Origin of the sequence: Arthrobacter zhaoguopingii (assembly GCF_009828605.1) — a bacterium.
GTDB lineage: Bacteria > Actinomycetota > Actinomycetes > Actinomycetales > Micrococcaceae > Arthrobacter_D > Arthrobacter_D zhaoguopingii.
The window spans coordinates 170830-253634 of the sequence record NZ_WIAE01000004.1 but is presented as its reverse complement, the minus strand read 5'-3'; the positions used below and the strand labels follow the sequence as shown (position 1 = coordinate 253634).

Below are 82805 nucleotides of genomic sequence, written 5' to 3'. Positions count from 1 at the left end.
CTCGCGGCCGGGGTGGACACCCTGGTGGTGGACACCGCCCACGGGCACCAGCGCAAGATGCTCGATGCCCTCAAGATCGTGCGCTCCCTGGACCCGCAGGTGCCCGTCGTGGCCGGGAACGTGGTCAGCGCCGACGGGGTCCGGGACCTGGTCGCGGCCGGGGCGGACATTGTGAAGGTCGGGGTCGGGCCCGGGGCGATGTGCACCACCCGGATGATGACCGCCGTGGGCCGGCCCCAGTTCTCCGCCGTGCACGAGGCCGCCATGGCGGCCCGGGAGCTCGGCGCGCACGTGTGGGCCGACGGCGGGGTCCGCTACCCCCGGGATGTGGCCCTGGCCCTGGCCGCCGGGGCCAGCCAGGTCATGATCGGGTCCTGGTTCGCCGGGACCTACGAGAGCCCCGGGGACCTGCACACCGACAGCGACGGCCGCCGCTACAAGGAAAGCTTCGGCATGGCCTCCGCGAGGGCGGTGCAGCACCGCACCCAGGCCGAGGACGTCTTCGCCCGGGCCCGGAAGGGACTCTTCGAAGAAGGCATCTCCACCTCCAAAATGTACCTGGACCCCGCCCGTCCCGGTGTGGAGGACCTGCTGGACATGATCACCGCCGGAGTGCGCAGCTCCATGACCTACGCCGGAGCCCGCACCCTGGCCGAATTCTCCGACCGCGCCCTGGTCGGCATCCAGTCCGCCGCCGGCTACGAAGAAGGCCGCCCCCTCCCACAAAGCTGGTAACCGCACCGCGGCAACTGTGCTGGAGGAGGGTCCCAACGGCCGCAAGTTCCGGGGCGCGGGGCCGGTTCGACCCCTGAGCTCCCGGAGAAACCAGCAGCGGAGACCAGGGCGGGTGCCACCCCGTGATACCCGCCCGGGTCTCCGTGGACGTAGCCGCAGCCGAATGCCCGGCCACGGCTGCGCCCGTCAGCCGACTGTCTTGAGGAATTCGAGCAGGTCGTTGTTCAGGCGCTCCTTGTGGGTGTCCGCCAGGCCGTGCGGTGCGCCCTCGTATGCCTTGAACTCGGCCCCTTTGATCAGGGTGTGAGAGAGATTGCCTCCGACGTCGAAGGGCACAATCTGGTCCTCGGTGCCGTGGATGACCAGGGTCGGCACGTCGAATTTCTTCAGGTCCTCCCGGAAATCGGTCGCAGAGAACGCGGCGATGCTCTCAAAGGCGTTGCGGTGCCCCGAGGCCAGGCTCTGGGTGACGAAGGACATCTGCACCCCCTCGCTGGCCGCCCCGGGGTTCTTGTTGTTGCCAAAGAACGGCCCCGAGGCGAGGTCCCGGTACAGCTGGGCCCGGTCCGCCAGGGAACTCTCCCGCAGCCCGTCGAAGACATCAATTGGCACGCCGCCGGGATTGTCATCGGTCCTCAGCATGAGGGGCGGGACGGCCGAAATCAGGACCGCCTGGGCCAGCCGGGAGGTGCCGTGCCGGCCGATATAGCGGGTGATCTCCCCGCCTCCGGTGGAGAAACCCATGAGAGTAACGTTTGTCAGGTCGAGGGCATCCATGACTGCGGCGAGGTCGTCGGCGTAGGTGTCCATCTCATTGCCGTCCCATGTCTGGGTGGACTTCCCATGCCCACGCCGGTCGTGCGCGATGGCACGGTAGCCGTTGCTGGCCAGGAAGAGCTGCTGGGATTCCCAGCTGTCGGAGTTCAGGGGCCAGCCGTGGGCCATTACTACGGGCCTGCCGGTCCCCCAGTCCTTTAAGAAGATTTCGGTGCCGTCTTTGGTGGTTACAAAGCTCATCGCTACGCCTTCCGACTCTGCTGTGGGGGATCCGGGCTCCGCATCAGGTACCGGCGCCCGGTAGAGCAATAGTTGCGCAGACGCGCCAGCGGCCGAACGGTATGCGTCAAATGGCCCGAATGTGACGGCCCGCGATGAACGAGCGATTTTTACTGTAGACCCGGTACCGGCCCCCTGGCCGGTGGATCCCAGACCTTGGCGAGTCTCGCCCTTAGTGCGGCGTTTTCGGCTTCGAGCCTGCCGATGCGCTGGCGGACCGGGTCGATGATTTCCTCGAGTTCGGCCAGCGTATATCTGGGGGTGATGTGCCGGGGGCAGTTCCAGTCATAGGCCTCAACCTCAACGATGACGGCGCGCTCGACGGCCCCCCGGTAGCCCTCCACTGTCAGGGCCTTGAGGATGTCCGGACCGTCTTCGGGTGTGACGATGCGGGCGCGGCCAAAGAGCTTGAGGCGGGTTTGGCTTGCATAGTCGACGGCGATGATCGCGACCCTCTCCGCTGCGCGGATATTTCCGGTGCTCACGTATTGCAGGTTGCCCTGGAAATCCGCCCAGCCGATGGTGTGCTTGTCCAGGACTTTGAGGAAGCCCGGCGGGCCGCCGCGGAACTGCACGTAGGGCCACCCGGTCTCCCCCATGCTGGCGAGGTACATCCCGTCCCGCTCCTCGAGGTAGGTCTGCTCGCGCAGCCCCAGCGGGTCGGCAGCGGAGTCCGCGAGAGCGCCGGCGTCCGGGGCCGGGAAGTAGCCGGCGGTTCCGTGGTGTTCCTGCACCTTCCGCACCGAGGAGGTGAAGGCGATGTCTGCGTAGTGCTTGCTCATTGCGGTCCTTTGGGAGGAATGGTCGGCGGCCCGGACAGGAGGGGCCCCTCCCTGCGGAACCGGAGCCTTGATCGGGTGGTCCGGGGTAGCTGTGCTGCGCCGGACTGCGGTCAATGCCCGCAGGGCCCTGCCACTTGACGCTGTGTCGTCGGGAGCCGGTACTGATTCAACCGTCATTCCGGCTCGTCTATTTCTCCCCCGGCGAGATGGTGGCGGCCCTTACTCCCCAGGCGCCGCCAGTGATGGCAGGAGCACCACCCGGCCCCGCGCCGACCCGGCCGCGACCAGGCTCTGAGCGGCAGCGGCCTGCCCCAAAGGGAAGGTTGCCCCCACCCGGGGCTTCAGCCTGCCGCCCACAACGAGGGCGGTAAGCGCCTCAAGGTCACCCACGTCGAGGCGAGCGTAGACGGTGGTGGCATGGGGTGCGCTGTCGACGATGGTTGCCACGCGAACCTGCGGAGCGGCCACCGCGCTCGTCATCTGGAGGGAGCCATGACCGGCGGCATCAAAGATTGCGTCGACGCCGCCCGGTGCCAGTTCCCTGATCCGCCCGGCGGCGTGCTCGCCGTAGGCGACCGGATCCACGCCGAGGAATGTGAGGTAGGCATGGTTGCTGGCCGATGCGGTTCCAATGACCCGGGCACCCCGGGCGATGGCAATCTGGCTGGCGAGGGAACCGACGCCGCCGCTGGCTCCATGGATCAGCACACTTTCGCCTTTGCGCACGCGCAGGGTGTGGACGACCGCCTGGTAGGCCGTAAGTCCTCCCAGCGGCAGGGCTGCGGCCTCGGCCCAGGTCATGCTTCGGGGTTTGTGCACGAGTGTTCCCACCGGGGTGGCGACCATCTCGGCATAGGTCCCCTGGTGCAACACGGCCTGGCGCGTGTACCCGAGCACTTCGTCGCCGGGAACGAATTCGGACACTCCCGCACCAGTTGCCTCGACGGTTCCCGCAACGTCCCAGCCCGGGGTGACCGGGAAAAAGGTGTCCATATGGTCCTTCATCACACCGTGCTGGATGGCGATGTCCGCGGGGTTGACAGCCGCTCCGCGGACCCGCACGAGCACCGAGTCCTGCGCCATCCTGGGCAGGGGTGCCTCTTCAACGACCAGTTGTTCCGGCCCGCCGAAGGCGTGGTAGACGACTTTCTTCATAGGTTTCCTTCTTTACACCCCTGGAACCTCAGGGACCCAGGGGCCGGATCGGTGGTGAGGTTCAGGCGCCGGGCAGGGCCATCGGCAGGTCCAGAAGGACCTTGTGGTGGACGATCTTCCACTCGTTGTCGATCCAGCGCAGGTCGGTGTCGTAGTAGCCGGCCTCGATCGGGGTTATGGTCCCCTGGGCGCCCAGAGTTCCCTCGGGCCAGCCGCCGTCGGGACGGACACTGCCCTGGACCTTGAACACCACGAACTGCGCATTGAAATGCGCGGTGTCACCATCGACCTCGATAATCGAGTCGACCGGGAGGTGGTGGCTTGATCCCCCGGGGGGATGCGGGGCCATGAAGTTGTCAACAGCGTAGGCCACGGCGGCGCCGCCGATCATGGGCTCACCGACCCGCTGATAATCACCCGCGAAGGTTTTCTCGAAGATTTCGATGACGGCGTCATCGGTGAACAGGGCACCCTGGCCGACCCCGTCCCGCCTGTCGGTGGCTCGGGTGTACCGGGCCAATACTTCCTGCACTGCTCGTTCGGGGCTCACTCAATTTCCTCTCAAGGGACCGGCCGGACAAAGGGTCTGTCCAGCGCGAGCGATCAACCTGAGACTATCATCTATTTATCTGAGACTCTCATGCATATATGTGAGAGTGTCCCGTCGCGACGTTCTACTGGTCGCCCTACACCGGGATGGGCTGGCTCCCCGCGGCCGACTGCTGCATGGCCTTCGTGGGCCGCGTCAGCAGCTGGAGTGCCGTGCGGACCGTCGTCAGTTCGTCGTCGGTGAGGGAAGCGAGCACCTCGGCGATCCACTCCCGGCTCTCACACAGGTTCTTGGACATCTCGAAGCCTGCGTCAGTGGCACCGATCAGTTTGATACGGGCATCGCGGGGATCGGCAAAACGCCGCACCAGCCCCAGTTCGAGGAGCTTGTCGGCCTTGGCCGTGATGTTGGAGGGGTCGCACCCAAACTGCTCGGCTATTTCCCGCATGGAAGAGGGCTTGAGGGCGGCGAAGCCGAGGACCCGCGCCTGAGCAAGGGTCAGTCCGGCCCGCTCGGCAGCGCGTTCGAAGTCGAGAAGGAATTGGCCCACGAACTCAAGCATGGCGAACCGCACCTCGGGGAACTGGCCCTGGGCGAAGTCGCCGGTCAGAGTTTCCCTGGTGAACGGCCGCTGAGTAGTCATCGGCCAAGTTTACCCGGGATGGTGGAGTAATAAGACAGTGTCAAGCGAATCCGTGACAGTGTCTACCATTGGATAAATCTGCAGCAGCCTCCCGACCGAATTCCTACCCCGCTTTCCGGGTGAGGAAGTCGCGGATGAGGTCGGCAATCTCGTCCCCGTGGGTCTCCAGGGCGAAATGGCCTCCATCGAGCAGGTGCAGCTCCGCGTCGGGAAGATCCCGCAGATACGCCTTCGCCCCCTCGGCGCCGAAGATGGGGTCATTCTTGCCCCAGGTGATCAGCGTCGGAGGGAGATGGGTTCGGAAGTACTCCTGAAAGCCCGGATAGAGATCAAGGTTGAACTGGTAGTCCCAGAACAGCTGCAGCTGAATTTCGGTATTGCCCGGGCGCTCCATCAGGGTCTGATCCAGGGTCCAGGTCTCCGGGGACAGCCGGTTCAGCCGGTCCTCCGGGACCCCGAAGGTGTACTGCCACTTGGTCCGCTCGGGCAGGAAGTACTTCCGCACACCGGCCTCGTTGGCGGGCCGGTCCTTGGCATGGGCGAACAGGATGTCCCAGAAGGGGGTGAATCCCTCAAGGTAGGCGTTGCCCGACTGCACCAGCAGGGCACTGACCCGCTCCGGCTGCGTGCTGGCGATGCTCAGCCCGATGGGCGCGCCGTAATCCATGATGTACACGGCGAATTTATCGAGCTTCAACTGGTCGATGAACTTCACGGTGATTTCGGTCAGGTGCTTGAAGGAGTACTCAAAGCCCTGGACCTGCGGCGCATCGGAGAAACCGAACCCGATCATGTCTGGGGCCACCAGATGGAAGTCCCCCGCCAGGTCCCTCATGAGCCGACGGAACATGTGCGAGGAGGTGGGAAAGCCGTGAAGCAGCAGGATGGTGGGTTTCGAAGGGTCTCCGGCCTCCCGGTAGAACACCGTATGCTCGTCGACCTGCGTGGTGTGCGTATGGGTGAGGGTGCCGGAGGCTGTGAAGGCGCCAGCGCCCTCGATGGTAGTCATCTCGAATGATCCTTCCTTGGCATCGTGAGACCACGTGGAAGTGAAACGCTGGCAGGAACGCCGGTGGCAGTCAACGATGTGGCGCCCGCCGCAGTTTTGTGACACCCGCCCGTTTTCGCGGGCGTCGGCGGGGGTCAGCCCCTCCGGGCGTAGAGGCCTTCCACAAGCAGGTCCATCAGCCGACCCGCCTGGGCCCGCTGAGTTGACTCTCCGGCGGCCAGCGCAATGCCGGCCAGGCTGATCAGGACGTCATCGGCGGGAATCTCGCTGCGCGCACCGTCCTGTTCCACCGCGGCATCGAGCAGTTCCTGGATTGCCGCGTTCAGGAGGTCCCGGCTCTCGGCATAGGGGGTCCCGCCCGAGGCGATGACCTCGTGCAGGGCGTCGGCCATGCCGATCTTCGTCGTCATGTAATCCATGAAAAGGTCCATCCAGGCGCGCAGGGCGGCCCGGGGCGCCAGGCGCTGAAGCAGTTCCGGCACGGCGCTGCTGACGGTTGTCAGTTCGTTGCGGTAGGCCGCTTCAATGAGGGATTCCCTGGTCGGAAAGTGCCGGTAGAGGGTGCCGATTCCGACGCCGGCTTCCCGGGCGATCGCGTCGAGGGTTGCCTCGAGGCCCTTCTCGGAGAACAACCGCACGGCGGCCGCCAGCAGCAGACTGCGGTTCCGCTGGGCGTCGGCGCGGAGCGGACGGTTAACAGTGGCGGACATTGCGGTTTCAGCTTTCGGTCATGGCAACAAGCAGTGCCGGATCGGAGGATTCCCGAGGTACCCGGAATAAAACGGAGTACCCTCCGGTTAGTCTGAAAGTATACGGAGGACCCTCCGCTTCAATTCTAGTCGAGTTCGGCCCGTTGTAAGGAATACTCATGTCCCCAGTTCGTTTCACCACCCCCTTCACCCGTGAATCCACAACACACGACGTCATCGCCGGGGTGGATCTGACCGGCAGGCGCGCCGTGGTCACCGGGGCTGCCTCGGGCATCGGCGTGGAAACCTCCCGCGCCCTGGCTGCCGCAGGAGCCGAGGTCACCCTGGCCGTGCGGAACCTGGAGGCGGGCAGGCGCACCGCGGCCGAGATCACCGCACAGACCGGAAATCCCCGCGTCCAGGTGGCCTCCTTGGAGCTCACCGATCAGGCCTCCATCGATGCCTTCACCGCAGCATGGGAAGGCCCCCTGCACATCCTGGTCAACAACGCCGGCATCATGGCCCTCCCCGAGCGCCATCTGACCCCGGAGGGCTGGGAGCTGCAGTTCGCCACCAACTATCTGGGCCACTTCGCCCTGACCCTGGGTCTGCACGGCGCCCTGGCCGCCGCCGGCAACGCGCGGATTGTCTCGGTGAGCTCCAGCGCCCAACTGGTGTCGCCAGTGGTCTTCGACGACATCCACTTCGAAAACCGCGAGTACAACGAATGGATCGCCTACGGACAATCCAAAACGGCAAACGTGCTCCTGGCCGTGGAGGCCACCCGGCGGTGGGCGAAGGACGGCATCACCGCCAACTCCCTGATGCCCGGCGGCATCCGCACCGGCCTGCAGCGCCACCAGGAGGACAACCCCGAAACCCGGGCGATCTTCGACGCCTACCCGTGGAAGACCCTGGAGCAGGGATCATCGACGTCGGTCCTCCTGGCGGCTTCGCCCCTGCTCGAGGGAATCGGCGGACTCTACTTCGAAGACAACAATGAAGCAGAACTGACAACCGATCCCAGCTCGCAAAACGGGGTGCACCCCCACGCCCTGGATCCGGAGGCCGCAGCACGCCTCTGGGACCTCGGCGTCACGATGATCGCGGCCCGCCGCGGGGGAACGGCGTAACTGCAGGCGAGGAAAGAGCAGCCAGGATCAGCAGGAGGAACTCCCCTGGCCGGGAGTTCCTCCTGCTCCGCGGTGGTTCGACCCGCGGTAGACCACCGGGGGAGTGCAATTGATCACTGCTGACGCCGACAATTTCCCCTGCGCGCCTCACTAATGGACAATAAAGACAAGAACTTTCTTCATGCTGCGTCCCGGAGCAGCTGGCCAGCCACTCCGGGCCAGACCCCGTCGACGTGATCCCCCGCAGCCGGTGAACGGTGCAGGATCCCGGCCCCGGGGCTTCCCCCAACCACCTTCCCCCAGAGGATTTCCCATGAGCAACGACATCACTGCCATCGCCGAGACCATTTACGAGCGGCTCTGCGCCGGATTTACCGACGGCGACTGGGACGCCTTCTTCGCCTACGTCGAGGACGAACTGCCCGTCGCCTGGCCCACCGAGCCCGGAGCCGGAAGCTACGCGGGCGTCGAGGGACGGCAGTTCCTTGAGCAGCAACTGCGCTTTTTCGGCGGCGAGCACCGCCTCACCGAGATCACCCGCACCGCGACCACCGTCGCAGGGGACACGGTGTTTTTTGAGGACATCAGCCGCGGCGAGATCGGCGGCGCCCCCTACCACGCACGCCACTGCGTCATCCTGACCATCCGGGGAGGCAAGGTCGCGGGCTTCCGCGAATACGTCGCCCAGCAGCCGGCCGGCTCCTGATCCTCGATCCCGACGTCGACGCCGCGCGCCGGCCGCCCGGCAGCGCCCCGTACGTGGGCGGGAAGGCCCGGGCGTAAAAAGTCGGCCGCCTTGCCCCGGCAGCTAGCCGGGGAAGGCGGACAGGGCCCGCTCAGCGACCTTCATGAGTTCGGCCCGGCCTGCGCCGCCTGCGGCCTGTACGGCGAGGCCCGCCGTTACGGAGGCCAGATACCGCGCGAGTTCGGTCGGGTCTTCGGAGGCGGACAGGTCACCGGCCTCGATGGCCTCCTGGAAGCGCTCGACGAATCTTTGCTCCCCCGCACTGCGGCTCGAGGCCAGGAAGTCCACGATCCGCTGGTCCTGGGGATGGCCCGAGAGCCCGCCCTGGATCGACAGGCACCCCGGCGGCCGCCCCGGCAGGGTGATGGCCTCAACGTTCTTGTGCAGGTAGTGCGCTGCGACCTCACGGGCGGTCGGCTTCCCCAGCGCCTCGTCAACGTAGGCCATCTCGACCTGGGCGTACCGGCCGACGGCCAGCCGGAACGTGTCCTCCTTGTTTCCAAAGGCGGCATACAGGCTCGGCCTGCTGATGTTCATTGCCGTCGTGAGGTCCTCGAGGGTGGTCCCCTCATACCCCTGGCGCCAGAACACGTCGACGGCGCGCTCCAGCGCCTGGTTGACATCGAACTCCCGGGGCCTGCCTCGGACCGCCATGACGCCCACTCCCATCCGCTGCCGTCCATCACCCTGCTCCTTCGGAGAGCAGCTTATCTATACTTTGGGAAACATAATTGATGCGAGGGAAATTTCCCCTCCGCCGCGCCGGCCCGGCTCGGCCCCGCAGGCACCCCGGGGCGGCGAAATAGTCCCGGCCCAAACGGAACGGGCCGCCACGCCGGTGGCGTGACGGCCCGTTCTACAGAGAACTACGCTCCGTAGCCACCATCGATGTTCAGGACGGTGCCGGTGACGTAGGACGCCCCCGGGCTGGCAAGGAAGAGTACGCCCGCGGCAATCTCCTCGGGACGCGCGAAGCGGCCCAGGGCCGTGTAGGAGTTGAACACCTCAGCCATGTCGCCGCTTTCCGGGTTCATCTCGGTGTCGGTGTAACCGGCCTGGAGGACGTTGATGTTGATCCCCCTGTGTGCGAGGTCACGCGAGGCGCCCCTGCTGAAGCCGGCCAGCGCGGACTTGGCTCCGGCCTAGTCGGCCAGTCCCGGTGAGCCGACGCGGGTGCCGACACCCGAGCCGATGCTGATGATGCGGCCGCCCTCGGGCAGGTGCGGGATGGCGGCGCGGATGGCCGCCACGATGTTGGTGTAGTTGATCCGGTGCTGGCGTTCAATGGCGTCGAAGTCCTCGAACTCGCTGGCCACCGGGGCCCACACGGTGATGCCGGCGTTGTTGACGAGGATGTCCAGCTTGCCAAAGTGTCCGACGACCCGCTCGATGAGCGCGACGGCCTGGGCCTGGTCGGCCTGGTCGGCCTGGAAGGCTGCGGCGCGCACACCGTGGGCCTGAAGCTCAGCGACGGTCTTCTCGGCCGATTCGGTGTTTCCGGCGTAGCTGATGGCGACGTCCGCCCCGGCCGCCGCGAAAGCCCGCGCCGTCGCCCCGCCGATGCCGCGGCTTCCGCCGGTGACGAGGACTACTTTGCCTGCAAATTCCTGTGACATGTGTCTGATTCCGATCCGGGCCCAAGCCCTAGAGTTTTTGACTACATGGATCAGAACTAGGCCCGTCCGCTTTTTATTCCACGTGGAACAGAAATAGTTCTCCCGGCCTCCATCGGCGCCCGCAGCGGCCCGCATCGTCCGGCGCAGCAGACCTCCGGCGCCGGAGTGTCCCCTACGATTAAGTCCATCGAGGCGAGCGCCGCGGCGATCGGAGGGCAGGCAATGACACAACTGACGATCCTCGCCGGCGGTGTCGGTGGAGCGCGTTTCGTCCGTGGTGCCCGGACCCTTGCGGCGGCGATGGATCTGGACATCACCGTCATCGCCAACACCGGGGACGACCTCTGGCTCACGGGACTGCGGGTCTGCCCGGACCTCGACTCCCTGATGTATTCCCTCGGCGGAGCGAACGACACGGAGCGCGGCTGGGGCCGGGCCGGCGAGTCGGAACGGGTCAGCGCTGAACTGACCGCCTACGGGGTGGGCTGGCCCTGGTTCACCCTCGGGGACCTTGACCTGGGGACCCATATCGCCCGCACCGCACTGCTGCGTGAAGGGCTTTCCCTCACCGAAGCCACCGAACGCCTGGCGGCGCGGTGGAACCTTGGAGTGCGGCTGCTGCCGGCCACCGACGACGAGGTGGAGACGAACGTCGAGGTGGCCGACGAGGAGGGGGAGACCCGGCTCATCCACTTTGAGGAGTGGTGGGTGCGCCACCGGGGCAATATTCCAACCCGCCGGTTCGTCCAGCAGGGCATCCAGTCCGCGGTTGCCGGCCCGGCCGCGCTCGAGGCGGTCGCCTCGGCCGACGTCGTGCTGTTCGCCCCGTCGAACCCCGTGGTGTCCATCGGGACCATCCTCACGCTGCCCGGCATGGGCCAGGCGCTGCGCACCTCCACGGCCCGGGTCGTCGGGGTGTCGCCGATCATCGGCGGCGCCGCGGTGCGGGGCATGGCCGAGCTGTGCCTGCGGACGATCGGCGTGGAGGTGTCTGCGGCCGCCGTCGGCCTTCACTATGGATCCCGCCCGGCCGGCGGGCTCCTCGACGGCTGGCTCATAGACCCCACCGATTCGGAAGCACTGGGGCCGCTGCGCGCGGCCGGGATGGCGGCACGGGCGGTCCCGCTGTGGATGACCTCCGACGAGTCATCGGCGGCGATCGTGGCCGAGGCGCTGAACCTCGCCGCCGGGACGCGGACGGCCTAGGCGGCCGGCAATCCCCGGGCGGCGACGGCCCGCGCCGTCTGGGACCCTACCCCGTGCCGCAGCAGGAAGGTGAGATCAGGGAGCTCGTCGACATCCCAGCGCAGCGGGGAGGACGGGGGGACGTCAAGTACCGTGTGGCCGCTCCCTTCGTGCCGCTGACGGGAGCCCGGCCCGAACTTCGGGTCGAGGTCCGGCGCCCGGCCGGCCAGCAGGGTGGTTCCCCTGCCGGAGTGGTCCGTGACCATCGCCCGCCCGGACCGTCCGGCGGCGGCGAGGACCCGGTCGAAGTCGGCGGCCCGAACGCCGGGAAGGTCCGCGGTCGCCACCGCCACCGGGCCGGGCCCGGCCCGGCGGAGGCCCGCCGCAACCGCGGGGTTCAGGCCCGTGCCGGGGTCATCGACGATCAGCACCCCGCGCGGCGCCGCGGCCCGCATCCGGGCGTCATTGCTGACCAGGATGACCCTTCGGACGGCGCGGCTCTCCTGGGCGGCCGCGAGGGTGTCGAGGGCGAAGGCCAGGGCGAGGTCCTCGACACCGTCGAGCTGCCGCCGCAGGCGGGACTTGGCAAGGTGGAGCCCTTTCACCGGGATCACCAGGTTCCAGGTCATGGCCGCTCCGACCCGCCGAAGGCGAACACCGGACGCCCCGTCAGGGGGTTGTCGAGCCGCACAGCGGGCACTCCGTACACGGAGCGGATCAGTTCGGGGGTGAGCGTGCTGGCGGTTTCCCCGCTGGCGACCACCCGTCCCCCCGCCAGGACGATGACATGGTCGCAGGCCGCTGCGGTGAGGTTGATGTCGTGCAGCGCCGCGACGACGGTGGACCCGCCGCGCGCGAGCTGCCGGAGCAGGTGGAGCACCCCGGCTTGGGCGCGGAGGTCGAGGTGGTTGGTCGGTTCGTCCAGCAGCAGCACCCCGGTCTCCTGGGCCAGCGCGCGGGCAATGTGCACCCGCTGGCGCTCTCCGCCGGAGAGGCTGTCGAGCCGCCGTGCGCCGAATCCCTCGAGGCCCACCTGGGCCAGGCTGCGCTGCACAATGAGTTCATCCCGGGCGGTTTCGGGGGCGTACGCAGGCCGGTAGGGCAGGCGACCGGTCAGGACGGCGTCGGCCACGCTCAGCGGGACGTCGGCGTCGACCTGCTGGTCGACGAAGGCAAGGTGCTGCGCCCGCGCCTTCCGCTTCAGGCTCCGCAGATCCGTCCCTGCGAGGCTGACCTGCCCGGCCGTCGGTTTGAGGATCGCCGCCATCAGGCGGAGGAGAGATGACTTGCCGGCCCCATTGGGCCCGAGCAGCCCCGTGACGGCGGAGCCGGGAAGGGTGCATTCGATCCCCGACAGGATCAGGCGCTGACCGGCGCTGTAGCTGAGCCCGTGCGCCCGAAGCTCCCCGGCGGCGGCGATTGACCCTGCCGCGCTCATGACTGTGCCTTCCGCCGCCACAGCAGCACGGCGAAAACCGGTGCACCGATCAGTGCGGTAACGATCCCCACCGGGATCTCCCGCGGCTCGAACACCGTGCGGGCGAGGGTGTCGGCCCAGACCAGGAACACCGCGCCCGCCAGCGCCACGGCCGGCAGCAGAACCCGGTGCCGTGCACCGGTCAGCAGTCGCACCGCGTGGGGAAGAATCAGCCCCACGAAGCCGATGGACCCGCTGACCGAAACCATCGCCCCGGTCAGCACCGCCGTTCCGGCGAGAAGCACCCAGCGCAGCGCCGGGACATTGAGCCCGAGGGCGCCGGCGGCGTTGTCCCCGAAGGAGAATCCGTCGAGCAGTCCTCCCGTGAGCAGGATCGGGATCCCGGCGAGCAGGAACGCGGCAGCGGTGATCGCCACCGAGGTCCAGGTGCTGCCGGCCAATGAGCCAAGGAGCCAGTTCAGGACCTCCCGGTAGGAGTCTCCCTTGGCGGAGTAGAAGATGACGAAGGATGTCAGGGCCGAGGCGGCCGAGGAGACGGCGAGGCCGGCGAGGACGGTGCGGGAAGGGCTGATCGCCCCGGCCGCAGCGGCCAGGGACAGGGTGAGCACCAGCGCGGCCATCGCCCCGGCGAACGCCGCGAGGGGAAGCACGACGGCGGCGCCGAGCAGCAGGACCGAGACGGCGCCCAGGGAAGCGCCCGAACTCAGTCCCAGGAGGTAGGGATCCGCAAGGGGGTTCCGGGTGAGGGCCTGCATCACGGTGCCGCTGAGGGCGAGCCCTGCCCCGACGAAGGCGGCCGTCAGCAACCGCGGGAGCCTCAACTGCCAGAGGATGGCTTCCTGCACCGACGACAGGGCTCCCGCGTCACCACCCGCCGGAGAGGTGCCGAAGCCGGCGACTCGTTCGGCGGCCGAGCGTGCCACCTGGAGGGGTGAGATGTCGGCCGGCCCGATGGTCAGCGCAAGTACCACGGAGACGGCGAGCACGCCTCCGAGTGCCAGCGGGACCAGGGAGGCCGGGCGAGCCCCGACCCGGCGCACGGCCGCCGGATACCGGCCGGTGGGCGGCGCGCCGTCGCCGGGGCGGGCACGGTGCTGCAGGCTCACGGAGCGAGCGGGTCGAGCTGACGCAGCTGATCCTCGAGGGACAGTGCCGTGTCGACGCTTCGCACGCCCGCTTCACCGCCCGCGAAGGGAACCGTGAGGTAGCGGGACTCCCGGACGGCGCGGAGCTGGGCCGTGGCCGGATTGGCGGTAAGGTGGTCGATCTTCTGCTCAGCGGTGTTCCAGGCCGCGTCAACGAGGACGATGACATCCGGATCGGCCGCGGCCACGGCCTCCCAGGACATGGGGCTCCAGCTGTCGTCGATGCCTGCGGCGACGTTGCGCAGCCCCACGGTCTCCATCAGCAGCTGGGGTGCGCCGGTGCCTGCTCCCACGTACGGGGTTTTCTCCCCCGAGCTGTACCACAGGGCGGACAGGCCCGACCCGTCCGGAGTGATTCCTGCCAGCTTGTCCGCCTCCTGCGAGACGACCAGGTCGGCCCGGGCCTCCACGCCGAAGATGCGGCCCATCTCCGTGATGTCGTTGAAGATGGAGTCGAAGGTCAGCGGATCGGGCTTGTAGCCCTCCGCCTTGCAGGCGGCCGGCGAGACGTACGTCCGAACGTCGAGTGCCTCAAGGGACGCGCGGTCCCCGGCTCCCTCGGCAGAGAAGTTTGACTCCCAACCCCCATAGACGAGGTCCGGTTCCAGGGCGAGCGTGGCCTCGGTCCCCGGAAGCTGGTCGGAGAGCACAGGAATCCGGGCGTCGGCATACGCGTCGGGCAGCGGCCCGTCGGCGAAGGCGCTGCCGACAATCCTGCTTCCCAGGCCGAGGCTGAGCAGCATCTCGGTGGCGGTCGACTTGATGGTGACGACGCGCTGGGGCGCCGCCTCGAAGGTCACCGGGGTGCCGCAGTTGTCGATGGTCACCGGATAATCTGCGGCGGCCGTCCCGGCCGGTGGATCCACCGGGGAGGAGCCCGGCTGGGAAGGGCCGGCGCAGCCCGCGGCAAGGAGGATCAGGGCACCGGCAGCCGCGAGGTATCGGGGGGTGGAAAACATTGTCCGTCCAGGGGGCGCAGGGAACGCTTCGGTTGAAGCGCTGGAGTTGGCCCACCCGTGACCCAGATCGAGGCCACCCGATCGGCAGACGCGCCGATGGAGGTGTTCCGACGATAGCACCGAAAGTGCCATATACGTACCGGATGGAACATAATATGACCAGGCTCACGGGCGCGCCACACAGAGGGCCGCGCCCATGGGCTCGGGGCCCACCGGGTTTCCACTTTTTAGAACAAACTGTCCAAAAATGGGAATATCCTCATCTGGGGCTCGTTATACGTACCGTACGATACAAAATCATGGCCCCGGCCACTCCCCCTGAGGAACCCCAATGTCTGAAAACACAAGCCTTTCCGGCAAGACCGCCCTCGTCACCGGCGGCTCCCGCGGCATCGGAGCCGGCATCGCCCGTTCCCTGGCCGCCCAGGGCGCCACCGTCGCCCTGACCTACTGGTCCTCCGCCGACGCCGCCGAGGCCCTCGTCGCCGAGATCACCGCCGGCGGCGGCAAGGCCGTGGCCGTGCGCGCCAACAACGCCGACCCCGACGCCGCCCGCCAGGGCGTCCGGGACGCCGTGGACGCGCTGGGCTCCCTGGACATCCTCGTCAACAACGCCGGCGGCGGCTGGTTCGAGCCCTTCACCGAAACCCCCGACGAGCACATCGAGGCCTCCATCGACCTCAATATCCGCGGCACCGTCTACACCACCCAGGAAGCCCTCAAGCACCTTCCCGACGGCGGCCGGATCATCACCATCGGCAGCATCAACGCCATCAGCATCCCCTTCGTCGGCGGTGCGATCTACGGCATGAGCAAGGCGGCCCTCGTCGGCTTCACCAAGGGCCTGGCCCGCGACCTCGGGGCCCGCGGCATTACCGCCAACCTCCTGCAGCCCGGCCCTATCGACACCGACGGCAACCCCGCCGACGGCGAATCCGCCCACATCATGGCCGGCATGACTGCCCTGAAGCGTTTCGGCACCCCCGCCGACGTCGGGGCCCTCGTCGCGTGGATCGCCAGCGACGCAGCGAACTACCTCACCGGAGCCACCATCTCGAACGACGGCGGCTGGACCGCCTGAGCCCCCGCCGACCAGCACACCCCGCGGCGGATCGGTAATCCCGGGCCGTGGGGTGTGCCGGCGGCACACCGGAGGACACCCCCTCCGCCCTTACGCAGACGAACGAAACACCTGGCAGGCAGCGCGCCCGGCCACGGTCCGGACGATGGAGACCCCATGAATGATCAGAACGCCCCCGTAGCACTCGGCAGGGTCGGCATGTGGAGCATTGAGCTCAGCGGCCTTGAACCAGCAGCGGCAACCGAGGTGGCAGCCGAACTCCACTCCCAGGGTTGGGGTGCCATCTGGCTCGTCGGCGCGGGAGGCCCGGGGATGTGGAAAGCGGCGGAGCGGATGCTCAACGCCGGCAGCGAGGCGGCCGTCGCCTTCGGCGTCATGAGCATCTGGGGGGCTGACGCCGACGCCGCCCCGGCCGAGCACGAACGCCTGACTGGCAAGTTCGGGCCCCGGCTGATGAGCGGGTTCGGGGTAAGCAACTCCCACTCGGCCGCCGCCGTCGGCAAGGACTTCACCACTCCGATCAAGGAGATGAACAAGTACCTCGACCTGCTCGACGGCGCGGCCCCGGCCCTTCCGCGATCCCAGCGCCTGCTGGGAGCCCTCGGTCCGCGCATGGTCGACCTTGCCGGCCGGCGCACCGCAGGCATCCACCCCTTCCTGGTCACCGCCGAATCGAATGCAGGCTACCGGGACATCCTGGGCGCGGAGGCGTTGATCGCGCCGCACCTTGGCGTCGTACTGGAGGAGGACCCCGCACGTGCGCGCGCCATCGCCCGCCGCGGTGTGGGCATGTTCATCGGGTTCCCGGCCTACCAGGCCAACCTGCGCCGCCTCGGCTTCACCGACGCCGACCTCGTCCCGGGCGGAAGCGACCGGCTGATCGATGCGACGGTCGCCTGGGGCAGTGTGGACCGCATCGCGGACCGCATCGCCGAACACCATGCAGCAGGCGCCGATCATGTGGCCCTGCACGTGATGAACGGGCAGCCCGGGCTCCCGCTCACCGAGTGGCGCGAGCTCGCCCCCCTGGCACGCCGCTAACGCAGGCGCGCCTTCCCGGCACCCCTCCCCCCTACCGTGAAAGTGACACCGCCATGACCACCTCGTCGAACATCGGGTACGCCGCCATGCTCGAACAGTTCCACCCGACCGAGGCGGTCGCGCTGGCCGCCTACGCCGAGGAAAGAGGCTTCAGCGGGGTGATGGCGGCCGACCATTTCCAGCCCTGGGTGCCGGCCCAGGGGCAGTCCTCGTTCGTGTGGAACGTCCTGGCCGCCGTGGGTGAACGCACCCGCGGCGGCTTCGGGCCCGGCGTCACCACGCCCACGTTCCGATGGCACCCGGCGATGGTGGCGCAGGCGTCGGCCACCCTTGCCGCCATGTATCCGGGCAGGCACTGGCTCGGGCTGGGCTCGGGCGAGGCCCTCAACGAGCACATCGTGGGCGGGTACTGGCCGGAGGTCCCCGAACGCATCAACCGCATGTTCGAGGCGATCGACATCATCACGAAGCTGTTCACCGCGTCCCTGGCCGGCAGGGACGTCCGCCATAACGGTCAGTACTACAAGATGGAATCGACCCGGCTGTGGACCATGCCCGAGGTTCCGCCGGAGATCCACGTCGCGACGGCCGGCCCCGTGACTGCGAAGCGGGCGGGCAAACACGCCGACGGGCTGATCACCGTCGGGGCGCCGCTTGAGAAAATCGAGTCGCTGTTCGAGCGGTTCCATGCGGGGGCGGCCGAGGCGGGCAAAGACCCGGCCACCCTGAAGAAGGTTCTCCAGCTCCACCTCAGTTGGGCCGACACCGACGAGGCCGCCCTGGCCAACGCGATGACAGAGTGGCCCAACGGCGGCATGAAGTTCCCCAAGGGCGACATCCGCTCGCCCTTCGAACTCGAGCAGATGGCCAAACTGGTCCGGCCCGAGGACTTCGAGGGGCGCATGGTGATCTCGGCGGATCCCGACGTCCACCGCGCGCAGATCCAGCGGTTCGTGGACCTCGGCTTCGACACCATCTACCTCCACAATGTCGGCCGCAACCAGCGGGAGTGGATCGACGAGTTCTCCCGCAGCGTCCTTCCAGCCCTGAGGTGGTGAGCATGGATCAGCTGCGGGCCTTCGCGCTCCAAGGCATCGGGGAGATCACCGAAGGTGCGGACCTGGCGGAGGTGATCCGGCAGGTGTCGGCCGGGACGCTGCGGAACGGTGACATCCTGGTGGTGTCGTCGAAGATCTTCTCGAAAGCCGAGGGCCGCCTGGTGCGGGCCGAGGACCGGGAGGAGGCAATCACCCGGGAAACCGTGAGGGTCGTCGCCACCAGAACCCACCCCGGCGGTGTGACGCGCATTGTGGAAAACCGCAACGGGATCATCGCGGCGGCGGCGGGAGTCGATACGAGCAATACAGCGCCGGGCACCGTCCTGCTGCTGCCCGTCGACCCGGATGCCTCCGCGCGGCGGCTGTGCCGCAGCCTTAGGGAGTCCACCGGGCTGCGGCTCGGCGTCATCATGGCCGATACGCTCGGCCGGCCCTGGCGGCAGGGCCAGACGGACGCGGCGATCGGGGCGGCAGGGGTGCAGGTGTTTGAGGATCTCCGCGGGACCCGCGACCGGGCAGGCCACCTGCTCAAGGCATCGGTTCCGGCGGTCGGCGACGAAATAGCCGCCGCGGCCGACCTGGTCAAGGGAAAGGCCGAAGGGGTTCCCGTCGCCGTCGTCCGCGGACTTTCGCGCTTCGTCGTCGACGACGCCGACCTGGACTCCACCCATGGCGCAGCGAGTCTGGTGCGGCCGGCGGCAGAGGACATGTTCAGGCAGGGCTCCGAGGAAGCCTATGCGGCCGGATACGCCGCCGGGCTGGCGGCCCGTCCCGCCGGAGACTGAGCGGGCGCCCCACCGGGGCGGCTCGGCGGAGTTCAGTGCAGTAACCGCGGTAGCCGCTCAGTGTGCCGGGCCGGGCACCACGATGCCGTTCTCGTACGCATACACCACCGCCTGCACCCGGTCCCGCAGGCCGAGCTTCATCAGGATGCGCCGCACGTGGGTCTTCACCGTCGCCTCCGAGAGGAAGAACCGTTTCGCCAGCTCCGCGTTCGACAAACCCTCCGCCACCGCCTCCAGGACCTCCCGTTCCCGCGGGGTCAGGTCGGCCAGCCGCTTATCCGGCACCGCTGGAGCCGCCTGCGCCGGCTGCAGCGACCTCACATAGGTTTCCAGCAGCCGCTGGGTGACCCGCGGCGCGACGACCGCGTCACCGCTGGCCACCACGCGCACCGCCGAGACCAGGTCCGACGGCGCCACATCCTTGAGCAGGAAGGCCGACGCTCCGGCCTGCAGCCCGGCGAACGCATACTCATCAAGGTCGAAGGTGGTCAGGATGATGATGCGCGATGCCGCCCCGGACGCGGTGATCCGCCGGGTGGCCTCGATCCCATCCCCCAGCGGCATCCGCACATCCATCAGGATGACGTCGGGAACCAGCCGGCCCGCAAGGCGGACCGCCTCCTCCCCCGTGCCGGCCTCCCCCACCACCTCGAGATCCGGCTCGCCCTCAAGGATCAGCCGGAAACCCATCCGCAGCAGCGGCTGGTCATCGGCGAGCAGGACCCGAATGGGCTCGCCCGGCGTCGTGGGGTTCGTCGTCATTGTTCCCTTTCCTCTCTTGGTGTCCCGCCCCGTCGCCGGCGTCGGGAACAATCAGCTGTGCTTCCACGACCCAGCCGCCCGAGGGCCTCGCGCCGCTTTCGGCGGTGCCCCCGTAAATCGCCGCCCGCTCCCGCATGCCGGCGATGCCCCGGCTGGAGCCAAGGGATACCACAGGGTCCATGGCGCCCCGGCCGTCGTCGGAGATCCGCAGAGCCACCCGGTCCCCGGCTCTTGCAATGGAGACATCCACCGCCGTGACGCTCTTGCCGTAACGCAGGACATTGGTCAGTGACTCCTGGATGATCCGGTACACGGTGAGCTGGAACGCCGGATCATCAGGCAGCCCCGGTCCACTGCTCGTCACGCGCAGCGGCAGGCCCGCAGCACGGAAGCCGTCGAACAGCTGAGCCAGCGAGCCCGACGCAGGCAACGGCTCAAGGGAACCGGCCTGTGCCTCAAGGCGGAGGACGCCCAGGACACGGCGCATGTCGGCGGTTGCGGCACGGCCCGTGCTGGAGAGCTCACCGAGGACGGCCAGCGCACGGTCTGGGTCGCGCTTCATGACGACGGCGGCACCGTCCGAGAGCGCCACCATGACCGTCAGGGAGTGCGCAATCACGTCGTGCATTTCCCTTGCGATGCGGTTCCGCTCCTCCGCCGAGGCCAGTTCCGCGTTGCGGGCGGCCCACCGGCGTACCTCCTCCTCGTGCTCGCGGTCGCGGCGGACCGCAGCCCCGATGCCGACGGCAATGGCCAGGAACAGTATCAGGAACCCGCTGGACAGGAAGATGACAGCGGGCGCTTCCTCGAACCTCTCGCTGGGCCCGAGGAGGATTGCTCCTATCGCAGTGACGGTCGCACCGACCGCTGCCGCGAGGGTTTTCCCCAGCGGATAGGCCGCGGCCACCGTGTACAGGGCGGCCAGGACGGCGGAGCTGATGCTGACGGTCCCCCCGGCGAGGAGGGTCACCGGGGGATCGAGCAGCGCCACCACGGTGAGGACGGTCAGGGGACGGTCCCGGCGGACCGCGAGCGCCCCGGCCGCCAGGAGGACGCCCGTCAGGCCCAGCCAGTTGCCGGCGGACGCCGTCAGGACGATGGCGTCGGGGAGGGCGATCACAAGGTAGGCCAGGACGACGACGGCGTCCATGATCCGGGGGTGTCGGCGGAAGTACCTCCGGAGGGGACCGCGCCTGCGGGTGTTGAGCTCGGTGAGGGAACCTGCCGCCGTTCCTTCGATGGGTTCCCCCACCGAGGAGGTGCCGCTCATGGTTTTCGGTCCATGGGGCGAGTGTAGGGGGTGATCAGACGTCCCGCTTCTTGGTGACGACCAGGGATGCCGCCAGGAGCAGGAGCGACCACCCGCCAAGTATCAGCGCACCCTGCCACTGGGTGAAGGCACCCTCGGCGATGGTTGTCGCGACCATCTGGTCCCCGCCCGAGCTGGGCAGGAACCGCCCGAGCTCGGCGACCCACTCAGTTCCCATACCGAAGACGGTGAAGAGGATCGGCAGGACAAGCAGGACGCCGATCGAGGTGACGACCCCGCCGGCCGTGTTGCGGATCAGCGTTCCGATGGACATGGCGAAGATGGAGACGAGGGCAAGCACCAGCCCGGTGTTCACGATGTGCAGGAGCGCACCTTCCTCACTCAAGGCATAGCCCAGGTCCGCGCTGTTCAGGATGGGCTGCGCAACGAAGTAGCCGATAAGGGCCGACCCCGCGCCGACGATGAAGGAAATTCCGGCCATGACTGACTGCTTCGCCAGCAGGGCAAGGCTCCGGCGCGGAAGCACGACCAGAGTCGAGCGGATTATTCCGGTTCCCCACTCTGATGCGACAAGCACCACGGCAAGCGAGGCCATCAGCAGCTGCCCAAAGGCGAGGCCGGACCCGGGGATGCCGAGTCCGGCGGGTGCGGCGTCGGACGGCCCCTGCATCTGCGCGGTCATCTCCGGATCGCCCTCAATGCCCAGGGACACTGTGGTCTGCCAGGCGAGCAGGGCGGCCAGGCCGATCATGACGACGGTGGTGATGAGAATCAGGATGACCGTCGAGGGCACGCTGGTGATCTTGATCCACTCGGACTTCAGTGCCCGGACGAAGGAGACGCCGGATTCGAATTCGTGCCGGGGATGCGCGCGCGGATCCGGCAGGGCGGGGGTGGGTGCGGTGGTGGGTGCGGTGGTGGCTGGCGTGGTCATGCTCGGTGTCCTTCGGTTGAAGCCGCAAGGAGACCGCTGGAGGGCAGGCTGTGCGACTGGTATTCGACTTCTTGAGAGGTGAGCTGCATATAGGCGTCCTCGAGGGACAACTGGATCGGAGTCAGTTCATAGATAAGGACGCCGTTGCGTACTGCGATTTCCGCGATACGGCGGGGCTCCACACCGGTGATTTCGAGCAGTTCGGGCTCCAGGATCTGCGAGGAGACGCCGTCGGCAGCGAGGCTGCCGAGGAGGTCCTGCGGCCGGTCCGCGCGGACCCGGACCCGGGCTACACCCTGACCGTCGATGATCGACTGGATCGGGGCGTCGGCGATGATGCGTCCGCGCCCGATCACGATGAGGTGATCGGCCGTGAGTGCCATCTCCGACATGAGGTGCGAGGAGAGGAAAACGGTGCGCCCCTCGGCGGCGAGAGACTTCGCAAGGCGGCGCACCCACTGGACGCCCTCGGGGTCCAGCCCGTTGACCGGCTCATCGAGGATGACGGTCTGCGGATCGCCGAGGAGAGCAGAGGCGATCCCCAGGCGCTGACCCATCCCGAGCGAGAATCCGCCCACGCGCTTCTTGGCGACGGGACCGAGACCTGCCAGTTCGATGACTTCCCGGACCCGGCTGTCCGGGATGGCGTGGGTCGCGGCCAGGGCGCGCAGGTGGGTGTAGGCGGAGCGCTTGGGATGGACCGCCTTGGCGTCCAGCAGGGCTCCCAGCTCGCGCAGGGGCGCCTTGTGCTTGACGTAGGGCAGCCCGTTCACGGTGGCCCGGCCCCCGCTCGGGTTGTCGAGGCCCACGATCATGCGCATGGTGGTTGACTTGCCCGCACCGTTCGGGCCAAGGAATCCCGTCACCTTGCCCGGCTGCACGGTGAACGACACGGCGTCGACGGCGGTCTTGGTGCCGTACCGCTTTGAGAGTGCCTGTGCCTCGATCATAACTGCGTCCTTCAGATAGTGAAATGCGTTCTGGAAGCCTGCTTCTGCAGGCTTTCTTCCAACCTAGGCCGGGGCCGGTGGCCGGTAACCGGCCCCAGGGATGATCCCTGGGCACGCCGTCGTACGTCTTTCGAATGACGCCGGGTGCCGTGCCAGGACGGCCGGAGTCGAGCTCCTTGCTGGGCGATGATCCGAGGACAACGTCCTTCTACCCCTCTAAGTTGCCGGCCACTTACATTATTCCCGCGGGGCCGCAACGCGCCCCCGGCTCGGCTGTCGCCGTCGCAGGGGCGTTCCCAGCCAGCGGGGGCCTACCGGGCCTGCAGTGCGTCGAGGGCGACGGCCATGGCGGCGGCAACCCGTCCATCAACCTGCCCTCCGGGGACGGTGACCAGGTAGCTGTCGCCCAGTGACCGGCGGCGTTCCGAGGTCAGGACAGGCTGACCGGCCGTGTCGAGGAAGTCGAAGTGGAACAGGAACGGGGACGGGAGGAAGTCGGCGATCGGCGTCAGGTCCCACAGCCGCCTGGCCACCGCCACACCGGCGCTGCGTTCGCTGCCCACGGCCTTCACCCCGTCAGCGTCAAGGTGCCAGGTGGAGCGCAGCAGGGACTTCCCGAAGTCTTTCCGGAAGCTGCCGATCGGCCTGCCGCCGACGTCGAGCACGTCGTAGGTGGCCCCGGCGTCGAGGCTTTGCCGTGCCCGAAACGAGAACAGAGCGGTGGTTCTCGCTTCGTCCGCGTAGAAGGTGACCTGCTCCCGAAAGGCCGCCCGCTTCTGCTGGGCGACGGCGAGCAGGGCGCCCGGCGCGCCGGCGTCGTCCGTGGCACGGATTTCGTAACGGTTCACCAGCACGGTGAGTTTCTGCACCAGGGTGAAGCGTTCGATGCGTTGCAGCGTTTCCATTGTCTTTTTTTCCTCAGGATTGCTCCGACACCGGGTGCGGTGCGGGAGGGGTGGTCGATTGACCCCTGAAGCGTAGGTGAGGACGGTATGCCGGCGCGTCAGCAGTAGGAGGGAGATTCCGGCCCGGGGGCGTCACCCTTTCGGCTGATCTTTCGGAACGGCCGGAGGCAAAGCGGGGCCTCCGGCCGGAACGCTGATAGGACTGGGTGTATGACTGACACGGGATCCCCTTACGCCTTCGACCCTTCAAGCGTCATCGCGTCGCGGTCCCTGCGGACGGCCGACGGCGGCGGCGTCACCGTGCGCCTCTGTGCGCCCCAGCGGATGCCGGATGCCCCCGGGGACTGGTACTGCGCTTTCCGGATCGAGGGGTTGGGAGCGGAGAAGCCTGACGGCTACGCGCTGGGCATCGATGCGGTCCAGGCACTGCTGCTGGCCACGGTCAGGATCGGCGACCGGCTGGCGCTGACCGCACAGCCGCTCACCTTCCTCGGAGGATCGGAGCTCCGATTCCCCCGGACGACGGAGCACGGCACCGAGCTGATCCTGTAGCGGGGCCGATTCCGGAGGAGCTCGGCCCTGCAAGGGCGGCGCGCCGCCTGTCCGGGCTTCTAGGCGCTCCGGTCAACGCGCGAGCGCCACAGCAGGTAGACGAAGTACGGGGCGCCCACCAGCGCGGTCATGATCCCCGCAGGGATCTGCGCCGGAGCGATGACCGTCCGGCCCACCGCGTCCGCCAGGACCACCGTGCAGGCTCCGATGAGCGCCGCCACGGGGAGCACCCGCACGTGCCGCGCCCCCACCAGGCTGCGGGCGGCATGCGGTGCGACCAGGCCCACGAAGGCGATCACCCCCACCGAGGACACCGCGCCCGCCGTCAGCAGCACCGCTGCGGAGAGCGCCAGCAGCCGCGAGGCGGTCAGCCGGACGCCCAGCACCCGCGGGGAATCGTCGTCGACGGCGATCAGGTCAAGCTCGCGCCGCAGGCCGGTGAGCACGGGCAGCGTCAGCGCGAGCGCTGCCAGCGGCGGAAGGGTCGAGGCGAAGGTCCGGCCGTAGGTGGAGCCGGAGAGCCAGGTGAGGGCCTTGGTCTGGTTGTACGGGTCGGTGCTCACCAGGAGGACGGTGATGGCCGCCGCGAGCCCGGCCGACACCCCGATGCCGATCAGCACCAGGCGGTTCTGCTGCAGCCCGCCGCGGAACGCCAGCCCAAAGACGAGCAGCGCGGCAACCGCGGAGCCCAGGAGCGCCGACCCGGTGATGAGCCAGGATCCCGCCAGCGGGACGGTGGTGATGACGAGGATGGCGGCCAGCCCGCCGCCTCCGGACACCCCGAGGATGCCCGGCTCTGCCAGCGAATTCCTTGAGACCGCCTGGATCAGGGCGCCGGCGATCGCCAGTGCCGCCCCGGCGAGCACGGCCGCCGCGACGCGCGGCACCCGGGTTTCCAGCACGGCGCTGACGCGGTCGCCGGCCCGGCCGGTGAGCCAGTTGGCCAGGTCGCCGAGCAGCAGCTTCGCATCACCGAGCAGCGCTCCGGCCACCAGCAGCCCGACCAGGAGGAACACCAGGCCGCCCAGGACGGCGAGGAAGACCCTGCGGGAGCGCAGCCGGGCCAGCGCGTCCCCGGCGGCGCTCAGACCGGCATCGGACATGCGCAGCGCCAGGACCACCAGAAACACCGCACCGAAGACTGTGGTGACCGCGCCCGTCGGCACCTCCACTCCGGCCTCGGCGCCGAAGGCGCCGCGTACCACCACGTCGGCTCCGATCACCACCACCGCCCCGGCCAGTCCGGACACGGGGAGCAGCGCCCGGTGCCGGCCCAGCCCGCGGACGCGGGAGGCCAGCAGGCGCACAATGGCCGGCGCGCACAGCCCCACGAACCCGATCGGGCCGGCGATGGCCACCGCCGACGCGGAGAGCACGACGGCAAGGACGACGGCGCCCACGCGGGCCAGGCGCGGATCCGCCCCAGCCAGCCGGGAGGCGTCATCGCCCAGGCCGAGAAGATCCAGCCGGCGGGACAGAACCAAAAGCCCCACGGCGGCCGCCGCGACCACCGGAGTGAACTGGAGCAGTTCGTCGGGCCGGGACTGGGCCAGGCTGCCCTGGCCCCAGGCGTAGAGCCCGGTGGTCTCCTGGCTGAAAAGCAGCAGCAGGGCGCCGGTGGCCGAATGCAGCCCGAGTGCCAGCGCGGTGCCGGCAAGCACCAGTCGGATCGGCCCGCCGTTGCCGTTGGCGCCGCCCCCGGACAGGGAAAGGACCAGCAGGGCCGCGGCCAGACCCCCGACGAAGGCGAGGCCGCCGGAGAGCAGGGCGGGAAGGGTGATGCCGAAGGCCGCGACGGCGACGATGACGAAGTGGGCGCCCGCGTTGACCGCCAGCGTGTCCGGGGCGGCCAGGACGTTGCGGGTGGCCGACTGCAGGGCGGCTCCGGCGACCCCCAGCGCCACGCCGACCAGGGCTCCGGCCGCCAGCCGGGGGAGGCGGGAGGCGAGCAGGACCGCCGCCTCCTGGTCGGAGCCGCTGCCGGCCAGAAGCCCCAGCAGGTCGGCGGGTCCGACGTCGGCGGTGCCCTGGGTGAGGTGGATCAAGGCGAAGAGGACCAGGACCACGAGCCCGACGCCGGCAGCGGCGGCGGCCGAACCCCGGGCGCCCGGGACGGGGCGCAGGTGCGGGAGCGCGGGCGCGCCCGCCACTGCCACCGGTGCGGCCGGGGCAGGCCGGGCGGCCCTCTTCGCAGTCTCGGTCATGGCGCGGCTGGCGCTACCTGGTCAGGGCCGTGGTGATGGCGTCGACGTACTGGGTCATCGAGGCCGGGCCGCCGAACATCCAGATGCCGTCGTTGAGGCGGTGTACCTGACCGGACTTCACGAACGGCAGGGACTTCCACACGGCGTTGTCGGCGAGTTCCTCGGTGAAGTCACCGTCGACGCTGTTGGTGATGTAGACGAAGGCGTCGGCGTCGAGGGTGGTGAGGCCCTCGACGTCGGTGGAGGCCAGGCCGTAGGCCGGGTCGCCTTCCTGCGTCCACGGGGTGGCCAGCCCGAGTTCGGTGTTGATGTCGGTCAGCAGCGAGCCTTCGGCGAACGGGCGGATTGACACCGTTCCGTCGGCGACCCAGCCGTCGGCGAAGGCGACCTTGGATCCGGCCAGCCCTGCCTCCTCGAGGGTGGCCTTGCCTTCGGCGACCGCGGCGTCGAACGTTTCGATGGCGTCCTCGGCCTTGGCCTCGGTGCCGGTTGCTTCGGCGACGAGCTTGAGGTTGTCCTTGGCCTGGTCGATCTGCCGGCCGGCGTCGGCCGATTTCACGACGACGACGGGGGCCAGATCCTCAAGCTGCGTGATGACGGTTTCGGCCAGGTCGGTGGTCGCGACGATCAGGTCCGGATCCAGCGAGGCGATGGTGTCCAGGCTTGGCTCGCCGCGGGTGCCGATGTCCGTGGCGGTGTCGTCAAGCTTGCCGGCCTGGACCCAGTCCGTGTACCCCTTGATGTCGGCGGCGCCGACGGGCATGACGCCGAGGGTCGTGAGGTTCTCGACGACATTCCATTCGGTGCCGACGACCCTGGTCGCCGGAGCATCGAGCTCCACGTCGACGCCGCGGGCGTCGGTTACGGTGACGGGTTTTCCGCCCCCCGAGCCGTTCGAGGCCGCTCCTGCGGCGTCTTCGGTGGTGCCGCAGCCGGTGAGCAGCAGCGCTGCGGCGGCCGTGGCGGCCAAGGCCTTGGAGATCTTCATGGATGGATTGACCTTTCGCTTGGGGAGTTCTGTCTCTCGCTGTGCCGGCCGACGGCGCGCGTGCGCAGCCGGCCGGTCAGGGGGTCGGTGTGCGTGACGATGGGAATTGAGTAGACGTCGCTGAGCAGGTCCGCGTCGAGCGCTTCGGAGGCGGGCCCGGCGGCGGCGATCCGGCCGTCGGAGAGCACTACGACGTGATCCGCGAGTGCGGCCGCCTCGTCGAGGTCGTGAAGCACCACCCCGATCGCTACGCCGTGCACGCGGGCAAGGTCGTGGAGCAAATCGAAGATCTCCACCTTGTAGCGCAGGTCCAGGTGGTTGGTCGGCTCGTCAAGGAGCAGCACCGAGGTGTCCTGGGCCAGGCAACCCGCGAGCCAGACGCGCTGCAGCTGCCCGCCGGAGAGTTCGTGCACACCCCGGCCGGCCAGGGCCGTGATACCTGTCAAATCCATGGCGCGCTCCACGGCCGAGGCCCCTTCGGGGTCGGCGGCGCGCCATCGGCCGCGGTACGGATGGCGCCCGAACTCGACGACGTCCCGCACGCTCAGCCCGTGGGGTACCGGGCGGCTCTGGGACAGCAACGTCACGTGCCGGGCGAAGTCGCTGCGCTTCATCATCAGCGCATCGGCCGCCGGGCCGTCCGAGGGCGTCACGGTGATCGCCCCCGAGGACGCCGGGTGCAGCCGGGCCAGTGCCCGCAGCAGGGTCGACTTGCCGCTGCCGTTGGGGCCGACGAGGGCAAGGATCCGGCCGGGCTTGAGGGTCAGCACTGCTTCGTGAACCACGTCCCGGTCCCCGTAGCGCAGCGTGAGGTCATGGGCTTCGAGGCCCGAGAGTTCCCTTCGTTCGATCACAAAAGCACATTAGCTTAGCCTTACCTAAACCCTATAACCGGCGGTTTCCTCGGGGTTGGCACGGCCGGCGTTCTCGAGGCAGTGGATGAGGGCCTGCGGGTGGGAGTTTCCCTGGCCGGGTAGTGCGCGCTGGGTGGGCGCGGTGCACGGAATAAGCGCGGCCTTTCGCCGCGTTGAATCGGCAACAGACCAACAAAGAGTCGCGGCCGTGGCAGCGCACCGCAGAACTTTTCGGCAGCGGCAAGCTGCGGGCGCCCATCCCAGCAACACCCCGCCCCTCCAAGGACCACCCCCACCTCGACAGGGATACCCCGGGGCCCGTTCCGTTTCACTTCTTCACCACCAAGAGGTCTCCCTAGGAGAAACAATGTCCACCTCCATCTCGTCCACCGCCCCGGCATCCACGGGCACCCTGCGCCGCCCCGCACCTCCGAACACCCACCAGATGGCGCTGATCATCTGGCTGTCGGTGTTCCCGACGCTGACCATCATCAACCTCGCCTTCGGCCAGTGGCTTGAGCCGCTGCACCCGGTCCTGCGCACCCTGGTCCTCGCCACGGTCGCCGTCCCCATCGTCATCTACGGCCTCGCACCCCAGCTGCTGCGCCTCCGCGCCCACATCCTCACCCGTTTCCTGAACCGCAGGTCGCGCCGCTGAGCAAAGCCCTGGCGGGCTGCTGACGCCGGACCAGACACCGGCCTCGGCTGGTCCACCTCAACCGGGACCCGTGCGAATCGCACGGGTCCCGTTTGTCATGCTGTGAAGATCTCCGGGTCAGGTGCGCCGGGGTGGTGTGCCGTCGATGTTCCGGTTCGGCAGGCCGGGCCCGTGGTGAAGACAGGGACCGGCCGGAAGTAAGGGAGCCCACCCCCGGGAGGGTGATGGGCGTCCTTGGTTCACCGGGGCCTGATGGCGGTGCCGCCCCCGGCCCCGGCATGGCCGGCGATGGGTCAGACGCGGCCGGGGAAGCGGGTGGTGATTTCCTGGAGGATGAACTCGTTGCCATCTGGGTCGTGAAAGATGGCGAAGGAGAAGTAGCTGGCGCGCTCCGGAGCCAGGCCCGGGACGCGCCCCTCGGTCTTGGGTGTGGGGATGCCGCCGTCCGCCTCGTGGAAGACCTCGGTGATCTCGATGCCGCGGGAGGCGATATCGGCGCGGGCCGCCTCGACGTCGTCGACGACCAGGTAGGTGCCGCGGGTCGAGCCCGGGGCGGCGTCGGTAAGGCCGTTGCTGATGATAAGGGAGGCGTGCGATCCGGTCGGGGTGTAGTGCACGGCCCGGAAGCCCCCCTCGCCCTTGAGATCGACGTCGAGCCGCCAATCGAGCTTGTCGTAGAACGCTTTGGCGCGCTCCACGTCGGCGACGGGCAGGATGATGAGTTCGAGCTTGTAGTCCATGATTCGGTTCCTTAGCTATTCCCGGGCCCGCCAGGAACATGGTGGACGGACCCCGAACTTCTGACAGTTCAACTGGATTGGCTGGGTACGGACACACGCCGGGAAGGCTGTAGGCGCACACTCCCGCTTCACCGCTTCACCGCTTCACCGGCGCGGAATACCGACCGGGAACGGGGCGTCGCGGCCGCAGATACCCACGCCGCCGGCATTGCGCTGCCGGATCACACCGCACGCGTGGCATCCTATCGACTGCCTATGGACGCCGACCAGAAACTCTCCTTTTGTTACCAGGGCCGTGTTGCCAGTGCCGTCGCGGACGCAGCGAAGCCCACCACCGGGACGGTGGCGGGCTTCGCTGGGCGGGCTGTTGAGGTGGACTTTACTGGGTGTCTGCCGCTAGGAAGGGGCGCAGCACGTTGACCAGCTCCTCAGGCGCCTGTTCGGCGAGCCAGTGGCCGGCGCCGGGGATGACGGCGGTCTGCACCTGGGGGGCAGCGGCCTTGATCCCGGCCGCGGCGGCCGGTCCCCAGCTTTTTTGGCCGCCGATGCCGATCACGGGGATGGTCAGCGGGGTCTTGGCGCGTTCGGCGTTCTGCGCAACCAGGGTGTCCCACTCCCGGTAGAGCTCGAAGCTGGCGCGGAGGCTGTCCTTGTCGCGGTTGTACTGCTTGACGTAGTACTTGATCGCCTGCTCCGACGGAGTGAACCCGCCGCCCTGGATCCGGTATTCGTAACGGTAGAACTCATCGGCACTGTTCCGGACCAGGTTCACGATCAGCTCATCGTCCACCCGGTTGAAGGGGATATGCCACAGCCGGTTGTTGGTCGGCTCATCGGAGAACAGCGATGGACCGCCCTTGGTAATCCCGGGAGGGCCAGGGACCTCAACGCCGGCGAAGCGGTCGACCCGGTCGCGGTGGTCCGCGGCCAGGGCGTAGCCGATGAAGTAGCCAGTGTCGTGGCCGACCACGGAGAACTTCTCATGGCCGAGTTCGGTCATCAGGGCGGCCAGGTCATCGGCCAGGGTGGCGGTGTCGTAGCCGTCGGCCGGCTTCTCGGTCAGCCCGATGCCCCGCTGGTCGACTGCGATCACGGTGTGGTCCTCGGCCAGCGGCCCCATCACCGAACGCCACGCGTAGGAATCCTCCGGCCAACCGTGCACCAGCAGAACCGCCGGGCCTTCCCCGCCGACCACCGCGTGCTGGCGGATGCCGTTGGCCTCGACGAAGCGGCTCTCGAAGGTGTCACTGAAGCCCGCCGGCAGTTCGTGCCCTTTGGTCACCCAGCTTTCCGGTCCCGCCTTGGGCTCGGAGGCTCCGGCGGAGACAGTGCCGACCACCAGCGCTGCGGCGGCCGCCGCGGCGGCACCAATCCAGCGACGCCGCGTGCGTCCGGCGGGACGTACGGACGCGGTAGTGGGATGCGTCGAAGCTGCATCAGAAGGAAGGTTGGGCATGGAGGTCCCCTTTCATGAAACTCACCGAGGGTAATTGATGGTTGCCGTCACCAAAGGCCTGCTTCCGTGCCGGTAGAACTGCGCACAGATGACGCGGGCCCGAAGGTGAATTCGGGTCCGCGGCATAGGCCGGCGCCGGGGTCAGGGCCGGAACCCGTGCGGGCTCCGGCCCTGGCGGAGGCAGTTAGACGCGGCCGGGGAAGCGGGTGGTGATTTCCTGGAGGATGAACTCGTTGCCATCGGGATCGCTGAAGATGGCGAAGGAGAAGTAGCTGGCGCGCTCCGGGGCAAGGCCCGGGGTGCGTCCCTCGGTGTCGGGGGTGGGGATGCCGCCGTCGGTCTGGTGGAAGACCTCGGTGATCTCGATGCCGCGGGAGGCGATATCGGCGCGGGCCGCCTCGACGTCGTCGACGACCAGGTAGGTGCCGCGGGTCGAGCCAGGGGCGGCGTCGGTGAGGCCGTTGCTGATGATGATGGAGGCGTGGGATCCGGTCGGGGTGTAGTGCACGGCCCGGATGCCGTCTTTGCTCTCGGTCTCGATGTCGAGGCGCCAGTCGAGCTTGTCGTAGAACGCCTTGGCGCGGTCCACGTCGGCGACGGGCAGGATAATGAGTTCGAGCTTGTAGTCCATGATTCAGTTCCTTGCTGGATTTGGTGAATGGGAGGGTGCGTTCGGGCTGACCGGCATCGGCCGGAAGAGTACCGTCAGAAGGTCTCGGTACTCCTTGTTTAGGACTTTGCGATCCTGTTTACGTATCAACCCATGGGGGCCGAAGATAATTCCCGGACTCCGCTCGCAGCAGTGACACGACAAGGGTGATGGACTCAAGGCAGTTCACGCCGGCTCCCTGCGCCGCGCTCGAGCGAATCCCCTGCCCGGAAGATGCTCGGGCCACCAATACCAGACCCCACGCTCCCGCAGGCGGGACCCGCAGGGCCACCCCGCCTCGCCCGCTCCGAGCTAGGGGGATTCCCCGTCGGCGCGGGAAGTGCCGAGAAAACCATGAAGCAACGATGCCGTCCCCTGCAGGTGATCCTCGGTGGCCCGGAACGCTTCCTCGTGGTCTCCGCGCAGGATAGCGTCGACAATTTCCTGGTGCTGCCGGTTGGAGTGCTCAAGGTTCGGCTCCAGCAGGGGTATGCGGTCCAGCAGGTCGCTGACCCGCGCACGGGCATCGGCCACCGCAGCGGCCAGGCTCGGCGAGCCGCTGACTTCCGCAATGGCCACGTGGAACCGGGCATCCTTGGGCCGGTACGCATCAGCCGGCGCTCCCGCCACCTCCGCCAGCGTATCGAGCAGGTGCCTGCGCTGCGAGGGGGACAGCCTCGCTTTGGCTGCCAGGGACGCCGCCGCCGGCTCGAGCACGCCGCGGAGGATCAGGACGTCTTCCACCTCTTCAGGACCAGGCTCCGGGAGCGTTCCGGACTCCGGCGGCCGACCCCGGGAAACGTAAGTGCCACCGTAACGGCCGCGCTGCACCTCGACATATCCCGCCTTTTGAAGCTCGGCCAGGGCCTCCCGCAGGGTGGCGCGTGATACGCCCAGCAAATCGGCGAGCTCCCGCTCGGCAGGCAACTTGTCACCCGCCGCGAGCACTCCCAGTTTGATGTTTTGCAGCAGCCGTTCAATCGTTTCCTCGAAGGCGTTCCCGTGTCGAACCGGGCGAAGAAACCGGGCGGTACCTTCGGAGAGTTCGGCTCCCATGCCACCATCCCTTCCGGTCTAGAATCAGGCCTAATCCCGATCAGCTGTAGATCAATTCTGCACCGCTGCGCCAGCGGAAGGTGGATCTGTCCCTCACCATTTCCAGGTGTTTTTGCTGATCTATTGACGTACTCCGTGATCTACCTCACACTGAGACCAAAATTTATGGACTATTAACAGACCATTGAGCCCTCAGGTGAAGGGATTGCCATGTCAACGTCGGATCGGCAGGACGCGGACCAGAAGTACCTCCAGCAGCGTCAGCTCAAACGCGGGGCCGCCGGATGGGTGCTGCTGGCCGGCCTCGGAGTGGCTTACGTCATCTCCGGTGACTTCGCAGGATGGAACCTCGGCCTGGCGGAAGGCGGCTGGGGCGGACTCCTGATTGCGTTCGTGCTGATGGGCATCATGTATACGTGCATGGTGTTCGGTCTGGCCGAGCTGTCCTCCACCCTGCCGGCCGCCGGCGCCGGATATGGTTTCGCCCGGCGGGCGCTGGGCCCGCTGGGAGGGTTCGCCACCGGAATGGCCGTACTGATCGAGTACGCCGTGGCGCCGGCCGCCATCGCGATCTTCATCGGCGGTTATATTGAGGCCCTCGGGCTCTTCGGGCTGACGAACTCCTGGCCCGTGTACCTGGTGGCGTACGCCATCTTCGTGGGAATCCACCTGCGCGGCGTGGGCGAAGCCCTCCGTCTGATCTTCGGAATCACCGCGATCGCCGTCGTCGCGCTGGTCGCGGTCGTCATCGGGCTCATTCCCCACTTCAGTGTTGGGAACCTCTTCGATATCGTTCCCGACGGATCACCGGCTTCCAGCGCATTCCTGCCGATGGGCATCAGCGGCGTCGTCGCCGCCCTCGTCTACGGGATCTGGTTCTTCCTCGCCATCGAAGGCGTTCCACTCGCCGCCGAGGAGACCGCGGACCCGAAGAGGGACATGCCGCGCGGCATCATCGCCGCCATGCTGATCTTGGTGGTCTTCGGGGCCCTGATGCTCGTTCTGGTACCGGGCGCCGCCGGGTCGGAGGCCATGAGTACCTCCGACAACCCCCTTCCGGAAGCACTGCGCCTCGCCTACGGCGACAATTCGATCCTCGCCGAATTCGTTAACTACGCGGGCCTGGCAGGACTGGTCGCCAGCTTCTTCTCGATCATCTACGCGTACTCGCGGCAGTTGTTTGCACTCTCCCGGGCCGGATACCTTCCCCGGTGGCTGTCGCTGACGGGCAAACGGCGCACTCCCTACTGGTCACTGATCGTTCCCGGCACCATCGGGTTCATTCTCGCCGCGGCCACCGGCAACGGTGGGCTTCTCATCAACATCGCCGTCTTCGGTGCCACCGTCTCCTACGTCCTGCTCAACCTCTCCCACATCGTGCTGCGGAAAAAGGAACCGGATCTTCCCCGGGGGTACCGGACGCCGGGCGGCGTCGTGACAACCTCCGTCGCGCTGGCCCTGGCCGCCGTCGCCGTCGTCGCCACCTTCGTCGTCGATGTCCTTGCGGCGTCGATTACTGCGGGAATCTTCTGCGCGGCGCTCCTCTACTACTGGTTCTACAGCCGCCACCGCATCGTCGCCGGCGCGCCGGAGGAGGAGTTCGCACGGCTCGCCGCTGCCGAGGCGGAGCTGAAGAAGTGAGGCTCTGACGAACGAAAGCCCTGAGCGCCGCGCCTGCCGGCGGGCTCCGACCCATCCATGAACCAGGACCGAAGCGACGGATATCCAATGACTAATGAACCAGAGAATTCCAAGGCACCGTTGAGCGTCGAAGAGCTGAAGGAGAAGGTGGCTGCCGGTGAGATCGACACCGTGGTAGTCGCCATCACCGACTCCCTGGGCCGGCTTCAGGGCAAGCGATGCGGGGCGCGGTCCTTCCTGGAGGATGTGCTGGGCCACGGCGCGGAGGGCTGCAACTACCTCCTGTCCGTGGACGTGGAGATGAACACCATCGACGGCTACGCTATGTCGTCCTGGGAAAACGGCTATGGGGACATGGTCCTGCGGCCGGATATTGCAACGCTGCGGCTCGTTCCGTGGCTGCCGGGCACGGCGATGGTCCAGTGCGACATCCTCTGGCTCGATGACCGCCCGGTGAGCCAGTCGCCCCGGCAGATCCTCCGGGCCCAGATTGAACGACTTGAAGCCCTGGGCTACCGCGCCCACATCGGCACCGAACTCGAGTTCATCATGTTCGATGACACGTACGAGGAGGCCTGGAACAAGAAGTACGACGGGCTGACCCCCGCCTCCCGCTACAACGTTGACTACTCACTCCTTGCCACCGCGAGACTCGAGCCGGTGATCCGCAGCATCCGTACGGGCATGGAGAAAGCCGGCCTGGTCGTGGAGTCATCCAAGGGTGAGTGCAATTTCGGACAGCAGGAGATCACCTTCCGATACCGGGAGGCCCTGACCGCCTGCGACAACCACGCCTTCTACAAGCACGGGGCCAAGGAAATCGCCGCCCAACAAGGGAAAAGCATTACGTTCATGGCCAAGTACAACGAACGTGAGGGCAGCTCCTGCCACATCCACTTCAGCCTCACCGATCTGGACGGTAACCCCGTCCTGCCCGGGGACGGCGAGCACGGCTTCAGCCCGGTCATGGAGCACTTTTTGGCCGGTCAGCTGGCCGCCATGAAGGAAATGGCCTACTTCCTGGCCCCCAACATCAACTCCTACAAGCGGTTCGTCGAGGGCAGTTTCGCTCCCACCGCGATTGCGTGGGGCCTGGACAACCGCAGCTGCGCCCTGCGCGTGGTCGGGCATGGACGGGGCCTTCGGGTGGAGAACCGGGTGGGCGGCGGAGACGTCAACCCATACCTCGCCGCCGCCTCGCTCATCGCGGCGGCCATCCACGGCATCGAAAACAAACTCCCGCTCGAACCCATCACCACAGGGAGTGCCTACCAGTCGGGTGCGGACCGGATCCCCACAACCCTGCGGGACTCCCGCGCCCTGCTGGCCGCCAGCGAGATCGCCCGCAAATCCTTCGGCGACGAGGTGGTGGAGCACTACCTGCACGCGGCCGACGTCGAACTGAAGGCCTACGACAGTGCCGTCACCGACTGGGAGCGCAAGCGTGTCTTTGAACGTCTCTGAGCCCTACCGCCCCCGCATCGGGCTGACCACCTACTACCAGGAAGCCGCCTGGGGGGTGTGGACGGCGGACGCCGCGCTGCTCCCGGGTACCTATGTCGAGGCCGTCGTGGCCGCCGGGGGAACCCCTGTCCTCCTGCCACCCGTCGGGACCGATCCCTCCGTCGTTGAGCTGCTCGATGGGCTGATCATCGCGGGCGGGACCGATGTCGGCCCCGAACAATACGGCGCGGCCCCCCATGCGCTGACGCACGCGCAGCCCTCCCGTGACAGCCACGATTTGTCCCTGACGCGTGCGGCGCTGGCAGCCGGAGTGCCCCTTTTCGCCATCTGCCGCGGCGCCCAGATCCTCAATGTCGCCCTGGGCGGCTCGCTCATCCAACACGTTCCGGATGTGCTGCCGGAGTCCCGGTACCAGCCGGCCCCCGGGGTGTTCGGGAACGTCGATTTCACGACGGCGCCCGGAAGCATCAGCCAGGCCCTGCTGGGGCCGCGGGCCAACGCCCCCTGCTATCACCATCAGGCGCTCGACCGGGTTGCCGAGGGTCTCCGCGTCACTGCGGCAGCGACAGACGGCACCATTGAGGCCGTCGAAACGACGTCGGGAGGGTGGGTCCTTGGGGTGCAGTTCCATCCCGAACAGAACCCCGGCGACCTGCGGCTGTTCACGGGCTTCATCCACGCCGCGCGCACGTACCGCCTCACACGAACGGAGGGCACGGTCCATGTCGAACAGCACGTTTGATGTCCTGAACCCGACCACTGAAGAGGTCATCGAAACTGTCGCACTGGCCAGCCTTGAGGACACCGACCGGGCCATCGACAAAGCCGCGCGGGCCTTTGAGACGTGGCGCCACGTCGCGCCGGCGGACCGGGCTCTGCTCCTGCGTCGTTTCGCCGCGGCGGTTGACGCCGATCTGGAGCATCTCGCCCGGCTGGAGGTCCGCAACGCGGGTCACACCATCAGCAATGCCCGCTGGGAGGCCGGAAACGTCCGGGACGTCCTCGCCTACTACGCCGGCGCGCCGGAACGCCATCTCGGGCAGCAGATTCCCGTCGCTGGAGGGGTCAACATCACCTTCCATGAACCCCTCGGCGTCGTAGGGGTCATCGTGCCGTGGAACTTCCCGATGCCCATCGCCGCGTGGGGATTCGCCCCCGCACTCGCGGCCGGCAATACGGTCGTCCTGAAGCCTGCCGAACTGACCCCGCTGACCGCGCTGCGGATCGGGCAGCTGGCCCGGGATGCGGGCCTTCCCGAGGGAGTACTGCAGATCCTTCCCGGCAAGGGCTCGGTAGTGGGCGAGCGGTTCGTCACCCATCCGGCCGTGCGGAAAGTAGTCTTCACCGGCTCCACCTCGGTGGGGAAGCGGATCATGGCCGGCTGCGCCGACCAGGTCAAACCCGTCACCCTGGAACTTGGCGGCAAGAGCGCCAATGTCATCTTCGCCGACGCCGACCTTGAGGCAGCCGCAGCCGCGGCTCCCGGAGCGGCCTTCGACAACGCCGGCCAGGACTGCTGCGCGCGCTCCCGGATCCTCGTCGAGCACAGCGTTTACGAAAAATTCCTGGAGCTGCTCGAACCGGCGGTGAAGGCCCTGAAGGTCGGCGACCCGCAGGACGAGGCCTCCTTCATGGGTCCGCTGATCTCCGCCGCCCAGCGCGAAACGGTCTCCGGTTTCGTGCCCTCTGGCACACCGATCGCCTTCCGGGGGGAGGCCCCCGGCGGCAAAGGATTCTGGTTCCCGCCGACGGTACTGACCCCCTCCCCCGGGGACCGGGTGATGCGCGAGGAAATCTTCGGACCGGTCGTCGCGGTGGTTCCCTTCCAGAACGAAGCAGACGCCCTTCGACTGGCCAATGATTCGATCTACGGGCTCTCAGGATCCATCTGGACCAGGGACGTTGGACGGGCCCTTCGCATGGCCCGCGGGCTCGAATCGGGGAACCTGTCGGTCAACTCCCACTCGTCAGTCCGGTACTCCACGCCCTTTGGAGGCTTCAAGCAGTCGGGGCTGGGCCGGGAACTCGGGCCCGACGCCCTCGACTCCTTCACCGAGACAAAAAACGTCTTTCTAGCCACCGGGCCGTGACGCCCAACCGAACGCCAGCATAAGGAATCCCGAATGACCCAGCAGCTCATCTCCCACCGTCTCGAAGGCCGCAGCGCCGTGATTACCGGCGGCGCCAGCGGCATCGGCCTGGCGACCGCCCGCCGGTTCGCCTCGGAAGGAGCCCGGGTCGTCATCGCCGACGTCGATCCGACCGCGGGCCTGCGCGCCGCCGAGGAGGTCGGGGGCCTTTTCGTGAAGGTCGATGTGACAAGCGAAGAGGAGGTCAAGCACCTCTACGCCGTCACCAACGAGACCTATGGGCGGGTGGACATCTCCTTCAACAACGCAGGCATCTCCCCTGCGGCGGACGGCTCGATCCTGGATACCGGCATCGAGGCCTGGCGGAGGGTGCAGGAAGTCAACCTCACGTCCGTGTTCTACTGCTGCAAATACGCCCTCCCCTATATGCAGGCTCAGGGCAAAGGCTCGATCATCAACACGGCGTCGTTCGTCGCTGTTCTGGGAGCGGCGACTTCCCAGATCTCCTACAGCGCCTCCAAGGGCGGAGTCCTCGCCATGAGCCGTGAACTCGGCGTCGAATTCGCCCGGCAGGGGATCCGGGTCAACGCGCTCTGCCCCGGCCCGGTCAACACGCCCCTGCTGAAGGAGCTTTTCGCCAAGGACCCCGAGAAAGCCGCCCGGCGCCTCATCCACGTTCCGCTGGGACGATTCGCGGAACCGGAGGAACTGGCCGCCGCCGTGGCTTTCCTGGCCAGCGACGATGCCTCTTTCATCACCGCCTCGACCTTCCTGGTCGACGGCGGGATTTCCGGGGCATACGTCACTCCCGAGTGACCCCAGCGGTTCCAGCGGCCGATTCCGCGGCGTCGACACCGCGCCGGTACTCCCAATGCGGAACCAGGGCGTCGACGAACGATCCGTAGCGTTCGAACCGGGCCCGGGAAGCTGCCGAGGTCAGGTCGACGACGCGCGCCGTGAGGGCCTCCACCACGGCCATGCTCGATACGTAGGATTCAAAAGGGCGTGGTGTTCCCACCGAAGCGGGCAGCACCGCACTTGCCACATCCGCCAGGGGGGACAGCCACGGGTCGGTGAAAAGGATGAGTTTCGCACCCTGGTCGACGAGCGTCCGGCCAAGCTTCTCGGTTTCGGCCTCATAGCGCCGGAAGTCGAAGGCGACGGCGGTCGTGCGTTTGTCGGCATCGCACAGGGCCGCCACCCGCTGGGTGCGCGCTTCGTCGACAAATTCCACCCCCGGCCGCAGCTCCTGGAGCATGGCGGAGAGGTGCCGGGCCAGGGACGAACTGAACCATCCACCGAAGACGAGCACCCTCCGGCGCGGATCGGCAAGGAGCTCCGCCGCCGCCGTGAGGTCCTCCGGTGAGAGGCGGTTCAGGGTGTCCGAGATCGCCGAGCCCAGGGTGGCGGAGAAGTCGTCGAGCGCACCGCCCCCGGCACTCTGCGCCTCAGGGTACAGTTCCACCGGCGTCGTCACCCGGGCGACCACCTCGACCTTCACCGCGTCCTGGAAGTCCGCATAGGTGGCGTAGCCGAGGTGGTTCACGAACCGGATCACTGTCGGCCCGCTGACCTGCGCAAGGCGCGCCAGCTTGGTCGAGGACGCGAGCCCCGTCGCCGCCGGCCCGCCGAGCAGGGTGCGCGCCACCTTGCGCTCGGCGGCCGACATCTCGGACAGCTGGCGTCGAATGCTTTCAAACACGGGAAGACCCGCTGGAGCTTCCTGCTCGGACATGCCCTACCTCCGTCAATGCATCCGTTTCCGCACCGGCCCGCCCGGACTGGAAGTCATGCTACTTTCCGATCACTGCGTCCATGCCGATTCCCAGGAAAATTCCCGCGCCGGGCGAATCGCGGATCCTCAGGACCAGACGTCGCGGCGGAACAGGTCGTCCTCCGTCTCGCCTCGGACGATCAGGCGCGCCCGGCCTCCGGAGACCGCCACCACAGGAGGGCGGGGCGTGTAGTTGTAGTTGCTTGAAAGGACCCAGCAGTAGGCCCCCGTCCCGGGCACGGCGAGGAGGTCCCCGGGGAGCAGGTCGGAGGGCAGGTAGACATCCCGGACGACGATGTCCCCGCTCTCGCAGTGCCGCCCAACCACCCGCGACAGCGCGGCGTCGGCGCCCGAACTGCGGGAGGCCAGGGCCGCGGAGTAGTCCGCCCCGTACAGCAGGGGCCGCGGGTTGTCGCTCATGCCGCCGTCGACGGAGACATAACGCCGGGGGAACAGGCCGCCTTCGTGCTCGACGGCATTGGTCTTGAGCGTCCCCACCTCGTACAGGGTGAAGGTCGTGCTGCCCACGATGGCGCGTCCGGGTTCGATGGAGATCCGCGGGACCTCGATGTTCAGGCGGGCGCAGGCCTCTCCGACCACGCGGGCCATGGCCGAGGCGACGTCCTTCGGGTCCTGCGGGGTATCGGCCATGGTGTAGGCGATGCCGTACCCGCCGCCCAGGTCGAGTTCCTCAAGCACGCGCCCGTGCTTCGTGCGCATCCCGGCGATGAACGCCAGGAGGCGCTCGGCGGCGAGGGCGAACCCCTCCGACGAGAAGATCTGCGAGCCAATGTGGCAGTGGATTCCCAGCAGCCGGATGCCCGCGTCCTGCAGGGCGGACGCCACCGCGGTCTCGGCGGGGGATGGCCGCCCGTCGACGGAGGCCATCGAAAGGCCGAACTTCTGGTCCTCATGCGCCGTTGCGATGAACTCGTGCGTCTCGGCGTGGACGCCGGGGGTGAGCCGCAGCAGCACGGGCGCGGTGGTGCCGTGCTCCCGGGCGAGTTCTCCGACGCGTGCCAGTTCCTGGAGGCTGTCGACGATGATCCGGCCAACTCCCATCTCGAGGGCGCGGATCAGTTCGGCATCGGACTTGTTGTTGCCGTGCAGGCCGAGCTTCGCGCCCTCGATGCCCGCCCGGGCCGCGAGTGCCAGCTCACCGCCCGAGCAGGTGTCCAGCCGCAGCCCTTCCTCGTCCACCCATTTCGCCACCTCGACACAGAGGAATGACTTGCCGGCGTAGTAGACGTCGGCCCCGCCGCACAGTGGTGCGAAGGCTTCATGAAAGGCCGTGCGGAACGCGCGCGCCCGCTGCCGGAAGTCGTCTTCGGACACCACGTAGGCGGGAGTCCCGAACTCTCCGGCCAGCCGCGACACGCCGACGCCGCCGATGCTCAGCTCCCCCGACAGCGACCGGCTCACGGTGCTTGCCCAGAGCTTGGAGGGCAGGGCATTCAGGTCGGAGGGAACCTCGAGCCACCGGGGCGCCAGGGGCGACGCGGCCGGTGCCGTTGTCTGTTCGATCGTCATATCTGTGTGTGCCTCGTTCCGGTGTCCAGTGATTGCACGGCTCCCCCTTCCCCACCTGCGCGCTGCCCAGGCACCGGTGAGGGGTCAGGAAGCCGCCGAAAGCTCTTCCTCGTCGATGACCATCGGGTTGAGGACCCGGTGCAGGAAGGACTGGGTGCGCTCCTCCTGGGGGTTGCCGATGACCTCCTGGGCTCGCCCCTGCTCGACGATGTAACCGCCGTCCATGAAGACCACCCGGTCCGCGACCTCACGGGCGAAGGCCATCTCGTGGGTGACGATGACCATGGTCATGCCTTCGTTGGCGAGCGACTTCATGACGGCCAGGACCTCGCCGACAAGCTCGGGGTCGAGCGCAGACGTCGGTTCGTCGAACAGCATGAGCTGCGGCTCCATCGAAAGCGACCGCGCGATCGCCACGCGCTGCTGCTGCCCGCCGGAAAGCTGCCCGGGGTAGGCGTCTTCCTTGGAGGACATGCCCACCCGGTGCAGGTTGAGGCGCGCGGTTGCGGTCGCGTCCTCCTTGCGCCGCTTCAGCACCTTGACCTGGGCGACGGTGAGGTTTTCCAGGACGGTCAGGTGCGGGAAGAGGTTGAAGGACTGGAACACCATGCCGATGCGCCGGCGGATGCGGTCCAGGTCGGCATCGGGGTGGGTCACCTCGTCCGGCCCGACGAGGACGGTTCCGGAGGTCGGGACCTCCAGGAGGTTGACGCAGCGCAGCAGGGTCGATTTTCCCGAGCCGGAGGGACCGATGATGCAGACGACTTCCCCGGGTTCGATCTCGAGGGAGATGTCCTTGAGTACTTCATTCGAGCCGAAGCTTTTCTTGAGGTTGCGGATCGAGATGGCGTGCGAGCCTGGTGCCGGGATCGGTTGGGTAGCCATGGTCAGCGTGCTTTCGCGTAGCGGGCTTCGAGCTTGCGCACGAGGCCGGACAGGGGAAGGGTGATCGCCAGGTAGCAAAGGGCGGCGACGATCAGCGGGGTGGCGTTCACGGAGCGGTTCAGGAAGTCCTGGGCGAACTTCGTCAGTTCGTACTGTGCGGCCGTGACCCCGAGGACATAGACGAGGGACGAGTCCTTGACCAGGAGGATCATTTCGTTGGTGAGCGGCGGAATCACGACCCGGAAGGCCTGCGGGATGACGATCGTCGCCATCGTGCGGGTGTGGCTCATGCCGAGGGTGCGGGCCGCCTCAAGCTGCCCCTTCGGGACGGCCTGGATGCCGGCCCGGAAGGTCTCCGCCATGTAGGCGGCCGCGGTGATGCCGAGGCCGACCATCACCATGCCGTATTTGTCGCCGGGGAACTGGAACCCCGGGAAGGCGTTGGGGATGCCGTAGGCGACCATGAAGAGGACGACGAGGGCCGGTACCCCGCGGAAGAACTCAATGTAGGCGCCGGCGAGCCACCGGTAGGCCGCAACCGAACTCAGCCGCATCACGGCCAGGAGCAGCCCGACCACGAACGCGAAGATGAACGCAAGGGTCGCGTAGATGATGGTGTTCACCAGACCGATGAGGATCACCCGCGGGAGCATCCGTTCGAGGATGTCGAACCTCAGGAAGGCCGCGCTGAAGGTCGCCCAGTCCGTCATGAACGCCAGGAGGCCGACGACAGCGATCCCGAGGGCGTACTGGATGCCGAGCGAGACACGGGCTCTCTGCCGGCGTGTCAGCCGCGGCGCTGCGGCCTCGGTGGCGGGATAGGTGGTCTGTGTGCTCATGGTTTCCTCACTGGTGCTGCACGTGATCCGGATCCGGCCCGCGGCGGCCGGCGGCCGCCGCGGGTGGGCCGATCAGCTCTTCGGCACGTCCCCGATCCATTCCTTATAGATCTCGTCGTAGGTGCCGTCGCTCTTGGCGTCCGCGAGGACCTCGTCCACGACCTTCTTCAGGGCCGTGTTGCCCAGCTTCATGCCGAGGCCGTACTGCTCCCCTGTGTCGAACTGGGTGCTGATGCTCGCCTTGCCGGGGTTGGCCTTCAGCGCCTCGGTCCAGACGGGCAGATCGTTGATGGCTGCATCCACCTGACCGGTCATCAGCGCCTGCGTCAGTGAGGCGAGATCCTGGAACTCGATGATTTCGCACCCGCACTCGGGGTGGGCCTGCGCGTAGTCGAGGCCGGTTGTGGCCGACTGGGCGCCCAGCTTCTTGCCCTCGAGCTCCTCGAGGGACGTGACGTCCGCGCCCTCCGGGACCAGCAGGGCCTGGGTCGCATCGAAGTACGGCTCGGAGAAAAGGATTGCTTCCTTCCGGGCGTCGGTGATCGTCATGCCGGCGGCGGCGATATCGCACTTCCCGGTGGCCATGTCCTCACCGGACTTGATCCCCTCGAAGGGCGTGTCGATGATCGCCGTCTGGGCGCCGAGCCGCTTGGCCACGAGGTTGACCAGGTCGATGTCGAACCCGACGGTCTTGCCGGAATCATCGTTGACCTGGAAAGGGGCGAAGGGAAGGTGCGTGCACACTGTCAGCTTGCCCGGGGAGACGAGGGAGACGCCGTCGGCCTTTCCGGCCGAGGCATCCGGGGCGGCGGCGGACGGGCTTCCGCAGGCGGTGAGCGCCAACGCGCACATCGCGGCGAGGGCGGCAAACTTGGACCTTCCGTGCAACTGCATGGGTCTCCTTCGTGCTGGCCGGACGAGGGTCGGCCGGGGCGGAAATGGCTGGCACGGCGGGCATTCCGGGGCTTTCCATCGCGCGGGCGGCTTCGCAAGCCGCCCGTCGTTGTCGGTCCCGGGACCCCGGCCGCCCCCGGTGTGGGGACGGTCACATTGTGCGTGAATCGAGTATGAACTCATTTACCCCGAGCAGCAAACCGGGTCCAAAGAATGATTCGATTCAGGCGGGTGGAGGGCATCCGGCCCCGGCGCAGCAGCGTCGGCGGCCGCACCGCCGACTAGTCTGGCGGGATGGACACCGAGGAACACCCGCTCACCGGGGGCAACGCCACCCCGGCCGTCGTGCGCATTGGAGCGACTGTCCGCAAGCCCTGGACCGCCTCGACCCCGGCCGTGCAGGCCTTTCTGGACGCCGTGCGATCGGCAGGGGTGGATGTACCACAGCACTTCGGGCGGGACGAGTCCGGGCGGCAGGTCATCGAATTCATCCCCGGCACACCCGCCCTGGAGCTCCCTCCGCTGACTCCGGAGGACCTTGCCCGGGTCGGCCGGATGGTCCGCCGGATCCACGATGCAAGCAAGGATTTCGACAGCAGCCGGGCCGGCGGATGGGAGGTCCTCATTCCGCCCGCCGCCGCCGACCTGGTGTTCCACAACGACCTCGCGCCGTGGAACCTCATCATCGGCGAGCGCTGGGTCTTCATCGACTGGGACGGTGCGGGGCCCAGCACCCGGCTGTGGGATCTCGCCTACGCGGCACAGGCATTCACCCTCTCGGATTACCACCGGGAACCCGTCCGGGCCGCGGCACGGCTGCGCGCCTTCATCGACGGATACGGCGCCGGCGAAGAGCTCCGGGGCGAGCTCCCCCATGCCATGGGGGAGCGGGCCGCGGCCATGCACGCCCTGCTGCGCCGCTCGCACCTGACCGGGCGGGAACCGTGGGGGTCGATGTACAGTGCCGGCCACGGAGACCACTGGCGCCGGGCGGCCGCTTACGCGGTCGAAAACCGGGACGTGTGGCTGCGCGGACTGCTGGGCCCCTGACGGGCCGCGGCGGCCGAGGCCGCCGTCTCGACCGGCGCCCTTCATGACGGGTTCCCGTAATCTACCGTCGCGGCCGCAGCAGCCAGCCCCTATCTTCCGCGGAACCGCGCGGCCCCGGCCGCAGCACCGGCCGGCCTGCAGGGGGTGGCTCTGGTGGCCGGTGGGTGCCCGACGTAGGCTTTCCGCCATGACGGAGGTCCAGGGCATGGCCTGCGGCAGGCTGGTGTCACTGAACGTTGGAGTCCCCAAGGGCGTCTCCTGGCAGGGAAAGACTGTGCATACCGGCGTCTACAAGAGCCCGGTGGAGCGGCCGCTGATGGTCCGCAGGCTCAATATTGACGGTGACGGCCAGGGCGACCTGAACGGGCACGGCGGTGAGCAGCGGGCGGTGCTGGTCTACCAGCGGCAGTCCTACGAGCACTGGTCCGGTTTCCTCGGCCGCGGTGATCTGACGCCCGGCTCCTTCGGTGAGAATTTCACCGTCGACGGGCTGCCCGACGACGAAGTGTGCATCGGCGACCGCTACCGCATCGGGGAGGCGGAATTCGAGGTGACCCAGCCCCGCGTCACCTGCTTTCGGGTGGGCATGCGCCTCACGGAACCGCGGATGCCCGCCCTCCTGGTGGACCACCGCCGTCCCGGGTTCTACCTGCGGGTCATCACCGAGGGCGAGGTCCGTCCCGGCGACCCGATCATTCGAACACTCAACGGGCCCCACCGGCTCACGGTCGCCGAGACCGACGCACTGCTGTACCTCCCGGATCGCTCCCAGGACGCACTGCGGAAGGCCGTCGACATTCCGGCCCTGAGCCCCGGCTGGCAGCAGTCCTTCCAGGACCTGCTGGACACCGACCTGGCCAAGGCCACTGTGACCGGGGCGCCCGTCGAAGAGCCGAGCTGGAACGGATTCCGTCCGATGACGATCACGAAGGCCGTGTCCGAAACCCCGACCATCACCTCCATCTACCTTGGCGACGGCGACGGCGTTCCACTCGAACCGGTCGTTCCCGGCCAGTACCTCACCCTCCGCGTTTCCGTGAAGGGTGCGGCATCCGTCCGCAGCTACTCTATTTCGGACGCTCCCGACCCGCACACCTACCGGATCAGCGTGAGGCAGGAGGAACACGGGCTGGTGAGCCGCTACCTTCATGACGGTGTGCTGGTCGGGGGGACCGTCGATGTCGCCGCCCCCCGCGGGCAGTTTCGGCTCCACGCCGGAACCGGGCCGGTGCTCCTCATCTCGGCCGGGGTCGGCGCAACCCCGCTGGTCCCGATGCTCAAGGAGTTCGCCCGCACCGGCAGCGACAGGGAGGTCTGGTGGATCCACGTCGCACGGAACCCCAGCGAGCACGTTTTCGCCGGGGAGGTGCGGGGACACCTGACCCGGCTTCCCCACGCCCGCAGCGCCATCTTTTACACCCGGGCCGGGACTCCCGTGGCGGACTCGTTTACCGGCCGGCCGACCGTCGACCAGCTTCGTTCCCTGGGAGTTCCCGCGGGCGCGGCGGCCTATCTCTGTGGTCCGCCCGCCTTCATCGGCAGCATGACGGACGCGCTCACCGACCTCGGCCTCAACGCCGGGTCGATCTACTCTGAACTGTTCAGCACCCTGCCGCCGATCAACCCCGGGCTTGTCGATGCCTCCACCGTGCCCCCGCATCAGCCCGCCGGCGAACCGGGCACCGGGCCCGCGGTGACGTTCGCCCGAAGCGGCCTCACCGCCCGGTGGCGCGCGGGCGACACCTCGCTGCTCGATCTCGCCGAAGCCTGTGATGTGCCCACCCGGTGGTCCTGCCGCACCGGGGTGTGTCACACCTGCCTCACGGCGGTCATCTCGGGGAAGGTGGCCTACCAGCCCGATCCCCTCGAAACACCGGCCGAAAGCCAGGCGCTGATCTGCTGCGCCCGGCCCACCGAAGACCTCGTGCTCGACAGTTGAGAATCAGCTCCCTCCGCTCGGGCACAGGCCTTCAACCCGGCAGATCGATGAGGTAGCTCCGGATCTCAGTAACCCTGGCGGTTTTCACCGCGGATGCGAACCGCAGCACGTGGCAAAAGGCCTGCCTGCGTCCGTCGCGGAAGGTCAGGACGCCGTCGGTGCTGCCCTCCCTGCCATGGGTGAGGATCGACGTGAGCTCGATGGCGGCAACTTCGCCCTGGCCGGAAAGTCTGGCCGTCAGCTGGCTGAGTCCTTCGATCGACGCGGCGCCGGGCAGGCCCCAGCGCACCTTCTCGTCGAGGAGCCCACGAAGGTGCGGCTCCTTGACCTCGGCGAGGGCGAGGACGACGTCCCGGATGATCAGCTGACGGGGCGCATTTCCGCAGCCGGCCGGTTCAGTCACAGCAACCATTCCGGAATCCCCTCTTCCTCGCTCGATCGGTTCGAGGCTACACCGTCCATCCGACACACGGGCGCGTCACAAGCCCTGCGGATCGCGTGCGGCACGGGCGATCCATGCCTCGAGCTCCGCCGGACGCCGGAACGAGATCACGGGAGGCATCGCGGGGTCGGCCTTGATCCTTTCGAGCGCCTCCCGCTTCCGCGGGAACGCCCGGAAGTGCCACAGGATGATCGAATCCCGGGTGAAAACCCGGCGGAAGGACTCGGTGTTCCCGTTGCACACCTGTTCGCGGGCGACGCACCGGCGAATCGTCCGCCGGATCAGGCGCGACAGGGAGAGCCACCGGGGGTAATCGAGTGCCACGACGAGGTCCGCCCGTGCCAGCATAAGGTCCCGCCAGCCCGAGTAGGCGCTGTCGATGACCCAGCGCTCCTGCGCGGCAATACCGGCGGCGATCCGGCGCTGCTCCTCGGGCGGCCGGTTCTGCCAGCCCGGGAGCCACCCGAGATCGTCGTCGGCCGAATATTCGGGGAGCCGGGCGGCCGCGGCATAGGCGTGCGCGGCCGCGGACTTTCCGCTACCGGTGACCCCGTGGAAAATGACGCGCTGAGCAGTGGCACCGGGCATGGGGTCAAATGTAGCGTGCGATTCCGCAGCCGGGCAGAAGCCGCCAGTACCGGCTGCTGTGCTTCTCGGCCAAATCCCGGCGGACCGGTTTCGATCGACCGCCGCCGATGCAATGATCGGTTCATGGCCTTTCCCGTCCCGCTGCCCAGCGAGCTCCGTGACAAAAGTGTGTCCCTTCGGTCCCTGACCGACGACGATTGGCGGCTGGAATACGAGCTGAGCCGTGTGCCCGACGTGCCCGCGTGGACGTATTACCCGGCGGACATGGACGAAAATGCCGCCCGGCGCCGGATCGCCCGGACGAAGGAGCGTCACCGGGAGCGGCTCGCCGGCCGGTATGCGGTCCTCCTCGACGGCCTGGCGGTGGGAACTGCGGGGATGGCCGAGGTTGAGGGCGCCGAGCCCGAGCTCTTCTATGTCCTGTCCCCCGCCGGCCGAGGCCGGGGCGCGGCCACCGGGTCGGTGCGCCTTCTCACGCAATGGCTGTCCTCGCAGGGCTTTTCGACCGTGGCCCTGGAGACAATGGCGGGCAACACCGCCAGCGAACGCGTCGCCGAGCGCGCCGGCTTTCGAAACACGGGCTCCCATCCCGGTACGCACCGCGGCCAGGCGGTGCAGTTGAACCGCTGGCTGCGCACCTAGCGGACCGGACAATGTCCACCCTGGGTTGGATGGAGCATGGGCACCGCCGGGCCTAGAGTTGAACATCATGGACCTCCACCTCCGGCTCGCGCGCTGGGTGCGCGCGCATCCCGGCACGGTCGACGCCTGCCTCGCACTGGGACTGCTCGTGCTCCTGATCCTGCAGTTGGCGGCCCGTGGGGTGGCCGTATATCCCCTGCTCATCCCGGTGACTTGTGCCCTGGTGGCACCGCTGGCCTGGCGCCGGTCTCGGCTGCTGCTCTCGGCCGGCATCATCGCCGGGGTCTCGGTGCTGCAGCTCCTGGCCGGAATCGACCCGGTGCCGGCCCAGATCGTCATCCTCATCACCGTCTACACGCTGGCCGCCTACGCCCCACGGTGGGCGAGCCTCGGCGGGCTGGGGTTCGCCTTGCTGGGCGCCGCGGCCGGCCTGGTGCGGTATGGGGCGATCCTCGGTGTCGGCGGAGGCGGGTCGCTGTTCCTGATCTCGCTGTTCCTCTTCGAGTCGCTCATACTCCTGGCCTGGACGATGGGGGACCTTGCCCGGTCGCGGCGTCGGGCCTATCAGGCCCTTGAAGACCGCACCCGGCGCCTTGAGGTCGAGCGCCAGCAGGAACGCGACCTTGCCGCCGCCGACGAGCGCAGCCACATCGCCCGGGAGATGCACGACATCGTCGCGCACTCCCTCTCGGTGATCATCACCCAGGCCGACGGCGCCCGGTACGCCAGCGCGCAAAAGCCCGAACTCGCGGTGCAGGCGCTCGGCACCATCGCCGACACCGGGCGCGGCTCGCTCCGCGAGATGCGGCGCCTGCTCGGTGTCCTCCGCGGCGACGAAAGTGCCTCCACGCGTCCGCTGCCCACCCTCGACGACATCGATTCCCTCGTGAGGTCGGTGCGGCGGGCGGGCATCGCCGTGTCCTGCCGCCGCATCGATACACCGCGGCGGCCGCTTCCCCTCGGCGCCGAACTCACCGCCTACCGCGTGGTCCAGGAAGCGCTGACCAACGTGCTCAAGCACGCCGGGCCCCAGACCGCCGCCGAAGTCACGCTCACCTACGGCCCCCGCGGGCTCGGCATCACCGTCGACGACGACGGCCGGGGTGCGGCGGCCGACCCCGCCACCGCAGGAGCCGGGCTGGGCATCACCGGCATGAGTGAGCGGGTGCGCCTCTACGATGGCACCGTGTCCGCCGCGCCGCGCAGCGGCGGGGGCTTCCGCGTTGAGGCTTTCCTCCCCTACACCGAGACATAGGACCGTGCGCAGCGCCGGCGGATTCCCGACCACAGGAGCAGAACGTTAATGGACACCACCGCAGGAGAAGTGCCGCCCAGGCAGGCAGCCGGTTCCATCCGGGTCGCGATCGTCGACGACCAGCACCTGGTGCGCAGCGGATTCGCCATGCTGATCAACTCCCAGCCCGACCTCGAGGTGGTCGGCGAGGCCGCCGACGGGCAGGAGGCAGTTCGGACGCTCGCCGTCACCCGGGCCGACGTTGTCCTGATGGACGTGCGCATGCCCGGTATGGACGGCATCGAGGCCACCCGCCGCATCCTCGCCGAGTCCGGTACCGCTGGGAGCAGCGGCGCCGGCCCCCGCGTCGTGGTGCTGACGACGTTCGACCTCGATGAATATGCACTGTCGGCAATACATGCCGGCGCGTCCGGCTTCCTGCTGAAGGACGCGCCGCCCGAGGAGCTACTTGAGGCGATCCGGACGGTCCACCGGGGCGATGCGGTCATCGCGCCCTCGACAACGCGCCGCCTGCTTGACCATGTGGCACCGCTGCTGCGCCGGCCCTCTCCGGTCCGCGACGCCCATGCGGCCGCGGTCGCCCGGCTCACACCCCGCGAGCGGGAGGTGTTCGAACTGATCGCCCAGGGGTTGTCGAATCCGGAGATCGCCCTGAAACTGTTCCTTGCGGAAGCCACGGTGAAGACCCATGTGGGCCGCATCCTCGCGAAGCTTGAAGCGCGGGACCGGGTGCAGGCCGTCGTGATGGCCTACGAGATGGGCATCGTCCGCCCCTGATCGGGTCCGCTTCCGCCGGGGTTCCCTGCGGTGGGAACAGCGGTCCTCGTGTCATCCCCTGGTATGAGGTCCGGTCCGAAAGCTCCACCTCTGCGCTGATTCTGCCGGTGCCGGCGGCGCCTAACGTGGAACTATGACCATCGCAATGAATTCACCCGTGCCCCCTTCGGGTTCAACCTCCCCCGCCCCGACCGGCGCCGTCGCCGCCCGCGGCGTATCCAAAAGCTACGGGCGCGGCGAGACCGCCGTCCACGCCCTCCGGGACGTCTCGCTTGACTTCGAACGGGAGCGCTTCACGGCGATCATGGGCCCGTCCGGGTCGGGCAAGTCCACCCTGATGCACTGCCTGGCCGGCCTTGACAGCATCGATGCCGGACAGCTGTGGATCGGCGGGACCGAGATCACCGGCCTTCCCGACGCCGCCCTGACCCGCCTGCGCCGTGAGCGGGTGGGATTCGTGTTCCAGGCCTTCAACCTGGTGCCGACCCTGACCGCCGAGCAGAACATCACCCTGCCCGTCGCCCTCGCCGGCGGTTCCGTGGACCGGGAATGGCTGACGCAGGTCTCCTCCACGCTGGGGCTGACCGACCGGCTCGCCCACAGGCCGCACGAGCTCTCCGGCGGCCAGCAGCAGCGCGTCGCCGTCGCCCGGGCCCTGCTGACCCGCCCCGACGTCATCTTCGGTGACGAACCTACCGGCAACCTCGACACGGCCACCGGGGCGGAGGTGCTGTCCCTGCTGCGCCGCAGCTCGCGGGAGATGGGCCAGAGCATCATCATGGTGACCCATGACCCGGTCGCGGCCTCGTACGCCGACCGGGTCGTCCTCATGAAGGACGGGGCCCTCGTCGGTGACCTGGAACAGTCGAGTCCTGAGGCAATCCTCGGCGCCCTCGCGAAGCTGGGGGCCTGACGTGCTGCGGGTAGCCCTGGCGCAGGTACGCGTTCACGCCCGGCGTTTCATCGCCGTCGGCCTCGCCGTGATGCTTGGGGTGGCCTTTGTCTCCGCGGCCCTCACCGTCGGTGCCACCACCAAGGCGACCCTCGGTGCGAGCATCGGGGCTTCCTACGCCAAGGCCGACCTCGTGGTCTCCGGGCCCGAAGGGCCCGGAGTTCCACCCGCCGCCGTCGGGACCCTCGAAGCCCTCCCCGGGGTGGCGGCCGTGCACGGCTTCGAATGGGTATTTGTCCAGCTGGCCACGGGGTCCAGCACCTCGTCCGCCGCGCTCACCAGCACGGCGCCAGCTGAACTGGAAACCGCCGAGGTGACGCAGGGCTCCGCGCCGTCGGGGCCGAACGAGGTGGCCCTTGACAGCACCTCGGCCGCCCGCCTGGGGGTAACCCCAGGTGACACCGTGGCCTTCATTACCGGCGGCCCCTCCACCGACCCGGCCGGAGCCCTGACGGTGACCGGTCTGACGGCACGGAGCCCGGATCCGACCCTTTCCGACACCGTCCAGGTGCTCGCGGCGGCATCCCTGGTGCGGGCAGCCAACGGCGGCGAAACCATCGTGCGCCACGTCCAGCTGGCCGTGGCGCCGGGTGCGGATCCTGCCGCCGTGGCGGTGGCCGCCTCAGCTGCCCTCAACGACCTGCCGGCGGATCAGCGGGAAGGCGTGATCGTGCGCACGGCGGCCGAGCAGACCACGGCGGACGTTGCCTCCCTCTCGAATGGAGACGACATCCTCACGGCGATCCTGCTTGCCTTCGCCGCCGTCTCCGTCCTGGTCGCGGGGCTGGTCATCTCCAATACCTTCTCCGTGCTGGTGGCCCAGCGCACCCGGGAACTGGCGCTGCTGCGCACCATCGGCGCCGAACGCCGGCAAATCCGAAGGTCGGTCCTGGTCGAGGCCGGCGTCGTCGGGGTGGTGGCCTCCGTCCTCGGCGTGCTCCTCGCCGTCGGGGTTCTTGCGGCTCTCGTCGGCCTGGCCCGGCGCACCGACGTCGGTTCGGTCGCTGTCCTCGCTGTTCCGCCGTCGGCTGTGGTGGCCGGCCTGGTGGTGGGTGTCCTGATGACACTGCTCGCCGCCGTCGTCCCGGCGCGGGCCGCCACCCGCGTCGCTCCCCTGGCCGCGCTGCGCCCAACCGGTCCGGCGGACGCGAAGAGCAAGAGCGGCAAGGTGCGCCTGGCCGCAGGCCTTCTGGCACTCGTTGCGGGCGGAGGCCTGCTCGTGCTGGGTGCCCGGTCCGCCGGGCTGGTTCCGGCCGTGGCCGGGGGCGGGGTATCCTTCCTCGGCGTCGTACTTCTCGCACCGTTCTTCGTTCCCTTCAGCGTCGCCGCAGTCGGGCGGCTGGCCCGGCCCCTCGGAGTGGCCGGACAGCTCGCGTCCCTCAACGCCGTCCGGAATCCGGCACGGACCACCGCCTCGTCCTCGGCCCTCATCGTCGGCGTGACCCTGGTGACCATGATGATCGTCGGGGCGCAGACCGCCCGGACTTCGTTCGACGCCGAACTGGCCGAAAACTTCGCCGTCGACGTCGAGGTCTCCGGCCTCGGCGGCGCGGCCGGGGCGGCCGGCCGTCCTCCGGGCGGCACGGCGTCCACTGCCGACGCCCAAACCCTCCTGGGGGTCGAGGGCGTGAAGTCAGCGGTGGAACTGACCCCGGTGCTGCTGGCCAGCGACGAGGACGGCGGACGGCTCGTGTACGCCGCCGATCCGGAGGAGCTGGCCACTGTCCTGCGCTCCCAGGACATGGTCCTGACCGACGGGATGGTCCTGGCGCCGCAGACGCTGCCTCAGGCCGAAATCACCCTCAATACGGCGAATGGGCCCGCGACACTGCCGGTCACGGCGACGGATTCGACCTTCTTCGTACCGCTGATCACCAAGGCCACAGCGGAGCGGCTGGGCGGCACCCCGCCGGACGCCCTGGACGCATTCATCGGGGATACCGGGGAAAGCTCCAGCCAGGCTGCAGCCAACGGAACCCTCGCCGGATACCTGGGCACGACGTTCTGGCTGCAGCTCGACGACGGGCTGGACGGGCCGGCCGTGTCGAAGGTCAAGTCGCAACTCGTCGCCGCCACCGGGGTGCCCGAATACCAGGTCTCCGGATCGGCTATCGAGCGTGTCGCCTACAACGAGATCATCGATGTGATGCTGCTGATCGTGACCGCGCTACTTGCGGTGGCGGTGCTGATCGCCCTGATCGGCGTCGCCAACACGCTCTCACTGTCGGTGCTTGAGAGGCGCCGGGAGAACTCGCTGCTCCGCGCGCTCGGCCTCACGAGGGGGCAGCTGCGCGGCATGCTCGCCGTCGAGGCGGTGCTGATCGCCGGCGTCGCCGCACTGCTCGGCACAGGCCTCGGGATTGGATATGGAGTGCTCGGCGCACAGTCGGCGCTCCGCGAGCTTGCGGCCGTTCAACTGTCCCTGCCGGTCGGGCAGATCGCGGCGGTGCTCGCCGTGGCGGTCGCTGCAGGGCTCCTCGCCTCGGTGCTCCCGGCCCGCCGGGCCGCGCGGCTCTCGCCCGTGGCCGGTCTCGCGGCCGACTGAGGCCGGCCACCGGTTTACGGTCGACGCCACAGCGCCCCGGCCCTTCCTGCGGTCCTCGCCATTTGAGGACCGCATCGGAGGGCCGGAGCGGACGCCGTGGCGAAGCTTCAGGATTCGCTGCCGAGGATCTCGCGGACCAGCGGGATCACCTTGGTGCCGTACAGCTCGATGTTGTTCATCACCGAGGTGTGCGGCAGGCCCGTCATACCGAATTTGAGCTGGAACCGGGAGGCGTGGAGCACCCGAAGGTTGGCGGCGATCTTGCGGGCCACCGTCTCGGGGGAGCCGACATAGATGGCGCCGTGCGGGCCGATGTCGTGCTTGAACGATTCCGGGGTCGGGATGGCGAACCCGCGGGTCTTGCTCACGTGCTTGATCACCTCAAGGTACCGGGGCCAGAACTCTTCCTGGGCCTGCTCATCGGTCTCGGCGACATGGCCCATGGAATGCACGCCGATCGGCTGGGCCGGGCGCTCGAAGTGCTCAAGCGCCTCGAGGTAGAGGTTGGAGAACGGCTGGAAGCGGGCGGGCGAGCCGCCGATGATGGCAAGGATGAGGTTGTACCCGTGGCGGGCGGCCCGGACGACGGACTGGGGGCTTCCCCCAACGCCGATCCAGGTGGGGAACGGCTCCGCCTCGAGGTGCGGGACGACGTCCTGGTCCTTAAGCGCAGCACGGGTGGTGCCGTTCCAGGTGACGGGGCTGCCCTTGAGCAGCTGGGCGAACAGCTCCGACTTCTCCTCGAAGAGCACTTCATAGTCGCTGAGGTCGTAGCCGAAGAGCGGGAACGAATCGATGCTCGAACCGCGGCCCAGGATCACCTCGGCCCGCCCCGAGGACAGCGCGTTCAGGGTGGAGTACCGCTGGAAGACCCGGACGGGATCGTCGGAGCTCAGCACGGTCACGGCCGAGCCGAGATGGATGTCCTTGGTCCGCGCCGCAATGGCGCTCAGGACCAGGTCGCCGGCGGAGAGCGGGTAGTCGTCGGTGTGGTGCTCGCCGATGCCGAAGAAGTCAATGCCCACGGAATCCGCGAGGACGCCCTGCTCGACGATGTTGCGGACCGTCTGGGCGTGAGAATTCAGGGTTCCGTTCTCGTCGGAATGGACATCCCCAAAGGTGTCGAGTCCGAAGGTCAGGGGAAAGCCCGTCCGCAGGCTTGATGAGTCGTTCACGGTTGTTCCTTTTATCTGGGTGGAGGGTGCGGGCAGTCCCGCGGGGTGCCTTGCGGCGTTACCGCGGACAGCGTGCGGCCTACGCCGCGGTTTTCTCGGTGAGGACCTGCGCGAACTGCTCCTTGTTGAGCGAAGCGCCGAAGACCGGCCCGCCGGGTTCGAGGATCCGGCCCTCGTGGAGGCCGTCCAGCAGGACGGCGTCGTAGCCGATGTTTTCCACCAGGGCGGCGACCATCTCCACCGCCTTCCGGTCGTCCCCGGCCACTCCGAGCGCCAGCCGGTCCGCGGCGCCCGCCGGCCGGCGGTCGGCTTCGAGCTCGTGGTACCCGGCGTGGTTGAAGGATTTGACCACCCGCGCGCCGCTGAGGTGCTGCTGGACGATTTCGCTGCTGCCGTGGCGCGGGTCCTCGAACAGCTGCTGCGTGCCGTCGATGGGTGCCCAGTAGTTCATCAGGTCGACGACGACCTTGCCGGCCACCAGTGACGGATCGAAGCTACGGAACTTGTGCAGCGGGATGGCCAGGATCACGATGTCGGCGTCGGCGGCCACTTTGGCGGGCCAGTCCGCCTGCGCCCCCGGGATGAGGATCTTGGTGATGAGGGCGATCTTCGCGGGGTCTCCGGATCCGGCAATGGTGACCGGGTAGCCGGCTTCGCTGGCGACCCGGCCCATGGCGGAGCCCACGTGGCCGGCTCCGAGGACGCCGATCCGTGGGAGGCGGGAGGCGGAAGTGGTGTTGCTCATCGGGGGTCCCCCTTGGAGGAATTGGCTTCGAAATGCTGGTGGAGTGAATCGAGGATGTCGGCGAGGTTCTCAAGCTGTGACGGTGTCAGGGCGTCCGAGAAGTGCTCCTTCACCGCCTGGAGCTGCGGCACCGAGGCACGCCGGAAGGCGTCGGCTCCGGCGTCGGTGAGCTGGACGAAGGCGCCACGGTTGTCCGTCAGGCACTCTTCACGGCGCACCAGGCCCCGCTTCTCCATCCGCCCGATGTGGTGCGAGAGCCGGCTGCGCTCCCAGTTGATGGCCCCCGCCAGTTCCGAGGACCGCAGCACGCGCCGGTCGGCTTCGCTCAGCGCCAGCAGGACCTCGTAATCCTGGCCTGACAGGTTCGAGGCGCTCAGGACGGTGGCCATGCGGCGGCGGAGTTCGGCCGTCGTATCGAGGAGCCGGCGCCAGGTGGCGAGCTCGGTGCCCGTGGGGCTTCGACGGGCTGGATGGTGGCCCCGGTTATCGTTGGCGGTGCTGTGGGCGGCCATGGTGTTCCCTCCAGATTTGGTTGACATGTCTACAATAGCTCCGAGTAGTTGATATGTCAACTTCGGTCGCGTCGGCGGTCTTTATTGACATGTCTACTAAAAGGCTCCTATCCTCGCTCTAGTTGATACATCAATTACAGGCTCAAAGCGTTGGAGATGAAATGGCTAACATCCTCGGGCAGTACCCGATCGTGATCGGCGTCGACAGCTTCGGCGACGTGACAAGAGGCAGCGACGGGGAGCTGCTCAGCCAGCCCCGCAGCATCCACTCCCTGGTGCGTGAAGGTGTTGTCGCCGAGGAATCGGGTCTCGACTTTTTCGGCCTGGGCGAGCACCACGTTGAGGAAATGCCACTCTCCGCGCCCGACATCGTCCTGGCGGCCATCGCCGCCCAGACCTCCCGCATGCGGCTCGGCTCGGCCGTCACCGTCCTGAGCTCGGATGATCCGGTCCGCGTCTTCCAGCGGTATGCGACCCTCGATGCCGTCTCACAGGGGCGGGCTGAGGTGATTCTCGGCCGCGGCTCCAGCAAGGAATCCTTCCCCCTCTTCGGCTTTGACCTCGAAGACTATGACCGCCTGTTCGAGGAGAAGCTTGAGCTGTTCTCCCGGCTCCGGTCCGAGAAGCCGGTCACCTGGTCCGGCACCACCCGCCCCGCTCTGGACGGCCTCGAGGTCTTCCCGCGGACCACAGCCGGCGCCCTGCCCACCTGGATCGGAGTCGGCGGGAACCCGGCGTCGGTGGTGCGCGCGGCGCAGTACGGCTTCCCCCTGATGCTCGCCGTAATCGGCGGCAACCCGGCACGCTTCGCCAAGCTGAGCGAGCTGTATCGGCAGGCGACCGCTGAGGCGGGCTTCGGCGAACTCCCGATCGGGCTGCACTCCACCGGCCATGTCGCGGCCACCGACGAACAGGCCATCGAGGAGTACTGGCCGACGTACGAGACCTTCCAGCTGGAGGCGCGCTACGAGCGCGGCTTCCCGCCCATCACCCGGAAATTTTACGAGAAGGAGATTGCCGTCGGCTCGCTTTATGTGGGATCCCCCGAGACGGTGGCACGGCGGATTGTCCGGAGTATGAAGGCACTGGGAGTGAACCGGTTCGACCTCAAGTACGGGCTTGGTCCGATGCCTAACGACGTCCTGCTTGAAAACATCCGACTCTTCGGCACCGAGGTGGCCCCGCGGGTCCGGGAGGCTCTGGGCCGTTCCTGAGACCCGGAGTGTCGACTCCCCCGGGGCGATGCGTCAGAGGCGGCGCCGGCGGAGGTCAGGCATCAGCGGGCAGGATGATTCGGGCAGGCCGGTCAGGGGTCAGTCCGTTTCCGGGCCGGTGCAGAAAGCGCAGCCTGGAGCGCACTGCAGCGCATCCCGTGTGCCCTGCCCGCGCTCCGGGGCGGTCTCGCCCTGGCTGCGTACCGGGAGTGCCCGGGCCTCGGCGGAACGGGGTGGAGGGTGGTGGCGGGTCATGTTGCTCCTCGTGTTGCTGGGACGGCGGACCTAGAGCCCGTCGGTGAACTGCACGACACCGCCGACGACGGTGCCAAGGATTCTGCTGGCGGCGAGCGCTTCGGGCGGTGTCGCCAGGGGATCGCATTCGAACGCGGTGAAGTCTGCGCGCTTGCCCACGGTGATCGATCCGGCGACCTCGGCAAGCCCAGCGGCGCGGGCGGCATGGGTTGTGTAGCCTTCGAGCGCCTGGAGGGGTGTGAGGGCCTGGGCCGGCCCGACCGCCGCATCGAGGGGGCGGTCGTGCCGCCGCCGCAGTTGGGCGTCGGCGAGGATCGGCAGGGGCTCGAACGGCGCGATGGGCCAATCGGATCCGAGGACGAGGGTCGCTCCAACCTCCCGCAGGTCCAGGCAGCGCCACGCCTGGTCGGCCCGCCCGTCACCCAGCCGCGTCGACCAGTTGTCGCTGTGGTCGGCCCGCGTGTAGTGGGTGCAGTGGGTAGGCTGCATGCTCGCCGCCACCCCCGCGGCAGCGAAACGTCGGATCACCTCATCCGAAGCTGTTTCGATGTGCTCGATGCGGTGGATGACGGCAGGCGCCCAGGGCGGAATCGACGCGATGGTGTCCAGGGCATGGGTGATTCCGGCGTCACCGATCGCATGAGTCGCCGTCCGGATACCGCGGGACGCGAAATAGTGAACAGCTTTGGTGTAGTCGGCAGGCGCCGGCCAGAACGGCGCGGCAGATTCCCCGTTGACGTCGGGATAGGAGAGCCACGCCGTGCCGTTGTCGATGGTGCCGTCGATGAAGAACTTGACCGCGTTGACGGACCAGCGCCGGCCGCTGAGCTGCATGAGATCGGCGATCGCGCCCAGATCGGCTTCGGCGCTTCCCGGCATGCACCACGGGGCACAGTAGAGGCGGAGCGGCAGTTCATCGTCTCGTTCGAGCTCGGCCAGGAGCTCAAGGGAGTCCTTATTCAGGTCCATGACGTGCCCGGCCGTCAGGCCGGCCCGGGACAGGGCCCAAAGGAATTCCTTAAGCCGCGTCCTGCGCGTCTCGAAGTCGACTTCGGGGATGACGGAGGTGACAGCTCTGATGGCATCCCACTCAAGCAGGAGCCCGGTGGGGTTCCCCGCGTCATCGCACACGATGCCGGGGGCGGTGTCGGCCCTCCGCGGGCCGTCGATACCCGCTGCGGTCAACGCCCTGCTGCTGGCCAGGGCAGAGTGGGCGTCGAAGATCCTCACCAGGCAGGGGCGGCCGCCGAGGACGTCGTCGATCATCTTCCGGTGCAGCGGCACCGATCCGAAAACCGTGGGGTCCAACCCCCAGGCGAACACCCACTCCCCCGGCCCTTGGGCGGCTGCCTCACGGTGCAGCGCTTCCCGCAGCTGCTCGATTGTCTGCACGCTGGACAGGTCGCAGCCCCGGACGGTGTCCAGCGCCATCACCGGATGGAGGTGTCCGTCCACAAGCCCCGGGGTGAGGGTCCCGGCACCGAAATCGACGACTTCAGTGTCGGTGGACCTCCATCCGCCCGCCTCTTCCTGGCTGCCGACCGCCGTGATGATTCCGTCCCGGACGGCCACCGCCTCGACCGGCCGCATGCCGCCGTCCAGCGTGTGGACCGTCCGGGCCAGGACGATCAGGTCGGCTTTCATTGGATCCATTCCTTCATCGGGGACGGAGTTCAGGCATTGCTCGTGGCCGGGGTGACCGTTTTCTCGTCCAGGTCGACCTGAGGTGGCGGGCGCCGAAAGCCGCGTGTCAGGACGACGAGATAGGCGACCCCGACCACCAGCCAGACCGAACCGACGGCGAAGGCGGATGCCGAAAGGCTGAACCACAGCCACACCGTCAGGAGGAACCCGACGGCAGGGACCAGCCCGTACTTGAGCAGGTCGCGTCCGCTCCTCCGGCGGTGGTCGATCAGGAAGTGCTTGATGGCTCCAAGGTTCACCAGCGAGAAGGCGAACAGGGCACCGAAACTGATGACCGATGCCACCGTTCCAAGATCAAGGACGAGTGCGAGCAGGGAGACGGCGGACACGACGAGTATCGCCCCGACCGGAGAGCGGAATCGCTCGCTGACCCGGCCGAAGACGGACCTGGGAATCACACCGTCGCGCCCCATCGCGAACATAATTCGCGAAACGCTTGCCTGCGACGCCATGGCTGATCCGACGCATCCGGCGATGTAGGCGGCGAGGAAGAAGGCCGCCATGACGTTGCCGCCAAGGCTGTTCATGATTTCAACGGCGGCCGCATCGGGGTCGGTGAACTCCTGCCAGTCCGGGAAGGCAAGGTGGGCCACCCAGGAGACCAGAATGAACATCGCTCCGCCGATGAGCGTCGTCAGCAGGACGGCGCGCGGCACGGTGCGCCGCGGGTCCTTCGCTTCCTCGGACATCGTGGAAACCGCATCGAAGCCAAGGAAGGAAAGGCAGAGGATCGCCGAACCGCTCAGGATCAGGCCAAGGCGCAGGTCAGGGGAGAAGAACGGCGCAAGGAGCGACTGGCCCGTGGAGATGCTGCCGGCTGTCAGCACGATGAACACCGCAACGAAGACGATCTGCATGCCGACGAGGACCAGGTTCGCATTACGCACGACCGAGATTCCGACGATATTGAGGACGGTGACCAAAGCGATGGCCGCCACGGTGAACACCCACATCGGTATTGAGGGGAACTGGGCGTTCAGATACAGGCCGATCAGGAGGTAGTTGATGAGCGGAAGGAGGAGATAGTCGAGCATCAGCGTCCACCCGGTCACAAAACCTACGTGACCCCCGAAAATGCGCTGGGTAAAGCTGTAGGCCGATCCGGCTGAAGGTATGACCCGGACGAGGAAGGCGTAACTGAGTGCCGTGAACATCATCGCGGCGAGGGTGACGACGTACGCCGCCGGGAGGTGGCCCTCGGTGAGTGTCGTGACAAGACCGTAGGTGGTGAAGACCGTGAGCGGGACCATATAGGCCAGCCCGAAAACAACCAGCGCGGGGGTTCCCATCACCCGGCGCAGGGCCTGCTCCCGTTCCGGCGGCGCTGCGGCGCTGGATCCACGGGAATTCATTGCTTCCATGAAAACTCCTCGTTTTACCTGTCAGTCATACGTTCGATGGGCTGTCAACGGCTATCCCCGGGCTGATGGGCAGGAGGTGGCCGCCGTGCGCTGCCTAGTGGATGGTTGCAGCGCTTCGGGCGGCAAGGGCCGCGATGATCTGGGTGGCGGTGAGCTGGCCCATGCGGATCGCTCCGTCGACGTGCTGGTACCCCTCCGCAGCAAGGTCCGAGCAGGACCAGTGAATGGGCCCGACCGGGGTGAGCTGGTGGCGTCCATACCGGTGCAGGCCGCCAAGGTCATAACTGGAGGCATAGGCGCCGCGGGTCCACTCCTCCGATGCCCAGTCCGATTCGTAGTACACCTCGGGGTGAAGTGCCTGGGGGCCGAGGAAGCCTGCGATCGATTCGAGGATCCGCTGCCGGCGTTCGGTGGGCTCCAGCTCGAACATGGCGTCGGCTTTCTCGTCCGAAACGAACCCGACGAGCGTTCCGCGGCTGTCGCCGTGGTTGGTGTTGTCGTAGACCTCCTGCACGATGGATCCTGCGCTGAATCCGGTGCCCGACAGGCCGTTGTCCCGCCAGAACGGACTCGAATAGACGGCGTGCACCTTGATGACGAGGCCGAGGGACTGATGCTGGTGCATCTGGTGCTGCCGGCGAGGGAGGGCCGGCACGTACGATATCCGCGAATACAGGTTCGGCGGCACCGCTACCACGGCGTAGCGGGCCCGCACGGTGGCATTGTCCGCCTCAGCGGTCACCTCGGTTCTTCCGTCCGGATACTCCGACCAGCGCAGGGTGCGCACCGGGTTGTTGAGGAGGACGGCCCCTCCGAGCTCGGCGGCCATCCGCTCGGAGACCGACTGCATGCCGCCCACCACCCGCTTATCGAGGATGAAGTCCTCGTCCACGAGGTGGGAGAAGGATCCGGCGGATGCCGCCATGAGGACCGCCTGGAGCGCGGAGAAGGCGTGGGCGGGCTTGGTGAGCATGCCTCCGGCAATGAACAGGCCAATGTTGTTGCAGGCCTCCTCGTCGTCCGACTGTTGGCGCAGCCAGTGATGGAACGAGATGGTGTCGAGCTCACGGGCCTGCGGGTGCTCCCAGGGTGCCTTGACGTTCATCTGGCCGACGAGCCCGTCAAGGACGTCGATGAGACGCGCCATTTCGGTCTGCGTGCCGGAGGAAACCGGAAACATCTCGCCGGTATAGCGGACGGGCGTTCCGTCGGCCCCAATGTAGACCGATTCTCCCTCGCGGTAGCGGGAGTAGGTCTCCATCCCGAGTTCCTGAAGCAGCCCCAGCAGTGCCGTCTGGTCGGGTGATACCCACTGGCCCCCAACTTCGAGTGTTGCGCCCTCGATGACATCCGTGTGGGTCCGCCCACCGACCCGGTCGCGGGCCTCCAGGACCGTCACGGTATGGCCGGCCCGGTGCAGCTGGCGCGCCGCGGTGAGCCCCGAGGGCCCGGCGCCGATGACGACGACGTCGCTTGTGATGGTCTGCATGGGATTCTCCAGAGGTGAAATGACTTAGATCACAAAATGAATGGCATTCATTTACGAAGAACTGTAGAGGACCGCGGAGGGTTTGGGAAGCGGATGTTCCTGGATGACGGATTCAAGGATCGGTCGATGGGTGCTGCTCCGCCCGGCGCTTCCCGGTGGCCGGACTTGCACCGAGCGCCACTGCCCACTGGCGGTCCCTGCATCACCTAGGCTTGATGGGACAACGGAGCGGGCACGAGACCCAGGGGAAGATCATGAAAATCGGCCGAAAACAGTACGTTTCCGGCGCGGCACTGCTGCTTACGAGCACCCTCTTTGTGCCGCAGGGCGTGTCCGAGTTCGCCACCTCCGCCGCCACGGGCGAACCGGTTGCCCCGACGGCGGGGCTCAACCTTGCGGTCGGCATGGCGATGGTCCTCGCCGCAGCGGCCCTGCTGGCCTGGGGTTACTGGTTAACGCACCGGCGGGGGGCCCCGCCGAGGGGTCCGGTGGAGGACCCCGATGAGCCACTCTTCCGTCCCGGCTACGGCAGCCGGCCGGAATCCCCCGACTGGCGCGAGCATCCGCTGCGGCCGCGCGACGGCGACGGCGGAGCCGGGCCGACCGGCCGCTAACCGGCCGCGGGAGCTCCCGGGAACCCCAGCCGGGCCAGTTCGGCCGACAGATTCTCCCGGGCCCTCCGGTCCCAGAGTGCCACGCCCTTCTCGGTGGAGAAAAGCGGATCGAGGTCCAGCAGGTGCCGGACGACGTCGGCGCGCCCGGCGGTGAACGCGTCGTCCGGCACCTGGGCGTACTCCCTCCGCACCGCCGCGGTGTAGGCGTCGTAGTCTCCGCCGCTGCCGCCGAGCACCGCAAGGTCCGCGTCGCAGAGCAAGGCCCCCGCCCGGTCGCCGGCGCCCGGTGCATGGGTGCGGGTCAGCAGCACCAGCCGCTGCACCTCGGAGACCTCGGCGGGAGGCAGCACCCCGTGCAGCAGGCCCGCGGCGAGCCCGGCCGACGTCTCCTCGTCCTGCCCGGCCTTCCCGGCGTACACGGCGTCGTGGAACCACGCCGCCAGCAGCACCGGCCGGCGCAGCCCGGCGTCGTCGGGCTCCAGCAGCTGATCGAGTGCCTCGAGCACCGCGAGCAGGTGCCGGAGGTCGTGGTAGGCGCGGTGCGGCTCACTCCACCGCTCCACCAGGCCGGCCCCCAGTTCCGCCGTTCCGGGCAGGAGGGCCTCCCACCGGCCGGCCAGCACCGTCCTCAGGCGTTTAGCGCGGCGGCGGGCCGGGATCCGGAGTCCGCTGGCGACGAGGATCCGCGTCAGGTCCCCTCCGCTCACCTCCACCGCGCCCCGGCGCACGAGATCGGCGTAGCGGCGGGCCGGCACGTCGTAGTGGTCCTCGTCGAAGGCCCGCTCCGGCACTCCGGCGTCCGCCGCGAAGGCGTGAAGTTCTGCCAGTGAGTCATTGGAGATGAGGTGGGAGAACTCGGTGCCGTGGGCCGGCCATCGGGGCGGGTCGATGAAGATGGCCATGAGGGAAGTCTAGTGAGCGGTTCCAGGCCGGGATGCCACCGCCGCGACGGGGTTTCCGCGGGGGGCCCGACGACCCTGTACAGATCGGGTGGCGTGTGCCATTCTTCCAATGTTCCTGCGACATCCCGTTTACGCAGCCATTTGGGGGCAGCCATGAACGACCAGGCGACCACGGTGCTGGCCATCGGCACCAAGAAGGGACTCTGGCTGGCCACGAGCCGGGACCGCCGGTCCTGGACCCTGTCCGATCCGCTGTTCCTCATGCAGGAGGTCCCCGGCGTCGGCATCGACACGCGAGGCGGGCGCACCCGCATCCTGGTGGGCACCCGATCCGAACACTGGGGGCCGTCGGTCGTCCACTCGGACGACCTGGGCGCCACCTGGACCGAGCCGGAACGCGGAAGCATCGGTTTCGCTCCGGACGACGGCGCCGCCCTTGAGCGGATCTGGCAGATCCAGCCGGACTCCGAGGGCCGGCCGGGGGTGGTGTGGGCCGGGTGCGAGCCGATCTCCGTCTGGAAATCCACCGACAGCGGGGAGCACTTCGAACTCAACCGCGGCCTATGGGACCACCCGCACCGCAGTGAGTGGGGCGCGGGGTACGGCGGGGCCGCGGCACACACCGTCCTCCCCAGCCCTGCCGACGACTCGATCCATGTCGCCATGAGCACCGGCGGGGTCTACCGCTCAGTGGACGGCGGAACCTCGTGGGAGCCGCGCAACCGCGGAATCTCCGCCTATTTCCTGCCCGATCCGCAGCCGGAGTTCGGACAGTGCGTGCACAAGATCGCCCGCGACGCCGGGAACCCGCGACACCTGTACGCGCAGAACCACCACGGCGTCTACACCACTCCGGACGCCGGCGACACCTGGACCTCAATCGCCGAGGGGCTGCCGTCTGACTTCGGCTTCGTCATGCTCGCCCATCCCCACCGGTCAGGCACCGCGTGGGTCATTCCGCTGAAGGCCGATGGCGAGCGGATCCCGCCGGACGGCGAACTCGCGGTGCACCGCACCGACGACGGCGGCGGGTCCTGGTCCCGGCTGCACCGCGGCCTGCCCTCCCGGGAGTACAACGCCGTGCTGCGCGATGCCGCCGCCGTCGACGCCGCCGACCCCGTCGGCGTGTACTTCGGCACCCGTGGCGGCAGCGTGTACGCGAGCGCCGATGAGGGTGAATCCTTCGTTGAGGTCGCCTCCCACCTTCCCGACGTCCTCACGGTGCGCGCCGCCGTCGTCGCGAATTAAGCGTTCCACCGTGAATTCCGTCAGCGTCCTGATTCCGACCCTGCTGCGCCCGCTGGTGGAGGGGCGCAGCGAGGTGGTGCTGCCGGCGGAAGCGCCGATGACCGTCGGGGGCATCCTCGACCGGCTGTCCGAAGGGAGGCCGCTGCTGGAGCGGCGGATCCGCGATGAGACCGGCGCGCTGCGGCGTTACGTGAACATCTATGTCGAGGGCGAGGACGTGCGCCGGCTTGAGCTCCTCGACACGCCGGTGGAGCCCGGCGACACCGTGATGGTCATCCAGTCGGTGGCAGGGGGCTGACCCGGGGACCGGGTCCAGCGGCTTCCATCGACAGTGCAGAACCAACCGGCCGGGGGGCCTCCCCACGGTAGGTACTGCGTCCTCGAGGGGAAGGCCTTACCCTGCCGGGAAGGGCGAGTGCCCGGGGGACGCCTCGAACCGGAGCTCCGCACCGGGCGGCAGCTGCGCCGCCCGGTCGAGGTCTTCGGAAATCACCACGCCGATCACCGGGTATCCCCCGGTCACGGGGTGGTCGGCGAGGAACAGCACCGGAAGTCCCGACGGCGGCACCTGAAGGGCTCCCCGCACGGCGCCCTCACTGGGCAGTTCTCCGGATTTCACCCGCTGCAGCGCCGGGCCCTCGAGGCGCAAGCCGACCCGGTTCGACTGCGGCGTGACGGTCCACCGCGCCGCGCACAGGCGGGCTGGCTCCCCGTTGGCAAACCAGTCGGCCCGGGGCCCGGGCACGATCCGCAGGACCGCCGGCCGGGACACGGCCGAGGGCAGCTCGGGGTTTCCCACCGCGCTGCCGGGGGCGGTGCCCGCACTGAGGAACCCGCCGCGGGCCAGGGGCTCGGGACCGAGGCCGGAGAGGACGTCGGTTGACCGGCTCCCCAGGAGCGGGGCCGCCTCCCAGCCGCCCCGGACCGCGGTATAGGTGCGCAGCCCCTCGGCGGGCGCCCCAACCGCAAGCGTCTCCCCGGCCCGCATCAGGAAGGGAGCGCAGGTGTCGACGCTCCGTCGGGTCCCCCCGGGCGAGGTCACCGCCAGGGGTGCCGGAGCCCCGGTCACCGCCAGCACCAGTTCCGACCGGGCCTCGAGCACCAGGCCGCCGAAGAGCGATTCGACGACGACGGCGCCGGGCGGGTTGCCGACCAGGCGGTTCGCTTGGCGGCAGGACCCCCGGTCGAGCGCTCCGGAACCCGCGACGCCGAGGGCCGCGTATCCGGGACGCCCGAGATCCTCGAGCACGCTGGACAACCCCGGCTCGACGACGAACGCCCCGGGGCCGGGAACGGGGACTGAGATCTTTCGGGGCGCTCCGCGGCCTCGCCGGGCGGGCAGGGCTCCCGAGCCGGGGGCGGACGCCGCGCCGCGCCGCGCCGCCGTGCTGACCGACTCCCGGACGGCGGTGAAACGCACCCGGTTGCCGGGCCGGATGAGGGCCGGCACGTCCCGTCCAAGGTCCCACAGCACGGCGTCAGTACGCCCGATCAGCTGCCAGCCGCCGGGGGATTCACGCGGATAGATGGCCGAATAGCCTCCCGCCAGGGCCACCGAGCCGGCGGGAACCGACGTCCTTGGCGACGCCCGGCGCGGCACTTCGAGCCGCAGGTCGCCGCCGGTCAGGTAGGCGAACCCCGGTGCGAAGCCCCCGAAGGCGGCGGTCCAGTCCTGCGAGGTGTGGGCGTCGACGACGCCGGATTCACTGAGCCCGGCGTGCCGAGCCACCTCCGCGAGGTCGGCGCCGTCGTACATCACCTCAATGTCGATGCGGGCCTCTTCGGACCGGGGGCCGACGGAGAAGTCCAGCGAGCGGATCCGCCTGGCGATCCGGGCGGCCTGCCGCGCGGACCCGGCGGTGACCAGGACGGTCTGTGCGGCGGCCACGACATCGACCTGGCCCTCGGACGGCTCCGCGTCCAGCTGCGCCTGCAGGCTGAGCACCTCCGGCAGGCCGGGCAGTTCGACGAGGAGCGCCCGGTCCCCCACGGCCCGGATCGAAACACCGGCATCCATCTCAGGCGAAGCCCGCGATGGGCACTCCCGCACCGATGAGGGCATCGTGCACGGCCGCGGCCATCCGTACCGCCCCCGGGGTGTCGCCATGGACGCAGATGCTTTCAGCGGCGATATCCACCCAGGATCCGTCCACCGCACGGATCCTGCCTTCGGTGGCGATCCGCAGGACATGCTCGACGACCCCGCCGGTGTCGTGCAGCACGGCGCCCGCCTCACGCCGGTCGACAAGCGTTCCTTCAGGGGAATAGGCACGGTCGGCGAAGGCTTCAACGACGGTTCGGAGGCCCGATGCGCGGGCAGCGCGTTCGATTTCCGAGTGCGGGAGGACCAGCAGCGGCAGGGTTTCATCCACCCCGCGCACCGCATCTACGACCGCCCGCGCGTGGCCTCGGTGGTGGACGATGGTGTTGTAGAGCGCGCCGTGGGGTTTGACGTAGGAAACCCCGGTGCCGGCCGCGCGGGCCAGCGCCTGGAGCGCGCCGATCTGGTAGATGAGGTCGTCCGTCAGCTCCGCGGGCGCGACGTCAAGGAACCGGCGCCCGAAGCCGGCCAGGTCGCGGTAGCCGGGGTGCGCGCCGACCGTCACACCCGCGGCCGCCGCGGCCGCACAGGTCGACCGGATGCCGGTGGGGTCTCCGGCATGGAAGCCGCAGGCCACGTTGACGCTGGAGACCGACCGGATCACCGCGGCGTCGTCGCCGAAGGTCCAGTTACCGAAGGATTCCCCGACGTCGCTGTTTAAATCCATTCGATCACCGCCACCCATCGACCCCGGGACCGGATTCGGCCATGGGTCGAGCATAAACGCGGATCGCGCACCGGCGCAGCTATGGCGCGGGAGGCTCGGTCTTGAACCCGATCAGCTTATGGGACCCGTCGCAGTAGGGCTTGAGGACCGAGGCCCCGCACCGGCACAGCGCCACGGTGCGCCGGGTCCGCGGCAGCGCCTCACCGTCGGGGGTGACCACCTCGAATTCGCCGCGGACCAGTAGCGGGCCGTCGGGGCAGGCGACAATCGAGGCCGCCGGAGTTCCGGTTCGGGCGGCCCCGGCGCGCGGGGCCGGATCGGCGGCGTTCATGCGGCGAACGACCGGTCCGGCTGCAGCGAGGAGCGGCCCTCCGCCCAGGCATCCATAATGTGCCGGGTCATCCAGGAATCCACGAGCAGCGCCGCCGCGGCGCCGAAGAGGACGTCGCCCAGGAGGCGGGGGTCGGCCTCGACCAGCCCGCCGGCGAGGTCGCGTCCGGCGATCTGCTCGTGGACGGCGTCCGCCTCGACGTGCTCCTCGAAGTATCCGGTGGCGTCCTCCCCGAAGCCGTGGCGGGCGAACCCGCGGGCATACAGGCGGTTGGGCTGGGAGGAGGTCATCTCGTACGCGGTCAGATGTCCCACGATCGCCCCGCGCAGGCGCCGGTTCAGCCCGAACAGCGACATCATGTTCGTCGAGGCGAGCGTGATGGCGGGAGCCGCGTCAACGTAGGCCCCGTAGGTGTCATCGAGGCCAACGGCGCGCATGGTCCGGGCGAAGAGCGCCGAATGCATCCGGTCCGGATGTCCTCCGCCGTACTCGTCCGCTTGGATCTCGACGAGGGCGGCCTTTGCGCGCCCGGTCAGGCGGGGGATGGCCCAGGTGTGGGGGTCCGCTTCCTTGAGCTGGTAGATCGACTTCTGGATGAGGAATTCGCGCAGCTGCTCCGCGTTTGCCTCCTTGGCGACGAACCGCGACATGCTCGGTCCGGTGTCCTCGCCGGTCAGCCGGAATAGTTCAGCGGCCACGGCCTCGCTGGTGGGCTCCGGAGCCGCGCCAACCACCACAGCCCTACGCAGCCGCTCCTCAAAGGCTGCCTCGATCAGCTGGCGGACCCGGATCAGGCCCGGGTCCCACTCCCAACCTTCGGCGGCGCCGTCGAGGCCGGAGTAGTGAAGTTCGTACAGGCAGAAGAGGGTCAGCTGAAGGTCATCGTCCACGACGACGTCGGCGGTGCGGGCGAGCGCGGCACGCACCGCGTCCTCGAGGTCCTGGGTCCGGGCCGCCGCGGCGGGCTCATCGGTGACGATCTCCAGGAGAAGTGCGCTGACGTTTCCGCGCGCCGTGGGCTGCTTCATCGAACACTCTTTCTGTCTCGGGCCGGCTTTTTGGTTCAGGCCGGAGAACCGGGGTCACGGTGGAACACTAAGCATACTTGGTTTCATTTCGTCGGCGACCAGTTTCCCCAGAGCAGAGAACTGCCGGGGCACCCATCCCGTAGATGGACACCCCGGCAGCGGTACCGCCCCCGCCCCCAGCGGCGGAAGGCGGCGGATAGGGCGGCGTTACCGGAGGGTGCTGGTGCGGCTCGTCGTGCGGCTGGCACTGCGGCCCAGCAGCAGGGCGAGGGCGATCATACCGACGCCCAGGACGAAGTGCAGCCAGTCATCGGCGGTGTTCAGCGGCACGAAGTTGGCCGCCGAGGTCTTATCGATGAACAGGCCGTACAGCCAGAGGACGAGGTAGATGACGCCGCCCCACAGCAGGTAGTTCTTCGCCCCCGAGGCGGTCTTGGCCATGGCAAGGCCGGCGATTCCATAGAGCAGGTGAACGATATTGTGGAGGATCGACACCTGGAACAGGCCGAGGAGCAGTGCCCCGGACTGGTGCCCGGCGAATGCCAGGGACGCGTAGTTGGTGGTGATGCCCGGGATGAAGCCGAGGATTCCGACCAGGACGAATACCGCCCCGACCGCCTGAGCCGCTTTCTGCACCGCGGTCTTCCCCGTGGCCGTCCTATTGTTCGATGTCATTGCTTCTCCCTTTCATTGGTTGATGTGGACGGAGTGCTATTCGCGGTTCAGTTTGTCCTGCAGGGTCCCGGCGGCCTTTTCCACGACATTGGGGATTTCGGTGGTCCCGTAGAAGCGGGCGTCAGGATGGGTCGGCGGCGGCATCGGCGCGTTGGTGGTCGGCCCTTCGTGGTAGGAAAACTCCCCGTGCCCGTCCGGGGTCGGTCCCGAGGCCCAACTGCCCGAGCCCGCCGCGGCACCGTCGGAGAAGTTGAGGTACTGGTAGGAGACCGGGCGGTGCTCCTTCTGGAGGGGGAAGTTGCTGGGCACTGGCATTGACTCCAGCTTTTCCTCCTGGAGTTCGCGCGCGGCCGCCATCCACTGGTTCTGGTGCATGGTGTCGCGGGCCAGCAGGAAGGAGAGCATGTCCCGCACCCCGTGGTCGTCCGTCATGTGGTAGAGCCGGGCCACCTGAAGGCGGCCCTGCATTTCGGCGTTGGCATTGGCGGTGAAGTCCGCCAGCAGGTTCCCGCTGGCGGTGATGTAGCTTCCCTGCCAGGGGTTGCCCATGCTGTCCGCGGCCCTGGCGCCGGCCCCGGCGACGATAGCCTGCTGCAGGTCGGTTCCCCCGACCACCGCGGCGACGGCCGGATCGGACTGCACTGCGTCGCTGGTAATGCCGAGCGGGGCCTTCTCCAAGAGCTGGGCAATCATCGTGGCGAGCATCTCGACGTGCCCGAACTCTTCAGCCCCGATCCCGAAGAGGAGGTCCCTGTACTTTCCAGGAACATGGGCGTTCCAGGCCTGGAAACTGTACTGGAGCGCAACGGTGATTTCGCCGTACTGGCCGCCGAGGACCTCCTGGAGCTTCCGCGCATAAACTGCGTCGGGTGCATCCGGGCTGGCCTTGTACTGCAGTTCCTGCTTGTGAAAAAACACAGGTAGGTACCTTCCCAATCCCGGTCCGGCCTTGAAGCACCCCACCCTCGAAGGCAGGGCATCCGCCGGACCTCTTGCTTCGACGCTAGACCTGTGATTAGCATTTCCGGAAGATAGTAAGCGTACTTATTTAAAAACTTGCGGAAATGCCCCGGGTGGCTTGCGCGATTAAAGTAAGCATGCTTAGCTTTAGGAAGTAAGTCAGGCGGACGCCGCCGGACGAACGCATCGCTTACACGATGGAGCATCCGTTTCACCGGCAATATCAACGTAAGGAACTAACATGACTACGCAGAATTGGCCGCAGGATCCACTGGTTCCGTCAACGACCGGCACTGACTACGAGAGCGGCACCACCCAGGCCGGCCAGTCGACTACCTCAGTCGCCAAGGGTCAGGCCAAGGAGGTCGGCAAGGAGGGCGCAGGCGCCGCGCAGCACGTAGCGCAGACCGCCGCCTCGGAGGCGAAGAATGTCGCAGCGGAAGCTGGAACCCAGGCGAAGAACCTCGTCAGCGGGCTCGGCTCGGACATCAAGAGCCAGGCCGGCGCGCAGCAGCAGAAGGCGACCGAGGGCCTGCGTTCGATCAGCGACGAGCTCCGCTCGATGGCGGACAAGTCCGACAACAAGATGGTGTCCAACCTGGTGCAGCAGGCCTCCCAGCGCACCAGTGCCGTCGCCGGGTGGCTTGAGAACCGTGACGCCACCGACATCCTCGACGACGTCAAGGGCTTCGCCCGGCGCCGCCCCGGAGCCTTCCTCGCAATTGCCGCCGGAGCGGGCCTCGTGGTCGGCCGCCTCACCCGCGGTCTGACCGGAGCGCAGGCCGACGCGAAGTCGGACCAGGACCGCCTCAGCGGGACGCCGGGCACCGACTACGGCACCCCGTCCTACGCCGGCACCGCGACGTCGATGCCGCAGACCTCCAGGGGCAACCACGTCGCCGAGTCCTCACCGGCCTTCGTCGACCCCGCCGCCGACTACCCGACGATTCCCCCGGGAACCCCGCCCGTGGGCACGCTTCCTGATGAAAGGGATCTGCGCTAATGAGCGACGCATACACCGGCGGAGCCCACTCCGCCGCTCCGCCGCCTCCCTCGGAGGCTGAACAGCGGGCCGCCAACAATTCGGTGGGCGAGCTGCTCTCGGACGTGACCCGCAACCTCTCGACGCTGATGCGCCAGGAAGTTGCACTTGCCAAGGCTGAGCTGACTGAGTCAGGCAAGAATGCGGGCAAGGGCGCCGGTATGTTTGCCGGCGCCGCCGTAGGAGGGCACTTCGTGCTCCTGTTCCTGTCCCTCGCCCTGATGTGGGGACTGGATGTCCTGATGCCGATCGGTTGGGCCGCGGTCATCGTCGCGGTCATCTGGGGCATCATCGCCGCGATCCTCGCGGCAATGGGCAAGAAGGAAATGAAGCAGATCCGCGGCCTGCCGGATACGGCCGAAACCATCAAGGAAATTCCGCCAACACTGAAACCAGGTGAGCAGACCCCATGAGCCAGACTCCAGAAGAAATCCGCGCCGACATCGAGCGCACCCGACGTGAACTTGGTACCGATGTCGACGCGGTGGCCGATAAGGTCAACCCGTCCAACATCGCGCACCGCCAGACCGAGAAGGTCAAGAACACCTTCAGCAACGTCAAGGATTCAGTAATGGGCAAAGCAGACGACGTGAAGTCGAACGTGATGGGCAAGGCAGATGACCTGAAGTCCGGCGTCTCCGACAAGGCCGGCTCGACCACCGGTTCGGCGAAGTCAGCAGCACAGCAGGCCGGCCACGCAGTGCAGGATGCACCGCGTCAGCTCACTAACAAGGCCGCGGGAAACCCGCTCGCCGCAGGCCTCATCGCCTTCGGTGCCGGCTTGCTGACGGCTTCGTTGATCCCGGCAAGCCAGAAGGAAAAGGAGGCCGCCTCCGCCCTGAAGGAGCAGGCCGCCCCGCTTGCCAGCGGTGTTGCCGATACCGCCAAGGAAGTTGTCGAAGGACTCAAGGAGCCGGCTCAGGAGGCAATGGAATCCGTCAAGGAGACCGCCGCCCAGTCCGCCCAGAACGTCAAGGAGGAAGGCCAGCAGGCCGCCTCCGACGTCAAGGGCAAGGCGCAGGACGCCAAGGGCCAGGTCCAGGACTCCAGCAGCTCCAGTTCCAGCCCCCGCGGGTTCTAACCACCCCGGTGCGGGAACAGACTGCACCTAGGTGAAAGGGGAGGGCGCTCGGCGCCCTCCCCTTTCACGTATCCCCCGTGGGCGTCCGCCCGCTGTGCCGTCGTGTCCAGGGCGAGGACTTGAGCGCCTGGAGGAGCGGCCCTCCGGAGAGCACCGGCTGGCGGTATTCGTCTGAGAGGATCGTGAGCATGGAGGAGGCGTAGTCCTTGTTGGTGCAGGTGATGGCATCCTCCGCGAAGGCCACTCGAAAGTTGTGTGCGAAGGCGTCGGCCGACGTGTGCGCGATGCAGTTGTGCGTCGCTACGGCTGCCAGCACCAGCCCCTCCACCTCAAGGGCCCGCCGCCTTCCGGCCAGGTCTGTGCCGAAGAAGGCGCTGCCACGGGTCTTCACCACCCGCTCAAAACCCTCGGCCTCCAGCCCCGCGACGAGCTCCGTCTGCCGGCTTCCGGCGTGAAGAAGGCCTCGGTCGTCCTCGAGCATGCTCAGGGTCCAGGTGGACCCTCGGTCGTTCACGTTCCCCCGCGGGCGGTCCCTGGGCGCGCGGAGTTCTGCTGCGGGCCTGGCGGTGCCGCCCGAACCTCGCTGGCAGCTACCCCTCCGCGGCGGCCGTCCTGCCCTCATCCATCGGCATGAGCGCCACGGCAGGCGGTACTGGCGCCATGGCCCCCACGGCGGGCGGTGCGGGCTTGGCGGTCAGGAGCGGCACGACCTCGTCGGCCCGCGGCGCACCCACGAGGCGCTCCACGTCGCTCTCGGCGATGCCGGCGGCCGCAGCCGCGTCTTCGCGGCTCACCCCCGCGTCCAGCGCGCGCTCGACGGCCTCACGGCACACCAGCGCGAGCCGGTCGCGTTCGAATTCGGCATTTTCAAGGTCGGCCGCGGCGACCATGATGCGCTTGATGCGCTCGTCGTCCATGTCGGGCATAGCGGGCCTTTCGGTTTTCGCCCGGGGAGGGCGCTGGAGCAGAGCAGGGCAGGAGCAGCGAGGGCGCAGAAGAAGGTCCGCCGGAAGCAGAGTGGAAAACAACCCAGAAGAGACGGGGGCGTCAACGCATCGCTTCGGACGCCCCCTGGAGCGGCCCGGAATCTTTCACAGGCCGGGGAGGCAGCGGAAGATCCGGGAATCTCCCGCTGGGGATTCGCCGTGGCCTTTGGCTGGACCTTCCCTCGATTCTACGGAGCACGCCCCGGTTTTGCGAAGCCACGCCGTACCGGAACCGGCGGACTCCGGTGGGTCCGCGTCGAACTTTCTCGGGATAAAAGCTAAGCAGGCTTTCAATTAACTACTAAGTGTGCTTACTCTAGAGGCCGGTGGTCCCTTGGGGGGAGAGTTCAAATATCCCATCACCGCTGACCTCAGAGCCAGGAAATTTCAGTACCCCTCAAATGAGCTACAGCAGAAGGAGAACGACATGATTACCCAGGAAAACATCGATACCATTCTCAGCCGCGGCGGCAACGTCATCGGATCCGACGGCGACAAGATCGGCTCGATCGGCCAGATCTACCTCGATGACCAGACGGGCGAGCCCAGCTGGGTCACGGCCAAGACGGGCCTGTTCGGTACCTCCGAATCCTTCGTCCCGCTGCAGGGTGCCGACGTCGAGGGGAACGACGTGCGCGTCCCCTACTCCAAGGCCCAGGTGAAGGATGCTCCGCGCATCGAGTCCGACGGCAACCTCAGCCCCGAGGAAGAGGACCGCCTGTACCGCCACTACGAGCTGGGCGGCACGAGCGGCTACACCGACACCACGGGAACCGCCGGCATGACGACGGATACCGACCGCCGCGATACCGACTACGTCGACACCGACCGTCGGGACTCGGACTACGTTGAGACCGGACGCCGGGACACCGTCGGCCACGACACCTCCGGCCCGACCACGGACGATGCCATGACGCTCTCCGAGGAGCAGCTGCGCGTCGGCACCGAACGCCGCGAGGCCGGCCGGGTGCGCCTGCGCAAGTACGTGGTGACCGAGAACGTCACCAAGACGGTCCCCGTCTCCCGCGAAGAGGTCCGCCTCGAGCGCGAGCCGATCACCGACGGCAACGTCGGGGCGGCAATGGACGGCCCGGCGATCAGCGAGGAGGAGCACGAAGTGATCCTCCACGAAGAGCGCCCCGTTATCCAGAAGGAGGCCGTACCAGTCGAGCGCGTGCGTCTCGATAAGGACACGGTGACCGAGGACCACACGGTCAACGAGGAAGTCCGCAAGGAGCAGATCGACGTGGACGGCGACGATCAGAACGGCATTAACGATTCGAACCGCCGCGACGGCCGGATCTAACTAGTCAGCCGTGCGATGGGAAGGCCTGGAGCGCCGCGCTCCGGGCCTTTCCCATTCACGCCTCCGCTCGGCCGCCCGATTGGATCAATCAGGGGCAGGGATAATAAGTATGCTTCCTATTCACTCAACATTTGTTTAGAGTGGTGGATAGGACGACCGCAACCACCTAGTGGAAGGACACTCCCTCATGCCGGAGTTGAACGAATGGTCGACCAGCCGCCTCCTGACCACCGCTGCCCGGATCGTGGAACACTCCTGGAACGAAAAGCTGCTGAGCATCGGCATCACCCACGCGGGTCTGACGACCCTCGGGGTGCTGGCCCGGGAAGGCACCATGACCGGCGTTCGGCTGGCGCAGCTGGTCCACGTCCAGGCTCAGACGATCGGCCGGACCCTTGACCGCCTGGAAAAGCGTGGGCTGGTTACTCGGTTGAGGAATACCGCGGACCGCCGCAGCCAGCGCATCACCATCACGTCGGCCGGCCTCAAGGCGCTGGAGAAGGCCCAGAATATCGAGCACGAGCTGATGCCCGAAGACGGGCTCGCCTCGCAGGACCTCCGGAACCGGCTCCAGACGGTCATCAACGAGCTGGGCCCCCACAAGTAGGCAGGCGCGGAGCCTAGAAACCTCCGCCGTCCGCCGCCATATTGTTGAACCGCGAGTAATGGCCCTGGAAGCCGACCACAATCGTCTTCGTGGGGCCATTACGGTGCTTGGCCACAATGACGTCGGCCTCGCCGGCCCGGGGTGATTCCTTGTCGTAGACGTCGTCGCGGTGCAGCAGGATCACCATGTCGGCGTCCTGCTCGATCGAACCGGATTCGCGGAGATCCGAGACCTGGGGGCGTTTGTCGGTCCGCTGCTCCGAACCGCGGTTCAGCTGCGACAGGGCCACCACCGGGACATTGAGCTCCTTGGCCAGCAGTTTGAGCGCTCGTGAGAACTCCGAGACCTCCTGCTGCCGTGATTCGACCCGCTTTCCCGAGGACATCAGCTGCAGGTAGTCGAGGACCACGAGCTTGAGGTCGTGCCGCTGCTTCAGGCGCCGGCACTTCGCACGGATCTCCATCAGGGACATGTTGGGGCTGTCGTCGATGAACAGCGGCGCGTCATTCATGCGCCCCATGGTGGTGGCGATCTTGCCCCACTGTTCATCCTTGATGGTTCCCTTGCGCAGGTCCTGGAGGCCAATGGTTGCCTCCGCGGAGAGCAGGCGCATCGCGATCTCGTTCCGCCCCATCTCGAGGGAGAAGAAAACCGTCGTGAGGTTGTGCTTGATGGCCGCCGAGCGCGCCCAGTCGAGCGCGAAGGTCGACTTACCCATGGCCGGACGCGCGGCGACGACGATCATCTGGCCGCCGTGGAGGCCCTGGGTGAGTTCGTCGAGCTCGTAGAAGCCCGTGGGCACTCCGGTCATGCCCTCGCCGCGGTGCCCGGCGGATTCGATCTCGTCGACGGTTCCCTCGATGATGTCCTTGAGCGCGACGTAGTCCTCCGCCGTCCGCCGCTCGGCCACCGCGTACACCTCGGCCTGGGCGGCGTTGACGATGTCATCGACTTCTCCGTCGTTGGAGTAGCCAAGCTGGACGATCTTGGTACCGGCATCGACGAGGCGGCGCAGGACCGCCCGCTCGCGCACGATCTCGGCGTAGAAGCCGGCGTTGGCGGCGGTGGGAACCGACTGGATGAGGGTGTGAAGGTAGGCGGGCCCGCCGATGCGGGAGATCTCGCCGCGCTTGGTGAGTTCATCCGAGACGGTCACGGCGTCCGCCGGCTCACCCCGGCCGTAGAGGTCGATGATCGCCTCGTAGATGCTCTCGTGGGCGGGCCGGTAGAAATCGATGCCGCGGAGCACCTCGACGCAGTCCGCGATGGCGTCCTTGGAGAGCATCATGCCGCCAAGCACCGACTGCTCGGCCACCAGGTCCTGGGGAGGCGTCCGGGCGAACTCCGGCGACCGGGTGTCCTGTGATGAGTCTGCATGTGCCAAGGACACGGGCGCCGCCTTCTTCCGTTAAGCTCTCCCCTCGGCAGCCTGCCAGCCCTCTGGTTGACCGGCTGGGCCGGGGTCGGTTACTGAAGATGTATCACCCGGCACTCCCATTCGTGAGGGATCCTCCGCAACGCTAGCCGCCGCCGGGCACGGCACCAAGCGCGCTCCCCACAGGCCCTGTGGATTACCTGTGGACTTCGCGGCGTGTCTTGTGCACAGGATGTGGAGAAGCCTGTGGACAACAAACTATTTTTCCCACAAAAGGGCCTTTGACGTGGGAAAACTTTATCCAGTGCCTGTGGAGGAAAAGTAATTCCCCCGGAACCTTCATCCACAGGTTGTATGTTGACATCCCTGCTTCGGAGGTCGCCGATGGCACGTCCCCTGTGCCTGCGCGGCGCCCCCACGGCCCCTGTGCGGCCGCCCGGGGCTGTGGCGAGGATCAATAGCCGGGACCTGATGGAGGGCTACCGGCGGCCGCGTAGTCGATCACGAGGCGTGCATACACGAGGGACCCGACAAATACGCCGGTGGCGAGCGGCCGGCCGGCGGTTAACGACAAGGGACCCCCGCCGGTGGCGGGGATCCCCTGGGTGTACTGCTGGACAGGCGGAACTAGCCCGCGACGACGTCCAGATCGATCACGGCGGCGACGTCTTCGTGGAGACGGACATTCGCCTGGTAGGAGCCGACCGACTTGATGTGGGCCGGCAGTTCAACCTTGCGCTTGTCGATGCTGCCGAGGCCTGCGGCCTCAACTGCCTTGGCGACGTCGTCGGCCTTGACGGTGCCGAACAGGCGGCCGGAGTCGCCTGCCTTGACCGTGAGCTTGACCGGCTTGGCCGAGAGGGCAGCAGCCTGCTTCTGGGCATCCTCAAGTGAGGCATGCTCGCGGGCAGAACGGGCGGCCTTGATCGACTCGACCTGCTTCTCGCCACCCTTGGTCCACATCAGGGCGAAGCCGCGGGGCAGAAGGTAGTTACGTGCGTAACCGTTCTTCACCTCGACAACATCCCCTGCGGCACCGAGGCCGGTTACTTCCTGAGTCAGAATGAGCTTTGCCATGAAAAGGTTCCTTTCCCTTAGCCGCGGCCGGCGCCGGAGTAGGGCAGGAGTGCAACTTCGCGGGCGTTCTTGATTGCCTGGGCGATCTTGCGCTGCTCCTGGACGGTGACACCGGTGACGCGGCGGGCGCGGATCTTTCCGCGGTCGGAAATGAACTTACGCAGCAGGGCTACGTCCTTGTAATCGATGACGGTGACGTCAGCGGCCTTCAGGGGGTTGGACTTTGGTTTGGGCTTACGGAGTTCAGCCTTAGCCATCGTGGTGCTCCTTGATCTATTGGAGCCCGCAGAACTGTTCTGCGGGATGGGATGTGCGGGGTAAATCTTTGGAGTCAGGGGCTCCGGGACGGAGCGGGCCCTGACTTCGGGAGAGCCTAGAAGGGAGGTTCGGAGGAATCCGGGCCGTTGCCCCAGCCCTGGGAGCCGCCGCCTGCGGGTGCGCCCCACGGGTCGTCCGCGGGCTGCTGGGCCTGCTGGCCGCCGCCCCAGTTGGAGTTGGTACCGGCATTCCCGCCGAAGCCGCCGCCGCTGTTGCCGCCGAATCCTCCGCCGCCACCGCCTGAGCGCTGGGTACGGCTGATCTTCGCCGACGCATAGCGCAGGGAGGGACCGATTTCGTCCACCTCAAGCTCCATGACGGTGCGCTTTTCGCCCTCTTTGGTTTCGTACGACCGTGACTTGAGTCGGCCCTGGGCGACCACGCGGGTCCCCTTGGTGAGGGTCTCCGCAACGTTCTCGGCAGCCTCGCGCCAGACCGACGCGCGGAGGAACAGCGTTTCGCCGTCCTTCCATTCGTTGGACTGGCGGTCGAAGGTCCGCGGCGTCGATGCGATGGTGAAGTTCGCCACCGCCGAGCCGGACGGCGTGAAACGAAGCTCGGGGTCGTTGGTGAGATTTCCTACGACCGTGATTGTGGTTTCGCCTGCCATGGTGCCTCCTTGGGTCACGTCCCGCCGGAGCGGGATAGGTTCAGTGGAAAGGGGCCGAACTACTCGGCCGTAACCTTCTGCTCCTCGGGGCGGATGATCTTGGTGCGCATGATGGTCTCGTTGAGACCAAGCTGGCGGTCAAGCTCGGCTGCCACAGCGGGGGTAGCGGTGAAGTTGACGACGGCGTAGATGCCCTCGGCCTTCTTCTGGATTTCGTAGGCAAGGCGCCGGCGTCCCCAGATATCCACCTTGTCCACGGTGCCGCCGCCGTTGCGGACGACATTCAGGAACTTCTCGAGTGTTGGTTCGACGGTACGTTCCTCGACGTCGGGGTCGATGATTACCATCAATTCATATGCACGCATGTGTGAACCCACCTCCTTTGGGCTAAACGGTCACGGCCTTTCCGTAACAGGAGGTTCTTTAGCGTTGGCCTGGCCGGAAGCGGACGGGATTTCCCGGCCACCTGAATCAGCACAGACCTGCCAATACTACCGGATACCGGGCCCCGCACGGAACGGCGCCTGTCGGGCTTCGGTCAGGACTGGGTTGCGGGACGGACAAAGAACCGGGAGAGAACACGCGCCAGCCGTTCCGGGTCCTCGACCCCGCACATCTCACGAGCCGAGTGCATCGACAGCAGGGGCGTTCCGACGTCGACGGTGCGGATGCCGAGACGGGTGGCGGTGAGCGGACCGATGGTTGAGCCGCACGGAACGGAGTTGTTCGATACGAACTCCTGGTACGGCACTCCGGCCTCGCCGCAGAGGACCGCCCAGTGGGCGGCGCCATGGGCGTCGGTGGTGTACCGCTGGTTGGCGTTGATCTTCAGCAGCGGGCCGCCGTTGAGCACGGGGTGGTTGGCCGGGTCGTGCCGTTCGGCGTAGTTCGGGTGGACGGCGTGGCCGGCGTCGGCGGAGATGCAGAATGAGGCGGCCAGGGCACGCATCCGGTCCTCGAGGCCCGCGCCGAGCGCGGAGGAGATGCGCAGCAGGATGTCTTCGAGGAAGGGTCCACTGGCGCCGGAGCGGGAGGCGCTCCCCACTTCCTCGTGGTCGAAAGCGGCAAGCACGGCGATGGGGCGTCCCTTTTCCGCCCCGGCGGCCGCCTCGAGCAGGGCGGCGAGCCCCGCGTGCACGGAGGTGAGGTTGTCCAGCCGGCCCGAGGCAAAAAAGGCCCCCTCGGCACCGAAGACCCTGGGCTCCTGTGTGTCGGCGGCCACGAGGTCGAAGCCGCCGATATCGGCCGGGTCGATCCCCGCCGTCGAGGCGGCGCGACCCAGCAGGTCCGCCTCCCGCGGATCCCCGAGGCCCCACACGGGGAACATGTGCTGCTGCTTGTCGAGGGCGAGTCCGTCGTTGACGGCCCGGTCGAGGTGGATCGCCAGCTGCGGAAAGCGCAGGAGGGGCCCGGTATCGACGAGGTGCTCGCGCCCGTCGAGGGTGACAATGCGCCCGGCGAGCGTGAGTTCGCGGTCCAGCCAGGAGTTCAGCAGGGGCCCGCCGTAGACCTCGACGCCGGCCTGCAGCCATCCGTACCGGCCGGTGGTCGGCTTCGGCTTGAGCTTGAACGAGGGCGAATCGGTGTGGGCGCCGAGGATGGAGAAGCCGGTGGTGGCACCCGCGTCCTCGGGGAGGATCCAGGCGATCAGCGCGCCGTCCCGGATGACGAAGTAGCTGCCGGGCTCCGCGGGGAAGACCTCCTCCTCGAGCAGGCGGACGAAGCCGGCGGCCTGGAGCCGCCGGCCGCCCTCGGCCGCGGCATGGAAGCTCGAGGGGGCGGCGCTGACATACGCGCCGAGGTCATTGATGTGGGTCAGTGCGTCGGACATGCCTTCGATTCAATCAGAGAACCGCCGGATTCCGCTGTCCGGGGCCCGAGGAGCAGACCCCGGACCGAGCGGAAACCGGCAGCGGCTGCGTCAGACGTCGCGCTTCCGGGTCACGAGCAGCGAGGCGGCCAGCAGGACGAGAGCCCAGGCCGCCAGAACGAGGCCGCCTTCGAGCTGGGTCAGCGCCCCTTCTTCGGCGGCGACGGCGACGAGCCGTTCCCCGGCGTTGGTCGGCAGGAAGCGCGCGGCGTCGGGGATCCAGTCGGCCAGCCCGGAGATCAGGTTCACAACGACTACGGGAAGGACGAAGAACAGCCCGACGGCCGTCACGACCCCGCCTGCGGTATTGCGCAACAGCGTGCCGATCCCCATGGAGATCACCGCGATCAGAGCCAGGTAGGTGCCGGTGTTCAGAATGCTCGCGACAATCTTTTCATCGGAGAGGGCGAAATCGAGGTCCTCAACGGCCAGGATCGGCTGGGCAACAACATAGGACAGGAGCGCGGCGGCGGCTCCGATCAGGAAGGAGACGGCGGCGGCGATGACGTTCTTCCCCAGCAGTGCCGGAACCCGTTTCGGGACAGCCACCATTGTCGACCGGATCATCCCGGTGGCCCACTCGGAGGCGATCAGCACCACGGCGAGGGAGGCGATAAGGAGCTGCCCGAAGATGATCCCCGAGGAGGGAGCGCCGCGGGCGAGGTCGCCGAAGTCCGGCAGGGCCTCCCCCGGAGGACCCATCTGCGGCGGAGGTCCGCCGGAGTCAAGCTGGGCCTGGCCCGTCTGGAGGGACCAGGCGAACAGGGCGGCCAGGCCGACCATCACCACGAGGGTGCTCGCAAGCAGGATCACCGTCGAGGGCACCGTGGTGACCTTGATCCATTCGGACCTCAGCACGCGCACGAAGCTGAGCCTGGGCCCGTCGGAGCGGCGGGCCTTGGTCGGGGCGGCGGGGGTTGACGTCGAGGTGCTCATGAACGGCTTCCTTCGGGGGCACCCTGGGCCTGTGCGCCGAGGGGCAGGTCGTGAGAGGAGTACTCGACTTCAGAGGCGGTGAGTTCCATGTACGCCTCCTCGAGGGAGGCCTGCAGGGGGGTCAGCTCATAGACGAGTACCTGCTCGCGCAGGGCCGCCTCGGCGATCCGGCGAGGATCGGGGCCGGTGATTTCGAGCAGGTCGGGCTCAAGGAACGTCGAGGTCGTCCCGTCCCCGCCGAGCGCCGCCAGCAGGTCGGACGGCCGGTCGGTGCGGACGCGGGTTCGAAGCTGTCCGCGGCCGGCGAGGATCTCCGAGACCGGGGCATCGGCGATGATTCGGCCGCGCCCGATCACGATCAGGTGGTCCGCCGTCATCGCCATCTCGGACATGAGGTGGGAGGAGAGGAAGACGGTCCGCCCCTCGGCGGCGAGGCCGCGGGCGAGGTGCCGGATCCACTGGACGCCCTCGGGGTCAAGCCCGTTGACGGGCTCGTCGAGGATGACGGTCTGCGGGTCACCGAGCA

At 68.0% G+C, this 82805-nt stretch carries 85 protein-coding genes and 1 pseudogene (1 of these 86 running past the window's edge); 31 read left to right on the top strand and 55 right to left on the bottom strand.

The annotated features are described in order from the left end of the window. Window positions 1-735, top strand: a 735-nt coding sequence (locus GVV77_RS07405; RefSeq protein ID WP_201293186.1) for an IMP dehydrogenase, incomplete at its 5' end; no start/stop codon positions are given. A 186-nt stretch (window positions 736-921) separates the two neighbouring features. On the opposite strand, the gene GVV77_RS07400 is transcribed toward GVV77_RS07405, so the two are convergent. The 7 genes from GVV77_RS07400 to GVV77_RS07370 all read right to left on the bottom strand — a co-directional run bounded on the left by GVV77_RS07400 (window position 922) and on the right by GVV77_RS07370 (window position 6640). Further along, window positions 922-1752, bottom strand: coding sequence for an alpha/beta fold hydrolase (locus tag GVV77_RS07400; RefSeq protein WP_159617492.1), 831 nt, complete (start codon window positions 1750-1752; stop codon window positions 922-924). Window positions 1753-1901: 149 nt separating this feature from the next. Beyond that, complete coding sequence (locus GVV77_RS07395; RefSeq protein WP_159617491.1) at window positions 1902-2573, bottom strand: pyridoxamine 5'-phosphate oxidase family protein; 672 nt, start codon at window positions 2571-2573, stop codon at window positions 1902-1904. Between the two features lie 219 nt (window positions 2574-2792). Further along, window positions 2793-3728, bottom strand: coding sequence for an NADP-dependent oxidoreductase (locus GVV77_RS07390; RefSeq protein WP_159617490.1), 936 nt, complete (start codon window positions 3726-3728; stop codon window positions 2793-2795). A gap of 61 nt (window positions 3729-3789) precedes the next feature. Continuing rightward, complete coding sequence (locus GVV77_RS07385) at window positions 3790-4278, bottom strand: nuclear transport factor 2 family protein (RefSeq protein ID WP_159617489.1); 489 nt, start codon at window positions 4276-4278, stop codon at window positions 3790-3792. A 136-nt stretch (window positions 4279-4414) separates the two neighbouring features. After that, the gene (locus tag GVV77_RS07380) at window positions 4415-4921 is read right to left on the bottom strand and encodes a MarR family winged helix-turn-helix transcriptional regulator (RefSeq protein WP_159617488.1); all 507 of its coding nucleotides are present in this window, start codon (window positions 4919-4921) and stop codon (window positions 4415-4417) included. 103 nt (window positions 4922-5024) lie between these two features. Then, the gene (locus GVV77_RS07375) at window positions 5025-5930 is read right to left on the bottom strand and encodes an alpha/beta fold hydrolase (RefSeq protein WP_159617487.1); all 906 of its coding nucleotides are present in this window, start codon (window positions 5928-5930) and stop codon (window positions 5025-5027) included. Between the two features lie 134 nt (window positions 5931-6064). Then, window positions 6065-6640, bottom strand: coding sequence for a TetR/AcrR family transcriptional regulator (locus GVV77_RS07370; protein WP_159617486.1), 576 nt, complete (start codon window positions 6638-6640; stop codon window positions 6065-6067). 158 nt (window positions 6641-6798) lie between these two features. On the opposite strand from GVV77_RS07370, the gene GVV77_RS07365 reads away from it, so the two are divergent. Beyond that, window positions 6799-7752: an SDR family NAD(P)-dependent oxidoreductase gene (locus GVV77_RS07365; RefSeq protein ID WP_159617485.1), complete on the top strand. Its 954-nt coding sequence runs from the start codon at window positions 6799-6801 to the stop codon at window positions 7750-7752. A gap of 313 nt (window positions 7753-8065) precedes the next feature. After that, complete coding sequence (locus GVV77_RS07360) at window positions 8066-8458, top strand: nuclear transport factor 2 family protein (protein WP_159617484.1); 393 nt, start codon at window positions 8066-8068, stop codon at window positions 8456-8458. Between the two features lie 102 nt (window positions 8459-8560). On the opposite strand, the gene GVV77_RS07355 is transcribed toward GVV77_RS07360, so the two are convergent. Next, entirely contained in the window at window positions 8561-9166 is a 606-nt protein-coding gene (locus GVV77_RS07355) for a TetR/AcrR family transcriptional regulator (RefSeq protein ID WP_201293185.1), read from the bottom strand. Window positions 9167-9363: 197 nt separating this feature from the next. Further along, window positions 9364-10113 (bottom strand): annotated as a pseudogene (locus tag GVV77_RS18300) (SDR family oxidoreductase). A 222-nt stretch (window positions 10114-10335) separates the two neighbouring features. Between GVV77_RS18300 and cofD the strand changes: the two are divergent. After that, the gene (gene cofD / locus GVV77_RS07345) at window positions 10336-11319 is read left to right on the top strand and encodes a 2-phospho-L-lactate transferase (protein WP_159617483.1); all 984 of its coding nucleotides are present in this window, start codon (window positions 10336-10338) and stop codon (window positions 11317-11319) included. Here cofD and cofC read toward each other — a convergent pair. The 4 genes from cofC to GVV77_RS07325 are packed head-to-tail and all read right to left on the bottom strand — an operon-like array spanning window position 11316 to window position 14840. Beyond that, window positions 11316-11927 (bottom strand): 2-phospho-L-lactate guanylyltransferase, encoded by a 612-nt coding sequence (gene cofC / locus GVV77_RS07340; protein WP_159617482.1) that lies wholly within the window; start codon window positions 11925-11927, stop codon window positions 11316-11318. The two genes, cofD and cofC, sit on opposite strands and share 4 nt — an antisense overlap. Next, window positions 11924-12736 (bottom strand): ABC transporter ATP-binding protein, encoded by an 813-nt coding sequence (locus tag GVV77_RS07335; RefSeq protein WP_159617481.1) that lies wholly within the window; start codon window positions 12734-12736, stop codon window positions 11924-11926. Before GVV77_RS07335 ends, cofC begins: the two co-directional genes overlap by 4 nt. Beyond that, the gene (locus GVV77_RS07330) at window positions 12733-13842 is read right to left on the bottom strand and encodes a putative F420-0 ABC transporter permease subunit (protein WP_425483346.1); all 1110 of its coding nucleotides are present in this window, start codon (window positions 13840-13842) and stop codon (window positions 12733-12735) included. The genes GVV77_RS07335 and GVV77_RS07330 overlap by 4 nt, the downstream gene beginning before the upstream one ends. Continuing rightward, window positions 13839-14840 (bottom strand): putative F420-0 ABC transporter substrate-binding protein, encoded by a 1002-nt coding sequence (locus GVV77_RS07325; RefSeq protein WP_159617480.1) that lies wholly within the window; start codon window positions 14838-14840, stop codon window positions 13839-13841. The genes GVV77_RS07330 and GVV77_RS07325 overlap by 4 nt, the downstream gene beginning before the upstream one ends. 331 nt (window positions 14841-15171) lie before the next feature. Here GVV77_RS07325 and GVV77_RS07320 point away from each other — a divergent pair, with 331 nt between their 5' ends. The 4 genes from GVV77_RS07320 to cofE all read left to right on the top strand — a co-directional run bounded on the left by GVV77_RS07320 (window position 15172) and on the right by cofE (window position 18805). Beyond that, a complete protein-coding gene (locus tag GVV77_RS07320) occupies window positions 15172-15921 on the top strand; it encodes an SDR family NAD(P)-dependent oxidoreductase (RefSeq protein ID WP_159617479.1) in 750 nt (249 codons plus the stop codon). Window positions 15922-16077: 156 nt separating this feature from the next. Beyond that, the gene (locus tag GVV77_RS07315) at window positions 16078-16962 is read left to right on the top strand and encodes a TIGR03620 family F420-dependent LLM class oxidoreductase (RefSeq protein ID WP_159617478.1); all 885 of its coding nucleotides are present in this window, start codon (window positions 16078-16080) and stop codon (window positions 16960-16962) included. A 53-nt stretch (window positions 16963-17015) separates the two neighbouring features. Continuing rightward, on the top strand, window positions 17016-18020 hold the full coding sequence (locus GVV77_RS07310; RefSeq protein ID WP_159617477.1) for a TIGR03557 family F420-dependent LLM class oxidoreductase: 1005 nt from the start codon (window positions 17016-17018) through the stop codon (window positions 18018-18020). A gap of 2 nt (window positions 18021-18022) precedes the next feature. Beyond that, entirely contained in the window at window positions 18023-18805 is a 783-nt protein-coding gene (cofE, locus tag GVV77_RS07305; RefSeq protein WP_159617476.1) for a coenzyme F420-0:L-glutamate ligase, read from the top strand. Between the two features lie 57 nt (window positions 18806-18862). Here cofE and GVV77_RS07300 read toward each other — a convergent pair whose 3' ends face one another. The 5 genes from GVV77_RS07300 to GVV77_RS07280 form a co-directional block, all read right to left on the bottom strand. Continuing rightward, window positions 18863-19567 carry a response regulator gene (locus tag GVV77_RS07300; protein WP_159617475.1) on the bottom strand — a complete coding sequence of 235 codons (705 nt, stop codon included), beginning with the start codon at window positions 19565-19567 and terminating at the stop codon, window positions 18863-18865. Next, window positions 19512-20837: a sensor histidine kinase gene (locus GVV77_RS07295; RefSeq protein ID WP_246199684.1), complete on the bottom strand. Its 1326-nt coding sequence runs from the start codon at window positions 20835-20837 to the stop codon at window positions 19512-19514. Before GVV77_RS07295 ends, GVV77_RS07300 begins: the two co-directional genes overlap by 56 nt. Window positions 20838-20871: 34 nt before the next feature. Next, window positions 20872-21771: an ABC transporter permease gene (locus GVV77_RS07290; RefSeq protein ID WP_159617474.1), complete on the bottom strand. Its 900-nt coding sequence runs from the start codon at window positions 21769-21771 to the stop codon at window positions 20872-20874. Further along, the gene (locus GVV77_RS07285; RefSeq protein WP_159617473.1) at window positions 21768-22721 is read right to left on the bottom strand and encodes an ATP-binding cassette domain-containing protein; all 954 of its coding nucleotides are present in this window, start codon (window positions 22719-22721) and stop codon (window positions 21768-21770) included. The genes GVV77_RS07290 and GVV77_RS07285 overlap by 4 nt, the downstream gene beginning before the upstream one ends. Window positions 22722-23032: 311 nt before the next feature. Next, a complete protein-coding gene (locus GVV77_RS07280; RefSeq protein ID WP_159617472.1) occupies window positions 23033-23626 on the bottom strand; it encodes an LURP-one-related family protein in 594 nt (197 codons plus the stop codon). 210 nt (window positions 23627-23836) lie between these two features. Here GVV77_RS07280 and GVV77_RS07275 point away from each other — a divergent pair, with 210 nt between their 5' ends. Continuing rightward, window positions 23837-24178 carry a DUF6968 family protein gene (locus tag GVV77_RS07275; RefSeq protein ID WP_159617471.1) on the top strand — a complete coding sequence of 114 codons (342 nt, stop codon included), beginning with the start codon at window positions 23837-23839 and terminating at the stop codon, window positions 24176-24178. A gap of 59 nt (window positions 24179-24237) precedes the next feature. Here the strand turns inward: GVV77_RS07275 and GVV77_RS07270 are convergent, their stop codons facing one another. Genes GVV77_RS07270 through GVV77_RS07260 form a run of 3 tightly spaced genes read right to left on the bottom strand, consistent with a single transcriptional unit; the run spans window position 24238 to window position 28224 of the window. Then, window positions 24238-26382: an iron ABC transporter permease gene (locus tag GVV77_RS07270; RefSeq protein ID WP_159617470.1), complete on the bottom strand. Its 2145-nt coding sequence runs from the start codon at window positions 26380-26382 to the stop codon at window positions 24238-24240. A gap of 13 nt (window positions 26383-26395) precedes the next feature. Beyond that, entirely contained in the window at window positions 26396-27370 is a 975-nt protein-coding gene (locus GVV77_RS07265) for an iron-siderophore ABC transporter substrate-binding protein (protein WP_159617469.1), read from the bottom strand. Next, window positions 27367-28224 carry an ABC transporter ATP-binding protein gene (locus GVV77_RS07260; protein ID WP_159617468.1) on the bottom strand — a complete coding sequence of 286 codons (858 nt, stop codon included), beginning with the start codon at window positions 28222-28224 and terminating at the stop codon, window positions 27367-27369. The genes GVV77_RS07265 and GVV77_RS07260 overlap by 4 nt, the downstream gene beginning before the upstream one ends. A gap of 367 nt (window positions 28225-28591) precedes the next feature. Here GVV77_RS07260 and GVV77_RS07255 point away from each other — a divergent pair, with 367 nt between their 5' ends. Further along, window positions 28592-28882, top strand: coding sequence for a putative antibiotic biosynthesis monooxygenase (locus GVV77_RS07255; RefSeq protein WP_159617467.1), 291 nt, complete (start codon window positions 28592-28594; stop codon window positions 28880-28882). Window positions 28883-29175: 293 nt separating this feature from the next. On the opposite strand, the gene GVV77_RS07250 is transcribed toward GVV77_RS07255, so the two are convergent. The 4 genes from GVV77_RS07250 to GVV77_RS07235 form a co-directional block, all read right to left on the bottom strand. Continuing rightward, the gene (locus tag GVV77_RS07250) at window positions 29176-29622 is read right to left on the bottom strand and encodes a VOC family protein (protein WP_159617466.1); all 447 of its coding nucleotides are present in this window, start codon (window positions 29620-29622) and stop codon (window positions 29176-29178) included. A gap of 379 nt (window positions 29623-30001) precedes the next feature. Next, window positions 30002-31078 (bottom strand): alpha/beta fold hydrolase, encoded by a 1077-nt coding sequence (locus GVV77_RS07245; protein WP_159617465.1) that lies wholly within the window; start codon window positions 31076-31078, stop codon window positions 30002-30004. A 184-nt stretch (window positions 31079-31262) separates the two neighbouring features. Further along, on the bottom strand, window positions 31263-31709 hold the full coding sequence (locus GVV77_RS07240; protein ID WP_159617464.1) for a VOC family protein: 447 nt from the start codon (window positions 31707-31709) through the stop codon (window positions 31263-31265). Window positions 31710-32039: 330 nt separating this feature from the next. Next, window positions 32040-32783 (bottom strand): FadR/GntR family transcriptional regulator, encoded by a 744-nt coding sequence (locus tag GVV77_RS07235; RefSeq protein WP_159617463.1) that lies wholly within the window; start codon window positions 32781-32783, stop codon window positions 32040-32042. A 210-nt stretch (window positions 32784-32993) separates the two neighbouring features. Between GVV77_RS07235 and eat the strand changes: the two genes are divergently transcribed. The 5 genes from eat to GVV77_RS07210 all read left to right on the top strand — a co-directional run bounded on the left by eat (window position 32994) and on the right by GVV77_RS07210 (window position 38794). Next, on the top strand, window positions 32994-34424 hold the full coding sequence (gene eat / locus GVV77_RS07230; RefSeq protein ID WP_159617462.1) for an ethanolamine permease: 1431 nt from the start codon (window positions 32994-32996) through the stop codon (window positions 34422-34424). 87 nt (window positions 34425-34511) lie between these two features. After that, window positions 34512-35888 carry a glutamine synthetase family protein gene (locus GVV77_RS07225; RefSeq protein WP_159617461.1) on the top strand — a complete coding sequence of 459 codons (1377 nt, stop codon included), beginning with the start codon at window positions 34512-34514 and terminating at the stop codon, window positions 35886-35888. Beyond that, entirely contained in the window at window positions 35869-36630 is a 762-nt protein-coding gene (locus tag GVV77_RS07220) for a gamma-glutamyl-gamma-aminobutyrate hydrolase family protein (RefSeq protein ID WP_159617460.1), read from the top strand. Before GVV77_RS07225 ends, GVV77_RS07220 begins: the two co-directional genes overlap by 20 nt. Beyond that, window positions 36611-37978, top strand: coding sequence for an aldehyde dehydrogenase family protein (locus GVV77_RS07215; RefSeq protein WP_159617459.1), 1368 nt, complete (start codon window positions 36611-36613; stop codon window positions 37976-37978). Before GVV77_RS07220 ends, GVV77_RS07215 begins: the two co-directional genes overlap by 20 nt. 33 nt (window positions 37979-38011) lie before the next feature. After that, entirely contained in the window at window positions 38012-38794 is a 783-nt protein-coding gene (locus tag GVV77_RS07210) for a 3-oxoacyl-ACP reductase (RefSeq protein ID WP_159617458.1), read from the top strand. On the opposite strand, the gene GVV77_RS07205 is transcribed toward GVV77_RS07210, so the two are convergent. The 5 genes from GVV77_RS07205 to GVV77_RS07185 form a co-directional block, all read right to left on the bottom strand. Beyond that, window positions 38781-39713, bottom strand: a complete 933-nt coding sequence (locus tag GVV77_RS07205) for a MurR/RpiR family transcriptional regulator (RefSeq protein ID WP_159617457.1) — start codon at window positions 39711-39713, stop codon at window positions 38781-38783. The two genes, GVV77_RS07210 and GVV77_RS07205, sit on opposite strands and share 14 nt — an antisense overlap. Before the next feature lie 126 nt (window positions 39714-39839). Then, window positions 39840-41282 (bottom strand): diaminopimelate decarboxylase, encoded by a 1443-nt coding sequence (gene lysA, locus GVV77_RS07200; RefSeq protein ID WP_159617456.1) that lies wholly within the window; start codon window positions 41280-41282, stop codon window positions 39840-39842. A gap of 84 nt (window positions 41283-41366) precedes the next feature. Next, entirely contained in the window at window positions 41367-42167 is an 801-nt protein-coding gene (locus tag GVV77_RS07195; RefSeq protein WP_159617455.1) for an amino acid ABC transporter ATP-binding protein, read from the bottom strand. A 2-nt stretch (window positions 42168-42169) separates the two neighbouring features. Further along, window positions 42170-43006 carry an amino acid ABC transporter permease gene (locus GVV77_RS07190; RefSeq protein ID WP_159617454.1) on the bottom strand — a complete coding sequence of 279 codons (837 nt, stop codon included), beginning with the start codon at window positions 43004-43006 and terminating at the stop codon, window positions 42170-42172. 72 nt (window positions 43007-43078) lie between these two features. After that, on the bottom strand, window positions 43079-43900 hold the full coding sequence (locus GVV77_RS07185; protein ID WP_159617453.1) for an ABC transporter substrate-binding protein: 822 nt from the start codon (window positions 43898-43900) through the stop codon (window positions 43079-43081). Window positions 43901-44194: 294 nt separating this feature from the next. Here GVV77_RS07185 and GVV77_RS07180 point away from each other — a divergent pair, with 294 nt between their 5' ends. Together GVV77_RS07180 and GVV77_RS07175 are read left to right on the top strand one after the other, a co-directional pair. Further along, the gene (locus tag GVV77_RS07180; protein ID WP_159617452.1) at window positions 44195-44950 is read left to right on the top strand and encodes a phosphotransferase; all 756 of its coding nucleotides are present in this window, start codon (window positions 44195-44197) and stop codon (window positions 44948-44950) included. Window positions 44951-45137: 187 nt separating this feature from the next. Then, window positions 45138-46889, top strand: coding sequence for an MOSC domain-containing protein (locus tag GVV77_RS07175; RefSeq protein ID WP_201291372.1), 1752 nt, complete (start codon window positions 45138-45140; stop codon window positions 46887-46889). 31 nt (window positions 46890-46920) lie between these two features. Here GVV77_RS07175 and GVV77_RS07170 read toward each other — a convergent pair whose 3' ends face one another. Continuing rightward, on the bottom strand, window positions 46921-47301 hold the full coding sequence (locus tag GVV77_RS07170; RefSeq protein WP_159617451.1) for a hypothetical protein: 381 nt from the start codon (window positions 47299-47301) through the stop codon (window positions 46921-46923). 66 nt (window positions 47302-47367) lie between these two features. After that, window positions 47368-47919, bottom strand: coding sequence for a P-loop NTPase family protein (locus GVV77_RS07165; RefSeq protein ID WP_159617450.1), 552 nt, complete (start codon window positions 47917-47919; stop codon window positions 47368-47370). Between the two features lie 123 nt (window positions 47920-48042). Between GVV77_RS07165 and GVV77_RS07160 the strand changes: the two genes are divergently transcribed. The 5 genes from GVV77_RS07160 (at window position 48043) to GVV77_RS07140 (ending at window position 54090) form a co-directional block, all read left to right on the top strand. After that, entirely contained in the window at window positions 48043-48561 is a 519-nt protein-coding gene (locus GVV77_RS07160) for a GNAT family N-acetyltransferase (protein ID WP_159617449.1), read from the top strand. A 67-nt stretch (window positions 48562-48628) separates the two neighbouring features. After that, entirely contained in the window at window positions 48629-49816 is a 1188-nt protein-coding gene (locus GVV77_RS07155; RefSeq protein WP_159617448.1) for a sensor histidine kinase, read from the top strand. A gap of 48 nt (window positions 49817-49864) precedes the next feature. Continuing rightward, complete coding sequence (locus GVV77_RS07150) at window positions 49865-50593, top strand: response regulator (protein WP_159617447.1); 729 nt, start codon at window positions 49865-49867, stop codon at window positions 50591-50593. A 133-nt stretch (window positions 50594-50726) separates the two neighbouring features. After that, window positions 50727-51506, top strand: a complete 780-nt coding sequence (locus GVV77_RS07145) for an ABC transporter ATP-binding protein (RefSeq protein WP_159617446.1) — start codon at window positions 50727-50729, stop codon at window positions 51504-51506. Between the two features lies 1 nt (window position 51507). Beyond that, window positions 51508-54090: an FtsX-like permease family protein gene (locus tag GVV77_RS07140; protein WP_159617445.1), complete on the top strand. Its 2583-nt coding sequence runs from the start codon at window positions 51508-51510 to the stop codon at window positions 54088-54090. Window positions 54091-54197: 107 nt separating this feature from the next. On the opposite strand, the gene GVV77_RS07135 is transcribed toward GVV77_RS07140, so the two are convergent. The 3 genes from GVV77_RS07135 to GVV77_RS07125 all read right to left on the bottom strand — a co-directional run bounded on the left by GVV77_RS07135 (window position 54198) and on the right by GVV77_RS07125 (window position 56549). Further along, complete coding sequence (locus GVV77_RS07135) at window positions 54198-55265, bottom strand: LLM class flavin-dependent oxidoreductase (protein WP_159617444.1); 1068 nt, start codon at window positions 55263-55265, stop codon at window positions 54198-54200. 79 nt (window positions 55266-55344) lie between these two features. Next, entirely contained in the window at window positions 55345-56010 is a 666-nt protein-coding gene (locus GVV77_RS07130; RefSeq protein ID WP_159617443.1) for an NADPH-dependent F420 reductase, read from the bottom strand. Further along, window positions 56007-56549: a MarR family winged helix-turn-helix transcriptional regulator gene (locus GVV77_RS07125; protein ID WP_246199683.1), complete on the bottom strand. Its 543-nt coding sequence runs from the start codon at window positions 56547-56549 to the stop codon at window positions 56007-56009. The genes GVV77_RS07130 and GVV77_RS07125 overlap by 4 nt, the downstream gene beginning before the upstream one ends. Window positions 56550-56683: 134 nt before the next feature. Between GVV77_RS07125 and GVV77_RS07120 the strand changes: the two genes are divergently transcribed. Then, window positions 56684-57736, top strand: a complete 1053-nt coding sequence (locus GVV77_RS07120) for an LLM class flavin-dependent oxidoreductase (RefSeq protein ID WP_159617442.1) — start codon at window positions 56684-56686, stop codon at window positions 57734-57736. A gap of 285 nt (window positions 57737-58021) precedes the next feature. On the opposite strand, the gene GVV77_RS07115 is transcribed toward GVV77_RS07120, so the two are convergent. The 3 genes from GVV77_RS07115 to GVV77_RS07105 form a co-directional block, all read right to left on the bottom strand. Continuing rightward, the gene (locus GVV77_RS07115; protein ID WP_159617441.1) at window positions 58022-59635 is read right to left on the bottom strand and encodes an amidohydrolase; all 1614 of its coding nucleotides are present in this window, start codon (window positions 59633-59635) and stop codon (window positions 58022-58024) included. Window positions 59636-59664: 29 nt separating this feature from the next. Further along, window positions 59665-61056, bottom strand: coding sequence for an APC family permease (locus GVV77_RS07110; RefSeq protein WP_246199682.1), 1392 nt, complete (start codon window positions 61054-61056; stop codon window positions 59665-59667). A gap of 94 nt (window positions 61057-61150) precedes the next feature. Then, window positions 61151-62545 carry a flavin monoamine oxidase family protein gene (locus GVV77_RS07105; RefSeq protein ID WP_159617440.1) on the bottom strand — a complete coding sequence of 465 codons (1395 nt, stop codon included), beginning with the start codon at window positions 62543-62545 and terminating at the stop codon, window positions 61151-61153. 254 nt (window positions 62546-62799) lie between these two features. Here GVV77_RS07105 and GVV77_RS07100 point away from each other — a divergent pair, with 254 nt between their 5' ends. Continuing rightward, window positions 62800-63159 carry a hypothetical protein gene (locus GVV77_RS07100; protein ID WP_159617439.1) on the top strand — a complete coding sequence of 120 codons (360 nt, stop codon included), beginning with the start codon at window positions 62800-62802 and terminating at the stop codon, window positions 63157-63159. Here the strand turns inward: GVV77_RS07100 and GVV77_RS07095 are convergent. Next, on the bottom strand, window positions 63156-64061 hold the full coding sequence (locus tag GVV77_RS07095; protein WP_159617438.1) for a DUF4031 domain-containing protein: 906 nt from the start codon (window positions 64059-64061) through the stop codon (window positions 63156-63158). The two genes, GVV77_RS07100 and GVV77_RS07095, sit on opposite strands and share 4 nt — an antisense overlap. 153 nt (window positions 64062-64214) lie before the next feature. Here GVV77_RS07095 and GVV77_RS07090 point away from each other — a divergent pair, with 153 nt between their 5' ends. Then, entirely contained in the window at window positions 64215-65309 is a 1095-nt protein-coding gene (locus GVV77_RS07090) for a WD40/YVTN/BNR-like repeat-containing protein (protein WP_159617437.1), read from the top strand. Window positions 65310-65319: 10 nt separating this feature from the next. Continuing rightward, window positions 65320-65607 (top strand): MoaD/ThiS family protein, encoded by a 288-nt coding sequence (locus tag GVV77_RS07085; protein WP_159617436.1) that lies wholly within the window; start codon window positions 65320-65322, stop codon window positions 65605-65607. Between the two features lie 96 nt (window positions 65608-65703). Here the strand turns inward: GVV77_RS07085 and GVV77_RS07080 are convergent, their stop codons facing one another. The 6 genes from GVV77_RS07080 to GVV77_RS07055 form a co-directional block, all read right to left on the bottom strand. Beyond that, window positions 65704-67326, bottom strand: coding sequence for a 5-oxoprolinase subunit B/C family protein (locus GVV77_RS07080; RefSeq protein ID WP_246199681.1), 1623 nt, complete (start codon window positions 67324-67326; stop codon window positions 65704-65706). Window position 67327: 1 nt separating this feature from the next. Further along, window positions 67328-68077, bottom strand: coding sequence for a LamB/YcsF family protein (locus tag GVV77_RS07075; protein ID WP_246199680.1), 750 nt, complete (start codon window positions 68075-68077; stop codon window positions 67328-67330). Window positions 68078-68156: 79 nt separating this feature from the next. Then, complete coding sequence (locus GVV77_RS07070) at window positions 68157-68408, bottom strand: CDGSH iron-sulfur domain-containing protein (RefSeq protein WP_159617433.1); 252 nt, start codon at window positions 68406-68408, stop codon at window positions 68157-68159. After that, window positions 68405-69436 carry an iron-containing redox enzyme family protein gene (locus tag GVV77_RS07065; protein WP_159617432.1) on the bottom strand — a complete coding sequence of 344 codons (1032 nt, stop codon included), beginning with the start codon at window positions 69434-69436 and terminating at the stop codon, window positions 68405-68407. The genes GVV77_RS07070 and GVV77_RS07065 overlap by 4 nt, the downstream gene beginning before the upstream one ends. Window positions 69437-69643: 207 nt before the next feature. Then, on the bottom strand, window positions 69644-70111 hold the full coding sequence (locus GVV77_RS07060; protein ID WP_159617431.1) for a DUF4383 domain-containing protein: 468 nt from the start codon (window positions 70109-70111) through the stop codon (window positions 69644-69646). A gap of 36 nt (window positions 70112-70147) precedes the next feature. Next, window positions 70148-71029 carry a manganese catalase gene (locus GVV77_RS07055; protein ID WP_159617430.1) on the bottom strand — a complete coding sequence of 294 codons (882 nt, stop codon included), beginning with the start codon at window positions 71027-71029 and terminating at the stop codon, window positions 70148-70150. A 283-nt stretch (window positions 71030-71312) separates the two neighbouring features. Between GVV77_RS07055 and GVV77_RS07050 the strand changes: the two genes are divergently transcribed. Genes GVV77_RS07050 through GVV77_RS07040 form a run of 3 tightly spaced genes read left to right on the top strand, consistent with a single transcriptional unit; the run spans window position 71313 to window position 73194 of the window. Beyond that, on the top strand, window positions 71313-72074 hold the full coding sequence (locus tag GVV77_RS07050) for a hypothetical protein (protein ID WP_159617429.1): 762 nt from the start codon (window positions 71313-71315) through the stop codon (window positions 72072-72074). Then, the gene (locus GVV77_RS07045; protein WP_159617428.1) at window positions 72074-72526 is read left to right on the top strand and encodes a phage holin family protein; all 453 of its coding nucleotides are present in this window, start codon (window positions 72074-72076) and stop codon (window positions 72524-72526) included. The genes GVV77_RS07050 and GVV77_RS07045 overlap by 1 nt, the downstream gene beginning before the upstream one ends. Beyond that, window positions 72523-73194 carry a DUF3618 domain-containing protein gene (locus tag GVV77_RS07040; protein ID WP_159617427.1) on the top strand — a complete coding sequence of 224 codons (672 nt, stop codon included), beginning with the start codon at window positions 72523-72525 and terminating at the stop codon, window positions 73192-73194. The genes GVV77_RS07045 and GVV77_RS07040 overlap by 4 nt, the downstream gene beginning before the upstream one ends. A gap of 64 nt (window positions 73195-73258) precedes the next feature. On the opposite strand, the gene GVV77_RS07035 is transcribed toward GVV77_RS07040, so the two are convergent. Then, window positions 73259-73708 carry a cysteine hydrolase family protein gene (locus tag GVV77_RS07035; RefSeq protein ID WP_246199679.1) on the bottom strand — a complete coding sequence of 150 codons (450 nt, stop codon included), beginning with the start codon at window positions 73706-73708 and terminating at the stop codon, window positions 73259-73261. Window positions 73709-73784: 76 nt separating this feature from the next. After that, on the bottom strand, window positions 73785-74120 hold the full coding sequence (locus GVV77_RS07030) for a hypothetical protein (protein ID WP_159617425.1): 336 nt from the start codon (window positions 74118-74120) through the stop codon (window positions 73785-73787). 487 nt (window positions 74121-74607) lie between these two features. Between GVV77_RS07030 and GVV77_RS07025 the strand changes: the two genes are divergently transcribed. Then, window positions 74608-75486, top strand: coding sequence for a DUF2382 domain-containing protein (locus GVV77_RS07025; RefSeq protein ID WP_159617424.1), 879 nt, complete (start codon window positions 74608-74610; stop codon window positions 75484-75486). A gap of 187 nt (window positions 75487-75673) precedes the next feature. Further along, window positions 75674-76093: a MarR family winged helix-turn-helix transcriptional regulator gene (locus tag GVV77_RS07020; protein WP_159617423.1), complete on the top strand. Its 420-nt coding sequence runs from the start codon at window positions 75674-75676 to the stop codon at window positions 76091-76093. Between the two features lie 13 nt (window positions 76094-76106). On the opposite strand, the gene dnaB is transcribed toward GVV77_RS07020, so the two are convergent. From dnaB to GVV77_RS06980, 8 genes are all read right to left on the bottom strand, one after another. Next, window positions 76107-77483, bottom strand: a complete 1377-nt coding sequence (gene dnaB, locus GVV77_RS07015; protein WP_133404248.1) for a replicative DNA helicase — start codon at window positions 77481-77483, stop codon at window positions 76107-76109. Window positions 77484-78095: 612 nt separating this feature from the next. Then, the gene (gene rplI, locus GVV77_RS07010) at window positions 78096-78545 is read right to left on the bottom strand and encodes a 50S ribosomal protein L9 (protein ID WP_159617422.1); all 450 of its coding nucleotides are present in this window, start codon (window positions 78543-78545) and stop codon (window positions 78096-78098) included. 17 nt (window positions 78546-78562) lie between these two features. Beyond that, the gene (rpsR, locus tag GVV77_RS07005) at window positions 78563-78802 is read right to left on the bottom strand and encodes a 30S ribosomal protein S18 (RefSeq protein ID WP_005273147.1); all 240 of its coding nucleotides are present in this window, start codon (window positions 78800-78802) and stop codon (window positions 78563-78565) included. Window positions 78803-78918: 116 nt separating this feature from the next. Beyond that, window positions 78919-79473, bottom strand: a complete 555-nt coding sequence (locus tag GVV77_RS07000; RefSeq protein ID WP_133404249.1) for a single-stranded DNA-binding protein — start codon at window positions 79471-79473, stop codon at window positions 78919-78921. Between the two features lie 59 nt (window positions 79474-79532). After that, window positions 79533-79838: a 30S ribosomal protein S6 gene (gene rpsF, locus GVV77_RS06995; RefSeq protein WP_120165970.1), complete on the bottom strand. Its 306-nt coding sequence runs from the start codon at window positions 79836-79838 to the stop codon at window positions 79533-79535. Window positions 79839-80011: 173 nt separating this feature from the next. Continuing rightward, a complete protein-coding gene (locus tag GVV77_RS06990) occupies window positions 80012-81304 on the bottom strand; it encodes a M18 family aminopeptidase (RefSeq protein WP_159617421.1) in 1293 nt (430 codons plus the stop codon). Window positions 81305-81394: 90 nt separating this feature from the next. After that, a complete protein-coding gene (locus GVV77_RS06985) occupies window positions 81395-82279 on the bottom strand; it encodes an ABC transporter permease (protein ID WP_159617420.1) in 885 nt (294 codons plus the stop codon). Continuing rightward, window positions 82276-82805 carry the 3' portion of an ABC transporter ATP-binding protein gene (locus GVV77_RS06980; RefSeq protein ID WP_159617419.1) on the bottom strand. It continues 424 nt past the right edge of the window, so only the last 530 of its 954 coding nucleotides appear in the window; the start codon falls outside the window, past its right edge; it ends in the stop codon at window positions 82276-82278. The genes GVV77_RS06985 and GVV77_RS06980 overlap by 4 nt, the downstream gene beginning before the upstream one ends.

Coding starts and splice junctions, on each gene's coding strand:
- GVV77_RS07400 (WP_159617492.1), bottom strand. CDS start 1,752: ATGAGCTTTGTAACCACCAAAGACGGCACCGAAATCTTCTTAAAGGAC.
- GVV77_RS07395 (WP_159617491.1), bottom strand. CDS start 2,573: ATGAGCAAGCACTACGCAGACATCGCCTTCACCTCCTCGGTGCGGAAG.
- GVV77_RS07390 (WP_159617490.1), bottom strand. CDS start 3,728: ATGAAGAAAGTCGTCTACCACGCCTTCGGCGGGCCGGAACAACTGGTC.
- GVV77_RS07380 (WP_159617488.1), bottom strand. CDS start 4,921: ATGACTACTCAGCGGCCGTTCACCAGGGAAACTCTGACCGGCGACTTC.
- GVV77_RS07375 (WP_159617487.1), bottom strand. CDS start 5,930: ATGACTACCATCGAGGGCGCTGGCGCCTTCACAGCCTCCGGCACCCTC.
- GVV77_RS07370 (WP_159617486.1), bottom strand. CDS start 6,640: ATGTCCGCCACTGTTAACCGTCCGCTCCGCGCCGACGCCCAGCGGAAC.
- GVV77_RS07365 (WP_159617485.1), top strand. CDS start 6,799: ATGTCCCCAGTTCGTTTCACCACCCCCTTCACCCGTGAATCCACAACA.
- GVV77_RS07360 (WP_159617484.1), top strand. CDS start 8,066: ATGAGCAACGACATCACTGCCATCGCCGAGACCATTTACGAGCGGCTC.
- GVV77_RS07355 (WP_201293185.1), bottom strand. CDS start 9,166: ATGGGAGTGGGCGTCATGGCGGTCCGAGGCAGGCCCCGGGAGTTCGAT.
- cofD (WP_159617483.1), top strand. CDS start 10,336: ATGACACAACTGACGATCCTCGCCGGCGGTGTCGGTGGAGCGCGTTTC.
- cofC (WP_159617482.1), bottom strand. CDS start 11,927: ATGACCTGGAACCTGGTGATCCCGGTGAAAGGGCTCCACCTTGCCAAG.
- GVV77_RS07335 (WP_159617481.1), bottom strand. CDS start 12,736: ATGAGCGCGGCAGGGTCAATCGCCGCCGCCGGGGAGCTTCGGGCGCAC.
- GVV77_RS07325 (WP_159617480.1), bottom strand. CDS start 14,840: ATGTTTTCCACCCCCCGATACCTCGCGGCTGCCGGTGCCCTGATCCTC.
- GVV77_RS07320 (WP_159617479.1), top strand. CDS start 15,172: ATGTCTGAAAACACAAGCCTTTCCGGCAAGACCGCCCTCGTCACCGGC.
- GVV77_RS07315 (WP_159617478.1), top strand. CDS start 16,078: ATGAATGATCAGAACGCCCCCGTAGCACTCGGCAGGGTCGGCATGTGG.
- GVV77_RS07310 (WP_159617477.1), top strand. CDS start 17,016: ATGACCACCTCGTCGAACATCGGGTACGCCGCCATGCTCGAACAGTTC.
- cofE (WP_159617476.1), top strand. CDS start 18,023: ATGGATCAGCTGCGGGCCTTCGCGCTCCAAGGCATCGGGGAGATCACC.
- GVV77_RS07300 (WP_159617475.1), bottom strand. CDS start 19,567: ATGACGACGAACCCCACGACGCCGGGCGAGCCCATTCGGGTCCTGCTC.
- GVV77_RS07295 (WP_246199684.1), bottom strand. CDS start 20,837: ATGAGCGGCACCTCCTCGGTGGGGGAACCCATCGAAGGAACGGCGGCA.
- GVV77_RS07290 (WP_159617474.1), bottom strand. CDS start 21,771: ATGACCACGCCAGCCACCACCGCACCCACCACCGCACCCACCCCCGCC.
- GVV77_RS07285 (WP_159617473.1), bottom strand. CDS start 22,721: ATGATCGAGGCACAGGCACTCTCAAAGCGGTACGGCACCAAGACCGCC.
- GVV77_RS07280 (WP_159617472.1), bottom strand. CDS start 23,626: ATGGAAACGCTGCAACGCATCGAACGCTTCACCCTGGTGCAGAAACTC.
- GVV77_RS07275 (WP_159617471.1), top strand. CDS start 23,837: ATGACTGACACGGGATCCCCTTACGCCTTCGACCCTTCAAGCGTCATC.
- GVV77_RS07270 (WP_159617470.1), bottom strand. CDS start 26,382: ATGACCGAGACTGCGAAGAGGGCCGCCCGGCCTGCCCCGGCCGCACCG.
- GVV77_RS07265 (WP_159617469.1), bottom strand. CDS start 27,370: ATGAAGATCTCCAAGGCCTTGGCCGCCACGGCCGCCGCAGCGCTGCTG.
- GVV77_RS07255 (WP_159617467.1), top strand. CDS start 28,592: ATGTCCACCTCCATCTCGTCCACCGCCCCGGCATCCACGGGCACCCTG.
- GVV77_RS07250 (WP_159617466.1), bottom strand. CDS start 29,622: ATGGACTACAAGCTCGAACTCATCATCCTGCCCGTCGCCGACGTGGAG.
- GVV77_RS07245 (WP_159617465.1), bottom strand. CDS start 31,078: ATGCCCAACCTTCCTTCTGATGCAGCTTCGACGCATCCCACTACCGCG.
- GVV77_RS07240 (WP_159617464.1), bottom strand. CDS start 31,709: ATGGACTACAAGCTCGAACTCATTATCCTGCCCGTCGCCGACGTGGAC.
- GVV77_RS07235 (WP_159617463.1), bottom strand. CDS start 32,783: ATGGGAGCCGAACTCTCCGAAGGTACCGCCCGGTTTCTTCGCCCGGTT.
- eat (WP_159617462.1), top strand. CDS start 32,994: ATGTCAACGTCGGATCGGCAGGACGCGGACCAGAAGTACCTCCAGCAG.
- GVV77_RS07225 (WP_159617461.1), top strand. CDS start 34,512: ATGACTAATGAACCAGAGAATTCCAAGGCACCGTTGAGCGTCGAAGAG.
- GVV77_RS07215 (WP_159617459.1), top strand. CDS start 36,611: ATGTCGAACAGCACGTTTGATGTCCTGAACCCGACCACTGAAGAGGTC.
- GVV77_RS07210 (WP_159617458.1), top strand. CDS start 38,012: ATGACCCAGCAGCTCATCTCCCACCGTCTCGAAGGCCGCAGCGCCGTG.
- GVV77_RS07205 (WP_159617457.1), bottom strand. CDS start 39,713: ATGTCCGAGCAGGAAGCTCCAGCGGGTCTTCCCGTGTTTGAAAGCATT.
- lysA (WP_159617456.1), bottom strand. CDS start 41,282: ATGACGATCGAACAGACAACGGCACCGGCCGCGTCGCCCCTGGCGCCC.
- GVV77_RS07195 (WP_159617455.1), bottom strand. CDS start 42,167: ATGGCTACCCAACCGATCCCGGCACCAGGCTCGCACGCCATCTCGATC.
- GVV77_RS07190 (WP_159617454.1), bottom strand. CDS start 43,006: ATGAGCACACAGACCACCTATCCCGCCACCGAGGCCGCAGCGCCGCGG.
- GVV77_RS07185 (WP_159617453.1), bottom strand. CDS start 43,900: ATGCAGTTGCACGGAAGGTCCAAGTTTGCCGCCCTCGCCGCGATGTGC.
- GVV77_RS07180 (WP_159617452.1), top strand. CDS start 44,195: ATGGACACCGAGGAACACCCGCTCACCGGGGGCAACGCCACCCCGGCC.
- GVV77_RS07175 (WP_201291372.1), top strand. CDS start 45,138: ATGACGGAGGTCCAGGGCATGGCCTGCGGCAGGCTGGTGTCACTGAAC.
- GVV77_RS07170 (WP_159617451.1), bottom strand. CDS start 47,301: ATGGTTGCTGTGACTGAACCGGCCGGCTGCGGAAATGCGCCCCGTCAG.
- GVV77_RS07165 (WP_159617450.1), bottom strand. CDS start 47,919: ATGCCCGGTGCCACTGCTCAGCGCGTCATTTTCCACGGGGTCACCGGT.
- GVV77_RS07160 (WP_159617449.1), top strand. CDS start 48,043: ATGGCCTTTCCCGTCCCGCTGCCCAGCGAGCTCCGTGACAAAAGTGTG.
- GVV77_RS07155 (WP_159617448.1), top strand. CDS start 48,629: ATGGACCTCCACCTCCGGCTCGCGCGCTGGGTGCGCGCGCATCCCGGC.
- GVV77_RS07150 (WP_159617447.1), top strand. CDS start 49,865: ATGGACACCACCGCAGGAGAAGTGCCGCCCAGGCAGGCAGCCGGTTCC.
- GVV77_RS07145 (WP_159617446.1), top strand. CDS start 50,727: ATGACCATCGCAATGAATTCACCCGTGCCCCCTTCGGGTTCAACCTCC.
- GVV77_RS07130 (WP_159617443.1), bottom strand. CDS start 56,010: ATGAGCAACACCACTTCCGCCTCCCGCCTCCCACGGATCGGCGTCCTC.
- GVV77_RS07125 (WP_246199683.1), bottom strand. CDS start 56,549: ATGTCAACCAAATCTGGAGGGAACACCATGGCCGCCCACAGCACCGCC.
- GVV77_RS07120 (WP_159617442.1), top strand. CDS start 56,684: ATGGCTAACATCCTCGGGCAGTACCCGATCGTGATCGGCGTCGACAGC.
- GVV77_RS07115 (WP_159617441.1), bottom strand. CDS start 59,635: ATGAAAGCCGACCTGATCGTCCTGGCCCGGACGGTCCACACGCTGGAC.
- GVV77_RS07110 (WP_246199682.1), bottom strand. CDS start 61,056: ATGGAAGCAATGAATTCCCGTGGATCCAGCGCCGCAGCGCCGCCGGAA.
- GVV77_RS07105 (WP_159617440.1), bottom strand. CDS start 62,545: ATGCAGACCATCACAAGCGACGTCGTCGTCATCGGCGCCGGGCCCTCG.
- GVV77_RS07100 (WP_159617439.1), top strand. CDS start 62,800: ATGAAAATCGGCCGAAAACAGTACGTTTCCGGCGCGGCACTGCTGCTT.
- GVV77_RS07095 (WP_159617438.1), bottom strand. CDS start 64,061: ATGGCCATCTTCATCGACCCGCCCCGATGGCCGGCCCACGGCACCGAG.
- GVV77_RS07090 (WP_159617437.1), top strand. CDS start 64,215: ATGAACGACCAGGCGACCACGGTGCTGGCCATCGGCACCAAGAAGGGA.
- GVV77_RS07080 (WP_246199681.1), bottom strand. CDS start 67,326: ATGGATGCCGGTGTTTCGATCCGGGCCGTGGGGGACCGGGCGCTCCTC.
- GVV77_RS07075 (WP_246199680.1), bottom strand. CDS start 68,077: ATGGATTTAAACAGCGACGTCGGGGAATCCTTCGGTAACTGGACCTTC.
- GVV77_RS07070 (WP_159617433.1), bottom strand. CDS start 68,408: ATGAACGCCGCCGATCCGGCCCCGCGCGCCGGGGCCGCCCGAACCGGA.
- GVV77_RS07065 (WP_159617432.1), bottom strand. CDS start 69,436: ATGAAGCAGCCCACGGCGCGCGGAAACGTCAGCGCACTTCTCCTGGAG.
- GVV77_RS07060 (WP_159617431.1), bottom strand. CDS start 70,111: ATGACATCGAACAATAGGACGGCCACGGGGAAGACCGCGGTGCAGAAA.
- GVV77_RS07050 (WP_159617429.1), top strand. CDS start 71,313: ATGACTACGCAGAATTGGCCGCAGGATCCACTGGTTCCGTCAACGACC.
- GVV77_RS07045 (WP_159617428.1), top strand. CDS start 72,074: ATGAGCGACGCATACACCGGCGGAGCCCACTCCGCCGCTCCGCCGCCT.
- GVV77_RS07040 (WP_159617427.1), top strand. CDS start 72,523: ATGAGCCAGACTCCAGAAGAAATCCGCGCCGACATCGAGCGCACCCGA.
- GVV77_RS07030 (WP_159617425.1), bottom strand. CDS start 74,120: ATGCCCGACATGGACGACGAGCGCATCAAGCGCATCATGGTCGCCGCG.
- GVV77_RS07025 (WP_159617424.1), top strand. CDS start 74,608: ATGATTACCCAGGAAAACATCGATACCATTCTCAGCCGCGGCGGCAAC.
- GVV77_RS07020 (WP_159617423.1), top strand. CDS start 75,674: ATGCCGGAGTTGAACGAATGGTCGACCAGCCGCCTCCTGACCACCGCT.
- rplI (WP_159617422.1), bottom strand. CDS start 78,545: ATGGCAAAGCTCATTCTGACTCAGGAAGTAACCGGCCTCGGTGCCGCA.
- rpsR (WP_005273147.1), bottom strand. CDS start 78,802: ATGGCTAAGGCTGAACTCCGTAAGCCCAAACCAAAGTCCAACCCCCTG.
- GVV77_RS07000 (WP_133404249.1), bottom strand. CDS start 79,473: ATGGCAGGCGAAACCACAATCACGGTCGTAGGAAATCTCACCAACGAC.
- rpsF (WP_120165970.1), bottom strand. CDS start 79,838: ATGCGTGCATATGAATTGATGGTAATCATCGACCCCGACGTCGAGGAA.
- GVV77_RS06990 (WP_159617421.1), bottom strand. CDS start 81,304: ATGTCCGACGCACTGACCCACATCAATGACCTCGGCGCGTATGTCAGC.
- GVV77_RS06985 (WP_159617420.1), bottom strand. CDS start 82,279: ATGAGCACCTCGACGTCAACCCCCGCCGCCCCGACCAAGGCCCGCCGC.